This window comes from Trinickia caryophylli (assembly GCF_034424545.1).
GTDB classification, from domain to species: domain Bacteria; phylum Pseudomonadota; class Gammaproteobacteria; order Burkholderiales; family Burkholderiaceae; genus Trinickia; species Trinickia caryophylli.
On the sequence record NZ_CP139970.1, the window covers coordinates 1,661,767 to 1,774,242 of the forward strand.

Sequence of the window (112,476 nt, forward strand, 5' to 3'; positions counted from 1 at the left end):
CCGTCCGTGGCAACCTTGCCGTCCTTCGCATCGAGGCCGACGATGATGTGCCCGCCGAACGCCGTGCAGGCATCCTGCAGGAAGCCGGGGTTCTTCACGGCCGCCGTGCCGATGATGACGTAAGACAGGCCGTCGTCGAGATAGCGTTCGATCGTCTCGAGGTCGCGAATGCCACCGCCCAACTGAACGGGTATTTCGCTGCCCACTTCGTCGATGATCGCCCGGATCGCGTCTTCATTCCTCGGCTTTCCCGCGAACGCGCCGTTCAGATCGACGAGGTGCAGCCGCCGCGCCCCCCGCTCGACCCAATGGCGGGCCATGGCCGCCGGATCCTCGGAAAAAATCGTCGCCTGGTCCATATCGCCTTGTTTGAGGCGCACACACTGACCGTCCTTGAGGTCGATGGCGGGAATCAGCAGCATAGCAATCGCGTGAAATCTGGGAAGGTGGATGACATCGGCAGCGGCCCGCGCGCGGGCCGTCTCGCTAGTTTAGTACAGTCTTTCGGCGCGTCGGCCGCTTGTTGTCCGTCAAAAGCACGACGCTCAGGGGTTCCAGTCGACGAAATTGCGGTAGACGCGCAGGCCGGTGGCCGCGCTTTTCTCGGGGTGAAACTGGGTCGCAAAGATATTGTCGCGCGCCACGGCCGACGTAAACACCACGCCGTAATCCGTTTCGCCCACTGTATGGGCCGCATTGTCGGGCACTACGTAGTAACTGTGCACGAAATAAAAAAAACTGCCGTCGGGCACGCCGTCCCAAAGCGCATGGGCTCGCGTCTGCCGCACCCGGTTCCAGCCCATTTGCGGCACCTTGAAGCGCGACCCGTCGTCCTGCAGCCGGCCCTCGAGCTCGAAGCGCACCACTTTGCCCGGCAACAGCCCGAGGCCCGCGGTATCGCCCTCGGCGCTCCAGTCGAAGAGCATCTGCTCGCCCACGCACACGCCCATCAGGGGCTTCGCGCGCGAGGCTTCCAGCAATGCATCCTGAAGGCCCGATTCGCGCAGGCAACGCATGCAGTCAGGCATTGCACCCTGACCCGGCAGCACCACGCGGTCGGCCGAACGGATCGCCTCGGGGCGATCAACGATGGCAACGTCCGCCTCGGGGGCCGCCTGCTTCAGCGCCTGCTGCACCGAGCGCAGGTTCCCCATCCCGTAATCCACAATCGCAATCTTCTTCATGGCTATCGCAAGTTAGGCAGCAACGCCTTCAATCCGTCGACGATGAACTCCACCGCCAGCGCCGACAACATCAAACCCATCAGCCGCGTGCCGATATTGATGCCGGTTTGCCCGATGAAGCGGGCGATCGGCTCGGCCAGGCGCAGCGACAGGAAGCAGATCGCCGCCAACACCGCGCCGATGACGACGAGCCCCAGCCGGTCGTACCAATGGTGGGCGCTGGCCGCATAGACGATCACCGTGCTGATCGAGCCAGGGCCCGTGAGAAGCGGGATGGCGAGCGGCACCACGGCAATGCTGTTCTTCGACTCCGCTTCGTCGCGCTCTTCCGGCGTGGCGCGTGCGTTGCCGATCTGCGCGTTGAGCATGTTGATCGCCATCAGCAGCATGATGATGCCCCCGCCCACCTCGAGCGAGCCCACCGAGATGCCGAAAAAGCTGATGATCTGTTGCCCGAGCAGCGTCGTGACCGCAATCACGCAGAACACCGAGATCGAGGCGATGCGGATCGTGTGCCGACGCTCGCGCTCCGATTGCCCGGAGGTGAGGCTCAGAAAGAACGGCACGGCCCCGACCGGGTTGATCAACGCCAACAGCGAAATAAATGATTTGAGCAGATCCATCGGTGTGCGCGGCGCGCGCGCCGGTGAGTCGCGTGTGAGTTGCGGCCGCTCAGAGGCTGCCCTTGGTCGACGGTACCTGCCCCGCCGCGCGTTCGTCGTGCTCGGCCGCCATGCGCAGCGCCCGGCCGAAAGCCTTGAACACCGTCTCCATCTGGTGATGGGCGTTCACGCCGCGCAGATTGTCGACATGCAGCGTCACGCCGGCGTGGTTCACGAACCCGCGAAAGAACTCGATCGACAGATCGACGTCGAAATTGCCGATGCGGGCGCGCGTGAACGGAACGTTGAATTCGAGCAACGGCCGGCCGGAGAAATCGATAACCACACGGGAGAGCGCTTCGTCGAGCGGCACGTACGCGTGGCCGTAGCGGCGAATGCCCTTTTTGTCGCCAATCGCCTTGGCGACCGCCATGCCGAGCGTGATGCCGGTGTCTTCGACCGTGTGGTGATCGTCGATATGCAAGTCGCCATGCGCCTCGACCTCCAGGTCGACCAGCCCGTGACGGGCGATCTGGTCGAGCATGTGATCGAGAAACGGCACGCCGGTGGCCAGCTTCTGCTGGCCGGTGCCGTCCAAATTGATCTTCACACGGATCTGCGTTTCGCTGGTATTGCGAACGACTTCCGCAACGCGCATGGAAAACCTCGAGTCGAGCGGGAAAACGAATGCCGAAAGGTGAAAGAACGCGGCGCCCCGCCCGTGTAGCGCGGGAGCAGCCCGATTTTTCAGCGATTATTTCAAAACAAGCCGAAGCGCGGCGAGCATTTGTGCGTTTTCATCGGGCGTACCCACCGTCAAACGCACGCAATTCGCCAGCAACGGATGCATTTTACCCACGTTTTTGATCAAAACCCGCTCCGCGAGCAGCGTTTCGTACACCGCATCCGCATCGGGCACGCGCACGAGCAGAAAGTTGCCCGCGCTCGGGAAGACGGCCGCCCCCGGCAGCGCGGCCACGGCCTCGGCCAGCCTCGCGCGCTCGGCGCGCAACTGCGCGGCCTGCGGCTCCAGCACGTCGTCGATATGATCGAGTACGAATTCGGCCGCGGCCTGCGTGAGCACGTTGACGTTGTAGGGCGGACGAACCTTGTCGAACTCGTCGAGCCAGACGGACGAGCCGACGAGGTAGCCCAGGCGGATGCCGGCCAGCCCGAGCTTCGACACCGTGCGCATCACCACCACGTTGTCGAACTCGAGCGCACGCGGCAGCCACGTCTCCTGCGCGAACGGCTGGTACGCCTCGTCGATGACGACGAGGCTCCTTTTCGCCGCCGCGACGATGCGCTCGATATCGGCGCGCGGATAGAGCGTGCCGGTCGGGTTGTTGGGGTACGCGAGGTAGATCACGGCTGGCTCGTGCTCGACGATCGCGGCCAGCATCGCCTCGACGTCGAGCGTCAGATCGGGCCGGTGAGGCACGCCCACGAACTCGAGCTGGGCGAATTTCGCCGACATCTGGTACATGACGAAACCCGGCACCGGCGCGAGCAGTTTCGCCCCTGGCTTCGCCACGGCCATGGCGATCATGCTGATGATTTCGTCCGAGCCGTTGCCGAGCAACACGCCGCAGCCGGCGGGTACGCCCATGACGCGCTTGATCTTGTCGATCAGCGCGGCCGGGCGCGGCGCGGGGTAGCGATTGAGGGCCACCGCGGCCAGCCGTTCGCCGAGCGCCTTGGCCACCGGCTCCGGCAGCGTGAACGGGTTTTCCATCGCGTCGAGCTTGACGAACCCCGTCGCGTCCGCAACGGGATAGCTCGTCATCGCCAGCACGTCCGGCCTGATGATGTCTTGCGGCTTGGTCATGGCCCGGTCAGCCGGTTTGCTTCATGCGGTACTCGGCGCTTTTCGCGTGGGCCGGCAGCCCTTCGCCGTAAGCGAGTTCGGCCGCGATTTCGCCGAGTGTCTGCGCGCCCTCGCCGCTCACTTCGATGACACTCGAGCGCTTGAAGAAGTCATAGACGCCGAGCGGCGACGAGAAACGCGCCGTGCGCGACGTCGGCAGCACGTGGTTCGGCCCCGCGCAGTAGTCGCCGAGGCTTTCGCTCGTGAAGCGGCCGACGAAGATCGCACCCGCATGGCGGATTTCATTGGCCCATTGCTGCGCATCGAGCGCTGAAATTTCGAGGTGCTCGGGCGCGATCTGATTGGCGATCGCGCACGCCTCGGCCATGTCGCGAACCTTCACGAGCGCGCCGCGCCCTTCGAGCGAGCGCTGGATCACCTCGCGCCGCGGCATCGCCGGCAGCAGTTCCGCAATCGCCTCTTCGACACGCGCGATGAACGCGTCATCGGGGCACAGCAGGATCGATTGCGCGAGTTCGTCGTGCTCGGCCTGCGAAAAGAGGTCCATCGCGATCCAGCGCGGATCGGTCGTGCCGTCGCACAGCACGAGGATTTCCGAGGGGCCCGCGATCATGTCGATGCCGACCGTGCCGAACACCCGGCGCTTCGCCGATGCCACGTAGGCATTGCCCGGCCCGCAGATCTTGTCGACGGCCGGTACCGTGGCCGTGCCGTACGCGAGCGCGCCGATCGCCTGCGCCCCGCCGATCGTAAACACGCGGTCGACGCCGCCGAGCAGCGCCGCCGCCAGCACCAGCGGATTTTTCACGCCGTCGGGCGTGGGCACGACCATGACGATCTCTTTCACGCCGGCCACGCGGGCCGGAATTGCGTTCATCAGCACCGACGACGGGTAAGCCGCCTTGCCGCCCGGCACGTAGATGCCGGCCCGGTCGAGCGGTGTCACCTTCTGGCCGAGCACCGTGCCGTCCGCCTCGGTGTAGTGCCAGCTGTGGCTGCCGCACTCGATCTTCTGCTTCTCGTGGTAGCCGCGCACGCGCGCAGCGGCAGCCTCGAGCGCCGCGCGCTGCTTCGGCTGCAGGCTCTCGAGCGCCGCCTCGAGTTCGCTTTGCGGCAGCTCCAGCGCCGCCACGCTCGCCGCGTCGAGCCGGTCGAACCGGTTCGTGTACTCGAGCACCGCGGCATCGCCGCGCGTTTTCACGTCGGCGAGAATCTGCGCCACCGAGCGCTCGATCGCCTCGTCTTCGCTCGCTTCGAAGGCAAGCACAGCGGCGAGCGTCGCAGCGAAATCAGCGGCGCTCGAATCGAGTTTGCGAATCTTCAGAGACATACTGGTATCCGTTTCGGTAAGGCACGCATCGGCGCGCCGCAGGCTCGCGGCTTCGCCCTCAAGCACTCGCCTCGCCGCGCTGCGAAGCGCGCTCGAATGCGTCGATGAGCGGCTTGAGCGCCGTGCGCTTCAGCTTCAGCGCGGCCTGATTCACCACGAGGCGCGAGGAGATCTGCATGATCTCCTCGACCTCGACCAGATTGTTGGCGCGCAGCGTCCCGCCCGAGCTCACGAGGTCCACGATCGCGTCGGCCAACCCCACGAGCGGCGCGAGTTCCATCGACCCATAGAGCTTGATCAGATCGACGTGCACGCCCTTGGCGGCAAAATGCTCGCGCGCCGTCTGCACGTATTTCGTCGCCACGCGCAGCCGTGCGCCCTGGCGCACCGCATTTGCGTAGTCGAAGCCCGCTTTCACCGCCACCGACATGCGGCAGCGCGCGATATTCAAATCGATCGGCTGATAAAGCCCGCCTCCGCCATGCTCGAGCAGGACGTCCTTGCCCGCCACGCCGAAATCGGCCGCGCCGTATTCGACGTAGGTCGGCACGTCCGTCGCGCGCACGACGATGACGCGCAGATTCGGCGCGCTCGTCGGCAAAATCAGCTTGCGCGACGTCTCGGGATCTTCCGCCACCTGCACGCCGGCCGCCGCCAGAAGCGGCATCGTTTCTTCAAAGATACGCCCTTTGGAGAGGGCGAGTGTCAGCGTCGTATCGCTCATGCCTGAGCCCCCGCGTTCGCCGGGATTCGGCGCACCTTCGCGCCGATGCGCGTGAGTTTGTCCTCCATCCGGTCATAGCCGCGATCGAGGTGATAGATACGATCGACGATCGTCTCGCCTTCGGCGCACAATCCCGCGATGACGAGGCTCGCCGACGCCCGCAGATCCGTGGCCATCACCGTCGCGCCGGAAAGCTGGGGCACGCCCGTGACGACGGCCGTATTGCCGTCCACGCTGATGCGCGCGCCCAGGCGGTTCAGCTCCTGTACATGCATGAAGCGGTTCTCGAAGATCGTCTCGATCACTTGCGCACTGCCCTCCGCAATCGCGTTGAGCGCCATGAATTGCGCCTGCATGTCGGTCGGGAATGCCGGATATTCCGAGGTGCGCACGCTCACCGCGCTCGGGCGGCCGTGCATTTTCACGCGCAGCCAGTCCTCGCCTTCCTCGATCGCGACACCCGCTTCGCGCAGCTTCGCCGTCACCGCGTCGAGCGTCTGCGGGCGCACGCCGCGCAGCGTCACGTCGCCGCCCGCCGCCGCCACGGCGCACAGGAAGGTACCCGCTTCGATGCGGTCCGGGATCACCGCATGGCGCGCGCCGTGCAGCTTCTCGACGCCCTGGACCACCAGACGATCCGTACCGATGCCCTCGATCTTCGCGCCCATCGCGACAAGCAGATGCGCGAGGTCGCCGACCTCGGGCTCGCGCGCGGCGTTCTCGAGCACCGTCTCGCCCTCCGCCAGCACCGCCGCCATCAGCAGGTTCTCCGTGCCCGTCACCGTGATCATGTCCGTGACGATTCGCGCACCCTTGAGCCGGCGCGCACGCGCCTCGATATAGCCGTGCTCGATGCTGATCTCGGCGCCCATCGCCTGCAGCCCCTTGATGTGCTGATCGACGGGGCGCGCGCCGATGGCGCAGCCGCCCGGCAGCGACACCTTCGCCGAGCCGAAGCGCGCCACGAGCGGCCCGAGCACGAGAATCGACGCTCGCATCGTCTTCACGAGTTCGTAGGGCGCGACGGGATTGTCCACCCGCGTCGCGTCGAGCGAGACCCGCCCACCGGCCACCTCGCTTGCGACACCCATCTGCGAAAGCAGTTTGAGCGTGGTGCGCACGTCCTTCAGGTCGGGCACGTTCTCCAGGTGAAGCGGATCGGCCGCAAGCAGACTCGCGCAGAGAATCGGCAACGCCGCGTTTTTCGCACCGGAGATATCGAGCTCGCCGGCGAGTGTCTGGCCGCCTTCGATCGCAAGCTTGTCCATGCTGATCTGTCCCTGATGGGCTTCGCCTTCTGCCCGGGTTCTCGTCGCGGCACCGCTGCCGGCGCCGTTCCTATCGTCTTGAGTAATGCGCACTGCGTTTTCCGAATTATGCGTTTTTCTGTGTTTGCCATTCCGCCGGCGTGAGCGTCTTCATGCTCAGCGCGTGGATCTCCGCTTTCATGCGCTCGCCGAGCGCCGCGTAGACAAGCTGGTGCCGCTGGATCGGACGCTTGCCGTCGAACGCCTCCGAGACGATCGTGGCGAAGAAATGCTGGCCATCGCCCTCGACTTCGAGATGCGCGCAGGGCAGTCCGGCGGCGATGTATTGCTTGATGTCATCGGGACTCGGCAACATGGTGAAAACTCCTGGCAGACGTATACAGTTCAGTGGCGCAGCTTGTAGCCGGACGCGATGAGGCGCATCGCGAGGGCGGCAATCAGCGCCAGAAAGACAGCGACGACGGCCAGGCTTGCCAGCGGATCGACATCCGAAACACCGAAAAAGCCGTAGCGGAAGCCGTCGATCATGTAGAAAAACGGATTGAGCCGTGACACGTGCTGCCAGATGCCGGGCAGCGAATGCGTCGAATAAAACACGCCCGAGAGGAACGTGAGCGGCATGATCAAGAAGTTCTGGAATGCGGCCAGCTGGTCGAATTTCTCGGCCCAGATGCCCGCGATCAGCCCGAGCGTGCCGAGCATCGCCGAGCCCAACACGGCGAACGCGAGAATATAGAGCGGCGCCGCAAACGCCACTGGCACGAACCAGATCGTCACCACGAACACGCCCACGCCGACCGCGAGCCCGCGGGCGACCGACGCCAGCACATAGGCCGCGAACATGTCCCAATATGTGAGCGGCGGCAGCAGCACGAAAACCAGGTTGCCCGTGATCTTCGATTGGATCAGCGACGACGAGCTGTTGGCGAATGCGTTTTGCAGCATGCTCATCATCACGAGGCCGGGAACGAGGAAGCTCGTGTATTCGACGCCGGGGTAGACCTCGACGCGGTCGCGCAGCGCATGGCCGAAGATCGTCAGATAGAGCAGCGCCGTCACCACCGGTGCGAGCACCGTCTGGAACGACACCTTCCAGAAGCGCAGGATTTCCTTGTAAAACAGTGTGCGAAAGCCGCTCGCCTCGGCCGGCAGCACCTCGAGGCGCGCGTGGAGCTTCTCGGTCATGCGAGCCCCTCCACCAGTTCCGGACCCTTCATCAGTTGCACGAAGACGTCCTCGAGATCGGCCTTGCGCACGTCGATTTCGTCGAAGGCGCAGCCGGCGGCGCGGCAGCGCGCGAGGATCGACTCCACTTCGTCGTAGTTCGACAGACGCAGCAGATGCGACCGAGCGCCCGGTGCCGCGGGCTCGACTTCGAGCGCGCGCAACTCGGCCGGCAGCATGCCTTGCGCGAGGCGCACGAAAAGCTGCATGCCGGCGAAGCGTGCAAGCAGCGCGCTCGTACGGTCGAGCGCGACGACCTCGCCGCGCCTGAGCATGGCGATCCGATCGCAGAGCGATTCGGCTTCTTCGAGATAGTGCGTGGTCAGCACGATCGTGTGCCCTTCGCGGTTCAGGCGCGAGATGAATTTCCAGAGCGTCTGGCGCAATTCGACGTCCACGCCGGCGGTGGGCTCGTCGAGCACGATCACCGGCGGGCGGTGCACCAGCGCCTGCGCAACGAGCACGCGCCGCTTCATGCCGCCCGAAAGCGCACGCATGTTCGCATCGGCCTTCTCGGTCAGATCGAGGTTGGCCATCACTTCGTCGATCCAGTCGTCGTTGTGGCGCAGGCCGTAATAACCCGATTGGATCCGCAGCGTCTCGCGGACGGTGAAGAACGGGTCGAAGACGAGTTCCTGCGGGACCACTCCGAGCGCGCGGCGCGCGTGGCGAAAGTCGCTCACGACATCGTGGCCGAGCACGGAAACGCTGCCTTCGTCGGCGCGGGCGAGCCCGGCGAGGATGCTGATGAGCGTCGTCTTGCCTGCGCCGTTGGGGCCGAGCAGGCCAAAGAACTCGCCCTCGTCGACCGTCAAGCTGACGCCCTTGAGCGCTTGCAAAGCCTTGTAGCGCTTCTTGACGTTGCGGATCTCTATGGCTGACATGGATGTGCGCGGCCGTTCTCGGCGGCGCGCCTTTGTTTAGACGTGAGCAGACCCGGCGCCGGCAACGGCGTGGGGCCATCGGCCGAAAAATCGGGGCCGAACGGATGCCCGGAAAAACGGTTGATTATAGGGCAAGTCGGCTGTGGAGGGCGCTGGGGCTTTGAGGCCGGGGCGCGGCAGCGGACCGTAGGCTGTGGTTGCTGCGCCGCAGCGAAGGTGAAGGCGGCCGGACCCGCACGCCCCCTACACGAGGCTCGAAATCAGGTGGCAGCCACAGGTGGCGCGATGACCGTGCCGGGCAATCGGAACACCGTTGTCCGTCATCGATTCGTCACCTTCCTCAATCAGGTTCGGCTTCACATCCGGGTGCTTGGGACACGATACCTCGTCGCCCTTGCGCGCGACGAAGCGGCTGTCAAAGCGCATCGTCGACGAGCCTGTGATGACTTTACCGCCGTGATCTGTGTCGTCGCCCACTCGTATGAGATCCATCATGTCCTGTTTGTTCTCCTGCAGAGTAAGTCGCTGGCGCGCGCCAGTTCGATTCGGCGCGAGTTTTGAAGGCGCCAGCATCCCTGGGAAGCTTGGCGCTGACGAAGCTACCGCTATTTGTAGCGGAAGTAGCATCTGCATTATGCTCCTGTGCAGCAATGCGAATCCTTACTTGTAGCGAAAATACAAGTTGCCGAAGTTTGGAGGCTTATTCCCCCGACGGTGCTCCCTTGATGTTCTCCGCAGATCGATGTTCTCAACATTTGGCCAACCAAATGTTCTGAAAACTTCCTCCGCGATTTCCACAAAACCCGACATCACCATCCAGAAAATAAGTATTGCACCAAGAGTTACAACCATCCCAACATCAAGAAAAATTTCCACACCATCCGTGACTAGAAACATGAATGGCAACATTAAGTACAACAGCAACGAGCACCACAACCATATTTTAAGCGACCTACGGTAATGCACCTTCCTTCCAGAAGTCGCATGCGGATACACAGCAAGCAGTTCATCTCCGTCGCGCTTCACCGCATACGCAACGTAAAGGTCTTCTGCAATACGCTCAGCAACAACCTCAACCTTGTCACCATTGCGCATCGGCATCATCCAGAGCCAGCCCGTGATCTTTTTACCGTCGATCTCGAACTCCACCCAATCCGCTTCTTCATCAGAATTTCCCGCCATACCGATCAGGCCGGCGCCTGCCGCGCCCATGCCCATGGCCGAGGCCGCAATTGCCGCCGCACCGACCTGTTGGTGCTGAAGCTCCGTCAGAATAAGGTTGTGGCTACGGCGCGATCGCTCCAGCCCCGAGATCACTCCCCTCAGCAATGCGGTTGAATTGCTAGGCTCCCGTTTCTTCATGTACGTTTGATCGCAGTATCTGCATCATCCTCGTTGTGCCGGGGTACAAATCCTACTTGTAGCGAAAATACAAATTTCCAAAATTTGGCAGCCTATTCTCTCGACGGTGCTCCCGTGACGTTCTCCGCAGATCGATGTTTTCGACATCAGGCCACCCAAAGGCCCTGAAGATCCGCTCTGCAATCTGCACAAAACCCATAAATTTTCGTGAAACTCGAAAAGCAAAGAATCCGGACATCATCATCCAAAAAATAAACGTCGGCAATACCCCAAACAACAGCCCATGCCAACCCAAAAAGGATCGCCAACCCGGAATCAACAACATCAACCACACAACTAGATAAATAATCAATGAGATCCACAACCATATTTTTACCGATCTACGATAATGCACCTTTCTTCCCGCCGTAGCATGCGGATACACCGCAAGCAGGTCGTCAGTCCCGCGCTTGACTGCATACGCAACGTAGCGACCGTCAATACATTCAGCGACGACTTCGACGTTATCGCCGTTGCGCATCGGCATCATCCAAAGCCATCCGGTAACTTGCTTGCCGTCAAGTTCGAACTCAACCCAATCAGCCTCTTCATCGGAGTTCCCCGCCATGCCGATCAGGCCTACGCCGGTTGCACCCATACCCATAGCCGAGGCGGCAATTGCTGCAGCACTGACTTGTTGGCGCTGAAGTTCTGTCAGAATAAAGTCGTGACTACGACGCGAACGTTCTAGTCCTGCAATCGTTCCCTTCAGCAACATTAGCGAATTGGTCGATTTCCATTTCTTCATGAGAGCTTGGTCATAGCGTCGATAAAATCCTTCTCCTGAAGGGAAGGGTCCTCATAGCGTGCAACGTCGTGATCCGCGATCCGAAATTGAGTTTCGCGGCCGGTACCAAAAGCACATCGCGAACACCAGCTTTCCAATTCATTTGGCGTGATCCACTCTGCCATAATCTGAAGCACAACCAACCCCACCGTTGCCTCCCAGCCAATCAGCATGCCGACCGTTCGCATTATTGTCGATGCTATCACTCGACCAGGAATCGTTTCTACCGCCGCGACAACAACGTTTACACCGTACCGGCCTGCGACCTTCTTGAGCAACTTTGAAGAGGTGCAGGCCGCATCAATCAAGATCGCTCCGCCAATGCCGACCTCAATTCCAGCCTTCGCGAAATAAAGCAAAAATATGTCGTACTGGCCCTTCTCGAACCCATCACGTGACTTCTCGCCATCCATCCAAGCCGAAATAAACGTACCAAAACTGCTCAACCCGCCGCCCACCAGCTTCCAACCTTGCGTGCGATAGGAACCCTTCAGCGCTCCATAGAAAGGCGTCATCGTGATGGTAATCAGCGACGACAGCATCGAAGCGCCCGACTGCGCGAGCTTGATCTCGGTGTCCCGATCCTTGGCAGCGGTCATGATTTTGTAAAAGTTAACCGTCTCCATTAGCGCCGCGACCACCGCGATCCGGCTCGACCTCAACGCCTTCACGCCGTCATCGGTCGACTTCATTCCGCCCCACACATCATAGAGGGCTTGGGTCGGCTTGGGCACATCTGTTGGCGACCCAGTTTGCAATATCGAACGCGCCGTCAGCAAGCGCTCGACCGTCTGCACGCGGCTCAGCTTTTCCAGCTCCGCCTGCTTACGAACCAGCATCATGGCATCGGAATACGAAACGCCCGCACGCTGCAGAAAGACCGACTGAATGATCTTCTCTCCGACGAAATCGCCCATTTGGTTAACGCGAAACTTGGAAAAAATCGCGTCCCCGACCGTCATCCCGAACGTATCGATTTCAAGACGCTTTAGCAGCCCGCCCAGCGGCGAGATCTTCTTCACATCGGATTCCAGCGCAAGCTTCGAAAGGTACTTGTAGTACCCGTTGAGCTTGCCGATCATCCCCGCCGCGGAAATCACCGCATCGACGCCCGGGCTATGCCCCACGCTTGCCTGCCCCTGCCCCGACTCCAGCGGCACATCCTTCTTGGCCTGCGCCGTCTTCAGCAATTGCCCCAACTCCTTGCGAGCATCTTTTTGGTTCATCGCAATCACACGCCAGATCAGGCTCGCCGGCTGAGCGGGGTCCCATTGCGTGACGAGCGCATCGAGGATGGCCTTGCCCTTCGGCGTGGAGCCGATGCCGGCAAGCGCGTCGGTAATCACCACCTCGAAAGCGACGGCATCGAGCAAATCGCTCGATTGGTAGTCCTCGAGCGTGTCCAGAAACAATTTGGCCTGCAACCATTTGCCCACGTCGGCGCTGCGCGCCTCCTGCAGGTCAAACACCGCGGACTGAAGCGCCTTGTAGTTGCCGCGGAATTTCTCGATGTCCTGAGGCTTGAGCCTCGCTTCGTACTTCGACCAGTTATAACGCGTCATCGTAGTGAGGTTGCGATCGTGCGCGCCCGGCTTCGCCTGGGCATAGGCGCGCGCCTCACTCATGATTTGATCGCGATACGCTCCGATATACGGCACGCCCGACCTCGCGCTCCCCGCCGAACTCATCTGCCCCATTTGGACGAGCCTGTTCTGGTAACTACCCGGAATGTCGTTGGCGGCCATCCAGTTCATGTCGTCATAGTAGGCGTTGATCTGTGCCGCTCGCGCCGGGTCCGCCCCCGCCAATGCACGCGCTCGCTGTCCCGCCAGTGCACTTTGTGCACCGGGCCGGCCAAGCGCCGTCATCGACTGCGCCTGTCTCGCCATCGCCTCTTGATTGCTCAACGCCTGATTGGTGTTCGACTGCACGATGGCGTGAGCCGTATCGATGTCATGGAGCGCGCCGACTTGCAGCGTGCGCTCCTTGGTCACGTATCGATCGAGCCAAGCCACGGGGTCTCCGCGGAATCCGTTCAGTTCATGCACGGTGCCGATACTGTCCCACAGCGCGAGCATCATCGGCGGATGATGCGCGTCTCCGTTTTCGGAATCGACTTCCTTCGCGCCGATCCGCTCCATCAACCTCACGAGCGCCTGACTCGCCGAAGCAGGCGAAGCCTGCCGAATATATGCGGGATAGCGTGTGACTTCGCGCGTTAACCAGCCTGACTTGTACCCGCCCTTTTCGTCGCTGAACGACTGCTTGTCGTCAGGAAGCGACAGCAGCTTCGGATCGAAGCCGGGCATATATTCGATCACCTCGTCGATTGCCTGCGCGGTCGCTACAATTGCATGTCCGCTGGCGTCCGTGCCGCTCGCGATCCACTTCGACGGCTCGATGAACTGCATTCGCGCCTCTCTTAGCGCGTCGTCACTGGCGTATCGGTCGAAAACCTCCCGATGCCAGGCGTGCTCCGAAAACGCCACGAAGACACGGCCCGTGCACTTTTCCGGCCGCTCGATTGCAATGAGGTCCATCGGGACCGTAATCGCGCTTTGCGCACACGCAGGATCGGTGATCGGCACCCTCGGCAACGGCAGTGTCTGCTTCCAGAGGCGCCCATCCGCCGTCACCTTATATGCTTCCCAGTATCGATTGCCGCGCGGACCGATCTCGTAGAAGAGAAAGACCCACCCTTCACGCAGCGTGCGCAACCCGTAATGGTGCGCATCCAGTGCAACATCGGTCACGCGCGCGCCGCCCATTCCCCCTGGCATCGCGGCCTTGACGTTTTTCGGCAAGGCAGAATAGCGCACCGGCAGAATCGGCAAGCCGGTTTTTTCGCAATTCACACACTTCTGGTGGTTCTTTGGCATACGTTGTCGTCGTATCGAATTCCTTGCGTTCCCGTGGCTGCCTTATTGGGAAACCGAGCTACGCAGACGCTGGTACCAAGCGCCCTCGCGGATCTCATCGATCTCGACCGCCGATAGCTGCGAGATCTCGCCGGTATAAAAATCGTCGGCGGCCCGATGGGCCAGCAATTGCAACACCTTCGGGTGTAAGTCGAACTGCGGGTGCCACGACAGCGCATGGCCGATAAACGCAATCCAGTCCTCACGATCAAGCAACCCGTATTGCTCGGCCCGTGCAGCAGCCGCAACGGCAGTCTCGATCTCGCCGGATTCGGGTTGTCGATCACACGCCCGCGCATGCAATGCGAGCGCGCGATTGACGAGACCATGTCGATGGACTGCCCGCCACTGCTCAACCGAAAGGGAAAAGCGCGCGCGTGGCTCCAGAGAAGCCAAGTGGACGCTCGGTCTCGCACCAGCGTCGAGAACATGCCATGCCCGTGCCGGCCCCAGCACCGTTTGTTGCTGCGCGGGTGACAGGATGGGCCATAACAAAGCCAGGGCACGAGAATCGAAGAAACGCAGCATGCAGGCCCGACCGCTCTCGTCGCGCTGAAGCATGAGGCGGGACCAGTGCGCGGCGACTTCGTCGATCGCGATAGAACTCGCCAACCATCCTCCGACGCGCTGTCCCAGCCCCTCGGCCATGGATTCCGGGCGTCGGTCCTCGAACGCTACACTCACGCTCTGCGCCAGCGCGTCGGCGCCTGCGCGGGTCGATAGGTCGAGTTCCAGGAGGTAGGGACGGTGCGCATCAGGAAACGCTTCGTGCTCGATGACCACATCAGCGCGACGCTGGCTGGCGAACGGCTCGCCGCCGTCCGCTTCCGATTCGATCAAGTCTCTCTGGCTCGGGTCGACTGCAAGGAAGCAGTGCATTTCCCGATGCCGACCAAACCACCCCGTGAGGGCGGCGGTCAATGATTCGATGCGCGCGGTCTCATCCACCTCGCCGTCGGAATTGGTGAGTCTGTCCGTCTGCTGATGGTTCATCGCCCTACTCCAATACGACGCTTGAAGCACTGTCAGCGGACGCAGCCGCGGTCTTCCACGAGCAGCCCTTCGAGAGAGGGACCTCGGCGGGCAAGCGCATCGACGATGGCCCCGGCTTATCCCACGATGCGCACCTTTCCAAAATCTCCCCCGATGTGCCGTTCTCGATCTTTTCGGCCGTGATCCGAATATAGGAGCCACCCGCTCCAATCCATACTTCCTTGTCCGCGGTGATGACAACCTTTCCGTCCGTGCTAGCAATCGAGAGGTCCTTGAGGGCCGCGAGCGCCATCTTGTCGCTTTGCGCCTGGATTTCGACCGGTCCCTTGGCCGCAAACAACTTGATTCCAAGGCTGTGCGCGAAGAGGCTGATCTTGTCGCGTACGCTCGCCAGCAGCGATTTGCCGGCCGCAACCGATACGCTCCGGCCCGCCGTGAGCGCAATGTGCTCGCCGCCACTGACATGAACCGTCGCGGGCGTCGTGGCTTGCAGCCCACTCGCGCCTGCGAGCAGCAAGTGCGGGTCGCTCAGTTCGGGAAACGAACCACCGCCACCTGCACGGCCCCTGATGCCTTCGACCTGCCCTTGCAACGCATCGGCCACGCCGCTCTGATCGCCGCCACTGTCCTGCGCCTGATGCTGTTGGGCCAATTTGCCGAGTTGGTCATGCTGAGTTTGCGCTTGCGCAAGACGCGACGCCGGCTCGCCTATATCCGCGATATGCGACTTGCCCGACAGACGAGCTTCAGTACTGACGAGCATGCCCTGGCCGGAGCGAATCGCTCCGACTGCATCGGTGCGCAGTTCGAACCCTTCGCCACGCGCATCCTGTCTGCCCTGCCAGTCCTCGATCCGCGTAATACTGCCGAGCGATAGCTGACTGGCAGCCTGATCGGACCGTAGCTGGACCTGAATGGCCTCGGCGGTATCGTCAAAGACCAGGTGATTGCTTCGGCCACCACCCTGGTTACCGGCATCGCCCAACAACTCGCGGCTGCGGATACCCGTCAACGCCCGTTGATGCGGCAGCCGCCACGCCGGCGGGTTCATTGCGCCCCCCACGCGGCCGACAACGATCGGATGATCCGGGTTCCCATCGAGCCACATCACCAGAACCTCGGAGCCGATCCGAGGCAGCGCACTCATGCCTTGAGCGCCACCCGCCCACCCGCTCGACACGCGCACCCACGTCGTGTACTTCCCCTCCCGGTCCCAGTGGAACTGCACGAGGCAACGGCCGTACTCGTCCGTGTAGAGGCTTTCGCCCTCGGGGCCGACCACCGTTGCCGTCTGCGGTACCAGAATCCGCGTATCGACGCTGTTGTACCCACGCAGCGGCCGCCACGGCGTGCGCTTGCTCACGCACGTAAACGTGTTGTTGTAGGTCGCCTGTGCATTGGCGCCCTGAAGGTAATTGTTCGTCGCCATATGACGCGCGGATACGATCAAGTATTCGTCGTCGTGACTGTTGTTACTGATCGGGTGGCCGAAGTGGTCCGTCAGTTGAAACCACCGTCCCGGCATGACGAAACGATTGTTCCCGCTCGCCTCGTACTGCCGCGCACTCGCTTCGATCGCCTCGATGCGCCGGCTGGTTTGCTCCTGCCCATCCTCTGTATCGCGATGCCCATATGCGCCGGCGTATTCGTACCATTCCAGCTTCTGTCCGCCATCGCGAGCCCACGCGTCGGTCCGCGCATCGACGAAGCCGCCGGTTCGCGCATTCAGATCAGGCCGGGCCTTGAAGTCGGTGCGTGACTGAGCGATGTGCGTGGGCGTGGTGTACTCGATGATCGACCACGACGCGATACCATCCGCCTCCTGCGAGCCGGCCTGCGTCTGGTAGGGGATCTCGGGGGTGCTGCCGTCGATCGCCGGCTCCGTACGCATCGGATCGGACACGATCAGCTTGTGCTCGGTCGCCGTATGCTCGTACCAATAGCACAAGCCCAAGTGCTCCCAGCGGCGATGAACGTAATTGTGGTCGTGCTCGTCGAACTGGCACGCCATGGTCATCGAAGGGTCCTTCTCGTAGACCTTCCACTCCCATACCGGCAGCGTGCCGTAGTCTCTGAGGATCGTAGCCGTCTGGCCGCGAATTGCCTGATTTAAAAACAGCCGGTTATTCTTGCGGAACGTCAGATATCGCATCCAGGGACCGGCGTCCGCTTCGTAAGTCGCAATTCCGCCATCGGTTCGCACCAGCCGAAACGAAAAGACGTGACCGTTGAAATAACGAAAGCTCCCGTCGTTGCGCAGCAATTGCACCACGATCAGCTTGCCCACGAAATCCCTTGGCTCGAGCTTTGCGTTATCGGACAGTATCTCGATAACGAACCGGAAATCGCGCGACAGGTGCTCTTCACCTTCGAAGCGGTTCGCCAACAGGATGTCGTGCGGGGCATCGCCCTGCGGAAAGGTCAACGTCAATAGCCGCTTATGCTGCATCCCGGCGGCAATCTTTCGCAGATCTTGAACAGACAGATTTGTATTCATTTTCACGCCAGTCAAGGAGCCGGCAATCCAGGTCGCGCGATTTTACACAGAATGCCGTTATGGCAGAACAGTCCGACCTGGGATTCGGAGTGACTGGCATTCCACGGAAAACATTTCCGATTGATTGCAAACAATCGGCAACTATTGCTCAATAGAGTGCGTTCTTAGACCAACGGAATGGCACCTTTCACGGGCTCGCCGCGCCACAAGACTTCGCCACCGAGAAACACGATAACCAATTGAACAAAGCTGTTGGCGCTGACATAGGACGCAAAGAAGCGCTCCATGACTCCCGCAAACACGGCAATGCTGTTGGCGACGAAAAGCTGCTCGTCAATCTCCAATGTGACCTCCATGCCGCGCACCATGGCCGGTTGCGACGCCCTTGCGATCAGCGTCGTAACCAACCGGTGGCGAAGACCCGTGATCCCGTCGATATGCCGTGCCTGTGCGGGCGACAGCGCGGCAAACTGCTGGAGCAGTTCTTTGAAGGCCGGCAGGCCGGCCTGAGTGAGTCGCGCAGCGTGCGTGGTCTGCTGATCGATAAGCCGCCACAGCGCGCCGTTGGTACGCGAAAAGCGCCCGACGGCCGTCGGCACCTGGAGCAGCGTGACTTTCTTGGTGATCGCCGCCTTGCCCTCCGGCCGCATATCGCCTTCCGGGGCACCCAAGTGCAATGAGCGAGGCAGGTCGCCATTGGTGCAAGTAACGTCGGCCCGCAACGTGTCAATATCACCGCCACCGCCCACGGAACCGTCGGCACCGGAAAGGCGCAGTGCCGCCCGCCGGTCAGCATCGGACGCAGACGGAACGCTGCGCTGTACGAGCGTCCATCGGGGCTGCGCATGACTCGCTTGGCTGGTCATGAGCGCCGCCGATGAGCGCAGGGGGATGCCGTGCTCCGTGCACACGCTATCGACGGACCACACTTCGGTGAACGAGTCGTTCTTGCTCTGCGCTTCAATTGGCCAATCACCACTGTTCTGATCGTGTTTGAGCGGCACGTCTTTCTTTTCGAACAAATTGACGACGGGCGTACAGAAGAGCCTCAGGTGATCCGCGGACACATGCACAAGCTGCTGGGCAGTGCGCGAACCCGCCGGCGCGCCGGCTACGAACACATGCAGCGTCAGTTGCTCGCCGGGCGCCGCGGCATGCAGCAAAGCGAAATCGATATCGACGAAATGAAAACGTCCGGCGAATGCGAAGTACTCGCCAAGCAGCCCTAACGCTCGGCCCGGTTCCGTGGGATCGGTAAAGAGCCAGTCTTCGGGGCCGAAGCCCACGGCCGCGATGGGGACGGCAGGCAAACGTGTCCAACGTCCGCTACCGTCCTCCACATACGCGGTCGTCGCGCGCAGCAGCAAGGTGTCGATGAGCGCCGCCACTATCGGGGGTTGACCCGCAATGTGAGTGCGTAATGTCGCCGGCATCGCACCACTTGTGCCAGCGCCGGCTTTTGTCGCAGCAAAGCTCACGGAGAGCATGCCGCTCGTATCCGGCGGCAACGTCACGCTGGCCGGCACAGCCAGCGTCGGCAGGTACCGGGCACGCGCGATCCGCAAAGGCGCAAGCACCACCTCATAGCGAGTTCGAAAAACGTACTGGCCGACCGTGGTCTGCAGCCGCGTGCCGCGAGCGATCCGGACGCATTCGGCCAAGCTGTCGAACACGCCTTCCACGTCGAACTGGGCGAGCGCGCACGAGGGGAAGGGCCGCAGATACTGTGGATACGATCGCTGTATCAGCGCCTCGGACAACTCAGGATAGTCGTCGTCGATTTTTGCACTGTGGCGCGCGTGGAGCAGTGCCGCCGACTGTGCCAGCCGTTCGACGCCCGCATCGTCGGAACGTCCATCGCTGTTGATCGACAGTCGCGCCGCGGCTTGTGGATGCCGCTGTGCGAAGGCATGCATCTCGCGGCGCAGGCGTTCGAGTTCCCGCTCGTAATAGTGCCGCAGCAGGTCGTCGTCGTAGTCGTCGTGTTTTGCACTCATCGGCAAAGGCTTCCTCTTATTACTCAAACACCAAATCGCAACTGCGCGGCCTGCACCGCACGATCTCGTGGCCCGTATGCGCCGACACGACTGTCAATTGCACAAAGCTGTTGAGCTGGACGTAATATCCGAGAAACGTATTGATCGCGCCCACGAACGTCGCGATGCTGCTTCCGACGAAATGGCCTTCGTCGATGGTCAAACGCACTTCGACACCTTGCACGGCCGTCGTAAACGGGTTGCCGGGCAGCTCCCGCACGGCGTCGCGCGGCTCGATGCCCACGATTCCGTCGATATGACGCGACGATACGACGGAACGCCGCAGGTCGTATAACGCCAGCACTGCTTTGAGCGCTTCGGCGTGCATATCTGTCAGAGAAACATGGTCGAGCGCCAGGTGCGAGGTCAGCCGCAACGGCAACTCGTCGCTGCGCTCGAAACGCAGGGTTTGCGTCGGCCGGCGGAGCATCGCGATACCGGCCACCAAGCCGTCGCCAGCACCCTCGTCCAAGAAAAGGTCGCCACCCTCGAGCCCCACGGCGAGCCTCGACGGTAGGTCCCGGTTGGTACAGGTGAGTTCAAGGCTCAACGTATCCGTTTGAGCGGTGGTCGGGTCAAACCCGGTGTCGATCACGGAAATCTCCGTTTCGTAGCCGGGACTCATCGAAGCCACCGCCTCGTCGCGATGAGCGAACCAATAATATGCGTGTTGCTCATCTTCGCCGTATCGCAGCGAAAAGAACGGCCTGAAGTCGATGATGGCCTCACGCTCGGGCGTTTGGCGTACAAGGCGCACGGCGTCGATCGAATAAATGTCGTAAGCGCTCGCGTGACGTGCATCCGCCACAACCGGATACGCGAGTTCGCAGTGCGTCACGCGAATGGGTTCGCCGGGCCGCTGACACAGGTTGACGACGGGCGTCGCAAACAGCTTGAAATGCGCCGCCGACAACGTCTCCAGCAGCCGTCCAGCGAGGGGGTTGCCGTGTCCCTCCTTGAGAATCAAATGCAGCGTCACCCGCCGGCATGCCCCTGCCGTATCGAGCATCGCGCCGAGATCGACATCGGCGAAATCGAACTTCTCTTGGAAGCCGGAATACTCGGATAGCGGTCGGTATGCCGGATGAGACCGCGTCGGATAATCGAGCAGTGCGTCTTCCTCGCCAAAGCCGACCTGCATGATCGGCACTGCCGCCAAAGGCTTCCAGCGACGATCGCTGTCGAGCTCCACGTAGCTTGCCAACGCATGGATGAAGAGACCGTCCGCGAGCGCGGCAACGAACGAGGGCTCGCCATTCAAATACAGGCGCACGGCACGTACGCCGAGCGCACACAGATCGATCTTCGGTGCTGCCGATTCGAATGTAATGGAGACGATCCCCGCCGCATGCAACGGCACCACGACAGGGGCGGTGGCGGCCGGCGAATAGCGCGCCTCGCTGATCGTTAGCGGCGCAAGCGTCACGTCGTAAGCCGTCTTGAATCGGCACTCGACACCGTTGATCGTCCGGCTGATCAGCTCCGTGCCGCGTTGGAGCGTTTTGCAGCATGGGCCGGAGCCGAAATGTGTTGCCGCCACGGAAAACTGGGCGATCGAACAGGCCGGAAACGGCCGCAGATAGTGGGGGTGAAGAACGTCGAATAATGCCTCGACGCATTGCGAATAATCATGCTCGAGTTTCCTGCCGATCCGAGCGTCGAGCAAAGCGATCGCCTTGATCATCTGCTCGATATGCGGATCGTCGGCGTGCTCGCCGGTGGCCGCAAGCCGTCCGGCAATCTTGGGGTATCGCTCGGCAAAGTGACCGGCATAGCGGCGCAAATACGATAATTCGCGCTCGTAGTGCGGTAGCAGTTCTTCCATCTGGCTCTCAGGATCTATTTGTCATTCGGCCGGTGCAGCTGCGCGGCAAGCGCCCCTTTCAGGGCCTTTTCGTACGCGCGCGAGTGACCGAATAGTGCAGCGTGGACGGTTGCAGCATGGCGTCGAAATTGACTGGCTCCTCCGCCGGATGCACCACCAGTAATGCTTGAATGGCGAAGCACAGCGCGTTCGTGGACTGCGCGTTGAGCTCCAGTTTCACCATCACTTGCTTGAGCCTGGGCTCGTGTCGCTCGATCGCCCGCTCAATCGAATTGCAGATGGTTGTGCGGTCGTCATGGCTCGCGAGACTCAGCCCCGCGAAATCGTTCAGCCCATAGGTCAGTACCGATCGCTTGCATTCGGTGAACTTCCCAAGACGTTCGTCCGTAAACGCAACGCGGGCATTGAGGAGCGACTCGATATGCCGCGCAACAGCGCCTTTGAGCTCATCCAGCGACAACTGCCGTACGACGGCGGACGCTGGCTCATTCGGACTATCACCGAACAACTTGTCGAGCAGGCCGGGTTGGAAACGATTCATCAATCGGTGAATGTGGGCAATTCAAAGAATCGCCGCAAGGCAATAGAGCGCCCGTATAGTACAGGATCACCTACCCGTTCGATTCCGGCTCTCTGAAATTCGGATACACGGACCAAGGCAAGAGATATTTCCGCACTCTTTTTGAGATTGCTTACTGCACGGAAATATTTCGAGTAATACGCATCCCGCGTATTATCGAGATAACACAGATACCCAGCACCGCAATTGATGCGACGGCGTGAGACGCCCCGCCGCGGGCGGCGAGGCGTAGGTGCCGCGATCAGAGCGGCGCCGCGACGCCCTCCGGCACCGACCGACGTTGCGGACTCAGCAAGGTGTCGATGCCATACACGGCGGCGAGACTCGCCAGCCCCTGTGGAAGATTCACGATGTCGAAGGCGCCGCCGCGGGAAGCGGCGGCGCGCTGCCATGCGAGCAGCACCGCCAGCGCCGACGAGTCGAACTCGGCGAGCGGCGCGCAGTCCACGCCCGTCGCCCCGCCCGCGATACTCGCAAGACCCGCCGCGAGCGCAGCCTTCGCGCTCGCATGGGTGAGCGTCGCGCCGCTCGAAAAACGACCGGCGTCGGCGCTCACGACGGCTGCTTGCCGGCGGCAAGCTCCTCGTTGCGCTGCGTGAGGAACTGGATCAGGCCCTGCACGCCGCTTTCGTTGATCTTCTGAGAGAACTGCTGCTGGTAAGCCTGGATCAGCCACGCGCCGGCCACGTTCAGATCGTAGACCCGCCAGCCTTGCGCCGTCTTGTAGAGACGGTAGTCGAGTTCCACGGGCTGGCCATTGTTGATAACCGAGCTGCGCACGACGACGTCGGTATCGCCCGCGTTCGCGCGGAACGGCTTGAATTGCACCTGCTGATCCCGGAATTGCGACAGCGCGCCCGAATACGTGCGGATAAGCAGCATCTTGAACTGTTCGACCATCTGATCCTGCTGCTGCGGCGTAGCCGAGCGCCATGCGCGGCCCATCGCCAACTGGGTCGTGCGCCGGAAGTCGGTGTAGGGCAGGATCTGCTTGTTGACGACTTCCGTGATGCGGTTGATGTCGCCGCTGCGAATCGACTTGTCGGCACGAATGGTGTCGAGCACCTGTGTCGTGACAGTCTTGATCATGGCGTCGGGCGAGTTCGTATCGACGCTGTTGACCGTGGCCTGCTGGGCGAAAGCGGCGCCGCCAAACGAGACGAACGCGGCAAAGAGAGAAATCAGAAAGAATCTTTTCATCGTCAACCCTGATATCTAAAAGGCTCAGTTTTCGAGCCCCACCATACCGTGCGAGTTCATAACAATCCCGCACGGCACAGCAAGAATCGTGTCCAAGTGTTACCGGTGCGGGCCCGGCTACTTCAGACGAATGACGGGCAAACCCGAGCGTTGCGGCGGCGGCACGTATTGCTGCCCCGGTACGGTACCTGTATCCGGGCCGCCTACCGCGGCCGGGACAGCCGTGCCGGACGCCGCCGAGGCGGCCTCCGCCTGCGCCGCCGAAGCGGCCTGCCCGGTGGCCGGTGCGGACGCGCCGGCCGGCGCCGCGGCGGCACCGGTTCCCGCGCCGTCGTCGTCGTATTTCGGCAACGATTGATCGTAGTCCGGCAGCGGCTGGCCGTCGCCGCCACCCGTGATCAGGAAGCGCCGCCGTTGCAAATAGGCGTTGCGGATAAAGGAATATTTATCGAGCGCCGCGCCCGACAGCACATCCACGGTCGTCAGCAAATTGGCGCGCGTATTCACGAGATTGACGCCGTACAGAGCCCAGCTCACCGACGATGGCTCGACGTACGTGAGCGGATTGCCATAATAATCGACGACGAGGCCAGCCGCATCGCGCACCGTGCTCGGCCCGAGCAGCGGCAGCACCAGGTACGGGCCAGACGGCACACCGTAATGGCCGAGCGTCACCCCGAAGTCCGAGGCATGCTTGGGCAGCCGTGCCTGCGAGGCCACGTCGAACAGGCCGCCGACCCCGAAGATCGTATTGATCGCCACGCGCATGATGTCGCCGACACCATCGGCGATCTTCAACTGCACGATCTCGTTGGCGGCGATATAGACGTCGCCGATATTCGAAAAGAAATTCGTGACGCTCCGGCGCACGGGCTCCGGCACGGCCCATTGATAGCCCTTCGCCACCGGCTTGAGCGCGTACTGGTCCAGCGTATCGTTGAACTTGAACACTCCGCGATTGAAGCCCTCAAGCGGATCGCCCGGGGTGGGCGTCGGAACCGACGCACATCCCGCGAGAACCGCCGCCGCGATGGCCATCGTCACGTTTTTGGCGCGCGTGGTCTGCATTGTTATTCTCCGTAATGAGTGCCTAATCAGGCGACTGATGGCAATCCATCAACCGCCGGCCCCCGGCGCCGAGGCACTGGCCGGCGCGGATGCGGATACGGCGGGCGGCGTCGGCGCCGCGGGTACCGCCGGCGCGGGCGCCGCCTTCGCGCCACCCGCGTCGGCAGCCTTGCCGTACAGGAATTGACCGATGAGGTTCTCGAGCACGATGGCCGATTGCGTCATCGTGATCGTGTCACCGGCTTTCAGCATTTCGGTGTCGCCGCCCGGCTCGAGCCCGATGTACTGCTCGCCGAGCAGGCCCGCCGTCTGGATCTTCGCCGACGAGTCCTTCGGAAACGGATACTGTTTATCGAGGTCGACCGTGACGACGGCCTGATAAGTGTTCGTATCGAAGCCGATCGACGCCACACGGCCCACGACCACGCCGGCGCTCTTGACGGGCGCCCGGACCTTGAGCCCCCCGATATTGTCGAACTTCAGCTTCACGGGGTACGTCGGCTGAAACGAGAGCGAGCTCATGTTGCCGGCCTTCAGCGCGAGAAACAGCAGCGCAATGAAACCGAGCACCACGAACAGGCCGACCCAGAAGTCGAGAACAGTCTTTTTCATCGTCATCCTAAGAGAGGGTCGCGGGTGAGCGACACCGTCCGGTTAGCTGAACATCAATGCCGTCAACAGGAAATCGAGGCCGAGCACGGCGAGCGACGCGTAGACGACGGTGCGCGTCGTCGCGCGCGAAACCCCTTCAGGCGTCGCCTTCGCTTCGTAGCCTTGAAAGAGCGCGACGAACGTCACGGCGAAGCCGAACACCACGCTTTTGATCACGCCGTTGCCCACGTCCGCCCACACTTCCACGCCGCCTTGCATCTGCGACCAGAACGCGCCGGAATCGACCCCGATCATGAGCACGCCCACCACATAGCCGCCCAGCACGCCCACGGCGCTGAAGATCGCGGCGAGCAGCGGCATCGCGATGATGCCCGCCCACATGCGGGGCGCGATCACGGTGGAGAGCGGGTCCACGGCCATCATTTCCAGGGCCGTCAACTGCTCCCCAGCCTTCATCAAGCCGATCTCGGCCGTAAGCGAAGTGCCGGCGCGGCCCGCGAAAAGCAGCGCCGTGACCACGGGCCCGAGCTCGCGCACGAGCGAGAGCGCGACGAGCAGCCCGAGGGCCTGCTCGGAGCCGTAGCGGTTGAGCGTGTAATAGCCTTGCAGCCCGAGCACGAAGCCGACGAAAAGCCCCGAGACCGCGATGATCACGAGCGAATAATTACCGACGAACAACAATTGCTTGATGACAAGGTTCGGGCGCCGCAGCAGTGCGAAAAACTCGAGCACGAGGCGAACGAACATACGCGTGGCGTAGCCCGTGCGCGCAACACCGTCGAGCACCCAGCGCCCGACCGAACTGATCATGCCGATCATGCGCGCCCTCCGCCGATGCCGAAATCCGCCGCTAGCGGCGTTTGCGTCGGATAGTGGAAACGGAACGGGCCGTCGGGGGCGCCATCGATGAACTGTCGCACCGACGGGTCGACCGACTCGCGCAGCTCGGCCGGCGTACCTTCGGCAAGCACGCCGCCGTTCGCGAGAAAGTAGACGTAATCGGCGATCGCGAACGATTCGGGGACGTCGTGCGTGACGAGAATCGACGTGGCCCCGAGCGCCTGATTGAGCGTGCGGATCAGATTGGCCGTGATGCCGAGCGAGATCGGGTCGAGCCCCGCAAACGGTTCGTCGTACATCATCAGTTCGGGATCGAGCGCGATCGCGCGCGCGAGCGCCACGCGCCGGGCCATGCCGCCCGAGATCTGCGACGGCGAAAGATCGCGCGCGCCGCGCAGGCCTACTGCGTTGAGTTTCATCAGTACGAGATCGCGGATCAGCGCTTCCGGCAGATCCGTGTGCTCGCGCAGCGCGAACGCCACGTTCTCGAACACCGACATGTCGGTGAAAAGCGCGCCGAACTGGAACAGCATACCCATCTCGCGGCGCAGGGCGTAGAGCCCCTCGCGCGTTTGCTTGCCCATGTCGCGGCCGTGAAAATTCACTTCGCCGCGCCGCGCCCGCTCGAGGCCGCCTATCAGGCGCAGCACCGTTGTTTTACCGCAGCCGGAGCCGCCCATGACGGCCACGACCTGTCCGCGCGAGAAGCGCATGTTCAGGTTGGAAAGAACGAGGCGCCCTTCGTCGTAGCCGAAATCGACGTTGCGCAACTCGAGAATGGGCTCGGAAGAAGATGGCGGCACGAAGCACGGGCTCCTTTTAGGCGGAAGCGGAATTATAGGGCCTCAGCGCCAACGCCGCTGTGACAGCGCGCGGTCGCAATTGAAAAACTGCGTTACCGCCGCTGAACAGGCGCGGCGGCGAACGCCGCCTCGAGCGCGGCAACCGCCGCCGCCGGATCCGCCGCGGCCGTAACCGCGCTCACGACCGCCGCACTGCCCACGCCCGTGGCGAGCACGCCCGGCAACGACTCGAGCGTGATTCCGCCAATCGCCACAAGCGGGAAGGCGCCGTCGAACAGGCGCACGAAGCGCGCAAGGCGCGCGAGGCCCTGCGGGGCGGTGGGCACCATCTTGGTGCCCGTCGGGAACACGGCGCCGAACGCAAGGTAGCTCGGGCGGTAATGCGCCGCGCGCAGCATCTCGCTGTAACCGTGCGTCGACAGCCCCAGCCGCAGGCCGGCCGCGGCGATCGCGGACAGATCGGCGGTGTCGAGGTCTTCCTGCCCCAGATGCACGCCATAGGCCCCTGCCTCCAGCGCCTCGCACCAGTGGTCATTGATGAACACGCGTGCGCCGTGGCGGCGCCCGGCTTCGACGCTGCGCCCGATTTCGTCGGCAAGGCGCGCGGGGGGCGCATCCTTCAGGCGCAGCTGAATCGTGCCGACGCCAAGCGCCACGAGCCGCTCGACCCACTGCGCACTGGGCACGACCGGGTAGAGCCCGAGCCGCGGCGGGCATGCGGCGAAGGGCCGCGCAGGCGCGGCCGGGAGGTCCGCGATGCGCGGATAGTGCGCGAGCGTGCAAGGCCAGGCGTCGTCGCCACGCGACTCGTCGGCGTCGCGCCAGGCGAGCGCGAGCACGAGCGCATCCGCGGGATCGAAGCCGCAATCGAGAAAGCTGGCGAGTGCCGCGAGCCAATCGTCGGCCGGCTCGCCCACGAGCGCCGTGCGCTTGCCGCCAAGCGTCAGGCGCACGCCCGTGTGCGTCGCCTCCAGCACGCCGGCCCCGGCCGCGAGCCAGGCCGGACGGGCCGCATCGTGCTCGCGCTCGTCGGCCACGACGATGAGATCGCCCATGCGCGGTTCGTCGGGCGGCGTCAGGCACAGACGCCAGGGCGCGGCAGCGCGCGGCCATTCGCCGAGGTGGGCGCGGATCCGTTCGGCCGCCTCGATCAGTTCGTCCGCGGGCGGCCAAAAGACTTCGCGTCCGGTGAACGACAGCGTGCGGTTCATGACAGCCCTCCCGGCGCGATGCCGCTCAATGCCCGTCCTGGTGCCAGAACGGCATGCCGACCACCGGCGTGCTTGCCTGCGCGCTGTCGCGCTCGTCCATTGGCCCCGCGACGAAAGCCGAGCGCCCCGCCTCCACGGCCATGGCGAACGCGCGCGCCATGCGCGCCGGCTCCGTCGCCTGCGAAACGGCCGTATTGAGCAGCACCCCGTCGAAGCCCCACTCCATCACCTGGCACGCGTGCGAAGGCACACCGAGCCCCGCATCGACGATGAGCGGCACCCCGGGCAGGCGTTTGCGCAGCACGCGCAGACCGTACGGATTGATGACGCCCTTGCCGGTGCCGATCGGCGCGCCCCAGGGCATCAATGCCTCGCAGCCGGCATCGACGAGGCGGCGGCCGATGACGAGGTCTTCCGTGCAGTAGGGCAGTACCTTGAAGCCGTCCTTGACGAGGCGCGTGGCGGCCTCGACGAGCGCGACGGGATCGGGCTGCAGCGTGTAATCGTCGCCGATGACCTCGAGCTTGATCCAGTCGGTGTCGAACACCTCGCGCGCCATGTGCGCCGTGGTGACGGCTTCATCCACGGTCTGGCAGCCGGCCGTGTTGGGCAGCAGCGGCACGCCATGGCGCTTGAGCAGATCGAAGAAGCCGGCCTCGGCGGTCTCGGCGTTCATCTGGCGGCGCAGCGCGACCGTGACCATGCCGGGCCGGGCCGCTTCGATCGAATCGGACAGCGATTGCAGCGACGGGTAGCGCGACGTGCCGAGCAGCACGCGGCTCGCGAAAGTGGCGCCATAGAGTGTCAGGGCGTCGGCGGCGGAAGCGGGGTTCATCGAAGGAATCCTCGAGCGGGTGGCAAGCAGGGCAAAGAGACAGGCATCGGGTTCGTGCGGCGGGCTGGCGAGGCCGGCCCGCTCAGCCCCCCGCGACCGGATGAACGATGTCGAGCCGGTCGCCGGCCGCCAGCGCGCGCTGAGCATGCTGCGCGCGGGCGACGAACTGGCCGTTGACGGCCACGGCGAACGGGGGACGGGCGCCGAAGGCCGCGAGGGCGTCGGCGACGCTCGCGCCCTCGGGCAGCGCGAGCGGCTTTTGGTTGACGTGTATGACCATGATTTCGAACGATTCGACGTGGCGGACGTGCTCAGCGGCGCTCAGGGGCGGCGGCTCATGCGCCGGCCGCTACCGCTTCGCGCTGGCCGGCCATGTGGAGCATCTGCGCCCAGCGCGAGCCGCCGCGCCAAGCGGCGAAGCCGTCGGCATCGGCCACGCGCCGCTCGACGAGGGCACGGGCGAGTTCGGCGGCGGTCCGGGCCACCTCGGGCGCGATCATGAAACCGTGGCGGTACAGGCCGTTGACCGCGATACGGGCCGCACCGTCCCAGACGATCGACGGACGGTGATCGGGCAAGGTCGGCCGGCATTGCGTCCCCAGCTCGAGAATGCGCGCCTCGCCGAATGCCGGATGCACGGCGAACGCCGCACTCAAAAGTTCGAGCGCCGAACGCACGCTCACCGGCGACATATCCTCGCCTTCGATCTCGGTCGCGCCGATCACGAACACGCCGTCTTCTTTCGGCGCGATGTAGATGGGATACCGCGGGTGCAGCATCCGCACGGGCCGTGCCAGCGCGATGCCGGGCGCCTGTACGCGCGCGACTTCGCCGCGAATGCCTCGCAGCGCGGGCCATGCCGCTTTTGCGCCGAGCCCACGGCAATCGATCGTCACGTGCGCAGCGGGCAGTGCAAGATCCTCCACGGCCGTCTGCCAGTGCAGCTCGACGCGGCGCTCGGCGAGCCCGGCCGCCAGCGCGGCGAGCACCTGCCGATTGTCGAGCTGGCCTTCGCGCGGCAGCAGCAATCCCTGGCTGAAGCGGCCTGCGAGCAAGGGCTCCGCCGCGCCGAGGCTCGCCGCGTCGAGCGAGGCAAGATCGCCATTGGCCACGAGCGAGGCGGGTGCATTCGCGCGCACCCGGCGCTCGAACAGCGAGGCCTCGGCGCGATCGGCCCTATGCCATACCACGAGCGTACCGTTGCGCTGGAAAAAAACCGGCTCGGGCAGCTGCGCGGTGATCGCAGGCCATGCGTCGAGCGAAGCGGCACCGAGCTCGACGAGCAGCGGCTCAGCGCTTGCTGCCTCGGCGAACGGCGCAAGCATGGCGGCGGCAACCCAGGCGGCCGAGCCGGCGCCGCGGGCATCGCCGCGCTCGTACAGCGCGACGCGGTGGCCTTCGCCCGCGAGTTGCCATGCCACGAGCCGGCCCACGAGCCCCCCGCCGAGCACGGCGAAATCGGGCTTATCGTGCATACCGGGCCGGCCGGCATCGCGGAGCGCCGGCAATACGGTTGAAGATTGAACAGTCATCGGATCGATCCTTTCTGTACGGCAGTCACACGTACCCAAGGACGAAACCGGCGGGTGAGGCCGGCCGGGCGGCGCACCTCGGCGACATAGCGCCATGCGGCCCGGCGGAGAAACGGACACCCGATTGCAAACGAGCATCCGCGCGCGTCAAGCGCGGGTTCCGGAAACTTCCCGCGCCGGTATTATCCGGATCGGGTGCGAAGGGACTCTCTCAGCCTCGCCGCGATATGGCCTGCGCCATGCTCGCCTCTTGCGAAGCACCCCTGTTTCGTCGCGGCCATTAGACCATAAAAATTTGAGACACCGCAAACCCCGGCCTGCGGCATACGGCCCCAAATGGGGATACGCGCGGCACGGGCAGTCATGCCGCGGCGCGGTGGCACGCTCTGGCACAATGCGGCGTTCGAGAGCCGTGCGCCACGGTCGGCTCACGAACGAGCGCCCCGGGCGTGGGCTGGTTTTCGATCGGCAAGGACCCGCCGCCTGCGCAATCGAGCCACGCTCAGGACAATTACGACACGTTCAGGACGGTTAAGTCCTGTTTAAGAGCCGCGCGAAAAAATGCACGCAACTCGGTAGGTCGCCGGTCGGCATCCGCAGACCATCCCTGGACTCCATCGATCAAGATACTCCATCATGACGCCCATCACGAACGACCGGCCCTTCTGGCGCGGCAAAGCCCAGCGCGACCCCGACGAGATCTCCGCCTGGAGCCTCATCAAACCCTATTGGGTGTCGGAGGAATGGAAAATCGCCTGGGGGCTGCTCGTGACGATCATCGCGATGAACCTCGCGATCGTCTGGATCAACGTACGGCTCAACAGTTGGAACGCGCAGTTCTATAACGCGTTGCAGGGAAAGGACGTCAGTCATTTCCCGCATCTGCTGCTCGTTTTCACGGCCCTCGCGTTCGCATACATCATTCTTGCGGTCTACCGCACCTACCTGCGCCAGATGCTCGGCTTTCGCTGGCGCCAATGGATGACGAACCGCTTTCTGAGCGACTGGTTCGGCGAACTCGCCTTCTACCGCATCGAACGCGATCGCCTCGCCGACAACCCCGACCAGCGTATCTCCGACGATCTGCAGTCGTTCGCCACCTCCACACTCGTGCTGTCGCTCGATCTGCTCTCGACCGTCGTCACGCTCATTACGTTCGTCACGATTCTCTGGACCATCGGCGGCGCCATCACCATCGCGCTAGGGGGCACGCCCGTCTCGATTCCGGGCTATATGGTCTGGGCCGCGGCGATCTACGCGCTCGGCGGCTCGTTGCTCATCCGAAAGGTCGGCCACCCGCTCGTCTCGATCAACTACCAGCAGCAACGCGTGGAAGCCGATTTCCGTTTCGGCCTCATCCGCGTGCGTGAGAACGCCGAGCAAATCGCCTTCTACAACGGCACTCAAGTCGAGAACGAAACGGCTCGCGGCGTCTTTCAGCGCATTCGCGACAACTGGTGGATGATCATGCGGTACACGCGGCGCATGAACTTCGTGCTGAGCTTCTATGGCCAGCTCGCGATCATTTTCCCGATCGTCGTTGCGTCACCGCGCTATTTCGCCGGCGCCTACACCATGGGCGTGCTCATGCAGATCTCCGAAGCGTTCGGCCGTGTGAGCGACGCCTTCTCCTGGTTCATCAACAGCTACCAATCGCTGGTCGAATGGCGCGCCACCGTCAACCGTCTGCGCGAATTCAAGCGCGTCATGCGCGCCACGCACCTCAAGGAATCCGTGCTGCCCGCCACCGAACACGGCGGCATCAACCTGCATTACATCGATTCGCCGACGCTCGCCACGCATTCGCTCGCACTTGCCTTGCCGAACGGCACCCCGCTCGCCTCGATCGCCGATGTCACGATCGAGCCCGGCGCGCGCTGGCTCGTGCGCGGCGCATCGGGCTCGGGCAAGAGCACGCTGCTGCGTGCGTTCGCAGGCCTTTGGCCGTTCGGCGACGGCGCGATCGACGCCCCCGTGGGCGCGCGCACGATGTTCGTGCCGCAGCAGAGCTATTTGCCGATCGGCACGCTCAAAGCCGCGCTGACCTATCCGGCCGCGGCCGACACGTTCAGCGACGATGCGTGCCGCGAGGCGCTCGCACTCGTGCGGCTCGGCCCCTATGGGGAACGCCTCGCGGAGTCCGCGCACTGGACCCGCGTACTTTCGCCAGGCGAGCAGCAGCGGCTCGCGGTGGCGCGGGCGCTGCTGCACCGGCCCGACTTCCTGTTTCTCGACGAAGCCACGAGCGCACTCGATCCTGAAAACGAAGCGCTCGTGTACAGGCTGCTCGGCGAGCGCCTGCCGCGTACGGCAATCGTCAGCGTCGCCCACCGCGAGTCGCTCGCGGCCTTCCATACGCACACGCTCGTCGTCGAGCGCGTGCGGGAGCGCGAGGCGGCATAGCCGCCAAGGTCTCCGGCCCCCCGCCCATCGCCACGGGGCACGGGGCACGGGGCACGGGGCACGTCGGCGAAATTTTTTGAAATCCCTGGGAACATCCAGGAAGCGGTAACGGGCGAGGCCAGTTTATTCGCGACTTCGAATCGGCCTGGCGGCGGCGATCATCGGTGCAATGCAAGGCACACCCTTTCGCGGCGTGCCGCCGTTCCACCACCGCCATCGGAGTTCAGCTCATGTCGTTCGCTTCGTCCTTCCGCCCGCTCGTTTCGCGCGGCGCCCGTCTCGTTCAGGCCCGGCTCGTTCTCGGCGCCGCGGCCCTCACAGCTTTCGGCATCGCCCAAGCCGCGGCTTCGGCGCAAGGCACCGAGCCCGCCGACGTATGCGCTCCGCTGAAGCACATCGTCGCGGCGCCCGATTTCGGCGCCCTCGGCAGCGATCCCGCTGCCCGGCTGCCCGGCTTCGACGGCTCCGACACCTGCCGCGCAGGCGCACGTTCCTATGACTGCCGCTGGCGCGCGCATTGGGGCGCCGACGGCGTCGTCAACGACCCGCTGCAAGAGCTCGGCGCCGATATCGCCGCCTGCTTCGGCAATGCCGTGCACGACGTCAATACGCCATATCGGCAGCACTTCATCGTGTCCGACGGTAATCGTCGCGTAACGATCTGGGCCGGCGTCACGGGCGCGAACGCGTTGCGGCTGCGCGTCGCACGCTGAGCGCGCAGGTGGGCTCGTTCGCCTTCGCCGCGGTACGCAGCGTCGCAAGAGGCGTCACGAAAGGCGCCGCGTGCGTGCTCGCACTCGCCACGAGCGGCTGCGCGTGGACGGTCTTCACCGCAGTCGACGCGGCCGGGTCGGCCATCCAGGCCGGCTATGCGATCGCGGCGAACTACTCCTCGCCGGCCTACGTGACGGGCTCTCCCGCCAACGTCCGCATGGTCTGCATCGAGCTGAATCCGAACGTCTCCACGATCGACATCATCCCGGCGATGCAGATTGCGCTCGAGCAGCGCGGCATCGCCTCGGGCATCTACAATCCGGGCGCGGCACCCGCCGGCTGCGAAGCGCAGCTCACTTACAGCGCGACGGTCTCCTACGGCCGCCGCGCCCTCGCAGGCCAGGCCGTGCAGTATTTGTCCGCCATCGACATGACGCTCGTCGAACGCGGCAGAATCATCGTCAACGCCCGTTACGAGACGGGTGGCCTCGATACGGACCGCTACTCGAGCACCGCCATCAAGGTGAAAGGCATCATCGACAAGATCGTCGTGGACAAGCGCGGCGCGCCGTCGCTCATCAGCGCATCCTCCACGCCCCTTGCGCCGCCCGGCTCGGGCGCAACGCCGGCACAATGAGCCGCGGCGCGCCCTTCGCCCGCATGTTCTCTGTTGCACGAATCTTGCCGGCGTAAGAATCGGAAAGCGTTGCATGCTTTCCGGGACAGCATGCTGTCTTTAAGATCGGCGAAATGAACCCTTCGATTCTCGTCGTCGACGACGACCCCGTCGTGCGGGAGCTGCTGCGCGACTATCTCGAGCGGCGCGGCTACGCGGTTTCGTTGCTCGAAGACGGCATGGCGCTCGAGCGCACGATCGAAACCGATCGCCCCGAGCTCGTCGTGCTCGACATCATGATGCCGGCGCTCGACGGCGTAAGCGCACTACGCGCATTGCGCGCGGCGGGCAACGACGTGCCCGTCATTTTGCTGACCGCGCGCGACGACGTCATCGACCGCGTGATCGGACTCGAGCTCGGCGCCGACGATTATCTCGGCAAGCCGTTCGATCCGAGCGAACTCGTGGCACGCATCCGCACGGTGCTGCGCCGCCGCAGCTCGCTCGTGCCCGGCGCGCCGGAGGCGCGCGCCCCCTATCGCTTCGGCCACTTCGAAGTGAGCTTCGCCACGCGCGAATTGCGCCGCGACGGCGAGCGCATCCCGATCAGCTCGAACGAATTCGCCACGCTGAAGGTATTCGTGACCCACGCCATGACGGTGCTCACGCGCGCACAGCTCATCGAAAAGCTGCACGGCAACGCGCAGGCGCATCGCAGCCGCAGCCTGGACGTCTCCATCTGGCGCCTGAGGCAGATCATCGAAAGCGACCCCTCCGAGCCGCGTTATCTGCAGACGGTGTGGGGCCGTGGATATGTATTCGTTCCGGCGGGCGATGTGGGCGCGGCCGAGCGCTGCCTGTCCGCCGCCGACGGCGCGAACGCGCCGGCCGGCCGCTGAGCGCTCTGTAGCCCGCGCCGTCGATTGCGGCCGTTCCAATGGCCAGCACCAGCCTGCAATCGGCACGAGCCGACCCTAGAACGCCATCACGCTCATGAACATGCGCTGAAGCCAGCCGACCGTGGTGCCGTCGCTGAGCGTGCCGAAGCCCGCCTCTTCGATGCGCGCGTTCGCCACTTTGCTCGATTCGACATAGTTGCCGGCCTCGATGTCCTTGGGGTTCACGATGCCCTGCAAACGCAACCGCTCGCGGTTGCCCTTCAGCGAGATGATCTTCTCGCCGGCCACGACGAAGTTGCCGCCCGCCGTCGTGCCGATGACGGTCACGGCCAGCGTGCCGCTCATGCCGTTCGCATTGGAAAGCGAACCCTTCGCCGTGAAATCGTTCGTCGCCGTGCCGACGTTGAAGAACCTCGCGAGCCGCTGAATGGCGCGGCTCGAGCCGTCGGCGGCCTTCGCCGTCATATCCGCCTGACGCTTCGTCGCCATGTCGATGCTGTCGTTGCTCGAGTAGGATTCGGCCAGCCGGATCGTCAGCACGTCGCCGATGCGCTGCGCGCGCGGAGTCTCGTAGAGCAGCAGCGGTGTGCCGGCCTGATAGATGGCGCCCATCGTGTTGACGTTCAGGGGTGCCGCGGCAACGGGCGGCTGCATCGGCACGTCGACGATCGAATCGTGGCCGCCCGCGCAGGCAGCCAGCGACGCAGCGGCGCCGGCAACGGTGACAAGGCGCAGTACGGTCATGGTGAATCCTCGAAGACGAGTAAAGACGAGTAAAGACGAGCGAGAGCCGCCGGCCCCATTCAACCCGCACCCGGGCTGTCTGCGAGCCAGCGGCGCGCAACCGAGCGCAGCCACGCCTCGGGATCGTCGAGCAAATAGGTGAGCGTCGCCGCACGGCTCGCGGGCAGATAGATCAACGTGATCGAGCTGGCCGCGTTGCGCCAGACGTAGATCGGTGCCGCGCCGCCCGACGCGCCCGACATATTCGCGAGCTGCGGCGGCCCGTAGCGGTCGGCAAGCGCGTCGCGCACCTCGCGCGCCGCGCCTTCGTCCACGACGAACGAAATTTCGTAGAGCCGGTATTGCCGCTGCTCGGGCGTGCGCGTGAAGCGCAGCACGTGGTCGCGTGCGAGCGTGCCGGCTACAACGGCGCGCGACGGTTGCCAACCGCTTTGCGTGCGATGCGCCCAACGGCACGAGACGGTCACGCTGTCGTCCGAGCGCAGGTCCATGCCGAGTCCGCCGGCCGCCATGTCGGTATCGCATAGCGGCAGGCTACCGGCGGGAGCCGCGCGCACGAGCGCCGTGTTGCGAAATTCGTCGAGCGTGATGCCGAGCGCGATGCCGCGAAACGCGAACGGCTTGTCCGCGGCACGCCGGGCAGCGCGCTCCGCCGCCGGCTGTGCCGGCGCACGGGCCAGGGCCTCGGCGGTCGATCCGGCCCAGGAGATTGCGGCAACCGCGAACGCCGCCAGGGCAAATGCTGCGGAGGTTCCTTTACGCATGGCTTCGCTCGATTCAAAGCGGGGGCACGGCACCGGCAACGGAAGCGCGCTAGTCGATCGCACTCGCGCAGGCGTCGAACGGCGTCGCGGCCGCGTCGCCCACGCCGGGCACGATCTTCAGCGTCGCCGAAACGAGACGGCAGGGGAACGCCGCCACGCCGCAACCGCCCAATGACGCAACGAGCAGCGCGGCGCCCGCGAGACGCACGGCTTTCGCGATGCGCGGGCGGCGGATGCCGCGTAGCGCCGCGAGTCGATGAATCGGCGCGCTCACGCCGTGGTATCGACGTGCGTACCGACGAGGCCCGTGGGCGTGGGCTTGCGCGAGGTCTGCTGCGCGCTGGAATCGGACGTTGCCGCCGTATCGCTCGTGTTCGTGCTCGCGCCTGTGGTCGACGTGCGTCTCGTTGCGCTCGTCGACGAAACATTCGACAGATGCGGCGAATGTGAGGTGTTTCGAATGGTCATGGCTGGTCTCGTGAAATCGCGGTCGGGAAGGTTCGCCGGTAGCGTGCGCGTTTGCGTCCGCTACCGGCGCAAACGCAGCACCAGGCGGTGTGAAGGCATTCTCGGGGGCTCGAAGGGCACGCGATCGGCGAAGAAACGCGCCGATTCGCACGGTCGTTACGGGACATTTCGAGTACGCGCGAGATCTTTCCGAATGGCATCGCCCGGTAAGAAACCGTGGGCATGCGGGTCAGCCGGTGGGGGGCCGAGGGGAAATTCGGCGCGGCCGGGCGCGTGTAAGTATTGGTAAGAGACGACGTTCGCCCTGACGCCTGCGTCGATCTAGAATCGCGGAATGAGTCAACAGGTTCTGATTGTCGACGACGACCCCGTCGTGCGTGATCTGCTTTGCCGGTTTCTGCGCGAGAACGGCTTCGAGGCGTCCGTCTTGCACGACGGCACCCATCTCGCGCGCCGCCTCGAACGCGAACGCCCCTCCGTGGTCGTGCTCGACGTCATGATGCCGCAGACAGACGGCATGCGTGCCCTCGCTGCGCTGCGCGCGGCCGGCGACGACATTCCCGTCATTTTCGTGACCGCGCGCGGCAGCGTTGCCGACCGCATCCAGGGTTTGTCGATCGGCGCCGACGACTACCTCACGAAGCCATTCGATCCGCGCGAGTTGCTCGCACGCATTCAGACGGTGCTGCGGCGCCGCGGGCCGGCAACGACGAGTGCGCCCGAGGCGCGTCAACGGTACCGGTTCGGCCGCTTCGAGCTCGACTTCGTCACTCGTACGCTCTCGCGCGACAACCAGCGCCTGCCGCTGCGCGACAGCGAATTCGCGTTGCTGAAGATCTTCGCCAACAACCCGTACAAGGTGCTCTCGCGCGTGCTGATCCACGATCTCGTTCACCGCGACGATCTTCCCTTCCGGGACCGCAGCCTCGACGTACCGATCTGGCGCCTGCGCCGCGTCATCGAAGACGATCCGGCCAATCCGTGCCACGTGCAAACCGTGCGTGGCAAAGGCTACGTGTTCGTGCCCGACACCGACGGTACGCCGTTTACCGAGGATGGCCCGGCTGCCGCGACCTGACGAGCACCGACCGGCTGCGCGATGAAAAATCCGCTCAATACGCTGTTCGGCAGAATGGCGCTGCTGTCGATGGCGGTGTTGTTCGCGATCCAGGTCTGCTGGTTCGTGCTCGTGACGCGCCAGCCGCATCACGAAGTCGACGGTTTCGCACGCGGCATCCTCGTTGCGCTGCAAGCCATCAATTCCGGCCCCAAGGACGGCATCGAGCTTGCACCCGCCCTACGCGTGCATTTGATGCCGACGTGGAACGTGCCGCCGACGATCCATTTGCGTCCCCCCGACGAAAGGCCATTCACCGAGCTCGCCGTACGGCTCGCCGACAATCTGCCGCCCGGCACGGAGCTGGCCATCGACAACCTGCGCCCGCCGCGCCTGTGGGTACGCTTTGCCGGCAAGACGATGTGGATCGTCGTGCCCGTCGACATTCCCCCGCCGCCGCGGTTCGTCGTCGAGGGCGTGTCGATGCTCGTCGCGGCGGTCGTGCTGTCGCTGCTCGCGGCGTGGCAGATGCAGCGGCCGCTGCGGCGCGTGGCCCAGGCCGCGAGCGCGTTCGGTGCGGGCCAGCGTCCCGCGGCCGTCGAGCAGAGCGGACCGCGCGAGCTGCGCGAGCTCGTCGCCTCGTTCAACGACATGATGCGGCGGCTCAACGAAGCCGGCGACGATCAGGCGGTGATGCTCGCCGGCGTCGCGCACGATCTGAAGGCGCCGCTCACGCGCCTGAAGCTGCGCGCGAGCGTGCTCGTCGCACAAGAGGAGCGCGGCGGGCTCATCGAAGACGTCGATTCGCTCACGAGCATCGTTCAGCAGTTCCTCGAATTCGCGGGCGGCTCCGCCGATCCGGGGCCGCCCGTGGTTGTCGACGATTTCCTGCGCAAGCAGTTCAACCATGGCGAAGACGCGCCCCCCCCGCTCTTCGCTCTCGACCTGCGGGCGGGTCCGCAGTTCGCACTGCCGCGCACGCTGCTCGACCGGCTTCTCACGAACCTCGTCGATAACGCCTTCGAGCATGGCGAGCCGCCCGTCGAGATCATGACGCTGCGCGAGGAGAAGCACTGGATCATCGAAGTTCGCGACCATGGCGAAGGCATCCCCGAAGACCGAATGGCCGCCGCGATGAAACCGTTCGTGCGACTCGACCCGGCTCGCGGCAGTGCCGGCCACTGCGGCCTTGGCCTGGCCATCGTCGCTCGGCTCGCGCGCGACTGCGGCGGCCAATGCGAACTCAGCAACGCACCGCAAGGCGGATTGCGCGTACGCATCGCGGTACCGCTTGCAGCCGTGCCGCAAAAGGTGGAATGAGCGACGAAGGCGCCGCTGCCGGGCGCTTACCCGGCCTTACCTGTGCCTGCCTTGGCGTACTTGCGCAGCTATATTGGTGGCCTGGCATCTCCGCAATGCCAGCCCCTTTAGGTCCACCCTGAATGGCCGGGGTGGACCTTCTTTTTTTGGGCGCGAGCCGTGTGCCGGCTCGACAGTCGCTCGATGCCGGGAAGACTCCCCAGCCGCCCCACCCGCGCCCCATCCGCACCCCATCCGCACCCCGTTCGACGCAGCGGCGAAGCTTGCCGTGCTCCTCTTTCGCGGTCAGACGACGAGACGGTCGTGCAGAACGTCGATCGTATCCTGCGTCAGCCTGAGGCCATCGGTTAGATAGGCCGTCATGGTGCCGTAACTGGCATGCACCTGATCGAAGGCGACCTGCAGAAAACTCGGCTGCACGCCAAGCATGGGCTGCGCCGCGGCCGCCGCGATCGAGCCGCGCTGCGCGGTAATGACGTCGACTCGCGCCCGGATCGATGCAGCGGCGTAGGTGTTCGAAAGCAAATAGTCCTGCATGATCACGTCGAACGGCACGTTCGCGATGCTGAGCAGCAGCGCGGCCGCCCAGCCCGCGCGATCTTTGCCCGCACTCGAATTCACGAGCTGCGCCCCCGCCGTTTGCGCGAGCTGTTCGAGAAGGTTGCCGAATGCGGCCCGCTGCGCGCTGCCGAGCACGTATTCGCGCTGCGCCCGCTCCATGGCGGCTATTGCCTCGGCGGCCGTGTCGAACGCCCGATCGGCCACGTCGCTCGTGCCGAGCACATTGAATGTCTGATAAGCCGCGCCGATGGGCAGGACGTCGGCCGCACGGGCCACCTCGCCCGGGGTGCGCAGATCGTGGACCACCGCGATCGCGAGGGCGTCGAGCGACGCCCGGTCGGCCGCGTCGAGCGTCAAAGCGCTCGACCGGTAAAAAACGCCGCGCCGCACGAAGCGGCCGTCGATGGTCGGATAGCCGCCTGCCGCCCCGCCCACGTCGCGAAAATTCGCCACCGATGCAAGCCTGGGCGTCGCCCCGGCATCCGCCCCGCCGCCCCCGCCGCAACCCGACAGCGAAAGCCCGCCCGCTGCGCCGCTCAGCAGCACGCTGGCCGTTCCTTTGAGAAACGCGCGGCGCGCGTGCCGCACCTGCGGCGGCGCGGCGCGCAACGCCGTCATGCCGGGGCATGCGCAAGGAGCGAAGGCTTCTGCGGTCGGATCCATCGAATCGTTGGTAAGGGCGGGTGACAGGCAGTGCCGTCGCATGCCGTATAGGCGAACGGAGTCATGGCGACGGGCGCAGGTGAGAAGCTTAACGCGCCCTGGGAAGTTTCGATGACAAATGTAGCAATCGGTAAGAGACGGAAAGACGGACGCGCCGTAGCGCCCGAGGCAAGCCGGCGGCCGAACCACCTGGCCCCACCGGCTTCGCGGATGCGCCTACAATGGCCGGCGTCGCGCCTGTCATGCCTGATTGTCGTTCCGCCGCAGCCAAAAAGGGAGCCGAATGGAATCGTTGCGATGGTTTCACGAGTTGTCGGTGCGCGAGCGCCGCACGCTCTATGCCGGCTTCGGCGGCTACGCGGTCGACGCGTTCGACTTCATGATCTACGCGTTTCTGATCCCGACGCTGATCGCGACATGGGGTATGACGAAAAGCGAGGCGGGAACGATCGCGACAGGCGCCCTGATTTCGTCGGCCGTCGGCGGGTGGCTCGCGGGTGTCCTGGCCGACCGCTACGGCCGCGTACGCGTGCTGCAGGCGACGATCGCCACGTTCGCGCTCTTCACCTGCCTTTCAGGCTTTGCGCAGTCGTTCTGGCAGCTTTTCGCCACGCGTACGCTGCAAGGACTCGGCTTCGGCGGCGAATGGTCGGTCGTGACGATGATGATGGCGGAGACCATCCGCTCGCCGGCGCATCGCGGCAAGGCCGTTGGCATGGTGCAAAGCAGCTGGTCGTTCGGATGGGCAGCCGCGGCGATCGTCTACTGGGCCGCTTTCGCGCTGCTGCCCGAGGCCTACGCCTGGCGCGCGTGCTTCTGGCTCGGCATCGCGCCCGCGCTCTGGATTCTTTATATCCGGCGCAACGTCAGCGAGCCCGATATCTTCATCGCCACGCGCAAGGCGCGCGAAGCCGGCCTCGACCACTCGCATTTCCTTCATATCTTCTCGCGCCGCCACCTGCCGACGACGGTGCTCGGCAGCCTGCTTTGCACCGGTATGCTCGGCGGCTATTACGCCATCACGACATGGCTTCCGACCTACCTGAAAACCGAGCGCCATCTGTCCGTGTTCGGTACGAGCGGCTACCTGATCGTGCTGATCGCCGGGTCGTTCGCGGGTTACGTGACGGGCGCCGTGCTCGCGGACCGGCTCGGCCGTCGCCCGGTCTTCGTGCTCTTCGCGCTCGGCTCGTTCACGCTCGCGATGGTCTACACGATGCTGCCGATCACCGATCGCACGATGCTCGTGCTCGGCTTCGCCCTGGGCCTCGTCATGCTCGGGATCTTCGCGGGCATCGGCGCCTATCTGTCCGAACTCTATCCGCACTCGATCCGCGGCTCGGGCCAGGGCTTTTGCTACAACTTCGGGCGCGGCATCGGTTCGTTTTTTCCGATGGCGGTTGGCTCGCTCGCGCAAACGACATCGCTCGTCAAGGCAATCGGGATCGTGGCGGGCACCGGCTATCTGCTCGTCGTCGCGGCGGCGCTGATCCTGCCCGAGACGAAAGGCCAGGCCCTCGCGGGAAGCGTCGATGGCCTCGATGAGCGCGACGAGCGCGACGCTCGAGCGGCGCCCCGCGCCTTCGTCGACGAAGGCGGCACGGGCGGTATGACCGGGCGGCCGTGAGCCGCTTGTCGCGTGCGTTTGTCGCGTGCGTTTGGCGCGTGCGTTTGGCGCGCGCGACAAACGCACCCAAGGCCGCAAGGCAGGCTCAACGCGCGGGCACGGGCACGCTCGCGAGCGATCGATAGCGCGCGCCGCCGCGCGCAAGCGTGCTCGAATAAAGCGTCAGCATATCGAAACGGAAAGCCTCGGCGCCGTCGAACGAAACGTCCTCGCGCGCCGTCCTGTGCGCGCCCGCGGCCTTCGCATTGCGCGACATGCGCGCGAGCGTGACATGAGGACGAAACGGCCGGTGGTCGTCGATCGGCAGGCCGAGATCGACAATGAGCGCGCGGACTCGTGCTTCGAGCACGGCGAGTTCGTCCGCCGGTTCGAAATCGAGTGCGGCGAGCCGCGCGCGGCCCGGATGAGGCCAGTACGCGAGCCGCCGCGGCGCGAGCGCCGGCAGCGGCACGACGGCGGCGGGCAGCGCCGCCGCCAGTGCTCGCCCTTTGCTCTCGGCAATCGAGCCGAGAAACGCGAGCGTCATATGCAGCTGATCGGCGGGCACGCGGCGCACGCCCACATCGATGGGCAATGCCGCGAGGGCCTCCCGCGAGGCGGCATCGGGCACGAGCGCCACGAAGCAGCGATGCCAGCCGGCATGGTCCGCATGGTCCGTCTCGGGCGCGGGCTCCGTCGAATCGGCCACGCCTAGCCCGCGCGCTTTAGCGCGGCAGCTCGGAGCTGCCCATGAGGTAAGCGTCGACGGAGCGCGCGCACTGCCGCCCTTCGCGGATCGCCCAGACCACGAGCGACTGGCCCCGGCGCATATCGCCGGCCGCGAAGACTTTGTCGACGGACGTATAGTAGGCGCGCTCGCCTTCGGTCGACGCGCGGACGTTGCCGCGCGCGTCCTTGTCGACGCCGAACGCCTCGAGCACGCCCGCGACCGGCTGCGTGAAGCCCATCGCCAGCAACACGAGGTCGGCCTTGAGCTCGAACTCCGAACCCGGCACTTCCTGCATCTTGCCGTCCTTCCACTCGACGCGTGCCGCGATGAGCTTCTCGACCTTGCCGTTCTTGCCTTCGAGGCGCTTCGTGGCGACGGCCCAATCGCGGCTGCAACCCTCCTCGTGCGAGGACGACGTGCGCAGCTTGATGGGCCAATACGGCCAGACGAGCGGCTTGTTCTCCGCTTCCGGCGGCTGAGGCAGCAACTCGAATTGCGTGACGCTCTTCGCCCCATGCCGGTTCGACGTGCCAACGCAGTCCGAGCCCGTGTCGCCGCCGCCGATGACGACGACATGCTTGCCCTTGGCGAGCAGTTGGTCGGTAACCTTGTCGCCGGCGTTGACCTTGTTCTGCTGCGGCAGGAAGTCCATGGCGAAATGGACGCCGGCCAGCTCGCGCCCCGGCACCGGCAGATCGCGCGGCGTCTCGGAGCCGCCGGCCACGACCACGGCGTCGAAACGCTCTTTGAGCTCGTCCGGCGAGATCGTTTCCTTGGCGGTGCTGCCGATGAACGGAGGCAGCGCGTCCTTGCCGATGAAGACGTTGGTGCGGAACGTCACGCCTTCGGCTTCCATCTGGCGCATGCGGCGGTCGATGAGCCACTTCTCGAGCTTGAAGTCGGGGATGCCGTAGCGCAGCAGGCCGCCGATGCGGTCGTTCTTTTCGAACACCGTCACGTCGTGGCCCGCACGCGCGAGCTGCTGCGCGACGGCGAGTCCCGCGGGCCCGGAGCCCACCACGGCGACCTTCTTGCCGGTTTTCTTCTTCGGCGGCTGTGGCGTGACCCATCCTTCGGACCAGGCCTTGTCGATGATCGCGTGCTCGATCGACTTGATACCGACGGGCTCCGCGTTGATACCGAGCGTGCAAGCCGCTTCGCACGGCGCCGGGCAGATGCGGCCCGTGAACTCGGGGAAGTTGTTCGTCGAATGCAGCACTTCGATCGCCTGCCGCCAGTCCTGGCGGTAAACGAGATCGTTGAAGTCCGGAATGATGTTGTTGACCGGGCAGCCGTTGTTGCAAAACGGAATGCCGCAGTCCATGCAGCGCGCGCCCTGAATCTTCGCGTCGTCGTCGCTCAGTGCGAGGACGAATTCCTTGTAATGCTTTACGCGCGCAAGCGGCGCTTCGTATGCCTCGTGAAGGCGTTCGTATTCGAGAAAACCGGTTGCCTTGCCCATGGGGTTCTCTTGTCGTGATCCAAATCGTATCGGGGGCCGGCGGGCGCCGCATGCGTCGTTCGCATACGGCAAGCCTCGATGGCGTCGTATCTTTCGCCCTTTCTGCGCGGCACCGGTGGCATCGCGGCAAGAAAGGGCGTTCGTTTGAGCGTCAGTGCTGTGCGTTCGTCCGAAGCCCGGCGCTCATGCCGCGAGCGCCTCCTTCGCGGCCTTCTTTGCCCCGAGCTCGGCGAGTGCACGCTTGTACTCGGTCGGGAAGACCTTGACGAACTGGCGGCGCGCCGCGTCCCAGTCTTCGAGCAACGCCTTCGCGCGCGGCGAGCCCGTGAACTGGAAGTGCCGCTCGACGAGTCCCTTGAGGAGACCTTCGTCGGTCACGCCGGTATGCCAGAGCGCGCGGTCGACGGTGCGCTCCTGCTCGGCCTGCTGCAGCACCGGCTCGAGCGCGACCATCGAGCGGTTGCACTTGGAGGCAAACGTGCCGTCCGGATCGTAGACGAAGGCAACCCCGCCCGACATGCCGGCCGCGAAGTTGCGCCCGGTCTCGCCGAGTACGACGACCGTGCCGCCCGTCATGTACTCGCAGCCGTGATCGCCCGTACCTTCGACGACGGCGCTCGCGCCCGAATTGCGCACGCAGAAGCGCTCGCCCGCAACGCCGCGCAGATAGGCTTCGCCTTCGATCGCACCGTACATCACCGTGTTGCCGCAGATGATGTTTTCCTCGGACTTGCCGCGGAAGTCATTCGTCGGGCGGATGATGATGCGGCCGCCCGAGAGGCCCTTGCCGACATAGTCGTTGCCGTCGCCGACGAGATCGAGCGTCACGCCGCGCGCGAGGAACGCGCCGAAGCTTTGACCGGCGGTACCCTTCAACTGGATATGGATCGTGTCGTCGGGCAAACCATCGTGGCCGTACTTCTTCGCGATCACGCCGGAGAGCATCGCGCCGACGCTGCGGTTCACGTTGCGCACGGGCTGGATGAACGACACGTGCTCGCCCTTCTCGATCGCGGCGCGGGTCTTTTCGATCAGCGTATGGTCGAGTGCGCGCACAAGGCCGTGGTCCTGCACGTCCACATGGCGGCGGGCCACGTCGGCCGGCACGGCCGGCTGATAGAAGACGTTCGCGAAGTCGAGGCCCTTCGCCTTCCAGTGCTCGATGCCCTTCTTCATGTCGAGCAGCTCCGCGCGGCCGATCAGATCGTCGAACTTGCGGATGCCGAGCTGCGCCATGATCTCGCGGACTTCCTCCGCGACGAAGAAGAAGTAGTTGACCACGTGCTCGGGCTGGCCCTGGAACCTCGCACGCAGCACGGGATCCTGCGTCGCAACGCCGACGGGGCACGTATTCAGATGGCACTTGCGCATCATGATGCAGCCCTCCACGACGAGCGGTGCCGTCGCGAAGCCGAATTCGTCTGCGCCGAGCAGCGCGCCGATCACGACGTCGCGGCCCGTCTTCATCTGGCCGTCGGCCTGCACGCGGATACGCCCGCGCAAGCGGTTCAGCACGAGGGTCTGCTGCGTCTCGGCCAGGCCGAGCTCCCACGGCGTGCCCGCGTGCTTGATCGACGAAAGCGGCGAGGCGCCCGTGCCGCCGTCGTGGCCGGCAATCACCACATGGTCGGCCTTCGCCTTTGCGACACCGGTCGCCACCGTACCGACGCCCACTTCAGAAACGAGCTTGACCGAGATGCTCGCCACCGGGTTCGCGTTTTTCAGATCGTGAATGAGCTGCGCCAGATCCTCGATCGAGTAGATGTCGTGGTGCGGCGGCGGCGAGATCAGGCCAACGCCCGGCACCGAATAGCGGAGCTTGCCAATGTACTCGGACACCTTGTGCCCCGGCAATTGGCCGCCTTCACCGGGCTTCGCGCCCTGCGCCATCTTGATCTGGATCTGGTCGGCCGAAGCGAGGTACTCGGCCGTCACGCCGAAGCGGCCCGAAGCGACCTGCTTGATCTTCGAGCGCAGCGAATCGCCATCCTTCAGCGGGATGTCGCGCACGACTTCGTGGCCGATTACCGACGCGAGCGTATCCCCGTTCTTGATCGGAATGCCGCGCAGTTCGTTGCGATAGCGCATTTCGTCCTCGCCACCTTCGCCCGTATTCGACTTGCCGCCGATGCGGTTCATCGCGATGGCGAGCGTGGCGTGCGCCTCGGTGCTGATCGAGCCGAGCGACATCGCGCCCGTGGCGAAGCGCTTGACGATCTCCTTGGCCGGCTCGACTTCGTCGAGCGAAATCGCCTTCGACGGATCGAGCTTGAACTCGAACAGGCCGCGGAACGTCATGTGGCGGCGCGTTTGATCGTTGATCAGGTGCGCATATTCCTTGTACGTCTGATAGGAATTGCTGCGCGTGGAATGCTGGAGCTTGGCGATGGCGTCGGGCGTCCACATGTGGTCTTCGCCGCGCACGCGGTACGCGTACTCGCCGCCCGCGTCGAGCATCGTCGCGAGCACGGGGTTGTCGCTGAACGCTTCGCGATGCAGGCGGATCGCTTCCTCGGCCACTTCGAAGAGGCCGATGCCGCCGACCTTCGAGGCCGTGCCCTTGAAGTACTTCTCGACGAGGTCGCTCGCGAGGCCGACCGCTTCGAAAATCTGCGCGCCCGTGTACGACATGTAGGTCGAGATGCCCATCTTGGACATCACCTTTTGCAAGCCCTTGCCGACCGCCTTCGTGAAGTTGTAGATCGCCTTCTCGGGCGAGAGGTCGCCCTTCATGCCCTGCGCGGTCTGGGCGAGCGTCTCCATCGCCAGATACGGGTGGACAGCCTCGGCGCCGTAGCCCGCGAGCAGCGCGAAGTGATGCACTTCGCGCGCCGAACCCGTTTCGACGACGAGACCCGTGCTCGTGCGCAGCCCCTGCGAAACGAGGTGCGTATGAATCGCGGCCGTGGCGAGCAGCGCCGGAATGGCGACGTTGTCGCGATCCACGCGGCGGTCGGACACGATCAGCATGTTGTAGCCGGACTTCACCGCATCGACGGCCTCGGCACACAGCGAGGCGAGACGCGCCTCGATACCTTCCTTGCCCCAGGCCACCGGATAGCAGATGTTGAGCTCATACGAGCTGAACTTGCCGCCCGTGTACTGATCGATGGCGCGGATCTTGGCGATGTCCTTGAAGTCGAGCACGGGCTGCGACACTTCGAGGCGCATCGGCGGGTTGATGTTGTTCGTATCGAGCAGGTTCGGCTTCGGCCCGAGGAACGAGACGAGCGACATCACCATGTTCTCGCGGATCGGGTCGATCGGCGGGTTCGTCACCTGCGCGAAAAGCTGCTTGAAGTAGTGATAGAGCGTCTTGTTCTTGTTCGACATCACCGCGAGCGGGGAGTCGTTGCCCATCGAGCCGATCGCCTCCTCGCCCTGCTGCGCCATCGGCGCCATCAGGAACTTGACGTCCTCCTGCGTATAGCCGAAGGCTTGCTGACGGTCGAGCAAAACGGCGGCTTCGCGGCGCTCGGTCGCGACGTCCTCGAGCTTCGGCTCGATTTCGTCGAGCTTGATGCGCACGGCGTCGATCCAGCTCTTGTAGGGCTTCGCGTTCGCGAGGTTGTCCTTGAGCTCCTTGTCGCCGATGATGCGGCCATGCTCCATGTCGATGAGGAACATCTTGCCCGGCTGCAGACGCCACTTCTTGACGATCTTCGACTCGGGAATCGGCAGCACGCCCGCTTCCGACGCCATGATGACGAAGTCGTCGTCGGTGATGATGTAGCGCGCCGGACGCAGCCCGTTGCGATCGAGCGTCGCGCCGATCTGGCGGCCGTCGGTAAACGCGATCGCGGCCGGGCCGTCCCACGGTTCCATCATCGCGGCGTGATATTCGTAGAACGCGCGGCGGTTCTCGTCCATCAGCGTGTGCTGCTCCCACGCTTCCGGAATCATCATCATCATCGCGTGCACGAGCGGGTAGCCCGCCATCACGAGCAGCTCGAGACAGTTGTCGAACGACGCCGTATCCGATTGCCCCGGATAGATGAGCGGCCAGAGCTTCGGCAGATCCTCGCCGAGCACGGCGCTCGCGATCGCACCGGTGCGCGCGTTGAGCCAGTTGACGTTGCCCTTCACCGTGTTGATCTCGCCGTTGTGCGCGATCATGCGGTACGGGTGGGCCAGCTCCCATGCGGGGAACGTGTTGGTCGAAAAGCGCTGGTGCACGAGTGCGAGCGCGGAGACGACGCGCTCGTCCTGCAGGTCGCGGTAATAGACGCCCACCTGCCCGGCCAGCAGCAGGCCCTTGTAGACCACCGTGCGCGCCGACATCGACGGCACGAAGTATTCCTTGCCGTGCTTCAGCTTGAGCGCCTGGATGCGGTGGCTCGCCGTCTTGCGGATGACGTAGAGTTTGCGCTCGAGCGCGTCGGTCACCATGATGTCGCGGCCGCGCCCGATGAAGATCTGCCGGATGACCGGCTCGGTCGCCTTCACAGTGGGCGAGATCGGCATCGCGTGGTCCACCGGCACATCGCGCCAGCCGAGCACGACCTGGCCCTCGGCCTTGACCGTGCGCTCGAGCTCCTGCTCGCAGGCGAGCCGCGATGCGTGTTCCTTCGGCAGGAAGATCATGCCGACACCGTATTCCCCGGCCGGCGGCAGCGTCACGCCTTGCCGCCCCATTTCCTCGCGATAGTAGGCGTCCGGGACCTGAATCAGGATGCCGGCGCCGTCGCCCATCAGCGGATCGGCGCCCACGGCGCCGCGGTGATCGAGGTTATCGAGGATCTTGAGCCCTTGCTGAATGATCTCGTGGCTCTTCTGGCCCTTGATATGGGCGACGAAACCGACGCCGCAGGCATCGTGCTCGTTGCTCGGGTCATATAGACCCTGCGCGGCGGGGACCGTGGTGATCGGTTGCTTGTCGTTCATGGGGACACCGTCTGATGGGGGGCCGGACAGGCCGTTCGCATTAGGGCTTCGCGGGCCGCACCGCAGCACCCCGAAGAAAGGGCACGCGTCGGTCAGGCCGCTGGAAATCGGAATATACGCGACGAATCAAAGGAATAGCAACAAAAATCGCATGATACGACCCCAATTATCGCGCCGCATCATTGCGGTGCATTTTTAATGGGGACATATCAACAAAGCATGCAGATAGGCGCGTCAAAAGAAAAAGCGGCCCGCGATGGGCCGCTTCGGTCGCGCGCGCAGCACCGCCCGCGGCGGTCGCTGCGCCGAATGACGGCCGCCGGCGGGCGGCCGGAGAAACTCGCCGTGCTACTGCTGCGTCTGCGGCGTTTCGCGGACCTTTTTGGGTCGGCCGCGCGGCAACGGCGAAACGCGGCGGTTCGCGGCGCGCGCCGCCCACTCGCGATAAGACTCGCCGCCGAGCACCCAGCCTTTGAGCGTGGCCTGCTGCAACTCGTTGGTTTCGCGCTCGTCGAGCGGTTGCTCGCAAAGGTCCTTGTAGGCGCGTTGCCGTTCGAACGGCGTATTGCCGAGCGACCAGTAAAGAGGGTGGTCGGTCACGAGGCTGTCGACCGTGAGCCCGATGTGATGGCGATAGCTCGACCATCGGTAGTCCTCGCCTGCCGGGACGAGGTGCTCGCGCACGGGAGACAACTCGATCACGCGACTTGCGAGCAGGAAGTATCGCTCGCCTTCGATGACCGTCGCGCGATAGCGGCCTTCCCACAATGTGCCGCGCCGCGAGTATCGGCGGTTGAAGTGCGCGACGTAGCGCCTCCCGACCGCCTGCATCGCTTTGGGCAAGCTCGATTCGTCGCTCGGCGTGACGAGCAGTTGGACCGTGCCCGGCATCAGCACATAGGCGTGAACTGCCAGACGGTGATCGCGCGAAGCGGCTTTCAGGCAATCGACAAAAAGCTCGTAGTCCTGTTCGTCGACGAAAGCGGGCTGCTGGTCGAGTCCGCGCAGGATCACGTGCTGCGGCTGTTCAGGGACGTAAAGACGTGCAAGCCGTGCCATGCTGGATTCCGTTAGTACGTTGGTGATAACCCCAAGGGACGAAGCGCCGCGTGAGTCTGTGCGACGGGCTGATGCGGCTTGCGCCGCGTGCGTGCCACGCTAGGGAGAATGCTCTAGCGAGCGCGCTTGGTTTGTTTGAAACCTTCTACTCATAATAGGCGGGCCTTTTATGGAGGAAGACACATGAAATTAAAAGAGGCCATTACGGGGGCCGTCCTGGCGCTCGCCTGTACGACGGCTGCGCAGGCACAATCGGCTGGCACCTTCTACGCTACAACGGGGTGGTTCCATCTCGCCCCTCAAAGCTCCAGCGATCCGTTCAAACAAATCAGCCTCGGCGGCACGACGATCAACAGAGAGGTCGCCGGCACAGGTTCGACCGTCGACAACTCCGACACGCTGGGCCTGAGCATCGGCTACTTCATCACGGATCATCTTGCCGCCGAACTCGAAGGCGGCATCCCGCCGAAATTCAACATCGAAGGCACAGGCTCGTTCGCCTCGTACGGCAAGCTCGGAAGCGCCCGGCAATGGAGTCCCGCCTTGCTCTTCAAGTGGAATTTCATGAAGCCCGACGACCGGTTCCGGCCGTATCTCGGCATTGGCGTGACGCGCGTCTGGTTCAGCGACGCGAAGATCACCAACACTGCATTCGAGTCCGGCGTGCTTCATGGCAGTCCGACCTCCGTTTCGACGGATCGTTCCTGGGCCCCGGTATTCAATGCCGGTTTCAATTACTCGTTCAACAAACACTGGTTTGCCGGCGTGTCGATCTCGTACATTCCGGTCAGCGTGACCGCGGATCTCACGACATCCAACGTCGGGCCATTCGGCGTGACGTCGCACACGCAAGCAAAGATCAAGCTCAACCCGATCGTGACCTACGCAAAGATCGGGTACGCCTTCTAGCCTAGTGCAAGTTGAGCATTTGATGAACGCCGCTGTGATTCACGGCGGCGTTGTAATTTCAACCGTGGACATTGTTCGCCGGTAACGTTTCTACTCGTTTTTCATCGCATCTTTGCCGCGCCTGCCCGCGCGAACCGGTGCGCCCGCCACTGCCCGGGCGTTGGCACCGAAGTTGCGGCAGCATGGCTTCCCCGCAGTCGGACTGCGGGTTCGTCCATCCCGTTACTCGAAAACCGAGGGAGCGACCCATGACCGCACTACCGAATACGCGCGACGCGCTCGAAACCTCATGGAAAAGCGCCGGACGCCACGCACGTCGCATCGCGAGGCATAGCCGCAACGCCGCCGGCGATATCGGCGGCGAGATGCGCGAGCTACTGTCCGAGCTGGAGGAAACGCTGGCCGACGGCACACAGGCCGACGCGGCCGTCTTGCGCGAGCAGATGCGCAAACGACTCGACGCCGCGCGTGCCCGGCTCGACGGCACGCGCGAGACGATACGCCAACGCGCTGCTTCCGCCGTCTCCGGCGCCGAGCACTATGTACGGGAAAACCCGTGGGAGACGCTCGCGGTCGTTGGAGGACTCGCGCTGCTCACGGGCTGGCTGATGGCACGCAACCGCTGATTTCCCTTCACGCTCCTTCATGCCCCTTCACGCCCGGTCTTCGAGCGGTCGGGCTGCGCGTGAGCGTGCGCTCACACCCGCTCGAAAAAGTCCGCGCCGATGAGATCGATGCGATCCGTACAGATCGTATCGACACCCCAGCCGGCGAGTTCGCGGGCGCGTGAGAGATCGTTGACCGTATAGACGAGGAGGCGCAAACCCGCCGCCTTGATGTCGGCCACGCGCGCAGCGTCGAGGTGGCGATGGTTCACGTGCAGGGAAATGCAAGCCAGCCCCTCGGCCTGTTCCCGCCAATCGCGCGGAATGGCATCGACGAGCAGGCCCCTCGGTAACGAGGGGCCTGCCTCGCGCGCCGCCGTGAGCGCCGCCACCGAGAAGGAGGACAGCAGCGGGGCCGGTGCCTCGCCCGCCCACAGCCGCGCGGCCTCGGCAGCCACCCGTCGTCCGGTCTCGATGTCCCGGCCCGGGCACGGCTTGATTTCGACGTTCGCAGCCAGCCCGCGTGCCATGCAGCGTTCGGCCACCGCCTCGAGCGTCGGCATCCGCTCGCCGGCGAAGCGCGCGTCCCGCCAACTGCCCGCGTCGAGCGCGGCGAGTTCGGCGTAGCGCATACGCGCAGCCGCGCCCTGCCCGTTCGACGTGCGATCGACCGTGTCGTCGTGCAGCAGAAAGACGATGTCGTCCAACGAGAGCTTCGCGTCGAATTCGACCATCCTGTGGCCGAGTTGCGCGCCGGTATCGATCGCGGCCAGCGTGTTCTCGGGGGCAAGCGTTCCGCCGCCGCGATGCGCGGCCACGCGGGGGTACGGCCAGGGGTGCGTCTGCGTCGTCATGACTCTCTCATCGACTATGTCGGGCTCGCGACCGGCATGGGCGCCGGTTCTCGGGCGCCGGCTCGTTCAGGCGAGACCGGCGCGCGCGCCGCTCGTCGGATCGAAAAAGTGCAGATGCTCGGGCGGCAGCACGGCCGATACGACCTCTTGCCGTACAGGCCTGTGCGCGTGGGGTAGACGCACCGTCACATCGTGCCGGCCCCAGCGCCCATGCGCGAGATTGTCGGCGCCGAGCAGCTCGCACGACTCGACGACGAGCGGTGCCTGCGGCGGCCCCGCACGCGGCGTCATATGCTCCGGGCGAATGCCGAGTATCCAGTCGCGTCCGCACGCGATCTCCCGCCCGACACCCGGCACGTCTGCGAGCGCGAGCACGGGGCCGCCGCCCGCCACCTCGAACGTCCTGCCGTCGTCCGCGAGCCGCCCCTCGATCAGGTTCATCGCCGGCGAACCGATGAACCCCGCCACGAACACGGTCGCCGGCCGTTCGTACACTTCAGTTGGCGCACCGATCTGCTCGGCGCGGCCGCCGTTCATGACGATCACGCGCTGGGCAAGCGTCATCGCCTCGACCTGATCGTGAGTGACATAGACACTCGTGGTCGCCAGCCGCGCATGCAGGCGCTGAATCTCGAGCCGCATCTGAACACGCAGCTTCGCGTCGAGGTTGGAAAGCGGTTCGTCGAAGAGGAAGACGGCCGGCTCGCGCACGATCGCACGCCCCATCGCCACCCGCTGGCGCTGCCCGCCCGACAACTCGCGCGGCTTACGGCCCAGCAACGGCTCGAGTTCGAGAATCTTCGCGGCCGACGCCACGCGGCCATCGATCTGCGCGCGGTCGATGCCACGAATCTTGAGCCCGTACGCCATGTTCTCCCGCACGCTCATATGCGGATAGAGCGCGTAATTCTGAAACACCATGGCGATGTCGCGATCCTTCGGCTCGAGCGTGTTGACGACGCGGCCTCCGATAGCGATGTCGCCTTCGGAGACGCTCTCGAGCCCCGCGATCATCCGCAGCAGCGTGGACTTTCCGCAACCCGACGGGCCGACGAGCACGACAAACTCGCCGTCCGCGATGTCGGCATCGATGCCGTGCAAGACGAAGTGCTTGCCGTCGTAGCTCTTGCGAACGCCCTTCAAACTCAGCGCAGCCATACTTGGTCAGTTCTCCTGATGATCCGCCCGGGGCGGCAGCCCGTAGCGGCATTTACCGGCGTTTATTTTTCCGCGTCGACGAGCCCGCGCACGAACCAGCGCTGCATGGCGATGACGACGCCCAGCGGCGGCAGCATCGCAAGCAGCGTCGCGGCCATCACGAGATGCCAGGCCGTGGCGGCATCGCCGGAGGCGATCATGCTCTTGATGCCGACCACGGCCGTCATGAGCGACTGCTCGCTCGTGACGAGAATCGGCCACAGATACTGATTCCAGCCATAGATGAACGTGATGACGAAGAGGGCCGCGATGTTCGTTTTCGACAAGGGCAGCACGACGTCGAAGAAGAATCGCATCGGGCCGGCGCCGTCGATGCGCGCGGCGTCCATCAGTTCGTCGGGCAGCGTCATGAAGAACTGACGAAAGAGGAACGTGGCGGTGGCCGACGCGATGAGCGGCAGCGTGAGGCCGGCATAGGTATTGACCAGGTGCATCGACGAAACGACCTGCACCGTGGGAAAGATCCGCACCTCGACGGGCAGCATCAACGTGACGAAGATCAGCCAGAAGGCCGTGTTGCGCAGCGGAAAGCGGAAGAACACGATCGCGTAGGCCGAGATGATCGACACGGCGATCTTGCCGATCGAGATCGCGAGCGCCATGACGACGCTCGTCAGCAGCATGTGCCCGAACGGGCTCGCCGCGTTGCCGGTACCCTGATTCCAGATGCGTGCCACGTTCTCGAAGAGATGGCCGCTTGGCACGAGCGACAGCGGCACCGTAAACACTTCGCGCTCGCTCATGGTCGCCGCGCAAAAGGCCACGTAAACGGGAAATGCGATCACCACCACACCGAGGATCAGCACGGCGTGACAGAAGAGATCGAAGCCTTTGCGATTCTCGATCATGCGTACTGTACCTTGCGTTCGACGAAGCGGAACTGAACGACGGTCAGCGCGACGACGATTACCATCAGCACGACCGACTGCGCCCCCGAACTGCCGATATCGAGGCCCTGGAAGCCTTCGGCGAAGATCTTGTAGACGAGCGTTTTCGTCTCCTGGGCCGGCCCTCCTCCCGTAGCCGCGTCGATAACGGGGAACGTATCGAAGAAGGCATAGACCATGTTGACGACGAAGAGGAAAAACGTCGTCGGCGACAGCAACGGCAGAGCAATGCCGAAAAAACGCCGCACAGGGCCGGCGCCGTCGATCGCGGCAGCCTCGATCAACGAGCGCGGAATCGCCTGCAATCCCGCATAGAAGAAAAGAAAGTTGTAGCTGACCTGTTTCCAGACCGACGCCAGCACCACGAGAAACATCGCCTGTCCGCCATTGAGCGCATGGTTCCAGACGATGCCCGCCTTGGCCAGCGCGTAAGTGACGAGGCCTATGCTCGGATTGAAGAGGAATGCCCAGAGCACGGCGGCGAGCACCGGCGCCACGGCATACGGCCAGATGAGCAACGTGCGATAAAGCTTCGCACCGCGGGTGACCCGGTCGGCGCACATGGCCAGCAGCAACGACACGGCCAGGCCCGTCGCCGTCACGAGCGAGCTGAAAACGAGCGTCGTCTTGAACGAATCGAGGTAGAGCGGATCGGCGAACAGGTGCGCGAAGTTCGCGAAGCCGACAAATTCGCTCGACGTGCCGAACGCATCCTGCATTTGCGTCGACTGCCAGAGCGCCACGCCCGCCGGCCATAGAAAGAACACGGCGGTAATGGCCAACTGCGGCGCGAGGAGAAGATAGGGTAGCGGACTCGCCGCAAAACGGGAACGTTCTCGCATGACTTTTGGGTGCCTGCTCAATGACGCTGCCGCCCACACGCGCCGGATGGAACGGCACAGCGCGGGCGTTCTTCGGGTGGAACCGTCGTGCCGCGTGCCGGGCGCCCGGCACGCGGTGGGCGCCCGCAGGCTCAGGTGCCCGACTTCTCGAAACGGCGCAGCAGCTCGTCGCCGCGGGACACGGCCGAATCGAGGGCGTCCTTCGCGGTCTTCTTCTGCGCCCAAACCTGCTCGAGTTCCTCGTCGACGATCGTACGGATCTGCGGCATGTTGCCGAGTCGCAGGCCCTTCGTATACGGCAGAGGCGGCTTGTTCAACATCTGGCGGATCGCCGTATCCGCGCCGGGATGGCTCTTGTAGAATCCCGACTTTTCCGTTTCCTCGTAGGCGGCCTGCGTCACGGGCAGATAGCCCGTGTCCTGGTGCCACTTGGCGGCCACGGCCGGCGAGGAAAGATAGGTGAGGAACTTCACCACACCCTTGTAGACATTCGGATCCTTGCCCGAAAGCACCCAGAGGCTGGCTCCGCCGATGATCGCGTTTTGCGGCGCCCCCTTCACGTTCGCGTCGTAAGGCATCATGCCGGTACCGAACTCGAACTTGGCGTATTTGCGGATCGTCGCGAGCGAGCCCGAGGAACCCATGAGGATCCCGCAGTCGCCGCTATAGAATTTCGCCGCCGGTTCGTCCTTGCGGCCCGCATACGTGAACGTGCCGTCCTTCGCCATTTTCTGGAGGAAGGCGATATGGGCGACCTGCTGCGGCTTGTTGAACTCGAGCTTCGCGTCCGTGCCGTCGAAGCCGTTGTTGCGCGTGGCGAACGGCAGCCCGTGCCATGCGCTGTAGTTCTCGAGCTGCACCCACGCCTGCCACGCCGTCGTGAACCCGCACGACATGCCGGCAGCCTTCAGCTTCGCGGCGTCGTCGGCCAACTCCTGCCACGTCTTCGGCGGCTGGCTCGCATCGAGGCCCGCCTTCTTGAACGCGTCCTTGTTGTAGTACAGCACCGGCGTGGAGCTGTTGAACGGCATCGAAACGAGCTCGCCCGTCTTTGCATCGCTGTAGTAGCTCGCGATGGTCGGCACGAACTGCTTCGAATCGAGCGGCGTGCCGGCCTGCTTGAACACCTCGCTCACGGGAACGATGGCCTTTTTGGCCTGCATCATCGTGGCCGTGCCTACCTCATACACTTGCAGGATCGCCGGCGCATTGCCGCTGCGATAAGCGGCAATGCCGGCTGCGAGCGTCTGATCGTAAGTGCCCTTGAAGACGGGCACGATCTTGTAGTCGCTCTGCGATGCGTTGAACTGGTTGGCGATCTCGTTCACGCGCTCGCCGAGCGCGGCCTCCATCGCATGCCAGAACTGGATTTCCGTGGCGGCCGAGGCGACCTGCGTCGCACCGGCGAAGAGCACACCCCCGAACGCGAGCAACCGAACCAGCGTCTTGCAATCCCTCATTTCTTCTCCTTGGAAATAACGCGCCGATAAGCGCGCGGCCGGCACGGAGTCGAATCGGCCTCGTGCCGGCCGAACAGTTTAGTTATCGTTGATGACAAATAAACGTTGGTATTCCTTCAGGGCGTAGCGGTCCGTCATGCCCGCGATGTAATGCGCGATGAGCCGCGGCTGCGTGGCCGGGTCATCGGCGAAGTAGTCGGGCGGCAAGAGCCGCGGGTCTTCGGTGAACGCGGCAAAGAGCCCGCTGATGACGCGCCGCGCCTTGCTGGCCATACGCATCACACGGTAGTGCCGATAGAGATTCCTGAAAAGGAAGCGCTTGAGCTCGGCTGCCTGTGCCGCCACGGCGCCGCTGTGCGCTACAAGCACGGGGGCGGCGCGCACGGCGTCGAGCGAATCGGGCGCATGCTCGGCCAGATTGGCGCGCGTGGTCTCGATCAGATCGACGATGAGCGTATTGATGATGCGCCGCACCGTTTCGTGCACGAGACGCCGGCCATCGAGCTGCGGATGCGCGCGGCGGGCTTCCTCGTAGTGCCGCTGCCACAGCGCCACCTGCGAGAGCTGCTCGATAGTCAGGAGCCCTGAACGCAGGCCATCGTCGACGTCATGGTTGTTGTAGGCGATCTCGTCGGCGATATTGGCGATCTGGGCCTCGATCGAAGGCCGCTTGGCCGTCAGGAACCGCTCGCCGAGTTCTCCGAGCTTGAGCGCATTTTCGCGCGAGCAGTGCTTGAGAATGCCTTCGCGCGTTTCGAAGCAGAGGTTGAGGCCATTGAAGCCGCCGTAGTGCTCCTCGAGTTCGTCGACAACGGCGAGGCTCTGCAGATTGTGCTCGAAGCCGCCATGCTCGCGCATGCAGTCGTTGAGCGCATCCTGGCCCGCATGGCCAAACGGCGTATGACCAAGATCGTGCGCAAGCGAAATGGCCTCGACGAGATCCTCGTTCACGCGCAGGTTGCGCGCGACCGAGCGCGCGATTTGGGCCACCTCGAGGCTGTGAGTGAGACGCGTGCGAAACAGGTCCCCCTCGTGATTGACGAATACCTGCGTCTTGTATTCGAGGCGGCGAAAGGCCGTGGAATGGACGATACGGTCGCGATCGCGCTGGAACTCGGTGCGCGCGTGCGGCGCGGCCTCGGAATAGCGGCGCCCGCGCGAGCGCGCCGAGTGCGCCGCGTAGGGCGCGAGATGCGCTTCGAGCATGGCGACGGTCGGCGCGCCCCACGCCGGGGTCCGCGGATCGCCCGGCACGGCGCCGGCCGATTCGTCGAGCATCGGGTTCTGGTTCATGTCATCCCCCTCGAATCACGGCGCGGCGCCTGAGCTCGGCCGGCCGTCGTCAGATGCTGGCCGCGAGCGTTGCTCGCAGTACGTCTTCCGGCACGCCCGTCGTCATCGCCTCGCCAATGCGCTTGAGCAAGATGAACTTGATCTGGCCGGCCTCGGCCTTCTTATCGACCTTCATGAGGTCGATATAGCGGGCATCGCCGAGCGCCGGGGCTTGCACGGGCAGTTTTGCGGCGCCGACGAGGGCAACGATGCGCTTGCGCGCCGCGTCGTCGAGATAGCCGAGCCGCACCGAGAGATCGGCTGCCATTGCCATGCCGCAGCCGACGGCCTCGCCGTGGAGCCACTCGCCATAGCCGAGCCCCGCTTCGATCGCATGGCCGAACGTATGCCCGAAGTTGAGAATGGCCCGCAGGCCGCCCTCGCGCTCGTCGGCCGCCACGACCGCCGCCTTGATCTCGCAGCAGCGCTTGACGGCATGCGCGAGCGCGTCGGGATCACAGCCATTCAACGCATCGATATTCGACTCGATCCACTCGAAGAACGCCGGGTCGGCAATCGCGGCGGTCTTGATGATCTCGGCGATGCCCGCCGCGAGTTCGCGCCCGGGCAAGGTGCGCAATGCGCCGATGTCCGCCACGACGGCAAGCGGCTGGTAGAACGCGCCGATCATGTTCTTGCCGAGCGGATGGTTGATGCCGGTCTTGCCGCCCACCGACGAATCGACTTGCGAAAGCAGCGTCGTCGGTACCTGGATGAACGGCACGCCGCGCATGTAGCAGGCGGCGGCGAACCCCGTCATGTCGCCGATGACACCCCCGCCCAGCGCGATAAGCGTCGTCTTGCGGTCGGCGCGGCCCTCGAGCAACGCATCGAATACGAGATTGAGCGTCTCCCAGTTCTTGTAGGCTTCGCCGTCGGGCAGTACCACGGTGGAGACTTCCTTGCCGAGCGGCGCGAGCGCGGCGCGCAGCGCGTCGCCGTAGAGCGGCTCGACCGTGGTATTGGTGACGATCGTCACCGACGTGCCCGCGATGTGGGGCGCGAAAAGCGCGGTCTGGCCGATGAGCCCCGCGCCGATATGAATGGGATAGCTGCGTTCGCCGAGATCGACGTTGACGGTAATCATGAGTTTATCTGCCGAGTGATGCCGGCCATTTCGAGCTGCATCAGGACCGTGTTGACGAGGCCGTTGACGGATGGCCGCCCGGTTTCGACAACGAAATGCGCGCATTCGCGGTAAAGCGGATCGCGTATGTCATAGAGCGCTTCGAGCTTGGCCTTCGGATCGTCCGTCTGCAAAAGCGGGCGATTCTTGTCCTTGCGCGTGCGCAACCAGAGATCGTGCGGGTTCGCACGAAGATAGACGACGATGCCGCGCTTGTGAAGCAACTCGCGGTTATCCGCACGCAGTACCGCGCCGCCGCCCGTGGCAAGCACGATCGATTCGCGCGAGCTCAGCTCGGCGATGACCTGCGCCTCGCGCTCGCGAAAACCCACCTCCCCTTCCAATTCGAAGATGACGGGAATGCGCGCACCGGTACGCGCCTCTATTTCGTGATCGGAATCGAAAAAAGGCCGATCGAGCCGGCGCGCGACCGCGCGACCCACGGTGGTCTTGCCGGCCCCCATGAGTCCCACGAAAAAAATATTGGTGTGTGCGCCCTGCTCTTGCAACAGTATCCTCTGAACAATTCCGCTATGGCTCGTGGCGCAGCTTACTGGCAAAGGCGCCGGCTTGTCGAGTGCGCCCGCCCGGGCGTGGCCGGCCGTCATTGGTCAGCCCCGATCACGCGCGGCGTGATGAAAACCACGAGTTCGCTCGTCTGCTCGCGCGCCATCCGATGCCGAAAAAGCGCACCCAAAAGAGGTATTTTGCCTAACACCGGCACGCGCGTCACATCGTCGCGACGCGATTGCTCATAAATACCGCCGATCGAGACCGTACCGCCATCCTCGATTTCCACCCGTGTGCGTACGCGCTTCGTGTCGATGGCGGGCCCGGCCGCGGTCGCCTCGCCTACGCTGTCCTTGGCGATATCGAGATCCAGCACGACGCGGCCGTTCGGGGTAATCTGCGGCTCCACGTCGAGCCGGAGCGTCGCGCGGCGAAACTGGACGCCCGAGACGCCGTTGCGCACTTTGGCCTGGTATGGCAGCTCGGTGCCCTGTTCGACCGTCGCCTTCATGCGATCCGCCGTGACGATGCGCGGGCTCGACACGAGTTGCCCGCGCCCCTCGGCCTCGAGTGCGCTGAGCTCGGCCGTGACGAGGCGCGTCGCGCGCGCCGCGAAGAGCGTCAAGCCGGCCGTGGCCGCCTCGAATCCGCCCAGCCCGCGTGCGGCAAGGTCGTGCACGAGCCCGTTGGCGCCGCCGCCGCCCAAGCCCGCTGCCTCGCGGCCGGCTCCGTTAGCCGCGGCGGCAGCCCGCACCGAGAGGCGGGCGCCGAGATCGCGCGAAAACCCTCGCGCACCCTCGACGATGCGAGCCTCGATAAGCACCTGCCGGTTCGGCTTGTCGATCGCCTCGACGAGCCGGGCCACCTGGGCGAGGCGAGCGTCCAGGTCGGTCACGAAGAGCAGGTTCGTGCGCGCATCCGCCATCGCGGCGCCACGTTTCGAAAGCACACGCTGCGCGCCGGCCGCCGTCAGCAGGCGCTGCACGTCTTCCGCACGCGGGTAGCGCAAAACGAACGTGCGGCTCGCGAGTGGCTCGAGATCGGCCGCACGGGCATGGGCTTCGAAGCGTTGCCGCTCGCGCGCGGCGAGCTCCGCCACCGGCGCGACCCAGATCACGTTGCCTCTGCGCGTCATCGCGAGGCCCTTGGCGTCCAGCAGCGTATCGAATGCCGTCCGCCACGGCACGTCGTTCAGAAAGAGCGTGACCGGACCGCGGGCGCGCTCGCTCGCGACGATGTTCAGGCCCGTAAACCGCGCAAAGGCGTCGAGCACGTCGGCGAGGCTGGCTTCGCGAAAGTGCATCGTAATCGGCGCATCGTCGAGCACGCGCGGGCGGCCCCCCGCCGCGCCCGCACTCAGGCGCGGCGCGGGGGCAAGCGGCACCGGCGGTCCCTCGAGGCGCACGCCAGCCGATGCGCCGGGCTGCGCCTCGGGCAACGGCGCGAGCCCTTGTCCGAGCCGATCTTGACGTGCCGGTCGGTCTTCCGATTCGCCGCTCGGCCCTTCGGCCGCATCATTGGCTGCTTCGTTGGCGTGGTGCGCAGCGTCCGGTGCCCGCCGCTGGGCGCGCGCATCACGCGACGATGAAAGGGCCAGGCCTACGTCATCGTCTTCGTCGTCATCATCGCCAGGCTCTACTTCGCCAACGCCGGGCGGGACATCGTCCAACTCGGCAACCGGCGCGGCGCGCTGCGATTCACCCCCGGCATCGAGCGGCGCGGCGGTGTGCTCGCGCATCTGGCCGGGGGTCCAATCGGCCGGCCAGGGCGGCAGCGGGGGGATGGCCGCGCGCCCAGGCCAGCTGGCGACCGCGCCAACCGCGATCAGCCACGCCGACACCGTCGATCGCGGACTCACGACGCCTCCTCTGCCAGCGTCATCACGCGTTCGCCGGCCTGTCCCGCAAGCGTGACGGCGCGCGGGCCGATGCGCACGAGCCGCTCGAGCCCGACTGCCTGCCCCGCCAGCCGCACCATGGTGCCTTCGCTCGTGTCGAGAACCGCAATCGAACGGTGCCCATCGCGCATGGTCCCGAGCAGCCGAACGGCTCGCACCTGTCGGGCGGCTTGCTGCCGCGAGACATCGAACGGGTCATGGAACCACGGTTGCCGCTCCTCGCCGCGGGCGCGCTGGCCGTCCGGCGCCGCTTCGCCCTCCCGGGCAATCGGCGATGCGGGCAGTCCCTCGTGGACACGCAGCGTCGTTTCGAGCAGCAGCATGCCGTCCGCCTGCTCGACGCTGAACTCAACCGGCACGACGAGCACGGGCAGCGTCGAGAGCCTCTGCACGAATCCGACGAGCCCGGCGAAGCTCGTCCGTGCCGACATCCGCACCGGGCGAACCGCGTGGGGGCCGTCCCCGACTACCGCACGCGGCTCGAGAGTGCGAATCGTCATGCCGTGCCGGGCTGCCAGCGTCGATACGGCTTGCCAACGCGGGCCTGCCGACGAGGAGACATCGGGGTTGCGTTCGGGGCCCGCCTGCATACGCCCGCGAACCGATGGCAACTCCGCCACGCGTGCGCGCGCCGCTTCGACGCGTCGCGCGAGTTCGGCCGGTGCCGGCTGCCCGGCGAGATGCCCGTCGAGCCCGGCGACGTGTGCGCCATACCAACTGCACGCGAACGCCGCAACGGCCGCCGCCGCGGCGGCAACGCACCGGTGCGCGGCCCCCCAGGCGTGCGGCGCCGTTGCTCCCACCCGGAACCAATGTCCGATCCTCGCGACCCTGACATGACCGGGCGAGGCCGGCGCACTATGCCGAAACGCGGCACCAGGGGCGATGAATGCCGTGCTCATGGCCGTGCCCCTGTGGCCCGCGGCGGCGCCCCCGCAGCGGAGGCGCCCACGCGTGCCCATTCGAGACGAGCCACGACGTCGACGGGAAGGGCACTTCGCCGGGCCCCCCGGATATCGGTTATCTCGGCGGCGCGTACACCGGGCACGCGGGCGAGGCGCCCGATCCAGCCTGCGGCGACGGTGGAATCCGTTGCCCCAGCCCGCAACTCCACACCCGCTTCGGTATGGTGCAGCCGATAAAGCGCGACGCCCGGAGAGGGCTCGCCACTCAAGGCATCGACGAGCGCCGACAGGTCCCGGCCCGGCCCTGCAAGACGGGCGACGAAGATATCGCGCTCGCGCGCCTGGGTCTCGATGGCGTCGAGCCGCGCACGCTCGGCGAGCAGCGGCTCGAGCCCGCGCAGCTGCGCTGCGAGCGCCGAGCGCGGACCGGCCTCGCGCGCATCCCCGAAGGCATTCCACGCGATTGCCGCTCCTGCCGCCGCAATGCCGGCCGCGGCTGCCGACGCGCACTCGATGAGCCGCCGGCGGCCACGGCCACGCTTGAGCGCCTGCCGGTACGGCAGCAGATTCAATCCGCCAAGACACAGGCCCGTCACGCACCCATCGCGGTTCGTAAGCAGCCTTGCGGTCATGGCGCCTCCCCGCGCAGCGCGAGTCCGAAAGCAACGGCGAACGCAGCCGCTCGCGGCTGGCCGCAAGCATGCGGGAACTGCCCGCGCACGCTGCCGTCGACGAATGCCGCGCAATCGAACGTCGAGACTGTGCAGCCGAGCGCATCGCCGATATCGGCAAGCGTCAAGCCATAGCCCTCGAGCCTATCGAGGTCGCCTGCGACGATCGCGCGCGCCAATGCCCGAGAGCCCGAAAGCCCGCGCAGCGCCGCTACCGGATCGCCGCCGGCGGCGCAGTGGATTTCGTCTGCCGGCGTGCCATGCTCGACGCGCCACGCGTAAAAGCCGTCTGCACCAATCCAGACAGCCGCGTACGCGTCGCCCTCTTGCCGCTCGAGCGCTGCCGCCCGGCAAAGAGCACGGCAAGCCGCCAGCGGCTCGGCATCGACGGCATCGAGCACGACGCCCGCCGCGGCCGCCACCTCCACGCGCATCTCCACCCATTGCCGTTGTGCAGCCGCGATCATGAGAGATGGATCGCCGACGGCATGGCTCGATGCCCCCGCGGACATAACCCCAACCGGGTGCCCCAGCGACCAATCGAGCGCGAGCGTGTCACCCGGAAAGCCCGTGACACGCTCGGCCTGGGCCCGCACCAGGGGTTCCATGGCCGGCAAAGCCGCGTCGGACAAGGCAGCAGCGGTCATGGTCATTGCGGGGTGCCGGGCGGCGGGCACCAGCGCACGAAAAACGGCGCTGCCGGGCAGTGCCATGGCGTAGGACACGGCGCGCGCGCCGTGCCGGCCGGGCCACGCGTCGACGAGCCGCGCGAGCGCCGAGGCCGCAGCCTCGCGTTCGGCCGGCGCCGCGCCGCCTTGCCAGGCGGGCTCGAGCGGCGCCGCGCCGAACCACTCCACGCGGACAGACGCCGCGTGAGAGCCGCCGCGGCTCAGTATCGCGAGCCGCACTTCCGTTGTGTCGAGATCGATGCCGCCGGCATAGCGGCGTGCGCCGCGCCGGCGGCGCGTCAGGATGGGCATGTTTTCTCCTCGAGGCAGCCCCCGCGTGGCGGCCGCCCTGCATGTTTTGACGTGGAGAAATTGTGCGAACGGCAGTATCGTCTGAACACTCGGCCGGACGGCCAATCGATTTAGAGACAAGAGGAAGCGGAAGCGTCGTGCGGATCCCCCCCATTAAGCCAATCGAAAGGCGCATCGAGCGCCGGCTATAATCGCGGCCTCAGCCCTCAGCTTTTTTATGCAGCCGATCGACCCTCCCCCGCCAGAGTCCCCCCCGCCCTCCGCCAGCGCCGCATCGCCGCGCTGGCGGCGCGTGCTCGTGAAGTGTCTCGTATGGTCGGCCGGGCTTTGCGCCGCAGGCGCAGTGAGCGTCGGGCTGGTGCTCGGCTACGGGCTCGTGGTCGCCAGCCCACGGCTGCCGTCGATCGAGGCGCTCACCGATTACCGCCCGAAAATTCCGCTGCGCATCTACACGGCCGACCACATCCTGATCGGCGAATTCGGCGAGGAGCGGCGCGATGTCGTGCACATCGCCGACGTACCCGTATTCCTGAAGCAGGCGATCCTCGCGATCGAAGACGCTCGCTTTTACGATCATGGCGGAGTCGATCTCGCGGGCATCGTGCGGGCAAGCGTGGCGGCGCTCTACAACGGCCACGCGACGCAAGGCGCGAGCACGATCACGATGCAAGTGGCGCGCAACTTCTTCCTGTCGAGCGAAAAGACGTACACGCGCAAGGTGTACGAGATGATGCTCGCCTACAAGATCGAGCGCGAACTCTCGAAGGACCAGATCCTCGAGGTCTACATGAATCAGATCTACCTCGGTCAGCGCGCCTACGGGTTCGCATCGGCCGCGCGGATCTATTTCGGCAAGGACCTCAGGCACATCACGCTCGCCGAAGCCGCCATGCTCGCCGGCCTGCCGAAAGCCCCGTCGGCTTATAACCCGATCGTCAACCCGGCGCGGGCCAAGCTGCGCCAGCAGTACATCCTGCAGCGCATGCTGGAACTCGGCGACATCACCCAGGCCCAGTACGACGCAGCCGCCAACGAGCCGCTCGCGGTCGTGAGGACGCCCGTACAGCAGTTCAGCGTGCACGCTGAATACGTGGCCGAGATGGTCCGCCAGGCAATGTACGCGCAATATCACGACGAAGCCTACACGCGCGGGCTCTCCGTCGTGACGACGATAGACTCTGCCGATCAGGCCAACGCCTACCGTGCGTTGCGGCGCGGCCTTTTGGCCTATGACGCGCGCCGTGGCTACCGGGGGCCCGAGGGCTATATCGCACTGCCGCCTTCGGCCGACGCACGCAAGGATGCTATCGCCAATGCGCTCGCGAGCCGCCCCGACAATGGCGAGATCGCGGCCGCCGTGGTGACGGCCGCCGAGCCGCGCCGCGTCGAAGCCTCGTTCGGCGACGGCACCGTGATCGCGCTCGAAGGGGACGGCCTGCGTTTTGCCGCGAGCGCGCTCTCGCCGCGCGCGCAACCGAACGCCCGCATCCGGCCCGGTGCGATCGTGCGTGTAGCGAGACGCGACAACGGCAGTTGGGGAATCGTGCAGTTGCCGCAAGTCGAAGGCGCCTTCATTTCGATCGTGCCGCAAGACGGCGCGATCCGCTCGCTCGTCGGCGGGTTCGATTTCAACAAGAACAAGTTCAATCACGTCGTGCAGGCATGGCGCCAGCCCGGCTCGAGCTTCAAGCCATTCATCTACTCGGCCTCGCTCGAAAAGGGCCTGGGCCCCGCCACCGTCATCAACGACGCCCCGCTCTTTTTCAGCGCGGCGCAAACGGGCGGTACGCCGTGGGAGCCGAAGAACTACGGCGGCGGCTTCGACGGCCCGATGACGATGCGCACGGCATTGCAAAAATCACGCAACCTCGTGTCGATCCGCATCCTGGCGCATATCGGCACGCACTACGCGCAGCAATACATCACGCGCTTCGGCTTCGACGCAGAGCGTCATCCGGCCTATCTGCCGATGGCGCTGGGGGCGGGCCTCGTCACACCGCTGCAGATGGCCGGGGCCTACTCCGTCTTCGCCAACGGCGGCTATCGCGTGAACCCCTACCTGATCTCGGAGGTGACGGACCCGCAAGGCATCGTCCTCGCGCGCGCGCAGCCGATCGTCGCCGAGCAGAGCGCGCCGCGCGCGATCACCGAGGCCAATGCCTATGTGATGACGAGCCTGCTGCAAAGCGTGGCGCAGCGCGGCACGGGAGCGAAGTCGAACGAGTTGGGCCGCAAGGATCTCGCCGGCAAGACGGGCACGACGAACGAATCGCGCGACGCGTGGTTCGCGGGCTACCAGCACACGCTTGCCGCGATCGCATGGGTCGGCTATGACAACCCGCGCAGCCTCGGCGATCGGGAAACGGGCGGCGGCGTGGCGCTGCCGATCTGGATCGACTACATGCGCGATGCGCTCAAGGGAGTGCCGGCCTACCAGATGCCGATGCCGGCAGACGTTCAGTCGCTCGCCGGCGAGCTTTACCTGGACGGTTTCCAGCCGGGCCAGGGCTTCGTCGCGTCGGTCGGCGTGCCGTCTCCCGAAGAGAGCACGGGAGACGGGCAGCCGGAGGTGGCCGGAGCATCGGGCACACACCCCGCCGCGTCCGCGGAGGACGAATCGCAACGCGTCACCAATCTGCTCGACGGCAGGTAGGGCACACCGGCCGCAACGAGGCGGGCACGTCGCTGAACGTCGCCGAACGTCGCAAAGGGACGCGTCAGGAAGGCACGACGAACGTAACCGGCTCGCCCGCGTGCTGCGTCGCGTATTCGGACAGCGCGGCGAAGAACTCGGCGCCGCTGCGCGTGTCGCGCCACTGGCCGTCCGCATATCTGAAGTGAAAGCCGCCCGCCTTCGCCGCGATCCAGATCTCCTGCATCGGCGGCTGCAGATTGACGATGATCTTCGAGCCGTTGTCGAACTCGAGGGTGAGCACGTTGCCGTTGCGGGACGCTTCGATATCCGCATCGATGTCGTCGAGCGCCCCCTCGATCGCGGCGAGGACCGCTTCGGCCCGGGTGAGGTAGTCATTGTCGGTCATGCTAAACTCCGGCGCTTAAACACATTCACAGGCCATTCAGAGGCAGTCATGCGAGTCGTTTTCAGGATGAGCGCGATTGTAGCGGCTTTGGCCGTTGCGGCAAGCGCGTCGTTGGCAGGCTGCGGCCAACGCGGGCCACTCTATCTGCCGACCGTACCGCCGCTGCCGCAAAAACCGGGCACGCAACCCGTGCCGCAGGCCGCCCAGGCAGATATCGCACCCGAGGCCGAAACGCCTTCGGCCACCTCGGCGCCGCTCATGTTGTCGCCTGCCGACGAACTCGGAACGGGATCGAGCGCGAAGGCTCGAGCGCCCGCAAGTGCGCCGTCTTCGGTCAGCGCGCCCAACGAGTGAAGCAGCGAAACGCCCCAACCCGTAGCCCAGCATTCGAGTCCCGCGCATGTCCCAATCCGCCTTCCGGTACGTCGACGGTGTGCTGCACGCCGAAGGCGTCAGCGCCGTCGCTCTGGCCGACCAGTTCGGCACGCCGCTTTATGTCTATTCGCGCGCGGAGCTCACGCGTGCCTACGGAGCCTATGCGCAGGCGTGCGCGGGCCGCCGCGCATCCGTGCACTTTGCGGTGAAGGCGAACAGCAACCTCGCCGTGCTCAATGTGTTCGCCCGGCTGGGTGCCGGCTTCGACATCGTGTCCGGCGGCGAACTCGCACGCGCACTGGCCGCCGGAGGCAAAGCGGAGCGCATCGTGTTTTCGGGCGTCGGCAAGAGCGCCGATGAAATGCGCGAAGCGTTGAACGCAGGCGTGAAATGCTTCAACGTCGAGTCGATTCCGGAACTCGACAGGCTCGACGCGGTGGCCGGCGAACTCGGCAAAAAGGCACCCGTCTCGCTACGCGTCAACCCCGACGTCGATCCGAAAACGCACCCGTACATCTCGACCGGCCTCAAGGCGAACAAGTTCGGCGTTGCCTTCGACGAAGCACGCGCGGTCTATCGGAACGCCGCCGCGATGCCGCATCTCGACGTGGTCGGCATCGACTGCCATATCGGTTCGCAGATCACCGAAATCGCGCCCTATCTCGATGCGCTCGACAAGTTGCTCGACCTCGTCGAGCAAATCGAGGCCGACGGCACGACGATCGAGCACATCGATGTGGGCGGCGGCCTCGGCATCACGTATGACGACGAAACGCCGCCCGACACGGCGCTCTTCGTGCGAACGCTGCTCGACCGTATCGAGGCGCGCGGCCACGGTCACCGCGAGGTGTTTTTCGAGCCGGGCCGCTCGCTTACGGGCAACGCAGGCGTGCTGCTCACGCGCGTAGAGTTCCTGAAGCCGGGCGCGGAAAAAAACTTCGCGATCGTCGACGCTGCCATGAACGACCTCGCCCGCCCGGCGATGTACCAGGCGTATCACGCGATCGAGCCCGTGGTGCCGCGCAGCGCTGCATCGCGCGTGTACGACGTTGTCGGCCCCGTGTGCGAAAGCGGCGACTGGCTGGGCCGGGAACGCTCGCTCGCCATCGCGCCCGGCGATCTGCTCGCCGTTCGCTCGGCGGGCGCCTACGGCTTCGTCATGAGCTCGAACTACAACACGCGCCCGCGGGCGGCCGAGGTGATGGTCGACGGTACCGAGGCGCATCTCGTGCGCCCGCGTGAGACGGTACGCGAACTCTTCGCGACTGAAACGATCCTGCCGCGCTGAACCGGCACGCGCGCTCCGCCTGAACGGATCTAGGCGCGCTGCCGGCGCTCGCGCGCTTTCGCCAGCAGCCATACGGCCAGCCGCCAGCCGAGCAGGGCAACGACGATCGCCCCATAGATCTTCGGCAGTTGCAGATCGTGCTTGCCGGCCTTCAACCACCAGAAATGCAGGATGGCGAGCGCCGCGATCGCGTAGACGGCGCGGTGCAGCGTCTGCCAGCGGCGGCCGAGCTTGCGCGCCGCCGCGCGTGGCGACGTGGCGGCGAGCACGATCAAAAGGACGAACGCAGCAAAGCCGACGGTAATGAACGGCCGCTTGCCGATATCCTTGACGATCTCGGCGATGTCGAACCACTTGTCGAACCAGAGATAAGTCACGAAGTGCAGGCATGCGTAGAAAAACGCGTAAAGCCCGAGCATGCGGCGAAAACGCAGCAAGGCGGTAAAGCCCGTCATCTTGCGCACCGGCGTCACGGCCAGCGTGATGCAGAGAAAGACGAGCGTCCAAAGGCCGGTCGACCATGTAATGAAGCGAATCGGGTCTGCGCCCAGGCCACCCGTGAGGCCGAGCACGAGCAGTCGCACGAGCGGATACCAAGCCGCCACGAACACAGCGACCTTCGCCGGTGCGACCCATCGATCGGCCCGGCGTGCCGGCGCGGCCTTCGCTGAGCGCAGGTTGCGCGCGGCGCTCGCATTGCGCTCGCGCGGGAGCGTCGAGGTATCGGTCGTCATTTCGGTATGCCCCGTTCGTCAAGACTCAGAAGTTCTTGCGCAGATCCATGCCCTGGTACAGAGAGGCGACGAATTCCCCATAACCGTTGAACATCAGCGTCTTGCGTTTCGGCGTAAAAAAGCCGTCCTCTCCAATCCGGCGTTCGGTGGCTTGACTCCAGCGCGGATGATCGACATTGGGGTTCACATTCGAATAGAACCCGTACTCGTTCGGCGCGTAGGTATTCCAACTCGTCGGCGGTTGCTTTTCGACGAAGCGGATCTTCACGATCGACTTCGCGCTCTTGAAGCCATATTTCCAGGGCAGCACCATGCGGATCGGCGCGCCGTTCTGGTTCGGGAGCACTTGCCCATAAAGCCCGACGGCGAGCAACGCAAGCGGATTCATCGCTTCGTCCATGCGCAGGCCCTCGGAATAGGGCCAATCGAGAATGGGGTCGGATAGCCCGGGCATCTGCGATCGATCGGCCAGCGTGATGAACTGCACGTACTTGGCGTTGCCTGTCGGCTGCGCGCGCTTGACGAGTTCCGCGAGCGGAAAGCCGATCCACGGTATGACCATCGACCAGCCTTCGACGCATCGGTGGCGATAAACGCGTTCCTCGAGCGGCGCCAGCTTCAGCAAATCGTCGATGTCGTAGACCTTCGCATTCTTCACCTCGCCCTCGACGCTTACGCGCCACGGATGCGGGCGCAAGCTCCCCGCGTTGTGCGCCGGGTCGCTCTTGTCGGTGCCGAATTCATAGAAGTTGTTATAGGTGGTGACGTCCTGGTAAGGCGTCGGTTTGTCGGACACGACGAACTTCGCGTTGGTGACCGCGGCGAGCTTTTTCGCTCGCGCATCGGGCGACGCGTAGGTGGCCTGAGCGGTTCCGCTCGCACCGAAGAACCCGCCGGCAGCCGCGAGACCGGCAAACCCGGCCGCGCGCAGGAGCCGCCGCCTGTGCTCGAACACAGCACGCGGCGTAATTTCGCTCGGGCTGACATCCTCGCCGGCGAGAAGAATGCGCTGCTCTCGTTTGATCAACACGATGACTGCTCCTCTCAAATAACGCGGGACACGGCATTCATGGCCCGCCAGCCGTATATACCGCGCGTGGGCGTGTTTGGATGCACCTGAAATCCGCAGACGAAAAAAAACCGCCGAAGGTGGCCCGGCGGTCTTTTTCGGTACCGATCGGCCCGGGCACGAAACAACGCCCGGGCGCGCCTGCCTGCGGCTTACAGCTTGCCGTAGCTGTGCAATCCCGAGAGGAACATGTTCACGCCCAGGAATGCGAACGTCGTCACGAGCAGCCCTGTAAGCGCCCACCAGGCCGCCACGGCGCCGCGCAACCCCTTCATGAGCCGCATGTGAAGCCAGGCCGCGTAGTTGAGCCAGACGATGAGTGCCCAGGTTTCCTTCGGGTCCCAGCTCCAGTACCCACCCCACGCCTCGGCGGCCCACAGCGCACCGAGAATCGTCGCGATCGTGAAGAATGCGAATCCCACCGCGATCGACTTGTACATGACGTCGTCGAGCACGTCGAGCGAGGGCAGGCGATCTGCGAGAACGCCGCGTTCCTTGGCCAGATACGCCACGCCCACCATGGCCGAAAGTGCGAAGCTGCCATAGCCGATGAAGTTGGCGGGTACGTGGATCTTCATCCACCAGCTCTGGAGCGCGGGCACGAGCGGCTGGATCTGCTGCGCATCGCGCGCGATCGAGTACCACATCAGGAAGCCGACCGCCGCGCCGATCACGAGCAGTACGAACGAGCCGAGCGCCCGGGTACCGTAATGCACCTCGTAGTACAGATAGAAGAGCGCCGTGATGAGACAGAACAGCACGAACACTTCATAGAGGTTCGAAATCGGAATGTGCCCGACGTCGGCACCGATGAGGTAGGACTCGTACCAGCGCACCATCAGGCCGGTGAACCCCATCAGTACGGCGAACCAGGTCAGCTTGGAGCCGATCGCGCCGCCCGACGGCGACCGCGAAAGCATGCCGATCCAATAGAAGACCGTGGCGAGCACGAAGAGCGCGCTCATCCAGAGAATAGCCGACTGGCTCGACAGGAAATATTTGAGGAAAAAGGCGGAGTCGGCCCGCGTCAGGTCACCGTGATAAAGCGAAATCGACGAGAGCGCGAGCACGGCGATGCCGGCCATCAACAGGCGGGCAGGCTTCCAGCGCCAGCCGAGCACGACAAGCGCGGGCGTCGAGCCTGCGAGCACGAGCTTGTCGTAATAGTTCATGTAGGCGTGGTAGCGCGAAAGGGCGAAGCCCGCACCCGCCACGAGGGCCAGCGCGAAGAGCCAGTCGATCGCGGTGAGCCGCCGCAGAAACGAACGCTCGTCAAGGACCCCGGCTGCGGGGGCGCTCGCCGTGGGGTGCGAGCGGGAGGCGTTGGTCAGATCCATGATGTTACCGAGTATGATCGTGCGCGCCGTCGCCCGGCGCGGTTGCTGCTTCATGGGCGGTCGTGCCGAGCGTCGCGCCCACCGTGTTGCGCGTACGCGCGAATTCCTTCTCGAAGTCGAGCGTCTTGCGTGCCGTCGACATCGCCATGACCACCAAGACGCCCGAGGCCGTCTCCTTGAGCCAGAACCAGAGCCGCCGCTCGCGGACGTAGAACATCGAAAAAATGCCGATCACGAGCAGCAGGCTGCCAAGATACACCAGTTTCTTGCCGGGTGCGCGCGTGAGCTGGAACACCGACGCCTGGACCTGCGTGAACGAGTCGAGCTGCAGATAAACCGGCGATCCGTACAAAAAGCTGTCGGAAAGCGCATTGATCGAACTCTGCACGAAGCGCGTCGCGCTCGCGTCGGCCTTCATGTCGGGCTCGCCGGCTTGCTCGCGGGCGAGCTGCCAGAGGTCCCACATCGAGCCTTCGAGCATGCGCAGCAACAGCGATGCCGCCTTTTCCTGCTCACCTTTCGGTACCGAGCGGTCGATGAAGGTGGCGATGGCTTGAAAGCCGGCGCTGTTCTGCCCCATCGGCGTCTTGCCGAGACCGTCTTCCGCTCCGGCGAAGAGCGTCAGCACGCGTTGGGCGCTTTCCTGGAGATGCTCGCGCAGAGTCGGATTCTGCTCCACCACGGCGCGCGCGGCGAAGCGCTGGGCCGCAGCGTTGCGCAACGACGGGTTCTCGAGCGCCGAGCGCAACAGCATCCATTCCTTGACGGTACCGTCGCTGCCGGCCGGAATGCGCAGGAAGCGGAACGGATCGTCGGGCGCGAGCCTGACACCGGCGAGGAAAACGCGCTCGCCGTCGATCTCGACGGGCAGCATATAGTTGTTGAATTCGCGCGCCTGGCCGTCCGTGCCGCGAATCTTGTATTGCACCGAAGGGCCGACGTTGTGCAGATCGAGCGGCTTGGAACTCTTCGCGCCCGAGCCGAGCCGATTATCGAGGAACTGCTCGACCGGATGCGCGCTCACACCGCGCGCATCGGTCTTACCCTTGGCGTCGGTGATGTTCTCGACATTGATCGCCCGGAAATCGGTGAACTCGACGGTCTGCCCCGCTACCCCTGGCATCGAAGCGGAAAGCGGCGCGGCCGCGCCGATCGTACCCGAGATCGGCATCGTTTTCGTCGCGTCGCCGGTCATGGGCCATGCCGTCAGGCTCAATTTCGAGCCACCGTCCTGAAAGCTCGACTGGTAGATCGAGATACCGTCGTACTCGAACGGCTTGTTGACCTCCACGCGAGCGGGAATGCGCTGGCCCGTCTTGTGGTCGACCACGACGATGTCGCTCGCGAAGAGCTTCGGCATACCAGTCGAGTAGTAGTCGACGATGAACTTCTTCAGTTCGATCGAAAACGGCAGATCCTGGATCAGCGAACCGTTCGGCTGATTGAGGATGGCGGTGGAGACATGCTGCCCCTCCGGCACCCAGGCGTAGCCGCGGAAAGTCGGGTTGGACTCGGAGAGCCGGTGCTCGGGCGAGATTTCATTGATGACGCCGTTGCTCGTCACGGGAGACTTGCCGAAGAGCCACATCTGGAATTTGATCGGCAGATTGCTGTCGAGCAGCCCGCCGATGCAGATGACCACGATGGCGAGGTGCGCGAAGATGTAACCGATCTTGGCAAACGCGCCGCGCTTGGCAGCGATCAATGTCGCGCCTTCGTTTTCCCGAACGACATGCCGGTATCCGAGCCGGCCGAGCAGCGCGGCGAGGCGCGCGGTCGTATCGGCGCGCGTGGCCGTACCGGCGAGCGCGTATTCGGCCTTGTGATGAAAGGCACGCAGGCTGCCTTCGCGGACCTTGTCCTTCCAGCTCTTCATGTCGGCGATCATCTTGGGCGCGTTGCGCAGCACGCAAAGCGAGATCGAGACGATCAGAAAACCGAGGATCAGCATGAACCACCAGGCACTGTAGACCGTGTAGAGGCTCAAGCCGCGGAAGATGTCCGCCCAGAACGGGCCGAACTGGTTGACGTAGTTCGGGTACGGGTCGTCCTGCGTCAGCACGGTACCGACGACGCTCGCAATGGCGAGCACGACCAGCAGCGCGATCGCAAAGCGCATCGAACTCAGTAATTCGACGGCGCTGCGCAGCACCCGCCGTTCCGACTTCAGTTCAAAACCCGACGTGGTAACACTCATTCCTGCTCCAAACTACCATGCAAAAAAGGGTAGGGCCGCCGACGCAGCGGCGCCCCACCCTTTTCTTGTTTTCGTTCGCGTCTCAGTGCCGCGCGCGGCCTGCCACGCCAGCCCTGACGGCTCGCTCAGTGCAGACCGGCCATGTAATCGGCCACGGCCTTCAGCTCTTTCTCGCTCAACCGCGAGGCGATGGGCTGCATCACCTCGTTCTTGCGCGTGCCGCCGGCAAATGCGGTGAGTTGCGCGCTCGTATAGTCGGCCCACTGGCCCGATACGCGCGGATACTGCACCGGCAGGCCCTGGCCCGTCGGCCCGTGACAGCTCGCGCAGGCCGGCACGCCCTTGTCTGCGATACCGCCCCGATAGATTTTCTGCCCCAGCGCGACCGTTGCCGCGTCGTGCGCTGCGCCGCCCTTCGGCACCTGTTGCGCGAAGTAGGCGGCCACGTTGGCCATGTCCTGATCGGAAAGCGGACCGACGATACCCGCCATGATGGGGTTCTGACGCGCGGCGACCTTCTCGCCCGGCTTGACCTTGAAATCATTCAACTGCTTGACCAGATACGCCTGATGCTGCCCGGCGAGCTTGGGAAACGCGCTGCTCGCACTGTTGCCGTCGGCGCCATGGCAAGCCGCACAGACCCCAGTCGCGATCGCCTGCCCCTTCGTTGCATCTGGTTTTACCGCTTCTGCCGCATTTGCTTCTATTGCCCAACCCAACCAACCTGCCACTGCCACTTCGAGGACCACCAACGCCTTGCACAGTCGATTCATTCGCACACCCGGTTTCGTCTTGTGAGAATAGAGTGCCCTCACACCATACCGAGGCGGACCCAGCCGGACCGCAAACATCCGGCCCAAAGCCCGGCCCATTCCTGGATGGGTGACGGAAAAGCGACTCAGACCCAAAAGTCATGCCGCTAAAAGCCTGCGGCTAGTGCTCGAAGGGCCGTGCAAGCGGCCCTGCGGCTGGTCTTCAGTAAACCGTCGTATTGTACAATACCTCGCTATTCGCCAAGGCGCCAGTCGGCCGCACCCTCGATGCGCTTGGCCCCGTTCTCCAGGCGTCGCGCGGCGGCGCCCTCCCCACTCTCGCCATGGCCTTCCTGCTGCATCAAGCCCGCTTCTTCACGACCGTCAACCATTTTCGGGATCTGCCCGCGACGGTAACGCCCGAAATCGCCTTTGCCGGCCGCTCCAACGCCGGCAAGTCGACGGCGATCAACGTGCTCTGCAACCAGAAGCGGCTTGCCTTCGCCAGCAAGACGCCGGGGCGTACCCAGCACATCAACTATTTCGGCGTCGGTCCGGCCGATACCCCGGCGGGCTATCTCGTCGATCTCCCGGGGTATGGTTATGCGGAAGTGCCGGAAGCCGCCAAGGCGCACTGGGAGGCGCTCTTGTCGCGCTATCTGCAGGAACGGGCGCAACTGCGCGGCATGATTCTGATGATGGACGCGCGCCGCCCACTGACCGACCTCGACCGCCGCATGATCGAATGGTTCGCACCGACGGGCAAGCCGATTCACACGCTGCTGACGAAGTGCGACAAATTGACACGCCAGGAAAGCACCAATGCGCTGCGCACCGCGCAAAAGGGGTTGGCCGAATATCGCGCCGGTGGCTACACGGGGGAACTCACGGCCCAGTTGTTCTCTGCGCTCAAGCGCACCGGGCTCGAGGAAGCGCACGCGCTGATCGAAGGCTGGCTCGCGGCGGCCGGCAACGAAGCCGCACCCTCGGCCCCCGCCGAATAAGCGGCTCAGCGCCGCTTTGCCGCCATCCCACCGCGTTGTCCGAACGGCCGTCCGTTCGCTTGCAACCGCACGCTGGCGGCGCACGCCATAAAAAAACCCGCCGGACCTCGGCGGGTTAAACAGCCTAATCGAAAAAACGACAGGCACCCGCTCAGGGAGGAGAAGCGGGGAGCTCGGCGCCAGGCGCGTCGCTCGATCGCTATCATATACCATCGTGGCTGAGCGCATAGCGCAGCCCACGCACGTTGTCCAGCGAAGTTTTCCGGCCGGCTCGCCCGGCATTGTTTCAACGAATCGCAAGCGAAAAGCCCGACACCATGAGTCTTTATCCGCTTCACCGCCCGCGCCGCATGCGCCGCGACGATTTCTCGCGACGCCTGATGCGCGAGACCGTTCTCACGACCAACGACCTCATCTACCCGGTATTCGTCGTCGAAGGCGACAACGTCAAACAGGCGGTACCGTCGATGCCGGGCGTGGAGCGTGTCTCGATCGACCTGCTGCTCGGCGTCGGCGAGCAGTGCGTCGAGCTTGGCGTGCCCGTGCTTTCGCTTTTTCCCGCCATCGACCCGTCGCTGAAAACGCCTGACGGCCGCGAAGCCGCCAACCCGGACGGCCTGATCCCGCGCGCCGTGCGGGCCCTGAAGGCGCGCTTTCCCGAACTCGGCGTGCTCACGGACGTCGCGCTCGACCCCTACACGAGCCACGGCCAGGACGGCGTGCTCGACGAAACGGGTTACGTCATCAACGACGAGACGGTCGAAATCCTGATCGATCAGGCGCGGACCCAAGCCGAAGCGGGAGTCGACATCGTGGCGCCGTCCGACATGATGGACGGGCGCATCGGCGCACTGCGCGAAATGCTTGAAAGCGATGGGCACATCCACACTCGCATCATGGCCTACGCGGCCAAATACGCATCGGCTTTTTACGGCCCGTTCCGGGATGCGGTCGGCTCGGCCACGAATCTCGGCAAGAGCAACAAGATGACGTACCAGATGGACCCGGCCAATTCGGACGAAGCGCTGCGCGAAGTCCGACTCGACATCGACGAAGGCGCCGACATGGTCATGGTCAAGCCTGGCATGCCGTACCTCGATATCGTTCGCCGCGTCAAAGACGAATTCCGCTTCCCGACATACGTCTATCAAGTGAGCGGCGAGTACGCCATGCTGAAGGCCGCCGCGCAAAACGGCTGGCTCGACCACGACAAGGTCATGATGGAATCGCTGTTGGCCTTCAAGCGGGCCGGCGCCGATGGCGTGCTGACCTACTTCGCGCTCGACGCTGCGCGCTTGCTGCGCGCGCAGCGATAGGCGCGGGCGTGAACCGCACTCAGGCGTTCGGCGCGGGTGCGGCCTCCGGGGCCACCCGGTCGAGGCTGCGCAGGAACGTGTCTGCCGACTCGTACCCGACCACGCGCAACACCTCCTTGCCCGTACGATCGAAGAAGATGATGCCCGGCGGCCCGAAGAGCGCAAAGCGTTTGAGCAGCAGTTGATCGTCGGGCCCGTTTGCCGTGACGTCGGCGCGCAGCAGTTGCATTTGCGCGAGCCGCGCCTGGACTCGCGGATCCGCGAACGTGAAGCGCTCCATTTCCTTGCAGCTCACGCACCAGTCCGCATAGAAGTCGAGCATCGCGGGCCGGCCGGCCGCGCGTAGCGTCGTATCCAGTGCCGCCGCCGAACGTACTGGCTCGAATGCGAGCCGCGTCGGCTGTTCGCGCGCCAGCGCCGCGCCGGGCGCGCCGACGCGTGCGGCCAGGATGGCAAGCGGGCGCAACGGGTCGGTCGAACCTGCGGCAAGCCCGACGATCAGGGCGGCGGCCCAGATCGCGAGTGCTGCGCCGATCCCGCGGCCCAGCCGGCGCCAGACCGAAACCGCGCCCGCATGAGCCGAGAAGAGGCCGAGAGCCGCTGCGGCGAGCAGCAGCCACAGAGCACCGAGCAGCATCTGAGCGACGGGCGGCAGCACCGGCCAGACGATCCACAGCGCCGCGGCGAGCAGAATGACGCCGAAAAATACCTTGATGCCTTCCATCCAGGCGCCGGCGCGCGGTAACAGCGTGCCCGCACCGAGGCCGACGATCATGAGCGGCACGCCGAGGCCGATCGCCATCGAAAACAGCGCCGCGCCGCCGAGCACCGCGTTGCCCGTATGCGCGATGAACGCGAGCACCGCGAACAGCGGCGCGGTCATGCAGGCGCCGACCACCAGCGCCGAGAGTGCGCCCATTGCCGCGACGGCGGCGAATTTTCCGCCCGGGCGCCGGCCCGATGCTTCAGAGACGCGATCATGCCAGCGCTGAGGCAGCGAAATATCGACACCCGAGATCAACGATAGCGCGAATGCGGTGAGCAGCACCGCAAAAGCGCCAAGCACCCACGGGTTTTGCAGCCACGCGCCGAGGCTCTGGCCGACCAGCGCGGCCGCGATGCCGAGGGCCGTGTAGACGAGCGCCATACCGAGCACGTAGGCGAGCGACAGTGCAAAGCCGCGTGCATGAGTGACTTTACGCCCCTCGCCGATGATGATCGCCGAGACGATCGGAATCATTGGATAGGAGCACGGCAGCAGGCTGAGCACGAGCCCCGCAACGAAGTACAGGCCGACCGTCGCGGCGAAGCTGCCGCCTTGCAGAAGCGATTGCGCATAATCCGCGCTCGTCGCCCGCTCGTACCACGAAGCCACCGCCTGAGAACCCGTGGCGGCGCCGGCACCACCGACCACGCTTTGGGCGCCTCCCCCGTCGTTTGCCGCGGCGGCCGACAGCGCTGCGCCGCTCACGCGGTAAGTATGCGTCTCCGGGGGGTAGCAGATTCCGGCGTCGGCGCACCCCTGCGAGGTGACGGCCAGTTCGAACGGCCCCGCAGCGGCTTTCACCGGAAGCCGAATTGCGAGTTCCCCGCGGTAGGTTTCGACATCCTTTTGGAAGGTCTGATCGAACTTCACGTGCCCGGCCGGCATTTGCGGCTCGCCGAGCGTAGCACTGCCGCTCTTGACCGCAAACGCGAAACGCTCGCGATAGAGATAGTAGCCGTCGGCGATCTTGAAACGGATATCGACCGCACCGGGCACCTCGCTCGCTTGAAAACGAAATGCGGCGGACGGATCGAGAAAATCGTCTGCCCGCGCCCGATTCGTGAGTGCGGCAAGGCTGGCACAGACGAAAACGACGAAGAGAAAGAAGCGGGCCAGCGCATTCGCATGCGCGCCAAATAACTTACACATGTGTCGGACGATGCGTTTCCGCCGCCACCCACTGACCGTAAGCGGCCGAAGCGGACGCTGGCCAGACGACTATTTCGGGCGTCTCGTATGGGTGGTTCGCGGCAATGAACCGCTCGAGCTCGAGAGCTCGCGCAGCACTGGTTTTGAAGAGCAGCTGGATCTCCTGGGCCGATTCGCGCTGCCCCTTCCAGCGGTAATGGGACTGCACCACGCCGAGTTCGGTGACGCAGGCAGCCAGCCGCGCGTCCAGTACCGCGTCTACGAGCTTTTGCGCTGAGCCCGAATCGGGCAGCGTCGTCAGCAATAAAACAATATCGAGAGGCACGGCTTCTCCAGCAGCGGCGATCATGCACGCATTATCGTAACACCTGCGCGATTTCGGGCGCGCCAGCACACGAACGGGGATGGATGTGGCCCGTGAGCGCACCAAAAACAAAAAGGGCCAAGCTCAGCTTGACCCTTTTTCGAGATAGCGGAGATTTATTCCGCTTCTTGCACTTCCTCGGCCTCGACCGGTTCAGGGCGGTCGAGCAGTTCGACGAGCGCCATCGGCGCATTATCGCCCACGCGGAAGCCGAACTTCAGGATACGGAGGTAGCCACCCGGGCGATTCGCAAAGCGCGGGCCGAGCACGTCGAACAGCTTCGTGACCGAGTCACGATCGCGCAGACGGTTGAAGGCGAGACGACGATTCGCGAGCGAGGGCTTCTTGCCGAGCGTGATAAGGGGCTCGACGACCTTGCGGAGTTCCTTCGCCTTCGGCAGCGTGGTCTTGATGACTTCGTGCTCGATCAGCGAGTTGGACATGTTACGGAGCATAGCCAGACGGTGGCTGCTCGTGCGGTTCAATTTCCGCAGACCATGACGGTGACGCATTTCAGTTTCCTTGATTCACAGTTTTGATCCAGCTCTTCTATCGTCTCGGCCGCTTCTTGCGAAGGCCGGACACGGGCCGGTAATGAAAAAGACGAGGGCCGGATTTTAACGGAAAATCCGCACCCCCGCCACTTGTCGGCCGCGAGCCGGCAGGTGCTGGCGCTTTAGCGCCTGCTCCCGCCGTGCGCCGGTTCGACCGACTTACTTGTCGAGACCTGCCGGCGGCCAGTTTTCGAGCTTCATGCCCAGCGTAAGACCGCGCGAGGCCAGTACTTCCTTGATCTCGTTGAGCGACTTGCGGCCAAGGTTCGGCGTCTTCAGAAGCTCGTTCTCGGTGCGCTGGATCAGATCGCCGATGTAGTAGATGTTCTCGGCCTTCAGACAGTTCGCGGAACGAACCGTCAGCTCGAGATCGTCCACCGGACGCAGCAGGATCGGATCGATCTGCGGCGCGCGCGACGGGGCTTCTGCAGCTGCTTCCGTGCCTTCCAGCGCCGCGAACACCGCGAGCTGGTCAACCAGAATGCGCGCCGATTGACGAATCGCTTCCTCGGGCGAGATCACGCCGTTGGTCTCGATGTTCATCACGAGCTTATCGAGGTCGGTACGTTGCTCCACACGGGCGCTTTCCACGGCGTAGCTCACGCGACGAACCGGCGAGAACGAGGCGTCCAGCACGATGCGGCCGATGATCTTCGCCGTTTCCTCGCCATAGCGGCGAACGTTGCCCGGCACGTAGCCGCGGCCCTTCTCGATCTTGATCTGCACGTCGAGCTTGCCGCCCTTCGAGAGATGCGCGACGACGTGATCCGGGTTGATGACCTCGCAATCGTGCGGCAACTCGATATCGCGCGCGGTCACCAAGCCTTCACCTTCCTTGCGCAGCGTGACCGTCACTTCGTCGCGGTTGTGCAGCTTGAACACGACGCCTTTCAGGTTCAGCAGCAGGTTGACCACATCCTCCTGCACCCCATCGAGCGTCGAGTACTCGTGCACCACGCCGGCGATCGTCACCTCGGTCGGCGCATAGCCGACCATCGACGACAGCAACACGCGCCGAAGTGCGTTGCCCAAAGTGTGGCCGTAACCGCGTTCGAACGGTTCCATGACCACTTTCGCGTGGTTGTCGCCAAGCGATTCCACGGCGATGATCTTGGGCTTCAACAAACTGGTTTGCATAGGTTTTCCTTTTCAATACCCTCGGCTCGTTACACCGATAAGGCTGACCGGTAACAACCTGAAAATGAACAGCCGAGGTGCCCCCTTGCTCGACGCAATCAGGTACCCCGGCCGCAAATTCGATTAGCGCGAATACAATTCGACGATCAGGCTTTCGTTGATATCGCCAGCGATATCGCTGCGTTCCGGCATCTGCTTGAACGTGCCTTCGTATTTTTTCGTATCGACGGCGACCCAGCTCGGCAGACCGCCTTGCTCGGCCAGCGACAGCGCTTCGAGGATCCGCGCCTGCTTCTTCGCTTGCTCGCGCACGGCGACGACGTCGCCGGCCTTCACTTGCATCGACGGGATGTTCACGACTTGGCCGTTGACCGTGATCGCCTTGTGGCTCACGAGCTGGCGGGCTTCCGCGCGCGTCGAGCTGAAGCCCATACGGTAGACGACGTTGTCGAGACGCGACTCGAGCAGTTGCAGCAGGGTTTCACCGGTGTTGCCCTTGCGGCGGTCAGCTTCCGCGAAGTAGCGGCGGAACTGGCGCTCGAGCACGCCGTAGATGCGCTTCACTTTTTGCTTTTCGCGCAGCTGCGTGCCATAGTCGGACGTACGCGCACCCGAGGTGCGGCCGTGCTGACCAGGCTTGCTGTCGAGCTTGCATTTGTCGGCGAGCGAGCGGCGGGCGCTCTTCAGGAAGAGGTCGGTGCCTTCACGGCGAGACAGCTTGGCTTTAGGGCCGGTATAGCGTGCCACTTTGCGTTCCTTCTAGGTTTGATCACGCGAAACTCATCGCCTCGCGCTAGTCCGACCCCGGTGGGCCGAACGGTGGACTTAGTCAATCGATGTGCAAATAGCCTGCTGGCGCGGCCAAGCGCCAACAGGCGTCATACGTGCGTTCGCCTCAGATGCGGCGACGCTTCGGCGGACGGCAGCCGTTGTGCGGAACCGGCGTCACGTCCGAAATCGCGGTGATCTTGATGCCAAGACCATGCAGTGCGCGCACTGCCGACTCGCGACCCGGGCCCGGGCCCTTGATCCGCACTTCGAGGTTCTTCACGCCGTATTCCATCGCCACGCGGCCAGCCGATTCGGCAGCAACCTGAGCAGCGAACGGCGTCGACTTGCGCGAGCCCTTGAAGCCCTGGCCGCCCGACGTCGCCCATGCAAGCGCGTTGCCTTGACGATCGGTGATCGTGATGATGGTGTTGTTGAACGACGCGTGAACGTGAACCACGCCCTCGGCGACGTTCTTCTTGACCTTCTTGCGAACGCGTTGCGCCGCGGTGTTGTTCGAAGCCTTAGCCATTACGTTTTCCTGTAACTGTCAGACGCGCTTACTTCTTCAGCGATTGCGCAGCACGGCGCGGACCCTTGCGCGTACGGGCGTTCGTGCGGGTACGCTGGCCGCGCAGGGGCAGCCCCTTGCGATGACGGACACCACGGTAGCAGCCGAGATCCATCAGGCGCTTGATGTTCATCGTCACTTCACGGCGCAGGTCGCCTTCGACAACGAACTTGCCGACTTCCTCACGCAGCTTTTCGAGATCCGAGTCGTTCAGGTCCTTGACCTTCTTCGAGAGATCGACACCAGCTGCTGCGCAGATCTGCTGCGAGCGCGTGCGGCCGATACCGAAGATCGCCGTCAGGCCGATCACGGTATGCTGGTGGTTCGGGATGTTCACCCCTGCAATACGAGCCATTGTTTTTCCTCAAACAAAAAGCGCAAGCAAAAGCGTGGCCGTTAGCCTTGACGCTGTTTGTGGCGCGGATCAGAGCTGCAAATCACGCGCACGACGCCTTTGCGCTTGATGATCTTGCAATTGCGGCAAATGCGCTTAACCGATGCCATCACTTTCATGATATTACCCTTTTTTCAAATCACTTCGCCCGGAACACGATCCGCGCACGGGACAGATCGTAAGGGGTCAATTCAACCGTCACCTTGTCGCCCGGAAGAATGCGGATGTAGTGCATCCGCATCTTGCCCGAGATATGTCCCAATACGACATGGCCATTTTCCAGCTTCACGCGGAAGGTCGCATTGGGCAGGTTCTCGATGACCTCGCCCTGCATCTGGATTACATCGTCTTTGGCCATAAGTCCTTTCACCGCATCGGGATGTTGCTGCCCTTGAAATTGGCTTTCTTGAGCAGTGACTCATACTGTTGCGACATAACGTACGACTGTACCTGCGCCATGAAGTCCATTGTGACGACGACAATGATCAGCAGCGACGTTCCACCGAAATAGAACGGCACGTTCCAGCGCAGCACCAGGAACTCGGGCAGCAGGCAGACGAACACGATATAGATCGCACCGGCCAGCGTCAGACGCGTGAGGATGCGGTCGATATAGCGTGCGGTCTGATCGCCGGGCCGGATCCCCGGAACGAAGGCACCGCTCTTCTTCAGGTTGTCGGCCGTTTCCCTGCTGTTGAACACCAGCGCGGTGTAGAAGAAGCAGAAGAAGACGATCGCCAACGCATACAGCAGCACATACACAGGCTGCCCCGGCTTCAGCGCCTCGGCCACGTTATGCAGCGTTTCCGAGAACCATCCGCCGCGCGTGCCTGAGCTGAACCAATTCAGGATCGTTGCCGGGAACAGGATGATCGACGACGCGAAGATCGGCGGAATCACGCCCGACATGTTCAGCTTCAACGGCAGATGCGACGACTGTCCGCCGTAAATCTTGTTGCCGACCTGACGCTTCGCGTAGTTCACGAGCACCTTGCGCTGACCGCGTTCGATGAACACGACGAGGTACGTCACGCCTGCAATCAACGCCACGATGATGATCGCGGAGATGATGCTCATCGAGCCCGTGCGCACGAGCTCGAAGAGCCCGCCGATCGCGTTCGGGAAGCCGGCCGCGATACCGCCGAAGATGATGATCGAGATACCGTTGCCAAGGCCGCGCTCCGTGATCTGCTCGCCGAGCCACATCAGGAACATCGTACCCGTCACGAGCGTCACGACCGTCGTCAGGCGGAACACCATGCCCGGATCGATTACGAGGCCAGGCTGGTTCTCGAGCGCCACAGCGATGCCGAACGCCTGAAACGTCGCCAGCACGACCGTGAAGATCCGCGTGTACTGCGTAATCTTGCGCTGCCCCGCCTGCCCTTCCTTCTTCAGCGCCTCGAGCTGCGGCGAGACGATCGCCAACAGCTGCATGATGATCGACGAGGAGATGTACGGCATGATCCCCAACGCGAACACCGTAAAGCGCGAAAGTGCGCCGCCCGAGAACATGTTGAACATGCCCAGGATGCCACCCGACTGGCTCTGGAACAGCTTGGCCAGCTGATCCGGGTCGATGCCCGGCACCGGAATGTGCGCGCCGATCCGATAGACGATCAGCGCCAGCAGCAGAAAAACTGCACGCCGGCGCAGGTCGCCGAACTTCGCCGCGCTCTTACCGGACTTTGCGAGACTCGGGCTGTTAGCCAAGTACCTTCTCCGATACAAATGCCATGATCGGCTATCGACTATTCACGCGAGCGATGCCGATTACTCGGCGAACGAGCCGCCGGCCGCTTCGATGGCCGCACGTGCGCCCTTCGTAGCACCGAGACCCTTCACGACGATCTTGCGCGAGATTTCGCCCGTGGCGATGATCTTCGCGGTCTTCGTCAATTCGCTGACGAGGCCGGCTTGCTTCAGCGCGAGCAGGTCGATTTCGTCGACCGGCAATGCCTGCAGATCGCCCAGGCGCACTTCACCGACGAATTCCTTCGTCAGCGAGGTGAACCCGCGCTTCGGCAGACGACGCTGCAGCGGCATTTGACCGCCTTCGAAGCCAACCTTGTGAAAGCCGCCCGAGCGCGACTTCTGACCCTTGTGACCGCGGCCAGCCGTCTTGCCAAGGCCCGAGCCGATGCCACGACCGACGCGACGCTTCGCGTGCTTGGCGCCTTCGGCGGGCTTCAGGTTATTCAATTCCATATTCAACTCCTCGATTCCCTGAGCGCTTAGGCGATGACCTTAACGAGGTACGAGACCTTGTTGATCATGCCGCGCACGGCGGGCGTGTCTTGCAGTTCGCTGACCGAGTTGAGTCGGCGCAGGCCCAGGCCACGCACCGTGGCACGGTGCGATTCGCGGGTCCCAATCAGGCTCTTGACGAGCTGAACCTTGACAGTTTTTTCAGACATGGTGACCACCCAGGCTTTAGCCCAAAATTTCTTCGACCGACTTGCCACGCTTGGCGGCGATGTCACCCGGCGTCGACTGCTTACGCAAACCGTCGAGCGTCGCACGAACGAGGTTGTACGGGTTCGTCGAACCGTGGCTCTTCGCCACGACGTTCTGCACACCCATCACGTCGAACACAGCGCGCATCGGACCGCCGGCGATCACGCCGGTACCGTCCTTCGCGGGCGCGAGGAGGACCGTCGACGCGCCATGCTTGCCGTGCACTTCGTGCTGCAGCGTACCGTTCTTGAGCGGCACCTTGAACATGTTGCGGCGGGCCTGCTCCATTGCCTTCTGAACGGCGACCGGCACTTCCTTCGCCTTGCCCTTGCCCATGCCGACGCGGCCATCGCCGTCGCCAACCACGGTCAGTGCGGCGAAGCCGAGAATACGGCCACCCTTCACGACCTTGGTCACGCGGTTGACCGAGATCATTTTTTCGCGAAGGCCGTCGTCGCGTTCGTCAGCCTGAACTTTCGCTTGCATCTTTGCCATGACGAATTCTTCCCTTAGAACTTGAGCCCGGCTTCGCGCGCCGCATCAGCCAGCGCCTTCACGCGGCCGTGGTAGCGGAAACCCGAGCGGTCGAAGGCGACGGATTCGATGCCGGCAGCCTTGGCTTTCTCCGCGATGCGCTTGCCAATCAGCGTGGCAGCGGCGACATTGCCGCCCTTGCCCGATTGATCGGCGAGCTGAGCGCGCACTTCGGCTTCGAGCGTCGACGCGCTGGCCAGCACCTTGGTGCCGCAGGGCGAAAACACTTGCGCGTAGATGTGCGTGTTCGTGCGGTGCACGGCAAGGCGCGCGACCTGCAGTTCGGCGATCTTGATACGCGTCTGACGAGCGCGGCGCAGGCGAGATTGAGTCTTATCCATGATTGCGCACCCTTACTTCTTCTTCGTTTCTTTGAGGATCACAACCTCGTCGGCATAGCGCACGCCCTTGCCCTTATAGGGCTCAGGCGGACGATAGCCGCGCACTTCGGCTGCGACTTGGCCGACTTTCTGCTTGTCGATCCCCTTGATCACGATTTCCGTTTGCGTCGGAGTTTCCGCCTTCACACCTTCGGGCATTTGATGCACGACGGGATGCGAGAAACCCAGCGACAGGTTGAGCTTGTCGCCTTGCGCTTGCGCACGATACCCCACGCCGACGAGGGAGAGCTTGCGCTCGAACCCCTTCGTCACGCCGTGCACCATGTTCGCGACGATCGCGCGCATCGTGCCCGACATCGCGTTCGCCTCACGGCTCTCGTCGACGGGCTCGAACTTCAGGAACGCACCGTCGACCACGATGTTCACGAGCTTGTTGAGAGCTTGCGAAATCGTACCGAGCGCGCCCTTCACGGTGATGAGACCGTCAGCGATCTTCACTTCGGCGCCTTGCAGCGCAACCGGGCTTTTACCTACTCGAGACATGTTTCCTCTCCTCTTTCGGCGTTAAGCGACGTAGCAGATGACTTCACCGCCGACGCCGTTTGCACGCGCCTTGCGATCGGTCATCACACCCTTGGGCGTCGAGACGATCGCCACACCGAGGCCATTCATGACCTGCGGGATGTCGTTGCGACCGCGGTACACGCGCAGGCCGGGCTTCGAGACGCGCTCGAGGCGCTCGATGACCGGACGGCCCGCGTAGTACTTCAACGCGATGTTCAATTCCGCCTTCACACCATCCGACTTCACAGCGAAGTCGTCGATATAGCCTTCGTCCTTCAGGACTTGTGCAATCGCCACCTTCACTTTCGACGAGGGCATCGTCACCGAGACTTTCTCGACCATCTGCGCGTTGCGGATGCGAGTCAGCATATCGGCGATAGGATCACTCATGCTCATTTATGTTTCTCCTATTACCAGCTCGCCTTGGTGAGGCCGGGGATCTCGCCGCGGAACGCGATTTCACGAATCTTGTTGCGTGCCAGTCCGAATTTGCGGAACGTGCCGCGCGGACGGCCCGTGATCGCGCAGCGATTGCGCTTGCGCGTCGGGTTCGCATTGCGGGGCAGTTGTTGCAGCTCGAGGCGAGCTGCGTAGCGCTCTTCTTCCGACTTCGATTGGTCGTCGATGATCGCCTTCAGCGCTTCGCGCTTCGGTGCGAACTTCGCAGCCAGGCGGGCGCGCTTCTTTTCACGTTCGATCAGTGCCAGTTTAGCCACGGTAACCTCAGTTTCTGAACGGGAACTTGAAGCTGGCGAGCAGTGCCTTGGCTTCGTCGTCAGTCTTCGCAGTCGTCGTGATGCTGATGTTCAGCCCACGCAGCGCGTCGATCTTGTCGTAGTCGATTTCGGGGAAAATGATCTGCTCTTTCACGCCGATGTTGTAGTTGCCGCGACCGTCGAACGCACGACCCGACACACCACGGAAGTCACGCACGCGGGGCAGTGCCACCGTGACGAAACGATCGAGGAATTCGTACATCGCGCGGCCACGCAGCGTGACCATCGCGCCGATCGGGTAACCCTGACGAATCTTGAAGCCGGCAATTGCTTTGCGAGCCTTCGTAACGACAGGCTTCTGGCCGGCGATCTTCGTGAGGTCGCCCACGGCGGTCTCGATGATCTTCTTGTCCGCGACGGCTTCGCCAAGACCCATGTTCAGGGTGATCTTGGTGATGCGCGGCACTTCCATGACCGACTTGTAACCGAACTTCTCGATGAGGCCGGGTACAACCTTCTCTTTGTAAAACTCTTGCAAACGAGCCATTTTTTACTCCGCAGCGTCAAGCACCGACCACGGCGCCGGTCGTTTTCAGGAAACGGACTTTCTTGCCGTCCTCGACCTTGATGCCAACGCGCGAAGCCTTGCCGTTCGCGTCGACGAGCGCGACGTTCGAAACATGCAGCGACATCGCCTTGGCTTCCACACCGCCGGTCGTACCCTTCATCGGGTTCGGCTTCACGTGCTTCTTGACGAGGTTGATGCCCTCGACCGTCACACGATCGTCAGCGACGGCGAGCACCACACCGCGCTTGCCCTTGTCCTTGCCGGTAATGACGAGAACTTCGTCACCCTTGCGAATCTTGTTCATCGCGACTCCTTACAGCACTTCCGGCGCGAGCGAAACGATCTTCATGAACCGTTCGCTGCGCAGCTCACGCGTGACCGGCCCGAAGATACGGGTGCCGATGGGCTCGAGCTTGTTGTTCAGAAGGACGGCGGCATTGCCGTCGAACTTGATCAGTGAGCCGTCCTGGCGGCGCACGCCCTTGGCCGTACGAACGACCACGGCGTTGTAGATTTCGCCTTTCTTCACGCGCCCGCGCGGCGTTGCCTCTTTGACGCTCACCTTGATGATGTCGCCGATGTTGGCGTAACGACGCTTCGAGCCGCCGAGCACCTTGATGCACATGACTTCACGCGCACCCGTGTTATCGGCCACTTCAAGCCGAGATTCGGTCTGGATCATGGTTTATCTTTCCCAACTTAATCCGCCTGCACCACCATGGTTCAGCCGGTCAGTCTTGGTCCCGTCAGCCGCGCCGCTGTTACTTCTGGCTGCTCAGCTGCTTGGGTTGGAACAGCAGCGACGGCATGCGAAACCGCCATCGCAATCGAGTGAATCCTTCACAACGAGCTAGCGCTCGCCGCTTCCCTTCTTCCACTTCGTCCGCAACGGATCCCATAAAGAGGGAAGACCGAGATTATAACAAATAACCCCGGTCTTGCAAGCAAAATCTACTGCTATTTCAACGACTTCTGCCGCCGCTCACCGGGCGGTGGGGCTGCGGTAGCCGTTCGCCCGCCGTTGGCCGCCTTTTTGGGAAAAGCCGGGATCTTCCGACTTCCCCGCCCCTTTCGGGGCCGGCCGCCAGCCAACGGGGCTTGGCGCTTAGATCACGCGCGCAGCTTCGACCAGGCGCGACACGGTCCAGGCCTTCGTCTTCGAAATCGGACGCGATTCCTGAATTTCGACGAGATCGCCTTCGTTGTACGTGTTCGCCTCGTCATGCGCGTGGTACTTCTTCGAACGCACGACGTACTTGCCGTAGATCGGGTGCTTCACGCGGTGCTCGACCAGCACGGTGACCGTCTTGTCCATCTTGTTGCTGACGACCTTGCCGACCAGCGTCCGCTTGAGGGTGTTCACGCTATCGTTCATTTCTGGTTCGCCTTCTCGGTCAGGACGGTGCGCACGCGCGCGATGTCGCGACGAACCTTCTTCAGCTGGCTCGTATTCGTGAGCTGCTGCGTCGCGAGTTGCATGCGCAGGCCGAATTGCGCTTTCAACAGGTCCGACAGCTCCTTGTTGAGTGCGTCCTTGTCTTTCTGGTGAAGTTCGGAAGCCTTCATCTTTGCTCCTTAGGCGCCGAGCTGGCGAACGATGAAGCTCGTCTTCAGCGGCAGCTTGGCTGCAGCCAGACGGAACGCTTCACGCGCCAACTCTTCGGATACGCCATCCATTTCGTACAGCATCTTGCCCGGCTGAATCTCGGCGACGTAGTACTCCGGGTTACCCTTACCGTTACCCATCCGTACTTCGGCCGGCTTTTGCGAGATCGGCTTGTCCGGGAAAATGCGAATCCAGATGCGGCCGCCGCGCTTGATGTGACGCGTCATGGCACGACGCGCCGCCTCGATTTGACGCGCGGTCAAACGGCCGCGACCGATAGCCTTCAGGCCAAACTCACCGAACGACACGGCGTTGCCGCGTGTCGCGACGCCGGTGTTACGACCCTTTTGCTCTTTGCGATACTTCCTGCGTTTCGGTTGCAGCATCGTTATTCTCCAGTCTTGCCGTCGCCTTCAGGCTTGCCACCGGCACCACCGCGACGCGGGCCACCACGGCGGGCACCCGGTGCCCCACCTTCGCCGTCACGGCGCGGACGACGGTCGCCCGGGCGTGCGTTACGGCGCGGACGCTTTTCTTCCGGCGCTTCCTCGACGACAGGCGCGTCGTTGCGGCCGAGCGTGTCGCCCTTGTAGACCCACACCTTCACGCCGATGATGCCGTACGTCGTCTTCGCTTCCGAGGTCGCGTAGTCGATGTCTGCGCGCAGCGTGTGCAGCGGCACGCGGCCTTCGCGGTACCACTCGGTACGGGCGATTTCGATGCCGTTCAGACGGCCGGCGCTCATGATCTTGATGCCCTGGGCACCAAGACGCATGGCGTTTTGCATCGCACGCTTCATCGCGCGGCGGAACATGATCCGGCGCTCGAGCTGTTGCGTGATCGAATCGGCGATCAGTTGAGCATCGGTTTCCGGCTTGCGGATTTCCTCGATGTTGACGTGGACCGGCACGCCCATGCGGCGCTGCAGTTCCGACTTCAACAGTTCGATATCCTCACCCTTCTTGCCGATGACGACGCCAGGACGCGAGCTGAAAATCGTGATGCGCGCGTTCTTCGCCGGACGCTCGATGACCACGCGGCCAACCGAAGCGTTCTTCAGCTTCTTCTTCAAATACTCACGAACACCGATGTCTTCCTGGAGCATCGCCGCGAAATTGTTGTTGTTCGCGTACCAACGCGAAGCCCAATTGCGGCTGACGGCCAGACGGAAGCCAGTCGGATGAATTTTCTGTCCCATCGTGTGACCCCTTAATTCCCGACCGTCACAGTGATGTGACAGGATTGCTTCTCGATGCGATTGCCGCGGCCTTTGGCGCGCGCGGTAAAACGCTTCAGCGAGGCGGCCTTGTCGACGTAGATGCTCTTGATCTTGAGCTCGTCGATATCGGCGCCTTCGTTGTGCTCCGCATTCGCGATCGCCGACAGCACGACCTTCTTCACGATGCCAGCCGCCTTCTTCGGCGAGAACGTCAGGACGTTCAGCGCCTTGTCGACCGGCAAACCGCGGATCTGGTCGGCCACAAGGCGCGTTTTCTGCGCCGAGATGCGGGCACCGCGATGAATTGCTTTCACTTCCATCTTGATTGCCCCTTATTTCTTGGCCTTCTTGTCGGCCGCGTGACCCTTGAACGTACGGGTCAGTGCGAACTCGCCAAGCTTATGGCCGACCATGTTTTCCGAGATGTACACCGGAACGTGTTGACGGCCGTTGTGGACGGCGATCGTCAGGCCGATGAAGTCCGGGAGAATCGTCGAACGACGTGACCAGGTCTTGATCGGCTTCTTGTCGCGCGAAGCTGCAGCCGCCTCAACTTTCTTCAGCAAATGGGCGTCGCAGAACGGACCTTTTTTAACAGAACGTGCCATTGCCTACTCCTTAACGCTTGTGACGGCGCTGGACGATCATCGTCGTCGTGCGCTTGTTGCTGCGGGTGCGATAGCCCTTCGTCTGCTGACCCCACGGGCTCACCGGATGGCGGCCTGCAGCGGTACGGCCTTCGCCGCCGCCGTGCGGGTGATCGACCGGGTTCATCGCCACGCCACGCACCGTCGGACGGATACCGCGCCAGCGGTTTGCGCCAGCCTTGCCGATCTGACGCAGGCTGTGCTCTTCGTTGCCCACTTCACCGATCGTCGCGCGGCACTCGATGTGCACGCGGCGGATTTCGCCCGAGCGCAGACGAACCTGCGCGTAGGTGCCTTCACGTGCCAGCAGCATCGCCGAGGTACCGGCCGAACGCGCCATTTGCGCGCCCTTGCCCGGCAGCATTTCGATGCAGTGGATCGTCGTACCGACCGGGATGTTGCGGATCGGCAGCGTGTTGCCCGCGCGGATCGGCGCTTCGGAGCCAGACATCAGCTGCTGGCCGACCGTCATGCCCTTCGACGCGATGATGTAGCGGCGTTCGCCGTCTGCGTACAGCACGAGCGCGATATTCGCGCTGCGGTTCGGGTCGTACTCGAGACGCTCGACCTTCGCCGGAATGCCGTCTTTCGTGCGACGGAAATCGATGACGCGGTAGTGCTGCTTGTGACCGCCGCCCTGGTGGCGCGTCGTGATATGGCCGTTGTTGTTACGGCCGGCAGCCTTGCTCTGCGTTTCGAGCAGCGCGGCGTGCGGCTTACCCTTGTGCAGATTCTTGTTGACCACCTTCACCATCGCGCGGCGACCCGGCGAGGTCGGCTTAACTTTTACGATTGCCATGATTACTTGGCCTCCGCTTCAAAGTTGATTTCCTGGCCGGGCTTCAGGCAGACGTACGCCTTCCTCACGTCCTTGCGCTTGCCCATGAAGCGGCCAAAGCGCTTGGCCTTGCCCTTCACGTTCAGCACGTTGACGGAATCGACTTCCACCTTGAACAGCAGCTCAACGGCGGCCTTCACTTCCTGCTTCGTCGCATCGGGTGCGATCTCGAACACGACCTGCTCGTTCTTGTCGGCCACCAGCGTCGCCTTTTCGGAGATCACCGGCGCGAGCAGGACCTGCATCAAACGATGATCGTTCTTGCGAATCTCGCTCATGACAGCAACTCCTCGATCTGGGCGACCGCAGCCTTCGTGATCAGCACTTTCTTGAAGTAGATCAGCGAGAGCGGGTCGGCGTAACGCGGCTCGACAACGGCCACATTGGCCAGGTTGCGCGACGCGAGGTACAGGTTCTCGTCGACCGTGTCGGTGATGACCAGCACGGAGTCGAGACCCATGGCCTTGAATTTTTCAGCCAGCAGCTTCGTCTTCGGCGCTTCGAGAACGATGTCATCGACAACCGAGAGGCGGCCTTCACGGGCGAGCTGCGAGAAGATCGAGCAGAGGCCTGCGCGATGCATCTTCTTGTTGACCTTGTGCGCGAAGTTTTCTTCGGGCGAGTTCGGGAAGATGCGACCACCGCCGCGCCACAGCGGGCTCGACGACATACCGGCACGGGCACGGCCCGTACCCTTCTGGCGCCATGGCTTCTTGGTCGTGTGCTTGACCTGTTCGCGATCCTTCTGCGCGCGGTTGCCGCTGCGCGCGTTCGCCTGGTAAGCAACGACGATCTGGTGAATCAGGGCTTCGTTGTAATCGCGGCCGAACACCACGTCCGACGCGCTCACGCCAGTACCTTCCTGACCATTCGCATTCAGGAGCTTGAGTTCCATTATTTCGCTCCTTTCACGGCACGCGCCTTCACTGCCGGCGTCACGAAAACTTTGCCACCCTTCGCGCCAGGCACTGCGCCCTTGACGAGCAGCAACTGACGATCGGCGTCGATACGAGCGATTTCGAGGTTCTGCACCGTGACCGTCTCGTCACCCATGTGACCGGTCATGCGCTTGCCGGGGAACACGCGGCCCGGATCCTGCGCCATACCGATCGAACCCGGGACATTGTGCGAACGCGAGTTACCGTGCGTTGCGCGGCCCGAGCTGAAGTTGTAGCGCTTGATCGTACCGGCGTAGCCCTTACCGATCGACACGCCTTGCACGTCGATCTTCTGACCTACTTCGAAAAGGTCGATACCCACGGGCTTGCCGACAGCGAGCTCGGCAGCCTTTGCGGCATCGATCTTGAATTCCTTGAGGATTTCGCCGGCTTCGACACCGGCTTTGGCGAGGTGACCTGCCAGCGGCTTCGTCACGCGCGACGCACGGCGCTTGCCGAAAGCCACCTGAACGGCGGTATAACCATCCGTTTCAACGGTCTTGATCTGCGTCACGCGGTTGTCGGACACGTCCAGCACGGTGACGGGAATCGAATCCCCTTCAGCCGTGAAGATACGGGTCATGCCAACCTTGCGACCTACGAGTCCAAGGCTCATCGTTTTCTCCATTCCCGACTGCGATTGGCCGGGGCTAATTTACAAGGTGTCGGCACCGCACAAATGCTTGCCTGCACGCATGTCGAAACCCACCTGACATGCTTCGCCGCAGGCTGCCGCGCGGCACTTGCCGCCCGACAGTTTGGCACCGACTTTTTGCGCGAATGCGCGAAAAGCCTAGCATTATAGCGAGGCCTTTCTTTTTTCGCAAGCAATCAAAGACTTACCGCCGCCCGCCCCGAAATCCGGAGCGGGCAGCGGCCGCAAACCTTTACTGCAGCTTGATCTCGACGTCCACACCGGCCGGCAGATCGAGCTTCATCAACGCGTCGACGGTCTTGTCCGTCGGGTCGACGATGTCCATCAGGCGCTGGTGCGTGCGAATTTCGAGCTGGTCGCGCGACGTCTTGTTGACGTGCGGCGAGCGCAGGATATCGAAACGCTGGATGCGAGTCGGCAGCGGCACCGGGCCACGGACGATCGCGCCAGTCCGCTTCGCCGTCTCGACGATCTCGGCAGCCGACTGATCGATCAGGCGATAGTCGAAGGCCTTCAGGCGAATGCGGATTTTCTGGTTCTGCTGCATGGCGATTCCTTGGAAAGAGCGAGGCGGCTTTGCACCGCCGAATTAAAGAAAGAACGTAGAGCCGGGTTCACGCCTTGGGGGCGAGCGCCCGGCTCCGGGCACTGCATTTTGCCGCGACGCGGATCCCGCGCATGCCGTGAGGCCGTGCGCGAAATCCGCGAATCCTCGATTTTACTCGATGATCTTTGCAACGACACCTGCGCCGACGGTACGGCCGCCTTCACGGATAGCGAAGCGCAGACCTTCTTCCATGGCGATCGGGGCGATCAGCTTGACCGTGATCGACACGTTGTCGCCCGGCATCACCATTTCCTTGTCCTTCGGCAGCTCGATCGAGCCCGTCACGTCCGTCGTACGGAAGTAGAACTGCGGACGGTAGTTGTTGAAGAACGGCGTGTGACGGCCGCCTTCGTCCTTGCTCAGCACGTACACTTCAGCCGTGAAGTGCGTGTGCGGCGTGATCGAACCCGGCTTGGCCAGAACCTGGCCGCGCTCCACTTCTTCACGCTTCGTGCCGCGCAGCAGGATACCCACGTTGTCGCCTGCCTGACCTTGGTCCAGCAGCTTGCGGAACATTTCCACGCCCGTGCAGGTCGTCTTCAGCGTCGGCTTGATACCGACGATTTCGATTTCCTCACCGACCTTGATCACGCCACGCTCCACGCGACCCGTCACCACCGTGCCGCGGCCCGAGATCGAGAACACGTCTTCCACCGGCATCAGGAACGCACCGTCCACTGCGCGCTCCGGCGTCGGGATGTACGTGTCCAGCGCGTCGGCCAGGTTCATGATCGCCACTTCACCCAGCTCGCCCTTGTCGCCTTCCAGCGCCAGCTTCGCCGAGCCCTTGATGATCGGCGTGTCGTCGCCCGGGAAGTCGTACTTCGACAGCAGCTCGCGCACTTCCATTTCCACCAGCTCGAGCAGTTCCGCGTCGTCCACCATGTCGCACTTGTTCAGGAACACGATGATGTACGGCACGCCCACCTGGCGCGCCAGCAGAATGTGCTCGCGCGTTTGCGGCATCGGGCCGTCAGCGGCCGAGCACACCAGGATGGCGCCGTCCATCTGCGCCGCGCCCGTGATCATGTTCTTCACGTAGTCCGCGTGACCCGGGCAGTCCACGTGCGCGTAGTGACGGTTGGCCGTCTCGTACTCGATGTGCGCCGTGTTGATCGTGATGCCGCGCGCCTTTTCTTCCGGTGCCGCGTCGATTTCGTCGTACTTCTTCGCTTCGCCGCCGAACTTCGCCGACAACACCGTCGCGATCGCCGCCGTCAGCGTCGTCTTGCCATGATCGACGTGACCAATCGTGCCGACGTTCACGTGCGGCTTGGTCCGCTCAAATTTCTCTTTTGCCATGATTCGCTTCTTTCAAAAAAGTGGTCGATGAGAAGGATCAGCCGTATGGCTTTACTTCGCCTTTGCGCTGATGATCGCGTCAGCAACGTTGCGCGGTGCCTCGGCGTAATGCTTGAACTCCATCGTATACGTCGCGCGACCCTGCGTCAGCGAGCGCAGCGACGTCGAGTAGCCGAACATTTCCGACAGCGGCACTTCGGCGCGAACGATCTTGCCGCCGCCGACCATGTCTTCCATGCCCTGCACGATGCCGCGACGGCCCGACAGGTCGCCCATCACGTTACCCATGTAGTCTTCCGGCGTTTCGACTTCCACGGCCATCATCGGCTCGAGGATGACCGGGCTCGCCTTACGCATCGCTTCCTTGAAGGCCATCGAGCCGGCCATGCGGAATGCGTTTTCGTTCGAGTCGACGTCGTGGTACGAACCGAATGTCAGGTGCACCTTCACGTCGACGACCGGGAACCCCGCGAGCACGCCGCTCTTGAGCGTGTCCTGGATACCCTTGTCGACCGCCGGAATGTACTCGCGCGGAATCACGCCGCCCTTGATCTCGTCGAGGAACTCGTAACCCTTGCCCTGCTCGTTCGGCTCGAGCGTGATCACGGCGTGACCGTACTGGCCGCGGCCGCCCGACTGCTTGACGAACTTGCCTTCGACATCCGACGCCGTCGCGCGGATCGTTTCGCGATACGCCACCTGCGGCTTGCCGACGGTCGCCTCGACGTTGAACTCGCGCTTCATCCGGTCGACGAGAATTTCGAGGTGCAGCTCGCCCATGCCCGAGATGATCGTCTGGCCCGATTCTTCGTCCGTTTGCACGCGGAACGACGGATCTTCCTGAGCGAGACGGTTCAGCGCCAGGCCCATCTTCTCCTGGTCGGCCTTCGTCTTCGGCTCCACGGCCTGCGAAATCACGGGCTCCGGGAACACCATGCGCTCGAGCACGATCGGGTGCTGCGGATCGCACAGCGTGTCGCCCGTCGTCGCTTCCTTCAGGCCGACGGCGGCGGCGATATCGCCCGCGCGCACTTCCTTGATTTCCTCGCGCTGATTCGCGTGCATCTGCAGAATCCGGCCGAGACGCTCCTTCTTGTCCTTCGTCGAATTGAGCACCGTGTCGCCCGAATTGACGACGCCCGAGTACACGCGGAAGAAGATCAACTGGCCGACGAACGGGTCCGTCATGATCTTGAACGCGAGTGCCGAGAACTTCTCTTCGTCCGAAGCCTTGCGCTCAGCCGAATCGCCATTCTCGAGTTCGCCCTTGACCGGCGGAATGTCGACCGGCGAAGGCAGGAAGTCGATCACGGCGTCGAGCATGCGCTGCACGCCCTTGTTCTTGAACGCGGTGCCGCAGAGCATCGGCTGGATTTCGCACGCGATCGTACGGTCACGCAGCGCCTTGACGATCTCGGCTTCGGTCAGCTGCTCGCCGCCGAGGTACTTTTCCATCAGCTCTTCGTTTGCTTCGGCGGCCGACTCGATCATCTTCTCGCGCCACTCGTTGCACGTCTCGAGCAGTTCGGCCGGAATGTCGACGTAGTCGAACTTCGTGCCTTGCGAGGCCTCGTCCCAAATGATCGCCTTCATCTTCAGGAGATCGACCACGCCCTTGAAGTTCTCTTCCGAGCCGATCGGCACCACGACGGGCACCGGGTTCGCCTTCAGACGCGTCTTCAACTGGTCGTAGACCTTGAAGAAGTTCGCGCCGGTGCGGTCCATCTTGTTGACGAACGCGAGGCGGGGCACCTTGTACTTGTTGGCCTGACGCCACACGGTTTCCGACTGCGGCTGCACGCCGCCCACCGCGCAGTACACCATGCACGCGCCGTCGAGCACGCGCATCGAGCGCTCCACTTCAATCGTGAAGTCGACGTGCCCCGGGGTGTCGATGATGTTGATGCGGTGCTCGGGATAGTTGTTGCCCATGCCCTTCCAGAACGCGGTGGTCGCAGCGGACGTGATCGTGATGCCACGCTCCTGCTCCTGCTCCATCCAGTCCATGGTTGCCGCGCCGTCGTGAACCTCGCCGATCTTGTGGTTCACGCCGGTGTAAAACAGAATGCGCTCGGTCGTCGTCGTCTTGCCGGCGTCGATGTGTGCGCTGATACCGATGTTGCGGTAGCGCTCGATGGGTGTCTTACGAGCCACTTTTATCCTCTATTGGATCGCGCGAAGCGTAAGAAAAAGTCTTCGCGCCTAACACAAACGGGCGAGGCGCCAAAGAGCGCACCCGCCCGGAATTTTTTTCCGATTGAGCCAGCGAAACAGCTTGGAAACGCGGCTTAGAAACGGAAATGCGAGAATGCCTTGTTGGCCTCGGCCATCCGGTGGACTTCGTCGCGCTTCTTCATCGCGCCGCCGCGGCCTTCCGCGGCTTCCTGCAACTCACCGGCGAGACGCAACGCCATCGATTTCTCGCTGCGCTTTTTCGCGGCCTCGCGCAACCAACGCATCGCCAATGCCATACGACGCGACGGACGCACTTCGACCGGAACCTGGTAGTTCGCCCCACCAACGCGGCGGCTCTTCACTTCCACCACCGGCTTCACGTTGTTGAGCGCCACCGTGAACACTTCCAGCGGGTCCTTGCCACCCTTCGTCTGGATCTGTTCGAAAGCGCCATAGACGATACGCTCGGCCACCGACTTCTTGCCCGAGAGCATCAGCACGTTCATGAACTTAGCTACATCAACGTTGCCGAACTTCGGATCCGGCAACACTTCCCGCTTGGGAACTTCGCGACGACGCGGCATGTTTCTTCCTTTAACTTTTTCAGTTGGAGCTGGGCGATACCCGTTCAGCCCCGCGGCCACCAACTAACCCGATCGATCCTGCGACTAACCAGCTTGGCCGGGTGACCACTTACTCGACAGCACCGGCATTCCGGCACCACCGCCTTCGATTCCGAAAGCTGCTTACTTGCCAGCCTTCGCGCGCTTCGCACCGTACTTCGAGCGAGCTTGCTTACGATCCTTCACGCCCTGCGTATCGAGCGAGCCGCGGACCATGTGGTAACGCACACCCGGCAAGTCCTTCACACGGCCGCCGCGGATCAGCACGACCGAGTGCTCTTGCAGGTTGTGGCCTTCACCACCGATGTACGAAATGACTTCGAAGCCGTTCGTCAGACGAACCTTGGCCACCTTACGGAGTGCCGAGTTCGGCTTCTTCGGCGTCGTGGTGTACACACGCGTGCACACACCGCGACGCTGAGGGCAGTTCTGCAGGGCCGGGCTCTTGCTTTTCGTCGTTTCCGACTCACGGCCTTTGCGAACCAATTGATTGATGGTTGGCATTGTTTATTCCCGAAATTAAACGAAATCGACGCACCGCCTGACCGGGCAAAGCGGAACAGGTGGCGCGCCCAAAGCATTCCTGCCGAAGCCGCCGGCACGCCGACGCGGCGCTCGGGATCAAGCGATCCGCCCGCAACCGCGCTTGCAGCTCGCTTGCGACTCGCTTGAACCCAATGTGAACCCGCTGTGAACCCATTGGGCGATGTGCGGGAGCCGGGCACCAAAGTGCCACGAACAGGAACCCGGCATGATATGGCGAAAAGGTCAAGCGCGTCAATAGCTTGCGCGGCCTCGCCCCGCATCCGCCGGCAGAGGCGCCGCGCGCGCGGCCGGGACGGCCATGGCGCCCGCCAAGGCGTACCGATGCCCGCCCGCAGGCGCCGCCCCCGGGCAACAATCAGGGCACCATCAATTCGCCCCGACGACGTCCAGTAGTTCGTCAGCGAAACGTTCGAGCTTGCGCGCGCCGATGCCCGGAATGTGCCGCAGGTCGTCGACGGTATCGGGCGCATTGCGCGCGATCTCGGCGAGCGTCGCATCATGGAAGATCAGATAGGCCGGCACGCCGTCGCGTTTGGCCGTGTCGGTGCGCCAGGCGCGCAGCCGCTCCCAGCAGGCACGCTCGCGCGGCCCCATGCCTGCCGCCGGATCGGCGCGCTGCGCGCTGCGTCCCGAGCCCTGCCGCGTACGCTGCGGCTTCACGTAGCGCCTGAGCGTCACCTTTTGCTCGCCCTTGAGCACGGGCTTGCTCGCCTCGGTCAACACGAGCGCACCGAAGCCGTCGTGATCGACTGCCAGGTAGCCGAATGCGACGAGCTGGCGAAAAACCGCGCGCCACTCGGCATCCGAGAGTTCCGCGCCGATGCCGAACGTGCTCAGCGCCTCGTGCCCGCGCTGCAGGACTTTTTCGGTGCGGTTTGCGCGCAGAATGTCGATCAGATGGCCTGCGCCGAAGTTGAAGCCGCTTGCGCGCTGGGCGCGAAAGACGCATGACAGCGCCATCTGCGCCTCGCGCGTCGCATCCCACGATGCAGGCGGCTCCAGGCAGGTGTCGCAATTGCCGCACGGCTCGCTCGCCTCGCCGAAGTAGGCGAGAAGCCGCACGCGGCGGCACGAGGCCGTCTCGCACAGGCCGAGCAGCGCATCGAGCTTGCCGGACTGAACGCGCTTGTGGGCATCGTCCGCATCCGATTCGTCGATCATCTTGCGCTGCTGCACGACGTCGCCGAGCCCATAAGCCATCCAGGCATTAGCCGGCAGGCCGTCGCGTCCCGCACGCCCCGTCTCCTGGTAATAACCTTCGACGCTCTTCGGCAAATCGAGGTGAGCGACGAAACGCACGTCGGGCTTGTCGATGCCCATGCCGAAGGCGATCGTCGCGCACATCACGATGCCCTCCTCGCGCTGGAACATCTCCTGATGGCGCTGGCGCACCTCGAACTCCATCCCCGCGTGGTAAGGCAACGCGCGCAGGCCCTGCGCCTTGAGCCACTCGGCCGTCTCTTCGACCTTGCGGCGCGACAGGCAGTACACCACGCCCGCATCGCTCGTGCCGTCCGCGTTCATATGCTCCGCACGGATGAACTCGAGCAGTTGCGAGCGCGCATTGTCCTTCTCGACGATGCGGTAGCGGATGTTCGGCCGGTCGAAGCTCGAGACGAAGATCCGGGCGTCATCGAGCGCCAGTCGGTGCACGATCTCGTCGCGCGTGATCGCGTCTGCCGTGGCCGTGAGCGCGATGCGCGGCACCGCCGGGAAGCGCTCGTGCAGCACCGACAGCTGGATGTACTCGGGGCGGAAGTCGTGCCCCCACTGCGACACGCAGTGCGCCTCGTCGATCGCGAAAAGGCCGATGCGCGCACGTTCGAGCAAATCGAGAAAACGCGGCGTCATCAGGCGCTCGGGCGCGACGTAGAGCAAATCGAGCTCGCCCGCCCGCAGCGCCCGCTCGATCGAGGCGGCCTCGGCTCCCGAGAGCGTCGAGTTCAGATACGCCGCGCGTACGCCGAGTTCGGTCAGCGCCGCGACCTGATCCTGCATCAGCGCGATCAGCGGCGAGACGACGATGCCCGCGCCAAGCCCGGCTTCGTTGCGCACTAGCGACGGGATCTGATAGCAAAGCGACTTGCCACCGCCCGTCGGCATGAGCACGAGACAGTCGCCGCCGCCTGCGACATGCTCGACGATATCGCGCTGGTGCCCACGGAAAGCGGGGTAACCGAAGACTTCATTGAGGATTTCCAGAGGGCGCGACATGGAGGCGATGGGCAGGACGGCTGGCAGCGAATGGCCGCCATTCTAGCAATTGCCGCGCGCCTGCCGCCGTGGCCTCGTCCGTCATGGCCGATCGGCGGAGCTTGAAGCCGGTTCACGGCGCCCGCCGGCGTGTGCCCGCCACCCGGAGGGCCCAGCGCAACGAACGTGACGAAAGGAATACCCGATGTAGTCGCCAGGCGCATGGCGCGGCGGCCGCATCGGGACTAACCCTGCAAATCGCCGCGCACGGCACCGGCCGGCCTCAAGACTATAAAGATGGATGCCGATGACACGTTCAGGCGGCGCGAAGCAGCGCGTCGCTCTCGACTCCGATTTCCGCCCGAATGCGTGCGAGGTGCGAAGCCGGTCCGCCGGCCGCGCCTCGTCGCTTCGGAAACTTTCACCCCCCATCGACGCGCGGCGAGCGCGTGGCCACGACGAACGGTCCACTTGATATGAAATGGTTTAACCAGTTGAGCCTCGGGCAACGACTCTTTTGCGCATTCTCGATCTGCGCGCTGCTGACGATCGTCGTCGGTGCCGTCGGCGCGACGCGCATGCGCGAGCTGGCCGCGATGCAAACGGCGATGTACGAAACCGAAGTCGTGCCGATCCGCCAGATCGGCACCGCGTCGTGGCAAGCGGCGGCGCACTACCGGCGCCTTTACGACTACGTGGTCAAGACCGACCCCAAAGGCCGCGAAGAGACGCTCGCGTTCAACAGCAAGGGCGAAGCGGCGGTGACGGCCGCGATCGACTACGAGCGCGCCCATCCGCTCAACGACAGGCAAAAGCAGCTCGTGGCCGATTTCGATTCGATCTGGCCGGAGTATCTCGCGTCGGTCCGGAAGGTCGAGGAGGCCGCGAAGCAAGGCGATCAGGCGGCCGCGCTCGCCGAAATGCAAAGCCGCACCGACGGATTGCACGTAAAGATCCGCAAGACCCTCATCGCCTTCTCCGACGTGCGCAACGATGGCGCACAGGAGAAAGCACTGGCCGGCGTCGACCTCGTCTCGAACGTGACCTGGTGGATCGTCGCGTGCTCTGCGGTCGGCGTCATCGTTTCGCTCGGCTTCGGGTGGGCCGTCACGCGCTCGATCACGCGGGAAGTCGGCGGCGAGCCCGCGGTCGTCGCCCGCGCGGTCGGCGACATCGCCGCGGGCAATCTCGATACGGACGTCTCGACTACCGCCGGCCGACGCGCCGCCGGCATTCTTGCGGCCACCGCGCAGATGCGCGACGCGCTTCGCCTCGCCGTTCGCTCCATCCGCGGCGGCGCCGAATCGGTCACGCAGGCATCGAACGCGATCTCGGCAACGAACCGCGACCTGTCCGAGCGTACCGAGCGTCAGGCGGCCTCGCTGCAGCAGACGGCGGCCACGATGGAGGAACTCACGCAAACAGTGCGGCAAAACGCCGACAACGCGGGGCAAGCGAAATCGCTCGCGGTCGACGCAGCCGATGTTGCCGCAACCGCGGACGAGACCGTGGCGACGATGCTCGCGACGATGCGCAGCATCAACGACAGCTCGTCGAAGATCTCCGATATCACGGCGCTCATCGAAGGTATCGCGTTCCAGACGAACATCCTCGCCCTCAACGCGGCCGTCGAAGCCGCGCGCGCGGGCGAACAAGGCCGCGGCTTCGCCGTGGTGGCCGGCGAGGTGCGCAGCCTCGCGCAGCGCGCATCGGCCGCGGCCAAGGAAATCAAGGATCTCATCGAATCGTCGGCCGCGATCGTGCATGACGGCACGGCGCAGGCCGGGCGCGTCGGCGAAACGGTGAGCCAGGTAAAGGACGCCATCGAGCGCGTATCGGGCATCGTCGGCGAAATCGCCGCCGCGTCCGACGAGCAAAGCCGCGGCATCGAGGAGGTTAATCAGGTGATCGGCGAGATGGACCGCGTGACGCAGGAAAACGCGGCGCTCGTGCAGCGCGCGGCCTCGGCTGCGGAATTGCTCGAGCAACAGGCCACCGAGCTCAAACAGGCGGTATCGGTGTTCAAGATGGCCGCCGCGTAAATAGACATCGGCCGCCGCCATCGGTGCGGCACAGCGTTGAAAGGGCAGCTGCGGGCTGCCCTTTTTCATGCACGCGCAAGGTGCATCGTCGGTCGCACAAAGGACAACGAAAGGACAACGTGACGCACCCGCCCCGAATGTTGATCCAGGTTAAAACGCCCCCCGCGCGTTCGGCGCATCGTGGCCTCCTGCAGGACGAACGGTTCCCCGACGGTTCGCACGAGCCGCCGGGCCCCGCTTTCACCCCGGCTGCACGTGCCGCCCTCAAGGAGAACCCGATGCTCGACAAAACCCAGCCCTCCCGACTCGACGCGGAAATTCTGCGCGCCCGTTACGACAACTTCATCGGCGGCGCGTGGCGAGCACCGGCCGCGGGGCGCTATTTCACCGACAAGAGCCCGATCGACGGCAGCACACTTTGCGAGATCGCGCGCTCCGATGCCGAAGACGTCGAACGCGCACTCGATGCCGCCCACGCCGCACGCGAAAAATGGGCACGCACGTCGCCCGCCGAGCGCGCGCGGATCCTGAACAAGATCGCCGATCGCATGGACGAACATCGCGAACTGCTCGCTCGCGTCGAAACGCGCGACAACGGCAAGCCGATCCGCGAAACGCTCAATGCGGACGTGCCGCTGGCCGCCGATCACTTCCGCTACTTCGCCAGTTGCATTCGCGCCGAAGAAGGCTCGATCGGCGAGATCGACTACAACACGGTCGCCTATCACTTCCGCGAGCCGCTAGGCGTGGTAGCGCAGATCATCCCGTGGAACTTCCCGCTGCTGATGGCCGCCTGGAAGCTCGCGCCCGCGCTCGCCGCCGGCAATTGCGTCATCATGAAGCCGGCCTCCGATACACCGATGAGCCTCGCGGTGCTGATGGATCTCGTCGGCGACCTCCTGCCCGCCGGCGTGCTCAACATCGTTTTCGGGCACGGCTCGGAAGTCGGCACGCCGCTCGCGAGCAGCCCGCGCATTGCCAAGGTGGCGTTTACCGGCGAAACGACGACGGGCCGGCAAATCATGCGCTATGCGGCCGAAACGATCATTCCACAAACGATGGAGCTCGGCGGCAAATCGCCCAATATCTTCTTCGCCGACGTGATGGATGACGATGACGGCTTCCTCGACAAGGCGCTCGAAGGCTTTGCGCTCTTCGCGTTCAACAAGGGCGAAGTCTGCACCTGCCCTTCGAGGGCGCTCGTGCAGGAGTCGATCTTCGACCGGTTCATGGAGAAAGCCGTGGAACGTGTGGCGCGGATCAAGGTAGGCGATCCGCTCGATCCGTCAACGCAAATGGGCGCGCAATGCTCGCACGGCCAGCTCGAAAAAATCCTCGAGTACATCGACATCGGCAAGCAGGAAGGCGCGAAGTGCATGACCGGCGGCGCACGCGCCGAACTCGACGGCCCGCTGAAGAACGGCTACTACGTCAAGCCGACCGTGTTCGTCGGGCACAACAAGATGCGCATCTTCCAGGAAGAGATCTTCGGACCCGTGCTCTCGGTCACACCGTTCAAGAACATCGAAGATGCGATCGCCATTGGCAACGATACGGTGTACGGGCTCGGGGCCGGCGTGTGGTCGCGCAACGTCAACAACACCTACCGCGTGGGCCGCGAAATTCAGGCCGGGCGCGTATGGACCAACTGTTATCACATCTATCCCGCGCATGCGGCGTTCGGCGGCTACAAGCAATCGGGCTTCGGGCGCGAAACGCACAAGATGATTCTCGACCACTACCAGCAGACGAAGAACCTGCTCGTGAGCTACAGCACCGAGGCGCTCGGCCTCTTCTAAGCCCAGGTGCAGTTCCGCAATGCAACGGGAGGGCGACGCGCCAACGCGCCGTCCTCCCACGGCATGCGCCGGCGGGCCGCGCGCGGCGCCCTCGACAGGAGAATCGGATGGCCATCAAGGTTGCAGTGTTGAAGGAAACGCGGCCGCACGAGCGGCGCGTGGCAACGGTGCCGACGGTAGCCGCCGCGCTGGCGCGGCTCGGGTGCGACGTCTATCTGCAAGCCGGCGCGGGCGCGGGGGTGAAGCTGCCGGACCGCGTCTACACGAGTGCGACGATCGTGGCCGATGCGCGCACGCTCGTCGCCGGCGCCGACATCGTGCTCGCGGTGCAATTGCCGGCAAGAGACATCATCGAAGCGATGAGGCCCGGCACGATCCTCATTTCGTTTGTCTACGCGCAAAAGGAGGACGAGCTCGTCAAACTGCTGCGCGACCGGAACATCACCTGCTTCGCGATGGAACTCGTACCGCGCATCAGCCGCGCCCAGGCACTCGACGCCTTGTCGAGCCAGGCCGCGCTCGCCGGTTACTACGCCGTGCTCCTCGGCACGACGCACCTCGCGCGCGTGCTGCCGCGTATGACGACGGCAGCCGGCTCGCTGCGGCCGGCTACCGTGCTCGTCATGGGCCTCGGCGTGGCCGGGCTCCAGGCGATCGCGACGGCGCACCGGCTCGGCGCCGTGGTCGAAGGTTATGACGTGCGGCCCGAAACGCGCAACGAAGCCGCCTCGCTCGGTGCGAAATTCGTCGAGACGGGCGTCGACGCGCGCGGCGAAGGCGGTTATGCGCGCGAGCTGACCGACGACGAAAAGCGGCGCGTCGACGAAGCGCTGACCAGGCACATCCAGGCCGCCGACCTCATCGTGACCACGGCCTCCGTGCCGGGCCGCCCCTCGCCGAAGTTGATCGGCGAAGCACAGGTCAAAGGGATGAAACCGGGCGCCGTGATCGTCGATCTCGCAGCCGACGGCGGCGGCAACTGCGCGTGCACGCAGCCGGGCGAAATCGTCGATATCGGCGAGGTCACGATCGTCGCGCCGTTGAACGTGCCATCGCTGCTCGGCGAACACGCGAGCGAGCTCTATGCGAAGAATGTGCTCAACCTGCTCGAGCTGCTGATTCGCGACAAGGCGCTCGCACCCGACTGGAACGACGAAGTGATCGCGAAAATGCTGCTCACGCGCGGCAGCGAGATCACGAACGACGCCGCGCGCAAGCACGTGAGCGCGGCCTGAACGCCTCTCAAGCGGAGAACCATCATGGATGCACCCATCGCCATCACCGGCTTCGTCGCGCTCTACGTCTACATGCTCGCGGCCTTCACCGGATACGAAGTCATTTCGCGCGTGCCCGCCATCCTGCATACGCCGCTGATGTCCGGCTCGAACTTCGTGCACGGCATCGTCGTGGTGGGCGCGCTCTATGCGCTCCTGAACGCCAGTACCGTAACGGGGCAGGCCATCGGCTTCGTCGGCGTGCTGCTCGGTGCCGGCAATGTGGGCGGCGGCTATATCGTGACCGAGCGGATGCTGCAGATGTTCAAGCCGAGCGGCACCGCCAAGCGCTGAGGAGCCACCATGACCATCGACCTTCTCATCGGCGCCAGCGGGCTCGCCGCCACCGCACTGTTCGTCTACGGCATCAAGCGCATGTCGTCGCCGGCTACCGCGCACCTCGGCATGAAGATCGCCGGCGCCGGCATGCTCGTCGCCATACTCGCGAGCTTCCTCTACGTTTTCGGTGTCAACGAAGCCGCGCGCCCGCGTCTTGGCACGAACGTCGTGCTCGCTGCCGCGGCGCTTGCGATCGGTCTCGGCTGGGCATGGTGGAGCGGCAAACGTGTCGCCATCACGGCCATGCCGCAAATGGTCGCGCTCTACAACGGCATGGGCGGCGGGGCCGCCGGCGCCATCGCGGCCGCCGAACTCGCGCAACCGCACGGCGGCGGCGCCCTTTCGCTCGCCGTAACGATCGTGGGCGGCCTGATCGGGTCCGTCTCGCTCTCCGGCTCGCTCATCGCCTGGGCCAAGCTCGACGGGCGCCTGAACAAGCCGTGGCGCGTGAAAGGACAGCAATGGATCAACGGGGCCGTGCTGCTCTCGGCGCTCGGGCTCGGCGCCGCGCTCATCGCGAGGAGCGCGGCCGGTACGGCGGGGGGCGGCGACGCGCCCGCGATGACGGCCGCCATCGTTCTGTTCTTTGGCGCAGCACTCGCGTTCGGCGTCATGATGACGTTGCCGATCGGCGGCGCCGACATGCCCGTCGTCATCTCGCTTTACAACGCGTTCACCGGCCTCGCCGTCGGGCTCGAAGGCTTCGTCCTGCAAAACCCCGCGCTGATGGTGGCGGGCATGGTGGTGGGCTCGGCCGGTACGCTGCTTACGCTGCTGATGGCAAAAGCGATGAACCGTTCTGTCGCCAACGTGCTCTTCAGCAATTTCGGCGACGTGAGCCTCGAGGCATCGAGCGAAATCAAGGGGCGGCTCAAGCCGGTCGAGGCGAGCGACGCCGCACTGTCGATGCGCTATGCCGGCAAGGTCATCATCGCGCCCGGGTATGGACTCGCCGCCGCCCAGGCGCAACAGAAGCTCGCGGAGTTCGTAACGCTCCTGCAGGCGTCGGGCGTCGAGGTGAAGTTCGCGATCCATCCCGTCGCCGGCCGCATGCCGGGCCACATGGACGTGCTGCTCGCGGAAGCGGGCGTGCCCTACGACCTGCTCTTCGAGCTGAGCGAGATCAACGACGAGTTCAAGACGGCCGACGTCGCGCTTGTCATCGGCGCCAATGACGTGGTCAATCCTGCCGCGCGGAGCAACAAGACGTCGCCCATCTACGGCATGCCCATTCTCAACGTCGATCAGGCGCACCAGGTATATGTGATCAAACGCGGCGAAGGCCGTGGCTACGCGGGTGTCGAAAACGAACTGTTCTACGCCGACAACTGCAACATGATCTACGGCGATGCACGTGCCGTGCTCGCGAAAATGGCGCAGACGATCAAGGAGCTCGAGACGTCGGCGAGCCCGGCGGGCGCCGCGGCCTGACTAAAGCAAGCCCCGCGACGCGGCCCTGTGCAGGCGTAGCGGGCGCCATAACGATACGGGCCGCATAAGCCCACCCATGTCGCTTGCCGTGCCGGGTACCGCCTCGTTGCCAGGCACGGCAAGCGCGCCTGGCAACTGAATGAGGTTTTATGCCAAAAATAGAAATTTGACACAGACACAAATTAAAATCCCTTCTCAAAATTAAACCACGCCCTACACTTCCCTCCACGAAAAACACGCCACGTAACTGGCAGACATCGATTTCGCATAGCTCAAACAAACGCTTTATCTAAAACGAGCGCACTGAATTCAGGCGTGCGTTTTAAATGCTTTTGTTTCGAGACGTTACCCGATTGCTCATATCGATCGCCGGCCCGTCGGCCGGCCAGGAGGGGTCATGAAGTTTTCATTTCGCCAAGGGCAACACCGCTTGACCGCAACGCTGTTGGTAACGGCCATCTCAGCCACGTCGTTCGGCATGTCCCAAGCGGCCACCCGCATCGATGTCGAAAGGTCCGTTCCGGACGATGTCGCGATGGGAAAAAACCTGGACGCACCCACCGTGCTCGGCGTCAGTGCCGACGAACTCAAACCTGTAGACAAGCAAAAGCATGTCAATGGAACGGTGGTTACCCGGTATCAACAGTATTTCCAGGGCGTACCGGTATGGAATACGGCCGTTACCGAAAGAAAGGCTAAAGACCAGAAGAAAATGAGTATTTCGGGCGTATTGCTGCGCAATATCGCCAACGACCTACCCAGCGCCAAGCCGATCTTTTCGAAAGCGGATGTGCTCGCGCAGGCAAAAGCGCTCGCGAATGCCACGCTCACCGACAACGAGCAGGTCCAGCTCTACGTCCATCCCGATCGCAGCGAGGTGGCGCGGCTCGTCTATGTAGTCTCGTTCATCGACAAGAGCGCGCGTGCGCCGAGCCGCCCGCATTTCATGATCGACGGCAACAACGGCACGGTTCTGAAAAGGTGGGAGGGCATTGCCTACCGCGAAGCCACCGGCCCGGGAGGAAACGTCAAGACCGGTCGATACGAGTATGGCAAGGACTTCGGGCCGTTGATCGTCGATGACGACTGCCGGATGTCCACACCGAACGTCATCACGGTCGATCTGCAAAACGGCACGAGCGGCGATACGCCGTATCGCTTCGCATGTCCGCGCAACACCTATCGCGAGATCAACGGCGCCTATTCGCCGCTCAACGATGCTCACTATTTCGGTCACGTCGTTTTCAACATGTACAACGACTGGCTCAGCGTGCGACCGATCACGCAGACCTTGTACATGAAGGTTCATTACGGCACCGAATACGAAAACGCGTTTTGGGACGGTACTGCGATGAGCTTCGGCGATGGCGCATCGAGGTTTTATCCGCTCGTCTCGCTCGACGTGGCCGGGCACGAGATCAGCCACGGCTTCACCGAGCAGCACTCGAATCTCGTCTACAGCGGGATGTCCGGCGGCATCAACGAGGCATTCTCCGACATGGCCGGCGAGGCGTCGGAGTTCTACATGCGAGGTAAAAGCGACTTTCTCGTCGGCGCAACGATCTTCAAGGGCGACGGGGCACTGCGGTACATGGCCAATCCATCGAAGGACGGCCGCTCGATCGAGAATGCCAAGGACTACCGCAGCGATCTGGACGTCCACCGCACGAGCGGGGTATTCAACAAGGCCTTCTATATGATCGCGACCGCGCAGGGCTGGGACGTGCGCCGTGCGTTCGAAGTGATGGCCGATGCCAACCGTCTCTACTGGACATCCGAGGCCACGTTCGACCAGGCGGCATGCGGCGTCGAGAAAGCAGCGCAAGATCGCGGCTATCCGGTAGCCGACGTGACGGCGGCATTCGACGCGGTGGGGGTCAAGTGCAGCTCTGGCAGCACCGATACGCTCGTCAAGGGTCAGCCGGTGTCGGGCATCACGCTGGCGGAAGGCGAAAGCAAGACCTATCGGCTCGCCGTGCCGCCCAGCGCCAAGAACCTCAGCTTCAAGCTGTCCGGGGGCCGCGGCGACGGCGACCTCTACACCAGGTTCGGCGCCCCTGCCACCACCCGGTCCTACGACGCAAAATCCACTCGCTACGGCAACCGCGATGCGATCGCTATCGGCTCGCCACGCAACGGCATGCACTATCTGCTCGTGAGCGCCTACGATGCCGTGTCGAACGCGATACTCGTAGCCGATTACGACGACGGACGCTGACGGTTCATCGCGGGCTGCGCCAGCTCGAGCATCCGCCGCGTCGGTGGCGTCGGTGGCATCCGGCGCTCCACGCGGCGGCTCGATACACGTCGCCGCCGCGTATCGACCAGTCACGATCGTCCGGGCGCGCGCTACAGCATCTTCTTCGTCTCCAGGTTCACGAGTTTCCATTCATACTTGTCGAGCAGTTCGGAGAACTCGGGGAGTCCGAACCGCTGAACGCCGAATGCGCCGGGCTCGTGCTGCTCCAGTGCACTCGCGTTGCCTTCCGTCGTACCCGGTTTATGCCTGAACGGCTCAAGCGTTCCCTGAGGATCGTCGCTGGCCGCGTCGAATATCTCGGCGATCATGCGCTTCGGAACGTTGATTTCGAGTCGAAAAGGCGAAGATTTGTTTGCGATCGGCAGCTTACTCTCGTCCGTGTAGAACCACTTGTGCTGCTCGAACGCACGCCCGCCCTGCTTGAGCGCCCGTTCCGCCTTGATTTGCCTGGCCTCGGCCTCCGACATCAAGCGCATGATCTTTCCCTCCGTCTTTTCCCCGGCTACAGTGCCGGTCACCACGGCGCCGACCGTCCGCTTGATTCGGGCCACCGCTTCCAGTTTCTTGTTGATCCTCGGGCCGACGTCGCTGAGTTTCTGGATGAACGCCTGCGCACACCGATTTGCCTCGGCGCTCGCCGTGGCTTTGTCGATGCTCCCCGCCACCAGTTTTTCCAGTACGCTTTTCACCTGGTTCAGCGAAGCGGACAAACTGTCGACGTCCTCGCCCAAGCCCAATTCCAATGTTTCGTTCCGCTCCTTGATTTCCGCTAGAACGTTCTTGAACGCCTGACCTATTTCGCGGCCCCATTGCGGCGCTTCGTAGTACTTCTCGACAACCGAATCGATATTGATGGTTTCTCCGCCTCCCTTGAGGCCGGGCGTCTCTTTTGCTACCCGCCAGTAGCCCTCGCGCGCGCGCGGATTGATTTTGTACTCCAACGACAAGGTCGCTATCCGGTGCGAGCCGTCGGGAGAAACCACGTTCCAGATTGGCCTTTGCGGCGTTGTTTTCGCGTGATCGGGCGCGACGCGATAGGTATTGCCCTCGAACTCGGCGTAATGGGCTGCGGTACCGGGGTCCCAGAGCATGCCCGATGCGCTCTTTTGCAACGTTGCCGGCCGGGTCTTGACCTCGTAACCATCGAGTTGCGCCACGAGCCGCGCGGCGTCCGGCGAGGTAACAGCCGATATGGGCTTGCGAGCATTCGAGCGCGATTGGCTCGCTTCGTTGGCGTCGACGAACTCGACTTTGAGCGCCCTCTCGTCGTGAGCGAACCCGAGGTCCTGCAGCGCGGTGAGGCTATGGTCGACGTGCACTCTCAGTGCCGGGGGAATCGCCTCGTGCGGAATCGCACGTCGCGTGACGCGCGCATCGTCCACGGCCGAATGGGCGACGACGTTGCGAAAGCCCCCGCGGCTTGTTTGTGTGTGTGTTCCGCCGCTGGTCAAAAAGTCGAGCCCGAGGCCCTCGATGCCGCCCACCACCTCGGCGGCGTCGTGATTGACCGCGCCATCGACGATGACGGCGACCGACCCGGCAAAAGGCACCATCGTGACCGCCGCCATCCCCGCACGCTTGTAGTCGCCTGTGCGCACGCCCTCCTCTGCGTTATAGAGGTTCGAGATCACCGGGACCGCGTTGATGATCTGTTCGAG

Annotated in this window: 114 protein-coding genes and 1 riboswitch (2 of these 115 cut by a window edge); of the genes, 20 read left to right on the plus strand and 94 right to left on the minus strand. The window is 64.1% G+C overall.

All coding sequences use genetic code 11. From position 1 onward, the window contains the following. The 30 genes from hisA to U0034_RS07730 all read right to left on the minus strand — a co-directional run. Positions 1-422 carry the 5' portion of a 1-(5-phosphoribosyl)-5-[(5-phosphoribosylamino)methylideneamino]imidazole-4-carboxamide isomerase gene (hisA, locus tag U0034_RS07585; protein WP_085228239.1) on the minus strand. Its footprint begins 331 nt before the window's first position, so 422 of the gene's 753 nt are visible here — the first part of the coding sequence; it begins with the start codon at positions 420-422; its stop codon lies beyond the left edge, outside the window. A gap of 123 nt (positions 423-545) precedes the next feature. Next, complete coding sequence (gene hisH, locus U0034_RS07590) at positions 546-1,184, minus strand: imidazole glycerol phosphate synthase subunit HisH (RefSeq protein WP_085228240.1); 639 nt, start codon at positions 1,182-1,184, stop codon at positions 546-548. A gap of 2 nt (positions 1,185-1,186) precedes the next feature. After that, positions 1,187-1,807: a YchE family NAAT transporter gene (locus tag U0034_RS07595; protein WP_085228241.1), complete on the minus strand. Its 621-nt coding sequence runs from the start codon at positions 1,805-1,807 to the stop codon at positions 1,187-1,189. A gap of 49 nt (positions 1,808-1,856) precedes the next feature. Then, positions 1,857-2,444: an imidazoleglycerol-phosphate dehydratase HisB gene (gene hisB / locus U0034_RS07600; RefSeq protein WP_085228242.1), complete on the minus strand. Its 588-nt coding sequence runs from the start codon at positions 2,442-2,444 to the stop codon at positions 1,857-1,859. Between the two features lie 96 nt (positions 2,445-2,540). Further along, on the minus strand, positions 2,541-3,614 hold the full coding sequence (hisC, locus tag U0034_RS07605; RefSeq protein WP_085228243.1) for a histidinol-phosphate transaminase: 1,074 nt from the start codon (positions 3,612-3,614) through the stop codon (positions 2,541-2,543). A gap of 7 nt (positions 3,615-3,621) precedes the next feature. Next, on the minus strand, positions 3,622-4,944 hold the full coding sequence (gene hisD, locus U0034_RS07610) for a histidinol dehydrogenase (RefSeq protein ID WP_085228350.1): 1,323 nt from the start codon (positions 4,942-4,944) through the stop codon (positions 3,622-3,624). Between the two features lie 58 nt (positions 4,945-5,002). Continuing rightward, entirely contained in the window at positions 5,003-5,668 is a 666-nt protein-coding gene (gene hisG, locus U0034_RS07615; RefSeq protein ID WP_085228244.1) for an ATP phosphoribosyltransferase, read from the minus strand. Beyond that, entirely contained in the window at positions 5,665-7,029 is a 1,365-nt protein-coding gene (gene murA, locus U0034_RS07620) for a UDP-N-acetylglucosamine 1-carboxyvinyltransferase (protein ID WP_386092211.1), read from the minus strand. Before murA ends, hisG begins: the two co-directional genes overlap by 4 nt. 13 nt (positions 7,030-7,042) lie before the next feature. Further along, a complete protein-coding gene (locus U0034_RS07625; protein WP_085228246.1) occupies positions 7,043-7,291 on the minus strand; it encodes a BolA family protein in 249 nt (82 codons plus the stop codon). Between the two features lie 29 nt (positions 7,292-7,320). Next, positions 7,321-8,121, minus strand: a complete 801-nt coding sequence (locus tag U0034_RS07630) for an ABC transporter permease (protein ID WP_085228247.1) — start codon at positions 8,119-8,121, stop codon at positions 7,321-7,323. Then, on the minus strand, positions 8,118-9,044 hold the full coding sequence (locus tag U0034_RS07635; protein ID WP_085228248.1) for an ABC transporter ATP-binding protein: 927 nt from the start codon (positions 9,042-9,044) through the stop codon (positions 8,118-8,120). Before U0034_RS07635 ends, U0034_RS07630 begins: the two co-directional genes overlap by 4 nt. 243 nt (positions 9,045-9,287) lie before the next feature. Next, entirely contained in the window at positions 9,288-9,539 is a 252-nt protein-coding gene (locus tag U0034_RS07640) for a PAAR domain-containing protein (RefSeq protein ID WP_085228351.1), read from the minus strand. A gap of 165 nt (positions 9,540-9,704) precedes the next feature. Next, positions 9,705-10,406, minus strand: a complete 702-nt coding sequence (locus U0034_RS07645; protein WP_085228249.1) for a putative type VI secretion system effector — start codon at positions 10,404-10,406, stop codon at positions 9,705-9,707. 52 nt (positions 10,407-10,458) lie between these two features. Beyond that, positions 10,459-11,193, minus strand: coding sequence for a putative type VI secretion system effector (locus tag U0034_RS07650; RefSeq protein WP_085228250.1), 735 nt, complete (start codon positions 11,191-11,193; stop codon positions 10,459-10,461). Continuing rightward, positions 11,190-14,111: a T6SS effector BTH_I2691 family protein gene (locus U0034_RS07655; RefSeq protein WP_085228251.1), complete on the minus strand. Its 2,922-nt coding sequence runs from the start codon at positions 14,109-14,111 to the stop codon at positions 11,190-11,192. Before U0034_RS07655 ends, U0034_RS07650 begins: the two co-directional genes overlap by 4 nt. A 42-nt stretch (positions 14,112-14,153) precedes the next feature. Then, complete coding sequence (locus U0034_RS07660; protein WP_085228252.1) at positions 14,154-15,143, minus strand: DUF4123 domain-containing protein; 990 nt, start codon at positions 15,141-15,143, stop codon at positions 14,154-14,156. Between the two features lie 4 nt (positions 15,144-15,147). Next, positions 15,148-17,592, minus strand: a complete 2,445-nt coding sequence (locus U0034_RS07665) for a type VI secretion system Vgr family protein (protein ID WP_233212027.1) — start codon at positions 17,590-17,592, stop codon at positions 15,148-15,150. Between the two features lie 212 nt (positions 17,593-17,804). Further along, the gene (tssF, locus tag U0034_RS07670) at positions 17,805-19,637 is read right to left on the minus strand and encodes a type VI secretion system baseplate subunit TssF (RefSeq protein WP_085228254.1); all 1,833 of its coding nucleotides are present in this window, start codon (positions 19,635-19,637) and stop codon (positions 17,805-17,807) included. A 19-nt stretch (positions 19,638-19,656) separates the two neighbouring features. Beyond that, positions 19,657-21,501 (minus strand): type VI secretion system baseplate subunit TssF, encoded by a 1,845-nt coding sequence (gene tssF, locus U0034_RS07675; protein WP_085228255.1) that lies wholly within the window; start codon positions 21,499-21,501, stop codon positions 19,657-19,659. 58 nt (positions 21,502-21,559) lie between these two features. After that, positions 21,560-22,042 carry a type VI secretion system baseplate subunit TssE gene (tssE, locus tag U0034_RS07680; protein WP_085228256.1) on the minus strand — a complete coding sequence of 161 codons (483 nt, stop codon included), beginning with the start codon at positions 22,040-22,042 and terminating at the stop codon, positions 21,560-21,562. A 280-nt stretch (positions 22,043-22,322) separates the two neighbouring features. Continuing rightward, entirely contained in the window at positions 22,323-22,637 is a 315-nt protein-coding gene (locus U0034_RS07685; protein WP_085228257.1) for an STAS domain-containing protein, read from the minus strand. Further along, positions 22,634-23,281: an MlaC/ttg2D family ABC transporter substrate-binding protein gene (locus U0034_RS07690; protein WP_085228258.1), complete on the minus strand. Its 648-nt coding sequence runs from the start codon at positions 23,279-23,281 to the stop codon at positions 22,634-22,636. The genes U0034_RS07685 and U0034_RS07690 overlap by 4 nt, the downstream gene beginning before the upstream one ends. A 117-nt stretch (positions 23,282-23,398) precedes the next feature. Beyond that, positions 23,399-24,349 carry an MlaA family lipoprotein gene (locus tag U0034_RS07695; RefSeq protein ID WP_085228259.1) on the minus strand — a complete coding sequence of 317 codons (951 nt, stop codon included), beginning with the start codon at positions 24,347-24,349 and terminating at the stop codon, positions 23,399-23,401. A 48-nt stretch (positions 24,350-24,397) separates the two neighbouring features. Continuing rightward, positions 24,398-24,967 (minus strand): outer membrane lipid asymmetry maintenance protein MlaD, encoded by a 570-nt coding sequence (mlaD, locus tag U0034_RS07700; RefSeq protein WP_085228260.1) that lies wholly within the window; start codon positions 24,965-24,967, stop codon positions 24,398-24,400. Between the two features lie 36 nt (positions 24,968-25,003). After that, on the minus strand, positions 25,004-25,771 hold the full coding sequence (gene mlaE, locus U0034_RS07705) for a lipid asymmetry maintenance ABC transporter permease subunit MlaE (protein ID WP_085228352.1): 768 nt from the start codon (positions 25,769-25,771) through the stop codon (positions 25,004-25,006). Between the two features lie 5 nt (positions 25,772-25,776). Further along, complete coding sequence (locus tag U0034_RS07710; protein WP_085228261.1) at positions 25,777-26,604, minus strand: ABC transporter ATP-binding protein; 828 nt, start codon at positions 26,602-26,604, stop codon at positions 25,777-25,779. Between the two features lie 92 nt (positions 26,605-26,696). Further along, complete coding sequence (gene thiE, locus U0034_RS07715) at positions 26,697-27,815, minus strand: thiamine phosphate synthase (RefSeq protein WP_085228262.1); 1,119 nt, start codon at positions 27,813-27,815, stop codon at positions 26,697-26,699. Between the two features lie 25 nt (positions 27,816-27,840). Then, positions 27,841-28,650, minus strand: a complete 810-nt coding sequence (locus U0034_RS07720) for a thiazole synthase (protein ID WP_085228263.1) — start codon at positions 28,648-28,650, stop codon at positions 27,841-27,843. A gap of 82 nt (positions 28,651-28,732) precedes the next feature. Beyond that, entirely contained in the window at positions 28,733-28,930 is a 198-nt protein-coding gene (thiS, locus tag U0034_RS07725; protein ID WP_085228264.1) for a sulfur carrier protein ThiS, read from the minus strand. 55 nt (positions 28,931-28,985) lie between these two features. Beyond that, positions 28,986-30,125, minus strand: coding sequence for an FAD-dependent oxidoreductase (locus U0034_RS07730; RefSeq protein ID WP_085228353.1), 1,140 nt, complete (start codon positions 30,123-30,125; stop codon positions 28,986-28,988). A gap of 208 nt (positions 30,126-30,333) precedes the next feature. After that, a riboswitch (TPP riboswitch) is annotated at positions 30,334-30,457 on the minus strand. Positions 30,458-30,818: 361 nt separating this feature from the next. On the opposite strand from U0034_RS07730, the gene U0034_RS07735 reads away from it, so the two are divergent. The 4 genes from U0034_RS07735 to U0034_RS07750 all read left to right on the plus strand — a co-directional run bounded on the left by U0034_RS07735 (position 30,819) and on the right by U0034_RS07750 (position 34,814). Next, on the plus strand, positions 30,819-32,585 hold the full coding sequence (locus U0034_RS07735; protein ID WP_085228265.1) for an ABC transporter ATP-binding protein/permease: 1,767 nt from the start codon (positions 30,819-30,821) through the stop codon (positions 32,583-32,585). Between the two features lie 230 nt (positions 32,586-32,815). After that, on the plus strand, positions 32,816-33,298 hold the full coding sequence (locus U0034_RS07740) for a hypothetical protein (protein ID WP_085228266.1): 483 nt from the start codon (positions 32,816-32,818) through the stop codon (positions 33,296-33,298). A gap of 8 nt (positions 33,299-33,306) precedes the next feature. Further along, complete coding sequence (locus tag U0034_RS07745; protein ID WP_085228267.1) at positions 33,307-33,936, plus strand: hypothetical protein; 630 nt, start codon at positions 33,307-33,309, stop codon at positions 33,934-33,936. 113 nt (positions 33,937-34,049) lie between these two features. Next, positions 34,050-34,814: a response regulator gene (locus U0034_RS07750; RefSeq protein WP_085228268.1), complete on the plus strand. Its 765-nt coding sequence runs from the start codon at positions 34,050-34,052 to the stop codon at positions 34,812-34,814. Positions 34,815-34,889: 75 nt separating this feature from the next. On the opposite strand, the gene U0034_RS07755 is transcribed toward U0034_RS07750, so the two are convergent. Genes U0034_RS07755 through U0034_RS07770 form a run of 4 tightly spaced genes read right to left on the minus strand, consistent with a single transcriptional unit; the run spans position 34,890 to position 36,790 of the window. Continuing rightward, positions 34,890-35,558 (minus strand): flagellar basal body L-ring protein FlgH, encoded by a 669-nt coding sequence (locus tag U0034_RS07755; protein ID WP_085228269.1) that lies wholly within the window; start codon positions 35,556-35,558, stop codon positions 34,890-34,892. 59 nt (positions 35,559-35,617) lie between these two features. Next, positions 35,618-36,322 (minus strand): hypothetical protein, encoded by a 705-nt coding sequence (locus U0034_RS07760; RefSeq protein WP_233212028.1) that lies wholly within the window; start codon positions 36,320-36,322, stop codon positions 35,618-35,620. Between the two features lie 49 nt (positions 36,323-36,371). After that, the gene (locus tag U0034_RS07765; protein WP_386092207.1) at positions 36,372-36,596 is read right to left on the minus strand and encodes a DUF6726 family protein; all 225 of its coding nucleotides are present in this window, start codon (positions 36,594-36,596) and stop codon (positions 36,372-36,374) included. Continuing rightward, positions 36,593-36,790, minus strand: coding sequence for a hypothetical protein (locus U0034_RS07770; RefSeq protein ID WP_085228270.1), 198 nt, complete (start codon positions 36,788-36,790; stop codon positions 36,593-36,595). The genes U0034_RS07765 and U0034_RS07770 overlap by 4 nt, the downstream gene beginning before the upstream one ends. A 334-nt stretch (positions 36,791-37,124) precedes the next feature. Between U0034_RS07770 and U0034_RS07775 the strand changes: the two genes are divergently transcribed. Continuing rightward, positions 37,125-37,868 (plus strand): response regulator, encoded by a 744-nt coding sequence (locus tag U0034_RS07775; RefSeq protein WP_085228271.1) that lies wholly within the window; start codon positions 37,125-37,127, stop codon positions 37,866-37,868. A 21-nt stretch (positions 37,869-37,889) separates the two neighbouring features. Further along, complete coding sequence (locus U0034_RS07780) at positions 37,890-39,167, plus strand: ATP-binding protein (protein WP_085228272.1); 1,278 nt, start codon at positions 37,890-37,892, stop codon at positions 39,165-39,167. Between the two features lie 285 nt (positions 39,168-39,452). On the opposite strand, the gene U0034_RS07785 is transcribed toward U0034_RS07780, so the two are convergent. Continuing rightward, positions 39,453-40,391, minus strand: a complete 939-nt coding sequence (locus U0034_RS07785; RefSeq protein ID WP_085228273.1) for a tyrosine-protein phosphatase — start codon at positions 40,389-40,391, stop codon at positions 39,453-39,455. Positions 40,392-40,674: 283 nt separating this feature from the next. On the opposite strand from U0034_RS07785, the gene U0034_RS07790 reads away from it, so the two are divergent. Beyond that, positions 40,675-42,018 carry an MFS transporter gene (locus U0034_RS07790; protein WP_085228274.1) on the plus strand — a complete coding sequence of 448 codons (1,344 nt, stop codon included), beginning with the start codon at positions 40,675-40,677 and terminating at the stop codon, positions 42,016-42,018. Positions 42,019-42,103: 85 nt separating this feature from the next. Here U0034_RS07790 and thpR read toward each other — a convergent pair whose 3' ends face one another. The 4 genes from thpR to U0034_RS07810 all read right to left on the minus strand — a co-directional run bounded on the left by thpR (position 42,104) and on the right by U0034_RS07810 (position 50,132). After that, positions 42,104-42,706 (minus strand): RNA 2',3'-cyclic phosphodiesterase, encoded by a 603-nt coding sequence (thpR, locus tag U0034_RS07795; RefSeq protein WP_085228275.1) that lies wholly within the window; start codon positions 42,704-42,706, stop codon positions 42,104-42,106. A gap of 16 nt (positions 42,707-42,722) precedes the next feature. Next, positions 42,723-44,189 carry a glutamate synthase subunit beta gene (locus U0034_RS07800; RefSeq protein ID WP_085228276.1) on the minus strand — a complete coding sequence of 489 codons (1,467 nt, stop codon included), beginning with the start codon at positions 44,187-44,189 and terminating at the stop codon, positions 42,723-42,725. A gap of 183 nt (positions 44,190-44,372) precedes the next feature. Further along, the gene (locus U0034_RS07805; protein WP_085228277.1) at positions 44,373-49,073 is read right to left on the minus strand and encodes a glutamate synthase-related protein; all 4,701 of its coding nucleotides are present in this window, start codon (positions 49,071-49,073) and stop codon (positions 44,373-44,375) included. A gap of 348 nt (positions 49,074-49,421) precedes the next feature. Continuing rightward, the gene (locus U0034_RS07810; protein ID WP_085228278.1) at positions 49,422-50,132 is read right to left on the minus strand and encodes a transposase; all 711 of its coding nucleotides are present in this window, start codon (positions 50,130-50,132) and stop codon (positions 49,422-49,424) included. A 183-nt stretch (positions 50,133-50,315) separates the two neighbouring features. Here U0034_RS07810 and U0034_RS07815 point away from each other — a divergent pair, with 183 nt between their 5' ends. Both U0034_RS07815 and U0034_RS07820 read left to right on the plus strand, forming a co-directional pair. After that, positions 50,316-51,041 (plus strand): OmpW/AlkL family protein, encoded by a 726-nt coding sequence (locus U0034_RS07815; RefSeq protein ID WP_085228279.1) that lies wholly within the window; start codon positions 50,316-50,318, stop codon positions 51,039-51,041. A 248-nt stretch (positions 51,042-51,289) separates the two neighbouring features. After that, the gene (locus U0034_RS07820) at positions 51,290-51,667 is read left to right on the plus strand and encodes a DUF883 family protein (RefSeq protein WP_085228280.1); all 378 of its coding nucleotides are present in this window, start codon (positions 51,290-51,292) and stop codon (positions 51,665-51,667) included. Between the two features lie 71 nt (positions 51,668-51,738). Here U0034_RS07820 and ugpQ read toward each other — a convergent pair whose 3' ends face one another. The 12 genes from ugpQ to pilM all read right to left on the minus strand — a co-directional run bounded on the left by ugpQ (position 51,739) and on the right by pilM (position 64,328). Continuing rightward, positions 51,739-52,500, minus strand: coding sequence for a glycerophosphodiester phosphodiesterase (gene ugpQ, locus U0034_RS07825; protein ID WP_085228281.1), 762 nt, complete (start codon positions 52,498-52,500; stop codon positions 51,739-51,741). A 66-nt stretch (positions 52,501-52,566) separates the two neighbouring features. Further along, positions 52,567-53,658: a sn-glycerol-3-phosphate import ATP-binding protein UgpC gene (locus tag U0034_RS07830; protein WP_085228282.1), complete on the minus strand. Its 1,092-nt coding sequence runs from the start codon at positions 53,656-53,658 to the stop codon at positions 52,567-52,569. Positions 53,659-53,720: 62 nt separating this feature from the next. Then, on the minus strand, positions 53,721-54,566 hold the full coding sequence (gene ugpE, locus U0034_RS07835) for a sn-glycerol-3-phosphate ABC transporter permease UgpE (protein WP_085228283.1): 846 nt from the start codon (positions 54,564-54,566) through the stop codon (positions 53,721-53,723). Beyond that, a complete protein-coding gene (gene ugpA / locus U0034_RS07840) occupies positions 54,563-55,447 on the minus strand; it encodes a sn-glycerol-3-phosphate ABC transporter permease UgpA (RefSeq protein ID WP_085228284.1) in 885 nt (294 codons plus the stop codon). Before ugpA ends, ugpE begins: the two co-directional genes overlap by 4 nt. A gap of 131 nt (positions 55,448-55,578) precedes the next feature. Beyond that, entirely contained in the window at positions 55,579-56,907 is a 1,329-nt protein-coding gene (gene ugpB, locus U0034_RS07845; RefSeq protein ID WP_085228285.1) for a sn-glycerol-3-phosphate ABC transporter substrate-binding protein UgpB, read from the minus strand. 78 nt (positions 56,908-56,985) lie between these two features. Further along, positions 56,986-58,185, minus strand: a complete 1,200-nt coding sequence (locus U0034_RS07850; protein WP_085228356.1) for a deoxyguanosinetriphosphate triphosphohydrolase — start codon at positions 58,183-58,185, stop codon at positions 56,986-56,988. Positions 58,186-58,249: 64 nt separating this feature from the next. Further along, the gene (aroB, locus tag U0034_RS07855; protein ID WP_085228286.1) at positions 58,250-59,326 is read right to left on the minus strand and encodes a 3-dehydroquinate synthase; all 1,077 of its coding nucleotides are present in this window, start codon (positions 59,324-59,326) and stop codon (positions 58,250-58,252) included. Continuing rightward, a complete protein-coding gene (locus U0034_RS07860; protein ID WP_386092293.1) occupies positions 59,323-59,829 on the minus strand; it encodes a shikimate kinase in 507 nt (168 codons plus the stop codon). Before U0034_RS07860 ends, aroB begins: the two co-directional genes overlap by 4 nt. Before the next feature lie 140 nt (positions 59,830-59,969). After that, positions 59,970-61,613: a type IV pilus secretin PilQ gene (locus U0034_RS07865; protein WP_176072635.1), complete on the minus strand. Its 1,644-nt coding sequence runs from the start codon at positions 61,611-61,613 to the stop codon at positions 59,970-59,972. Positions 61,614-61,729: 116 nt separating this feature from the next. After that, entirely contained in the window at positions 61,730-62,674 is a 945-nt protein-coding gene (locus U0034_RS07870; RefSeq protein WP_139831167.1) for a hypothetical protein, read from the minus strand. Further along, on the minus strand, positions 62,671-63,309 hold the full coding sequence (locus tag U0034_RS07875; RefSeq protein ID WP_085228290.1) for a hypothetical protein: 639 nt from the start codon (positions 63,307-63,309) through the stop codon (positions 62,671-62,673). Before U0034_RS07875 ends, U0034_RS07870 begins: the two co-directional genes overlap by 4 nt. Further along, a complete protein-coding gene (pilM, locus tag U0034_RS07880) occupies positions 63,306-64,328 on the minus strand; it encodes a pilus assembly protein PilM (RefSeq protein ID WP_085228291.1) in 1,023 nt (340 codons plus the stop codon). Before pilM ends, U0034_RS07875 begins: the two co-directional genes overlap by 4 nt. 217 nt (positions 64,329-64,545) lie before the next feature. Here pilM and U0034_RS07885 point away from each other — a divergent pair, with 217 nt between their 5' ends. Further along, complete coding sequence (locus U0034_RS07885; RefSeq protein ID WP_085228292.1) at positions 64,546-66,981, plus strand: penicillin-binding protein 1A; 2,436 nt, start codon at positions 64,546-64,548, stop codon at positions 66,979-66,981. A 64-nt stretch (positions 66,982-67,045) separates the two neighbouring features. Here U0034_RS07885 and cyaY read toward each other — a convergent pair whose 3' ends face one another. Further along, the gene (gene cyaY / locus U0034_RS07890) at positions 67,046-67,369 is read right to left on the minus strand and encodes an iron donor protein CyaY (RefSeq protein WP_085228293.1); all 324 of its coding nucleotides are present in this window, start codon (positions 67,367-67,369) and stop codon (positions 67,046-67,048) included. Positions 67,370-67,417: 48 nt separating this feature from the next. On the opposite strand from cyaY, the gene lptM reads away from it, so the two are divergent. Continuing rightward, on the plus strand, positions 67,418-67,723 hold the full coding sequence (gene lptM, locus U0034_RS07895; RefSeq protein ID WP_085228294.1) for an LPS translocon maturation chaperone LptM: 306 nt from the start codon (positions 67,418-67,420) through the stop codon (positions 67,721-67,723). A 46-nt stretch (positions 67,724-67,769) separates the two neighbouring features. Continuing rightward, complete coding sequence (gene lysA, locus U0034_RS07900) at positions 67,770-69,032, plus strand: diaminopimelate decarboxylase (RefSeq protein WP_085228295.1); 1,263 nt, start codon at positions 67,770-67,772, stop codon at positions 69,030-69,032. A 29-nt stretch (positions 69,033-69,061) separates the two neighbouring features. On the opposite strand, the gene msrQ is transcribed toward lysA, so the two are convergent. The 5 genes from msrQ to U0034_RS07925 all read right to left on the minus strand — a co-directional run bounded on the left by msrQ (position 69,062) and on the right by U0034_RS07925 (position 75,142). After that, positions 69,062-69,766 (minus strand): protein-methionine-sulfoxide reductase heme-binding subunit MsrQ, encoded by a 705-nt coding sequence (msrQ, locus tag U0034_RS07905; protein ID WP_085228296.1) that lies wholly within the window; start codon positions 69,764-69,766, stop codon positions 69,062-69,064. A gap of 25 nt (positions 69,767-69,791) precedes the next feature. Further along, complete coding sequence (gene msrP / locus U0034_RS07910) at positions 69,792-70,796, minus strand: protein-methionine-sulfoxide reductase catalytic subunit MsrP (protein WP_085228297.1); 1,005 nt, start codon at positions 70,794-70,796, stop codon at positions 69,792-69,794. A gap of 191 nt (positions 70,797-70,987) precedes the next feature. Beyond that, entirely contained in the window at positions 70,988-72,172 is a 1,185-nt protein-coding gene (gene ccsB, locus U0034_RS07915; protein ID WP_085228357.1) for a c-type cytochrome biogenesis protein CcsB, read from the minus strand. A gap of 4 nt (positions 72,173-72,176) precedes the next feature. After that, entirely contained in the window at positions 72,177-74,369 is a 2,193-nt protein-coding gene (locus tag U0034_RS07920; protein ID WP_085228298.1) for a cytochrome c biogenesis protein ResB, read from the minus strand. A gap of 125 nt (positions 74,370-74,494) precedes the next feature. After that, complete coding sequence (locus U0034_RS07925) at positions 74,495-75,142, minus strand: c-type cytochrome (RefSeq protein ID WP_085228299.1); 648 nt, start codon at positions 75,140-75,142, stop codon at positions 74,495-74,497. A gap of 323 nt (positions 75,143-75,465) precedes the next feature. Between U0034_RS07925 and yihA the strand changes: the two genes are divergently transcribed. Together yihA and hemB are read left to right on the plus strand one after the other, a co-directional pair. Next, positions 75,466-76,125: a ribosome biogenesis GTP-binding protein YihA/YsxC gene (gene yihA, locus U0034_RS07930; RefSeq protein WP_085228358.1), complete on the plus strand. Its 660-nt coding sequence runs from the start codon at positions 75,466-75,468 to the stop codon at positions 76,123-76,125. Positions 76,126-76,442: 317 nt separating this feature from the next. Beyond that, positions 76,443-77,441, plus strand: a complete 999-nt coding sequence (gene hemB / locus U0034_RS07935) for a porphobilinogen synthase (protein ID WP_085228300.1) — start codon at positions 76,443-76,445, stop codon at positions 77,439-77,441. A 19-nt stretch (positions 77,442-77,460) separates the two neighbouring features. Here hemB and dsbD read toward each other — a convergent pair whose 3' ends face one another. From dsbD to recQ, 36 genes are all read right to left on the minus strand, one after another. Further along, positions 77,461-79,356, minus strand: a complete 1,896-nt coding sequence (gene dsbD / locus U0034_RS07940) for a protein-disulfide reductase DsbD (RefSeq protein WP_085228301.1) — start codon at positions 79,354-79,356, stop codon at positions 77,461-77,463. After that, entirely contained in the window at positions 79,349-79,705 is a 357-nt protein-coding gene (gene cutA / locus U0034_RS07945) for a divalent-cation tolerance protein CutA (protein WP_085228302.1), read from the minus strand. The genes dsbD and cutA overlap by 8 nt, the downstream gene beginning before the upstream one ends. A gap of 131 nt (positions 79,706-79,836) precedes the next feature. Next, positions 79,837-80,232 (minus strand): 50S ribosomal protein L17, encoded by a 396-nt coding sequence (gene rplQ, locus U0034_RS07950; RefSeq protein ID WP_085228303.1) that lies wholly within the window; start codon positions 80,230-80,232, stop codon positions 79,837-79,839. A gap of 201 nt (positions 80,233-80,433) precedes the next feature. Continuing rightward, positions 80,434-81,411 (minus strand): DNA-directed RNA polymerase subunit alpha, encoded by a 978-nt coding sequence (locus U0034_RS07955; RefSeq protein ID WP_085228304.1) that lies wholly within the window; start codon positions 81,409-81,411, stop codon positions 80,434-80,436. A gap of 123 nt (positions 81,412-81,534) precedes the next feature. After that, on the minus strand, positions 81,535-82,158 hold the full coding sequence (gene rpsD, locus U0034_RS07960; protein ID WP_085228305.1) for a 30S ribosomal protein S4: 624 nt from the start codon (positions 82,156-82,158) through the stop codon (positions 81,535-81,537). 148 nt (positions 82,159-82,306) lie between these two features. Further along, positions 82,307-82,711 carry a 30S ribosomal protein S11 gene (gene rpsK, locus U0034_RS07965; protein ID WP_017777173.1) on the minus strand — a complete coding sequence of 135 codons (405 nt, stop codon included), beginning with the start codon at positions 82,709-82,711 and terminating at the stop codon, positions 82,307-82,309. A 28-nt stretch (positions 82,712-82,739) separates the two neighbouring features. Continuing rightward, positions 82,740-83,105 carry a 30S ribosomal protein S13 gene (rpsM, locus tag U0034_RS07970; protein WP_085228306.1) on the minus strand — a complete coding sequence of 122 codons (366 nt, stop codon included), beginning with the start codon at positions 83,103-83,105 and terminating at the stop codon, positions 82,740-82,742. Positions 83,106-83,146: 41 nt separating this feature from the next. Beyond that, a complete protein-coding gene (gene rpmJ, locus U0034_RS07975; RefSeq protein ID WP_004199844.1) occupies positions 83,147-83,263 on the minus strand; it encodes a 50S ribosomal protein L36 in 117 nt (38 codons plus the stop codon). Between the two features lie 20 nt (positions 83,264-83,283). Next, positions 83,284-83,502, minus strand: coding sequence for a translation initiation factor IF-1 (infA, locus tag U0034_RS07980; protein ID WP_004521905.1), 219 nt, complete (start codon positions 83,500-83,502; stop codon positions 83,284-83,286). Between the two features lie 8 nt (positions 83,503-83,510). Continuing rightward, positions 83,511-84,857 (minus strand): preprotein translocase subunit SecY, encoded by a 1,347-nt coding sequence (secY, locus tag U0034_RS07985; RefSeq protein ID WP_085228307.1) that lies wholly within the window; start codon positions 84,855-84,857, stop codon positions 83,511-83,513. Positions 84,858-84,917: 60 nt separating this feature from the next. Further along, positions 84,918-85,352 (minus strand): 50S ribosomal protein L15, encoded by a 435-nt coding sequence (rplO, locus tag U0034_RS07990; protein ID WP_085228308.1) that lies wholly within the window; start codon positions 85,350-85,352, stop codon positions 84,918-84,920. Between the two features lie 26 nt (positions 85,353-85,378). Continuing rightward, a complete protein-coding gene (rpmD, locus tag U0034_RS07995; protein WP_006400644.1) occupies positions 85,379-85,561 on the minus strand; it encodes a 50S ribosomal protein L30 in 183 nt (60 codons plus the stop codon). A gap of 16 nt (positions 85,562-85,577) precedes the next feature. Further along, positions 85,578-86,096 (minus strand): 30S ribosomal protein S5, encoded by a 519-nt coding sequence (gene rpsE / locus U0034_RS08000; protein WP_009888402.1) that lies wholly within the window; start codon positions 86,094-86,096, stop codon positions 85,578-85,580. A 14-nt stretch (positions 86,097-86,110) separates the two neighbouring features. After that, positions 86,111-86,476, minus strand: a complete 366-nt coding sequence (gene rplR / locus U0034_RS08005; RefSeq protein WP_008923336.1) for a 50S ribosomal protein L18 — start codon at positions 86,474-86,476, stop codon at positions 86,111-86,113. A gap of 12 nt (positions 86,477-86,488) precedes the next feature. After that, entirely contained in the window at positions 86,489-87,019 is a 531-nt protein-coding gene (gene rplF / locus U0034_RS08010) for a 50S ribosomal protein L6 (RefSeq protein WP_085228309.1), read from the minus strand. 21 nt (positions 87,020-87,040) lie between these two features. Next, positions 87,041-87,436 carry a 30S ribosomal protein S8 gene (rpsH, locus tag U0034_RS08015; protein WP_085228310.1) on the minus strand — a complete coding sequence of 132 codons (396 nt, stop codon included), beginning with the start codon at positions 87,434-87,436 and terminating at the stop codon, positions 87,041-87,043. 14 nt (positions 87,437-87,450) lie between these two features. Then, positions 87,451-87,756: a 30S ribosomal protein S14 gene (gene rpsN, locus U0034_RS08020; protein ID WP_085228311.1), complete on the minus strand. Its 306-nt coding sequence runs from the start codon at positions 87,754-87,756 to the stop codon at positions 87,451-87,453. 7 nt (positions 87,757-87,763) lie between these two features. Next, positions 87,764-88,303 carry a 50S ribosomal protein L5 gene (gene rplE, locus U0034_RS08025; RefSeq protein WP_085228312.1) on the minus strand — a complete coding sequence of 180 codons (540 nt, stop codon included), beginning with the start codon at positions 88,301-88,303 and terminating at the stop codon, positions 87,764-87,766. A 16-nt stretch (positions 88,304-88,319) separates the two neighbouring features. Then, a complete protein-coding gene (gene rplX, locus U0034_RS08030; protein WP_085228313.1) occupies positions 88,320-88,628 on the minus strand; it encodes a 50S ribosomal protein L24 in 309 nt (102 codons plus the stop codon). A gap of 9 nt (positions 88,629-88,637) precedes the next feature. Then, complete coding sequence (rplN, locus tag U0034_RS08035) at positions 88,638-89,006, minus strand: 50S ribosomal protein L14 (RefSeq protein ID WP_026229630.1); 369 nt, start codon at positions 89,004-89,006, stop codon at positions 88,638-88,640. A gap of 423 nt (positions 89,007-89,429) precedes the next feature. Next, the gene (gene rpsQ, locus U0034_RS08040; protein ID WP_085228314.1) at positions 89,430-89,699 is read right to left on the minus strand and encodes a 30S ribosomal protein S17; all 270 of its coding nucleotides are present in this window, start codon (positions 89,697-89,699) and stop codon (positions 89,430-89,432) included. After that, positions 89,696-89,890: a 50S ribosomal protein L29 gene (gene rpmC, locus U0034_RS08045; RefSeq protein ID WP_085228315.1), complete on the minus strand. Its 195-nt coding sequence runs from the start codon at positions 89,888-89,890 to the stop codon at positions 89,696-89,698. Before rpmC ends, rpsQ begins: the two co-directional genes overlap by 4 nt. A 9-nt stretch (positions 89,891-89,899) precedes the next feature. Next, a complete protein-coding gene (gene rplP, locus U0034_RS08050; protein ID WP_085228316.1) occupies positions 89,900-90,316 on the minus strand; it encodes a 50S ribosomal protein L16 in 417 nt (138 codons plus the stop codon). A 2-nt stretch (positions 90,317-90,318) separates the two neighbouring features. Continuing rightward, entirely contained in the window at positions 90,319-91,128 is an 810-nt protein-coding gene (rpsC, locus tag U0034_RS08055) for a 30S ribosomal protein S3 (protein WP_085228317.1), read from the minus strand. Between the two features lie 11 nt (positions 91,129-91,139). After that, entirely contained in the window at positions 91,140-91,469 is a 330-nt protein-coding gene (gene rplV / locus U0034_RS08060) for a 50S ribosomal protein L22 (protein ID WP_004199272.1), read from the minus strand. 12 nt (positions 91,470-91,481) lie between these two features. Beyond that, positions 91,482-91,757, minus strand: coding sequence for a 30S ribosomal protein S19 (gene rpsS, locus U0034_RS08065; RefSeq protein ID WP_004199273.1), 276 nt, complete (start codon positions 91,755-91,757; stop codon positions 91,482-91,484). 10 nt (positions 91,758-91,767) lie between these two features. Beyond that, positions 91,768-92,595, minus strand: coding sequence for a 50S ribosomal protein L2 (gene rplB, locus U0034_RS08070; RefSeq protein ID WP_085228318.1), 828 nt, complete (start codon positions 92,593-92,595; stop codon positions 91,768-91,770). A gap of 2 nt (positions 92,596-92,597) precedes the next feature. After that, positions 92,598-92,912, minus strand: a complete 315-nt coding sequence (gene rplW, locus U0034_RS08075; protein ID WP_085228319.1) for a 50S ribosomal protein L23 — start codon at positions 92,910-92,912, stop codon at positions 92,598-92,600. Then, positions 92,909-93,529: a 50S ribosomal protein L4 gene (rplD, locus tag U0034_RS08080; RefSeq protein ID WP_085228320.1), complete on the minus strand. Its 621-nt coding sequence runs from the start codon at positions 93,527-93,529 to the stop codon at positions 92,909-92,911. Before rplD ends, rplW begins: the two co-directional genes overlap by 4 nt. Beyond that, positions 93,529-94,188 (minus strand): 50S ribosomal protein L3, encoded by a 660-nt coding sequence (gene rplC / locus U0034_RS08085; protein WP_102623123.1) that lies wholly within the window; start codon positions 94,186-94,188, stop codon positions 93,529-93,531. Before rplC ends, rplD begins: the two co-directional genes overlap by 1 nt. Before the next feature lie 271 nt (positions 94,189-94,459). Beyond that, positions 94,460-94,774 carry a 30S ribosomal protein S10 gene (gene rpsJ / locus U0034_RS08090; protein ID WP_085228322.1) on the minus strand — a complete coding sequence of 105 codons (315 nt, stop codon included), beginning with the start codon at positions 94,772-94,774 and terminating at the stop codon, positions 94,460-94,462. 171 nt (positions 94,775-94,945) lie between these two features. Then, entirely contained in the window at positions 94,946-96,136 is a 1,191-nt protein-coding gene (tuf, locus tag U0034_RS08095; RefSeq protein ID WP_085228323.1) for an elongation factor Tu, read from the minus strand. A 51-nt stretch (positions 96,137-96,187) separates the two neighbouring features. Beyond that, entirely contained in the window at positions 96,188-98,290 is a 2,103-nt protein-coding gene (gene fusA / locus U0034_RS08100; protein ID WP_085228324.1) for an elongation factor G, read from the minus strand. A 134-nt stretch (positions 98,291-98,424) separates the two neighbouring features. Beyond that, positions 98,425-98,895: a 30S ribosomal protein S7 gene (rpsG, locus tag U0034_RS08105; RefSeq protein WP_008343817.1), complete on the minus strand. Its 471-nt coding sequence runs from the start codon at positions 98,893-98,895 to the stop codon at positions 98,425-98,427. Between the two features lie 162 nt (positions 98,896-99,057). After that, positions 99,058-99,438 carry a 30S ribosomal protein S12 gene (rpsL, locus tag U0034_RS08110; RefSeq protein ID WP_085228325.1) on the minus strand — a complete coding sequence of 127 codons (381 nt, stop codon included), beginning with the start codon at positions 99,436-99,438 and terminating at the stop codon, positions 99,058-99,060. Between the two features lie 408 nt (positions 99,439-99,846). After that, on the minus strand, positions 99,847-101,694 hold the full coding sequence (recQ, locus tag U0034_RS08115) for a DNA helicase RecQ (protein ID WP_085228326.1): 1,848 nt from the start codon (positions 101,692-101,694) through the stop codon (positions 99,847-99,849). A 455-nt stretch (positions 101,695-102,149) separates the two neighbouring features. Here recQ and U0034_RS08120 point away from each other — a divergent pair, with 455 nt between their 5' ends. The 6 genes from U0034_RS08120 to U0034_RS08145 all read left to right on the plus strand — a co-directional run bounded on the left by U0034_RS08120 (position 102,150) and on the right by U0034_RS08145 (position 110,776). Next, entirely contained in the window at positions 102,150-103,715 is a 1,566-nt protein-coding gene (locus tag U0034_RS08120; RefSeq protein ID WP_085228327.1) for a methyl-accepting chemotaxis protein, read from the plus strand. A gap of 278 nt (positions 103,716-103,993) precedes the next feature. After that, positions 103,994-105,514 carry an aldehyde dehydrogenase family protein gene (locus tag U0034_RS08125; RefSeq protein WP_085228359.1) on the plus strand — a complete coding sequence of 507 codons (1,521 nt, stop codon included), beginning with the start codon at positions 103,994-103,996 and terminating at the stop codon, positions 105,512-105,514. A gap of 107 nt (positions 105,515-105,621) precedes the next feature. Next, positions 105,622-106,749 carry an NAD(P) transhydrogenase subunit alpha gene (locus tag U0034_RS08130; RefSeq protein WP_085228328.1) on the plus strand — a complete coding sequence of 376 codons (1,128 nt, stop codon included), beginning with the start codon at positions 105,622-105,624 and terminating at the stop codon, positions 106,747-106,749. A gap of 24 nt (positions 106,750-106,773) precedes the next feature. After that, a complete protein-coding gene (locus tag U0034_RS08135) occupies positions 106,774-107,082 on the plus strand; it encodes an NAD(P) transhydrogenase subunit alpha (protein ID WP_085228329.1) in 309 nt (102 codons plus the stop codon). A gap of 9 nt (positions 107,083-107,091) precedes the next feature. After that, positions 107,092-108,558: an NAD(P)(+) transhydrogenase (Re/Si-specific) subunit beta gene (locus tag U0034_RS08140; protein ID WP_085228330.1), complete on the plus strand. Its 1,467-nt coding sequence runs from the start codon at positions 107,092-107,094 to the stop codon at positions 108,556-108,558. Positions 108,559-108,955: 397 nt separating this feature from the next. Beyond that, positions 108,956-110,776 carry a M4 family metallopeptidase gene (locus U0034_RS08145; protein WP_085228331.1) on the plus strand — a complete coding sequence of 607 codons (1,821 nt, stop codon included), beginning with the start codon at positions 108,956-108,958 and terminating at the stop codon, positions 110,774-110,776. Positions 110,777-110,907: 131 nt separating this feature from the next. On the opposite strand, the gene U0034_RS08150 is transcribed toward U0034_RS08145, so the two are convergent. After that, positions 110,908-112,476, minus strand: the final stretch of a protein-coding gene (locus tag U0034_RS08150; protein ID WP_139831168.1) for a hypothetical protein. It continues 1,791 nt past the right edge of the window; only the last 1,569 of its 3,360 coding nucleotides appear in the window; its start codon lies beyond the right edge, outside the window; the stop codon is at positions 110,908-110,910.

Excerpts from the sequence above, each read along its gene's own strand:
- rpsG (WP_008343817.1), bottom strand. The coding sequence starts at position 98,895 with ATGCCGCGTCGTCGCGAAGTTCCCAAGCGGGAAGTGTTGCCGGATCCG.
- rplB (WP_085228318.1), bottom strand. The coding sequence starts at position 92,595 with ATGGCAATCGTAAAAGTTAAGCCGACCTCGCCGGGTCGCCGCGCGATG.
- ugpA (WP_085228284.1), bottom strand. The coding sequence starts at position 55,447 with ATGCGAGAACGTTCCCGTTTTGCGGCGAGTCCGCTACCCTATCTTCTC.
- cyaY (WP_085228293.1), bottom strand. The coding sequence starts at position 67,369 with ATGACCGACAATGACTACCTCACCCGGGCCGAAGCGGTCCTCGCCGCG.
- yihA (WP_085228358.1), top strand. The coding sequence starts at position 75,466 with ATGGCCTTCCTGCTGCATCAAGCCCGCTTCTTCACGACCGTCAACCAT.
- U0034_RS07695 (WP_085228259.1), bottom strand. The coding sequence starts at position 24,349 with ATGCAGACCACGCGCGCCAAAAACGTGACGATGGCCATCGCGGCGGCG.
- hisG (WP_085228244.1), bottom strand. The coding sequence starts at position 5,668 with ATGAGCGATACGACGCTGACACTCGCCCTCTCCAAAGGGCGTATCTTT.
- rplC (WP_102623123.1), bottom strand. The coding sequence starts at position 94,188 with ATGAGCCTTGGACTCGTAGGTCGCAAGGTTGGCATGACCCGTATCTTC.
- U0034_RS08135 (WP_085228329.1), top strand. The coding sequence starts at position 106,774 with ATGGATGCACCCATCGCCATCACCGGCTTCGTCGCGCTCTACGTCTAC.
- U0034_RS07635 (WP_085228248.1), bottom strand. The coding sequence starts at position 9,044 with ATGTCAGCCATAGAGATCCGCAACGTCAAGAAGCGCTACAAGGCTTTG.
- rplR (WP_008923336.1), bottom strand. The coding sequence starts at position 86,476 with ATGGATAAGACTCAATCTCGCCTGCGCCGCGCTCGTCAGACGCGTATC.
- U0034_RS07860 (WP_386092293.1), bottom strand. The coding sequence starts at position 59,829 with ATGGGGGCCGGCAAGACCACCGTGGGTCGCGCGGTCGCGCGCCGGCTC.
- rpsH (WP_085228310.1), bottom strand. The coding sequence starts at position 87,436 with ATGAGCATGAGTGATCCTATCGCCGATATGCTGACTCGCATCCGCAAC.
- ugpE (WP_085228283.1), bottom strand. The coding sequence starts at position 54,566 with ATGATCGAGAATCGCAAAGGCTTCGATCTCTTCTGTCACGCCGTGCTG.
- U0034_RS07830 (WP_085228282.1), bottom strand. The coding sequence starts at position 53,658 with ATGGCTGCGCTGAGTTTGAAGGGCGTTCGCAAGAGCTACGACGGCAAG.
- dsbD (WP_085228301.1), bottom strand. The coding sequence starts at position 79,356 with ATGTGTAAGTTATTTGGCGCGCATGCGAATGCGCTGGCCCGCTTCTTT.
- cutA (WP_085228302.1), bottom strand. The coding sequence starts at position 79,705 with ATGATCGCCGCTGCTGGAGAAGCCGTGCCTCTCGATATTGTTTTATTG.
- thiS (WP_085228264.1), bottom strand. The coding sequence starts at position 28,930 with ATGGTCATACACGTCAACCAAAAGCCGCTCGCGCTGCCCGAGGGCGCG.
- rplV (WP_004199272.1), bottom strand. The coding sequence starts at position 91,469 with ATGGAAGTGAAAGCAATTCATCGCGGTGCCCGCATCTCGGCGCAGAAA.
- U0034_RS07755 (WP_085228269.1), bottom strand. The coding sequence starts at position 35,558 with ATGACCGTACTGCGCCTTGTCACCGTTGCCGGCGCCGCTGCGTCGCTG.
- recQ (WP_085228326.1), bottom strand. The coding sequence starts at position 101,694 with ATGTCGCGCCCTCTGGAAATCCTCAATGAAGTCTTCGGTTACCCCGCT.
- U0034_RS07865 (WP_176072635.1), bottom strand. The coding sequence starts at position 61,613 with ATGCGCGAGCACACCGCCGCGCCGCTCGATGCCGGGGGTGAATCGCAG.
- U0034_RS07875 (WP_085228290.1), bottom strand. The coding sequence starts at position 63,309 with ATGACCGCAAGGCTGCTTACGAACCGCGATGGGTGCGTGACGGGCCTG.
- U0034_RS07690 (WP_085228258.1), bottom strand. The coding sequence starts at position 23,281 with ATGAAAAGATTCTTTCTGATTTCTCTCTTTGCCGCGTTCGTCTCGTTT.
- U0034_RS07850 (WP_085228356.1), bottom strand. The coding sequence starts at position 58,185 with ATGCTCGACGAATCGGCCGGCGCCGTGCCGGGCGATCCGCGGACCCCG.
- U0034_RS07785 (WP_085228273.1), bottom strand. The coding sequence starts at position 40,391 with ATGGATCCGACCGCAGAAGCCTTCGCTCCTTGCGCATGCCCCGGCATG.
- mlaD (WP_085228260.1), bottom strand. The coding sequence starts at position 24,967 with ATGACGATGAAAAAGACTGTTCTCGACTTCTGGGTCGGCCTGTTCGTG.
- U0034_RS07660 (WP_085228252.1), bottom strand. The coding sequence starts at position 15,143 with ATGAACCATCAGCAGACGGACAGACTCACCAATTCCGACGGCGAGGTG.
- U0034_RS07925 (WP_085228299.1), bottom strand. The coding sequence starts at position 75,142 with ATGAATCGACTGTGCAAGGCGTTGGTGGTCCTCGAAGTGGCAGTGGCA.
- rpmC (WP_085228315.1), bottom strand. The coding sequence starts at position 89,890 with ATGAAGGCTTCCGAACTTCACCAGAAAGACAAGGACGCACTCAACAAG.
- rpmJ (WP_004199844.1), bottom strand. The coding sequence starts at position 83,263 with ATGAAAGTGATGGCATCGGTTAAGCGCATTTGCCGCAATTGCAAGATC.
- tuf (WP_085228323.1), bottom strand. The coding sequence starts at position 96,136 with ATGGCAAAAGAGAAATTTGAGCGGACCAAGCCGCACGTGAACGTCGGC.
- tssF (WP_085228255.1), bottom strand. The coding sequence starts at position 21,501 with ATGGAAGAACTGCTACCGCACTACGAGCGCGAATTATCGTATTTGCGC.
- U0034_RS07805 (WP_085228277.1), bottom strand. The coding sequence starts at position 49,073 with ATGAACGACAAGCAACCGATCACCACGGTCCCCGCCGCGCAGGGTCTA.
- U0034_RS07735 (WP_085228265.1), top strand. The coding sequence starts at position 30,819 with ATGACGCCCATCACGAACGACCGGCCCTTCTGGCGCGGCAAAGCCCAG.
- U0034_RS07770 (WP_085228270.1), bottom strand. The coding sequence starts at position 36,790 with ATGACCATTCGAAACACCTCACATTCGCCGCATCTGTCGAATGTTTCG.
- U0034_RS08145 (WP_085228331.1), top strand. The coding sequence starts at position 108,956 with ATGAAGTTTTCATTTCGCCAAGGGCAACACCGCTTGACCGCAACGCTG.
- ugpB (WP_085228285.1), bottom strand. The coding sequence starts at position 56,907 with ATGAGGGATTGCAAGACGCTGGTTCGGTTGCTCGCGTTCGGGGGTGTG.
- U0034_RS07815 (WP_085228279.1), top strand. The coding sequence starts at position 50,316 with ATGAAATTAAAAGAGGCCATTACGGGGGCCGTCCTGGCGCTCGCCTGT.
- hisC (WP_085228243.1), bottom strand. The coding sequence starts at position 3,614 with ATGACCAAGCCGCAAGACATCATCAGGCCGGACGTGCTGGCGATGACG.
- ugpQ (WP_085228281.1), bottom strand. The coding sequence starts at position 52,500 with ATGACGACGCAGACGCACCCCTGGCCGTACCCCCGCGTGGCCGCGCAT.
- rplW (WP_085228319.1), bottom strand. The coding sequence starts at position 92,912 with ATGAGCGAGATTCGCAAGAACGATCATCGTTTGATGCAGGTCCTGCTC.
- U0034_RS07720 (WP_085228263.1), bottom strand. The coding sequence starts at position 28,650 with ATGAACCCCGCTTCCGCCGCCGACGCCCTGACACTCTATGGCGCCACT.
- rpsM (WP_085228306.1), bottom strand. The coding sequence starts at position 83,105 with ATGGCTCGTATTGCAGGGGTGAACATCCCGAACCACCAGCATACCGTG.
- pilM (WP_085228291.1), bottom strand. The coding sequence starts at position 64,328 with ATGCCCATCCTGACGCGCCGCCGGCGCGGCGCACGCCGCTATGCCGGC.
- rplF (WP_085228309.1), bottom strand. The coding sequence starts at position 87,019 with ATGTCTCGAGTAGGTAAAAGCCCGGTTGCGCTGCAAGGCGCCGAAGTG.
- U0034_RS07800 (WP_085228276.1), bottom strand. The coding sequence starts at position 44,189 with ATGGGCAAGGCAACCGGTTTTCTCGAATACGAACGCCTTCACGAGGCA.
- U0034_RS08125 (WP_085228359.1), top strand. The coding sequence starts at position 103,994 with ATGCTCGACAAAACCCAGCCCTCCCGACTCGACGCGGAAATTCTGCGC.
- lptM (WP_085228294.1), top strand. The coding sequence starts at position 67,418 with ATGCGAGTCGTTTTCAGGATGAGCGCGATTGTAGCGGCTTTGGCCGTT.
- tssF (WP_085228254.1), bottom strand. The coding sequence starts at position 19,637 with ATGAGTGCAAAACACGACGACTACGACGACGACCTGCTGCGGCACTAT.
- U0034_RS07750 (WP_085228268.1), top strand. The coding sequence starts at position 34,050 with ATGAACCCTTCGATTCTCGTCGTCGACGACGACCCCGTCGTGCGGGAG.
- rpsJ (WP_085228322.1), bottom strand. The coding sequence starts at position 94,774 with ATGCAGCAGAACCAGAAAATCCGCATTCGCCTGAAGGCCTTCGACTAT.
- U0034_RS07870 (WP_139831167.1), bottom strand. The coding sequence starts at position 62,674 with ATGAGCACGGCATTCATCGCCCCTGGTGCCGCGTTTCGGCATAGTGCG.
- hemB (WP_085228300.1), top strand. The coding sequence starts at position 76,443 with ATGAGTCTTTATCCGCTTCACCGCCCGCGCCGCATGCGCCGCGACGAT.
- rplD (WP_085228320.1), bottom strand. The coding sequence starts at position 93,529 with ATGGAACTCAAGCTCCTGAATGCGAATGGTCAGGAAGGTACTGGCGTG.
- hisH (WP_085228240.1), bottom strand. The coding sequence starts at position 1,184 with ATGAAGAAGATTGCGATTGTGGATTACGGGATGGGGAACCTGCGCTCG.
- U0034_RS07655 (WP_085228251.1), bottom strand. The coding sequence starts at position 14,111 with ATGCCAAAGAACCACCAGAAGTGTGTGAATTGCGAAAAAACCGGCTTG.
- rplQ (WP_085228303.1), bottom strand. The coding sequence starts at position 80,232 with ATGCGTCACCGTCATGGTCTGCGGAAATTGAACCGCACGAGCAGCCAC.
- U0034_RS07920 (WP_085228298.1), bottom strand. The coding sequence starts at position 74,369 with ATGAGTGTTACCACGTCGGGTTTTGAACTGAAGTCGGAACGGCGGGTG.
- rpsC (WP_085228317.1), bottom strand. The coding sequence starts at position 91,128 with ATGGGACAGAAAATTCATCCGACTGGCTTCCGTCTGGCCGTCAGCCGC.
- ccsB (WP_085228357.1), bottom strand. The coding sequence starts at position 72,172 with ATGGATCTGACCAACGCCTCCCGCTCGCACCCCACGGCGAGCGCCCCC.
- U0034_RS07885 (WP_085228292.1), top strand. The coding sequence starts at position 64,546 with ATGCAGCCGATCGACCCTCCCCCGCCAGAGTCCCCCCCGCCCTCCGCC.
- U0034_RS07780 (WP_085228272.1), top strand. The coding sequence starts at position 37,890 with ATGAAAAATCCGCTCAATACGCTGTTCGGCAGAATGGCGCTGCTGTCG.
- thiE (WP_085228262.1), bottom strand. The coding sequence starts at position 27,815 with ATGAACCGCACGCTGTCGTTCACCGGACGCGAAGTCTTTTGGCCGCCC.
- rplN (WP_026229630.1), bottom strand. The coding sequence starts at position 89,006 with ATGATCCAGACCGAATCTCGGCTTGAAGTGGCCGATAACACGGGTGCG.
- U0034_RS08130 (WP_085228328.1), top strand. The coding sequence starts at position 105,622 with ATGGCCATCAAGGTTGCAGTGTTGAAGGAAACGCGGCCGCACGAGCGG.
- U0034_RS07760 (WP_233212028.1), bottom strand. The coding sequence starts at position 36,322 with ATGCGTAAAGGAACCTCCGCAGCATTTGCCCTGGCGGCGTTCGCGGTT.
- U0034_RS07740 (WP_085228266.1), top strand. The coding sequence starts at position 32,816 with ATGTCGTTCGCTTCGTCCTTCCGCCCGCTCGTTTCGCGCGGCGCCCGT.
- hisD (WP_085228350.1), bottom strand. The coding sequence starts at position 4,944 with ATGTCTCTGAAGATTCGCAAACTCGATTCGAGCGCCGCTGATTTCGCT.
- U0034_RS07775 (WP_085228271.1), top strand. The coding sequence starts at position 37,125 with ATGAGTCAACAGGTTCTGATTGTCGACGACGACCCCGTCGTGCGTGAT.
- rpmD (WP_006400644.1), bottom strand. The coding sequence starts at position 85,561 with ATGTCTGAAAAAACTGTCAAGGTTCAGCTCGTCAAGAGCCTGATTGGG.
- rpsK (WP_017777173.1), bottom strand. The coding sequence starts at position 82,711 with ATGGCTAAGGCTTCGAACAACACCGCGGCGCAACGCGTTCGCAAGAAG.
- mlaE (WP_085228352.1), bottom strand. The coding sequence starts at position 25,771 with ATGATCAGTTCGGTCGGGCGCTGGGTGCTCGACGGTGTTGCGCGCACG.
- U0034_RS08120 (WP_085228327.1), top strand. The coding sequence starts at position 102,150 with ATGAAATGGTTTAACCAGTTGAGCCTCGGGCAACGACTCTTTTGCGCA.
- U0034_RS07665 (WP_233212027.1), bottom strand. The coding sequence starts at position 17,592 with ATGCAGCATAAGCGGCTATTGACGTTGACCTTTCCGCAGGGCGATGCC.
- lysA (WP_085228295.1), top strand. The coding sequence starts at position 67,770 with ATGTCCCAATCCGCCTTCCGGTACGTCGACGGTGTGCTGCACGCCGAA.
- U0034_RS07595 (WP_085228241.1), bottom strand. The coding sequence starts at position 1,807 with ATGGATCTGCTCAAATCATTTATTTCGCTGTTGGCGTTGATCAACCCG.
- hisB (WP_085228242.1), bottom strand. The coding sequence starts at position 2,444 with ATGCGCGTTGCGGAAGTCGTTCGCAATACCAGCGAAACGCAGATCCGT.
- U0034_RS07820 (WP_085228280.1), top strand. The coding sequence starts at position 51,290 with ATGACCGCACTACCGAATACGCGCGACGCGCTCGAAACCTCATGGAAA.
- tssE (WP_085228256.1), bottom strand. The coding sequence starts at position 22,042 with ATGAATCGTTTCCAACCCGGCCTGCTCGACAAGTTGTTCGGTGATAGT.
- U0034_RS07790 (WP_085228274.1), top strand. The coding sequence starts at position 40,675 with ATGGAATCGTTGCGATGGTTTCACGAGTTGTCGGTGCGCGAGCGCCGC.
- U0034_RS07645 (WP_085228249.1), bottom strand. The coding sequence starts at position 10,406 with ATGAAGAAACGGGAGCCTAGCAATTCAACCGCATTGCTGAGGGGAGTG.
- U0034_RS07730 (WP_085228353.1), bottom strand. The coding sequence starts at position 30,125 with ATGCACGATAAGCCCGATTTCGCCGTGCTCGGCGGGGGGCTCGTGGGC.
- U0034_RS08140 (WP_085228330.1), top strand. The coding sequence starts at position 107,092 with ATGACCATCGACCTTCTCATCGGCGCCAGCGGGCTCGCCGCCACCGCA.
- rpsL (WP_085228325.1), bottom strand. The coding sequence starts at position 99,438 with ATGCCAACCATCAATCAATTGGTTCGCAAAGGCCGTGAGTCGGAAACG.
- infA (WP_004521905.1), bottom strand. The coding sequence starts at position 83,502 with ATGGCCAAAGACGATGTAATCCAGATGCAGGGCGAGGTCATCGAGAAC.
- rpsS (WP_004199273.1), bottom strand. The coding sequence starts at position 91,757 with ATGGCACGTTCTGTTAAAAAAGGTCCGTTCTGCGACGCCCATTTGCTG.
- U0034_RS07630 (WP_085228247.1), bottom strand. The coding sequence starts at position 8,121 with ATGACCGAGAAGCTCCACGCGCGCCTCGAGGTGCTGCCGGCCGAGGCG.
- aroB (WP_085228286.1), bottom strand. The coding sequence starts at position 59,326 with ATGATTACCGTCAACGTCGATCTCGGCGAACGCAGCTATCCCATTCAT.
- U0034_RS07810 (WP_085228278.1), bottom strand. The coding sequence starts at position 50,132 with ATGGCACGGCTTGCACGTCTTTACGTCCCTGAACAGCCGCAGCACGTG.
- U0034_RS07640 (WP_085228351.1), bottom strand. The coding sequence starts at position 9,539 with ATGATGGATCTCATACGAGTGGGCGACGACACAGATCACGGCGGTAAA.
- rplX (WP_085228313.1), bottom strand. The coding sequence starts at position 88,628 with ATGAACAAGATTCGCAAGGGTGACGAAGTTCTCGTCATTACCGGCAAG.
- U0034_RS07955 (WP_085228304.1), bottom strand. The coding sequence starts at position 81,411 with ATGCAAACCAGTTTGTTGAAGCCCAAGATCATCGCCGTGGAATCGCTT.
- rpsQ (WP_085228314.1), bottom strand. The coding sequence starts at position 89,699 with ATGAACGATAGCGTGAACACCCTCAAGCGGACGCTGGTCGGCAAGGTC.
- U0034_RS07650 (WP_085228250.1), bottom strand. The coding sequence starts at position 11,193 with ATGAAGAAATGGAAATCGACCAATTCGCTAATGTTGCTGAAGGGAACG.
- rplP (WP_085228316.1), bottom strand. The coding sequence starts at position 90,316 with ATGCTGCAACCGAAACGCAGGAAGTATCGCAAAGAGCAAAAGGGTCGT.
- rplE (WP_085228312.1), bottom strand. The coding sequence starts at position 88,303 with ATGGCTCGTTTGCAAGAGTTTTACAAAGAGAAGGTTGTACCCGGCCTC.
- rplO (WP_085228308.1), bottom strand. The coding sequence starts at position 85,352 with ATGGAATTGAATAACCTGAAGCCCGCCGAAGGCGCCAAGCACGCGAAG.
- rpsE (WP_009888402.1), bottom strand. The coding sequence starts at position 86,096 with ATGGCAAAGATGCAAGCGAAAGTTCAGGCTGACGAACGCGACGACGGC.
- U0034_RS07625 (WP_085228246.1), bottom strand. The coding sequence starts at position 7,291 with ATGTTGCCGAGTCCCGATGACATCAAGCAATACATCGCCGCCGGACTG.
- msrQ (WP_085228296.1), bottom strand. The coding sequence starts at position 69,766 with ATGACGACCGATACCTCGACGCTCCCGCGCGAGCGCAATGCGAGCGCC.